At 45.2% G+C, this 115,343-nt stretch carries 104 protein-coding genes and 1 pseudogene (2 of these 105 running past the window's edge); 69 read left to right on the forward strand and 36 right to left on the reverse strand.

The features are described from left to right. The 4 genes in view from ubiB to tatC are tightly spaced (at most 45 nt apart) and all read left to right on the forward strand, a layout consistent with a single transcriptional unit that may run on beyond the window. On the forward strand, positions 1-158 hold the 3' end of the coding sequence (gene ubiB / locus A6E01_RS00575; RefSeq protein WP_017033023.1) for a ubiquinone biosynthesis regulatory protein kinase UbiB. The gene continues 1,477 nt to the left of window position 1, outside the view; 158 of the gene's 1,635 nt are visible here — the last part of the coding sequence; its start codon lies beyond the left edge, outside the window; its stop codon occupies positions 156-158. A 33-nt stretch (positions 159-191) separates the two neighbouring features. Then, positions 192-455: a Sec-independent protein translocase subunit TatA gene (gene tatA / locus A6E01_RS00580; protein ID WP_017029335.1), complete on the forward strand. Its 264-nt coding sequence runs from the start codon at positions 192-194 to the stop codon at positions 453-455. A gap of 3 nt (positions 456-458) precedes the next feature. Then, positions 459-797: a Sec-independent protein translocase protein TatB gene (tatB, locus tag A6E01_RS00585; protein WP_017029336.1), complete on the forward strand. Its 339-nt coding sequence runs from the start codon at positions 459-461 to the stop codon at positions 795-797. Between the two features lie 45 nt (positions 798-842). Then, positions 843-1,589 (forward strand): twin-arginine translocase subunit TatC, encoded by a 747-nt coding sequence (tatC, locus tag A6E01_RS00590; protein WP_017029337.1) that lies wholly within the window; start codon positions 843-845, stop codon positions 1,587-1,589. A 68-nt stretch (positions 1,590-1,657) separates the two neighbouring features. Here the strand turns inward: tatC and A6E01_RS00595 are convergent, their stop codons facing one another. Next, the gene (locus A6E01_RS00595; RefSeq protein ID WP_065209356.1) at positions 1,658-2,419 is read right to left on the reverse strand and encodes a TatD family hydrolase; all 762 of its coding nucleotides are present in this window, start codon (positions 2,417-2,419) and stop codon (positions 1,658-1,660) included. Between the two features lie 132 nt (positions 2,420-2,551). On the opposite strand from A6E01_RS00595, the gene hemB reads away from it, so the two are divergent. From hemB to polA, 3 genes are all read left to right on the forward strand, one after another. Continuing rightward, positions 2,552-3,565 carry a porphobilinogen synthase gene (gene hemB / locus A6E01_RS00600; protein WP_017033020.1) on the forward strand — a complete coding sequence of 338 codons (1,014 nt, stop codon included), beginning with the start codon at positions 2,552-2,554 and terminating at the stop codon, positions 3,563-3,565. 79 nt (positions 3,566-3,644) lie between these two features. Then, positions 3,645-4,091, forward strand: coding sequence for a GNAT family N-acetyltransferase (locus A6E01_RS00605; RefSeq protein WP_017029340.1), 447 nt, complete (start codon positions 3,645-3,647; stop codon positions 4,089-4,091). 333 nt (positions 4,092-4,424) lie between these two features. Continuing rightward, positions 4,425-7,229, forward strand: a complete 2,805-nt coding sequence (gene polA, locus A6E01_RS00610; protein ID WP_017029341.1) for a DNA polymerase I — start codon at positions 4,425-4,427, stop codon at positions 7,227-7,229. A gap of 547 nt (positions 7,230-7,776) precedes the next feature. Here the strand turns inward: polA and yihA are convergent. Continuing rightward, entirely contained in the window at positions 7,777-8,436 is a 660-nt protein-coding gene (yihA, locus tag A6E01_RS00615) for a ribosome biogenesis GTP-binding protein YihA/YsxC (RefSeq protein ID WP_170961718.1), read from the reverse strand. 200 nt (positions 8,437-8,636) lie between these two features. Between yihA and A6E01_RS00620 the strand changes: the two genes are divergently transcribed. From A6E01_RS00620 to hemN, 5 genes are all read left to right on the forward strand, one after another. Continuing rightward, entirely contained in the window at positions 8,637-9,254 is a 618-nt protein-coding gene (locus A6E01_RS00620; RefSeq protein ID WP_017029343.1) for a c-type cytochrome, read from the forward strand. A gap of 695 nt (positions 9,255-9,949) precedes the next feature. After that, positions 9,950-10,600, forward strand: a complete 651-nt coding sequence (locus A6E01_RS00630; RefSeq protein ID WP_017029345.1) for a methyltransferase domain-containing protein — start codon at positions 9,950-9,952, stop codon at positions 10,598-10,600. After that, positions 10,587-11,147, forward strand: coding sequence for a Der GTPase-activating protein YihI (gene yihI, locus A6E01_RS00635; protein WP_017033016.1), 561 nt, complete (start codon positions 10,587-10,589; stop codon positions 11,145-11,147). The genes A6E01_RS00630 and yihI overlap by 14 nt, the downstream gene beginning before the upstream one ends. 6 nt (positions 11,148-11,153) lie before the next feature. Continuing rightward, positions 11,154-11,642, forward strand: coding sequence for a DUF2489 domain-containing protein (locus A6E01_RS00640; protein ID WP_017029347.1), 489 nt, complete (start codon positions 11,154-11,156; stop codon positions 11,640-11,642). A 130-nt stretch (positions 11,643-11,772) separates the two neighbouring features. Beyond that, complete coding sequence (gene hemN, locus A6E01_RS00645; RefSeq protein ID WP_065209358.1) at positions 11,773-13,146, forward strand: oxygen-independent coproporphyrinogen III oxidase; 1,374 nt, start codon at positions 11,773-11,775, stop codon at positions 13,144-13,146. Between the two features lie 74 nt (positions 13,147-13,220). Here the strand turns inward: hemN and glnG are convergent, their stop codons facing one another. The 3 genes from glnG to glnA all read right to left on the reverse strand — a co-directional run bounded on the left by glnG (position 13,221) and on the right by glnA (position 17,354). Further along, a complete protein-coding gene (gene glnG / locus A6E01_RS00650; protein ID WP_017033014.1) occupies positions 13,221-14,633 on the reverse strand; it encodes a nitrogen regulation protein NR(I) in 1,413 nt (470 codons plus the stop codon). A gap of 27 nt (positions 14,634-14,660) precedes the next feature. Further along, positions 14,661-15,716 (reverse strand): nitrogen regulation protein NR(II), encoded by a 1,056-nt coding sequence (glnL, locus tag A6E01_RS00655; RefSeq protein WP_017029350.1) that lies wholly within the window; start codon positions 15,714-15,716, stop codon positions 14,661-14,663. Positions 15,717-15,944: 228 nt separating this feature from the next. Then, positions 15,945-17,354, reverse strand: a complete 1,410-nt coding sequence (gene glnA, locus A6E01_RS00660; protein ID WP_017033012.1) for a glutamate--ammonia ligase — start codon at positions 17,352-17,354, stop codon at positions 15,945-15,947. A gap of 555 nt (positions 17,355-17,909) precedes the next feature. Between glnA and typA the strand changes: the two genes are divergently transcribed. From typA to A6E01_RS00680, 4 genes are all read left to right on the forward strand, one after another. Then, positions 17,910-19,739 (forward strand): translational GTPase TypA, encoded by a 1,830-nt coding sequence (gene typA / locus A6E01_RS00665; RefSeq protein ID WP_065209359.1) that lies wholly within the window; start codon positions 17,910-17,912, stop codon positions 19,737-19,739. A gap of 212 nt (positions 19,740-19,951) precedes the next feature. Next, positions 19,952-20,866 carry a virulence factor BrkB family protein gene (locus A6E01_RS00670; protein WP_017033011.1) on the forward strand — a complete coding sequence of 305 codons (915 nt, stop codon included), beginning with the start codon at positions 19,952-19,954 and terminating at the stop codon, positions 20,864-20,866. Then, positions 20,838-21,272 (forward strand): D-aminoacyl-tRNA deacylase, encoded by a 435-nt coding sequence (gene dtd, locus A6E01_RS00675; RefSeq protein WP_026012654.1) that lies wholly within the window; start codon positions 20,838-20,840, stop codon positions 21,270-21,272. The genes A6E01_RS00670 and dtd overlap by 29 nt, the downstream gene beginning before the upstream one ends. Positions 21,273-21,317: 45 nt before the next feature. Continuing rightward, the gene (locus tag A6E01_RS00680; protein WP_017029355.1) at positions 21,318-22,241 is read left to right on the forward strand and encodes a bifunctional GNAT family N-acetyltransferase/hotdog fold thioesterase; all 924 of its coding nucleotides are present in this window, start codon (positions 21,318-21,320) and stop codon (positions 22,239-22,241) included. Here the strand turns inward: A6E01_RS00680 and A6E01_RS00685 are convergent. The 4 genes from A6E01_RS00685 to hslR all read right to left on the reverse strand — a co-directional run bounded on the left by A6E01_RS00685 (position 22,238) and on the right by hslR (position 27,460). Continuing rightward, a complete protein-coding gene (locus A6E01_RS00685; RefSeq protein WP_065209360.1) occupies positions 22,238-24,133 on the reverse strand; it encodes an AsmA family protein in 1,896 nt (631 codons plus the stop codon). The two genes, A6E01_RS00680 and A6E01_RS00685, sit on opposite strands and share 4 nt — an antisense overlap. A gap of 104 nt (positions 24,134-24,237) precedes the next feature. Continuing rightward, the gene (gene pckA / locus A6E01_RS00690; protein WP_065209361.1) at positions 24,238-25,866 is read right to left on the reverse strand and encodes a phosphoenolpyruvate carboxykinase (ATP); all 1,629 of its coding nucleotides are present in this window, start codon (positions 25,864-25,866) and stop codon (positions 24,238-24,240) included. Between the two features lie 320 nt (positions 25,867-26,186). Next, complete coding sequence (gene hslO, locus A6E01_RS00695; RefSeq protein WP_017029358.1) at positions 26,187-27,059, reverse strand: Hsp33 family molecular chaperone HslO; 873 nt, start codon at positions 27,057-27,059, stop codon at positions 26,187-26,189. A 14-nt stretch (positions 27,060-27,073) separates the two neighbouring features. Then, positions 27,074-27,460, reverse strand: coding sequence for a ribosome-associated heat shock protein Hsp15 (hslR, locus tag A6E01_RS00700; RefSeq protein ID WP_017029359.1), 387 nt, complete (start codon positions 27,458-27,460; stop codon positions 27,074-27,076). Positions 27,461-27,643: 183 nt separating this feature from the next. Between hslR and gspC the strand changes: the two genes are divergently transcribed. The 14 genes from gspC to cysQ all read left to right on the forward strand — a co-directional run bounded on the left by gspC (position 27,644) and on the right by cysQ (position 40,491). Next, on the forward strand, positions 27,644-28,588 hold the full coding sequence (gspC, locus tag A6E01_RS00705; RefSeq protein WP_065209362.1) for a type II secretion system protein GspC: 945 nt from the start codon (positions 27,644-27,646) through the stop codon (positions 28,586-28,588). Between the two features lie 95 nt (positions 28,589-28,683). After that, on the forward strand, positions 28,684-30,714 hold the full coding sequence (gene gspD, locus A6E01_RS00710; RefSeq protein ID WP_017029361.1) for a type II secretion system secretin GspD: 2,031 nt from the start codon (positions 28,684-28,686) through the stop codon (positions 30,712-30,714). Continuing rightward, entirely contained in the window at positions 30,714-32,222 is a 1,509-nt protein-coding gene (gspE, locus tag A6E01_RS00715) for a type II secretion system ATPase GspE (RefSeq protein WP_017029362.1), read from the forward strand. Before gspD ends, gspE begins: the two co-directional genes overlap by 1 nt. Continuing rightward, a complete protein-coding gene (gene gspF / locus A6E01_RS00720) occupies positions 32,222-33,439 on the forward strand; it encodes a type II secretion system inner membrane protein GspF (RefSeq protein ID WP_017029363.1) in 1,218 nt (405 codons plus the stop codon). The genes gspE and gspF overlap by 1 nt, the downstream gene beginning before the upstream one ends. 29 nt (positions 33,440-33,468) lie before the next feature. Beyond that, entirely contained in the window at positions 33,469-33,912 is a 444-nt protein-coding gene (gene gspG / locus A6E01_RS00725) for a type II secretion system major pseudopilin GspG (RefSeq protein WP_017029364.1), read from the forward strand. Positions 33,913-33,924: 12 nt separating this feature from the next. Continuing rightward, a complete protein-coding gene (gspH, locus tag A6E01_RS00730; protein WP_065209363.1) occupies positions 33,925-34,524 on the forward strand; it encodes a type II secretion system minor pseudopilin GspH in 600 nt (199 codons plus the stop codon). Next, complete coding sequence (gene gspI / locus A6E01_RS00735; RefSeq protein WP_017029366.1) at positions 34,511-34,867, forward strand: type II secretion system minor pseudopilin GspI; 357 nt, start codon at positions 34,511-34,513, stop codon at positions 34,865-34,867. Before gspH ends, gspI begins: the two co-directional genes overlap by 14 nt. Beyond that, positions 34,854-35,495, forward strand: coding sequence for a type II secretion system minor pseudopilin GspJ (gene gspJ / locus A6E01_RS00740; RefSeq protein ID WP_017029367.1), 642 nt, complete (start codon positions 34,854-34,856; stop codon positions 35,493-35,495). Before gspI ends, gspJ begins: the two co-directional genes overlap by 14 nt. Then, positions 35,476-36,522 carry a type II secretion system minor pseudopilin GspK gene (gene gspK / locus A6E01_RS00745; RefSeq protein ID WP_017242708.1) on the forward strand — a complete coding sequence of 349 codons (1,047 nt, stop codon included), beginning with the start codon at positions 35,476-35,478 and terminating at the stop codon, positions 36,520-36,522. Before gspJ ends, gspK begins: the two co-directional genes overlap by 20 nt. Further along, entirely contained in the window at positions 36,491-37,735 is a 1,245-nt protein-coding gene (gspL, locus tag A6E01_RS00750; protein WP_198589024.1) for a type II secretion system protein GspL, read from the forward strand. The genes gspK and gspL overlap by 32 nt, the downstream gene beginning before the upstream one ends. Beyond that, complete coding sequence (gene gspM / locus A6E01_RS00755; RefSeq protein ID WP_017032999.1) at positions 37,735-38,235, forward strand: type II secretion system protein GspM; 501 nt, start codon at positions 37,735-37,737, stop codon at positions 38,233-38,235. The genes gspL and gspM overlap by 1 nt, the downstream gene beginning before the upstream one ends. Further along, on the forward strand, positions 38,235-39,008 hold the full coding sequence (locus A6E01_RS00760) for a type II secretion system protein N (RefSeq protein ID WP_017029371.1): 774 nt from the start codon (positions 38,235-38,237) through the stop codon (positions 39,006-39,008). Before gspM ends, A6E01_RS00760 begins: the two co-directional genes overlap by 1 nt. Positions 39,009-39,109: 101 nt before the next feature. Then, a complete protein-coding gene (gene nudE, locus A6E01_RS00765; RefSeq protein ID WP_017029372.1) occupies positions 39,110-39,670 on the forward strand; it encodes an ADP compounds hydrolase NudE in 561 nt (186 codons plus the stop codon). Positions 39,671-39,672: 2 nt separating this feature from the next. Next, positions 39,673-40,491 carry a 3'(2'),5'-bisphosphate nucleotidase CysQ gene (gene cysQ, locus A6E01_RS00770; protein ID WP_017029373.1) on the forward strand — a complete coding sequence of 273 codons (819 nt, stop codon included), beginning with the start codon at positions 39,673-39,675 and terminating at the stop codon, positions 40,489-40,491. A 6-nt stretch (positions 40,492-40,497) separates the two neighbouring features. Here the strand turns inward: cysQ and bioH are convergent, their stop codons facing one another. Next, positions 40,498-41,262 (reverse strand): pimeloyl-ACP methyl ester esterase BioH, encoded by a 765-nt coding sequence (gene bioH / locus A6E01_RS00775; RefSeq protein ID WP_017029374.1) that lies wholly within the window; start codon positions 41,260-41,262, stop codon positions 40,498-40,500. Positions 41,263-41,549: 287 nt separating this feature from the next. Here bioH and A6E01_RS00780 point away from each other — a divergent pair, with 287 nt between their 5' ends. After that, positions 41,550-42,125 (forward strand): ComF family protein, encoded by a 576-nt coding sequence (locus tag A6E01_RS00780; RefSeq protein ID WP_237334478.1) that lies wholly within the window; start codon positions 41,550-41,552, stop codon positions 42,123-42,125. A gap of 155 nt (positions 42,126-42,280) precedes the next feature. Then, the gene (nfuA, locus tag A6E01_RS00785) at positions 42,281-42,871 is read left to right on the forward strand and encodes a Fe-S biogenesis protein NfuA (protein WP_017029376.1); all 591 of its coding nucleotides are present in this window, start codon (positions 42,281-42,283) and stop codon (positions 42,869-42,871) included. Between the two features lie 66 nt (positions 42,872-42,937). Here the strand turns inward: nfuA and envZ are convergent, their stop codons facing one another. The 4 genes from envZ to A6E01_RS00805 form a co-directional block, all read right to left on the reverse strand. Continuing rightward, on the reverse strand, positions 42,938-44,314 hold the full coding sequence (envZ, locus tag A6E01_RS00790) for a two-component system sensor histidine kinase EnvZ (RefSeq protein ID WP_065209365.1): 1,377 nt from the start codon (positions 44,312-44,314) through the stop codon (positions 42,938-42,940). 16 nt (positions 44,315-44,330) lie between these two features. After that, a complete protein-coding gene (gene ompR / locus A6E01_RS00795; RefSeq protein WP_017029378.1) occupies positions 44,331-45,050 on the reverse strand; it encodes an osmolarity response regulator transcription factor OmpR in 720 nt (239 codons plus the stop codon). A gap of 220 nt (positions 45,051-45,270) precedes the next feature. Next, positions 45,271-45,771, reverse strand: a complete 501-nt coding sequence (gene greB, locus A6E01_RS00800) for a transcription elongation factor GreB (RefSeq protein WP_017029379.1) — start codon at positions 45,769-45,771, stop codon at positions 45,271-45,273. A gap of 23 nt (positions 45,772-45,794) precedes the next feature. Next, entirely contained in the window at positions 45,795-47,696 is a 1,902-nt protein-coding gene (locus A6E01_RS00805; protein ID WP_065209366.1) for an ATP-dependent zinc protease family protein, read from the reverse strand. 229 nt (positions 47,697-47,925) lie between these two features. Here A6E01_RS00805 and A6E01_RS00810 point away from each other — a divergent pair, with 229 nt between their 5' ends. Further along, entirely contained in the window at positions 47,926-50,250 is a 2,325-nt protein-coding gene (locus tag A6E01_RS00810; RefSeq protein WP_065209367.1) for a Tex family protein, read from the forward strand. A gap of 71 nt (positions 50,251-50,321) precedes the next feature. Here A6E01_RS00810 and recG read toward each other — a convergent pair whose 3' ends face one another. Further along, on the reverse strand, positions 50,322-52,400 hold the full coding sequence (gene recG / locus A6E01_RS00815; RefSeq protein ID WP_065209368.1) for an ATP-dependent DNA helicase RecG: 2,079 nt from the start codon (positions 52,398-52,400) through the stop codon (positions 50,322-50,324). A 381-nt stretch (positions 52,401-52,781) separates the two neighbouring features. Here recG and rpmB point away from each other — a divergent pair, with 381 nt between their 5' ends. From rpmB to A6E01_RS00845, 6 genes are all read left to right on the forward strand, one after another. Then, positions 52,782-53,018 (forward strand): 50S ribosomal protein L28, encoded by a 237-nt coding sequence (gene rpmB / locus A6E01_RS00820; RefSeq protein WP_004728407.1) that lies wholly within the window; start codon positions 52,782-52,784, stop codon positions 53,016-53,018. Positions 53,019-53,031: 13 nt separating this feature from the next. Further along, the gene (rpmG, locus tag A6E01_RS00825; protein ID WP_017029383.1) at positions 53,032-53,199 is read left to right on the forward strand and encodes a 50S ribosomal protein L33; all 168 of its coding nucleotides are present in this window, start codon (positions 53,032-53,034) and stop codon (positions 53,197-53,199) included. A 106-nt stretch (positions 53,200-53,305) separates the two neighbouring features. Continuing rightward, positions 53,306-54,118, forward strand: coding sequence for a bifunctional DNA-formamidopyrimidine glycosylase/DNA-(apurinic or apyrimidinic site) lyase (mutM, locus tag A6E01_RS00830; protein ID WP_065209369.1), 813 nt, complete (start codon positions 53,306-53,308; stop codon positions 54,116-54,118). Positions 54,119-54,300: 182 nt separating this feature from the next. Continuing rightward, positions 54,301-55,257 carry a glycosyltransferase family 9 protein gene (locus A6E01_RS00835; protein ID WP_237334479.1) on the forward strand — a complete coding sequence of 319 codons (957 nt, stop codon included), beginning with the start codon at positions 54,301-54,303 and terminating at the stop codon, positions 55,255-55,257. 7 nt (positions 55,258-55,264) lie between these two features. Further along, a complete protein-coding gene (locus A6E01_RS00840; RefSeq protein WP_065209371.1) occupies positions 55,265-56,269 on the forward strand; it encodes an NAD-dependent epimerase in 1,005 nt (334 codons plus the stop codon). Between the two features lie 7 nt (positions 56,270-56,276). After that, complete coding sequence (locus A6E01_RS00845; protein WP_065209372.1) at positions 56,277-57,218, forward strand: glycosyltransferase; 942 nt, start codon at positions 56,277-56,279, stop codon at positions 57,216-57,218. Positions 57,219-57,260: 42 nt separating this feature from the next. On the opposite strand, the gene coaD is transcribed toward A6E01_RS00845, so the two are convergent. Both coaD and A6E01_RS00855 read right to left on the reverse strand, forming a co-directional pair. Continuing rightward, a complete protein-coding gene (gene coaD / locus A6E01_RS00850; protein ID WP_017029388.1) occupies positions 57,261-57,737 on the reverse strand; it encodes a pantetheine-phosphate adenylyltransferase in 477 nt (158 codons plus the stop codon). Positions 57,738-57,740: 3 nt separating this feature from the next. After that, positions 57,741-58,784: a glycosyltransferase family 9 protein gene (locus tag A6E01_RS00855; RefSeq protein ID WP_065209373.1), complete on the reverse strand. Its 1,044-nt coding sequence runs from the start codon at positions 58,782-58,784 to the stop codon at positions 57,741-57,743. 92 nt (positions 58,785-58,876) lie between these two features. Here A6E01_RS00855 and A6E01_RS00860 point away from each other — a divergent pair, with 92 nt between their 5' ends. Continuing rightward, the gene (locus A6E01_RS00860; RefSeq protein WP_065209374.1) at positions 58,877-59,581 is read left to right on the forward strand and encodes a 3-deoxy-D-manno-octulosonic acid kinase; all 705 of its coding nucleotides are present in this window, start codon (positions 58,877-58,879) and stop codon (positions 59,579-59,581) included. Here the strand turns inward: A6E01_RS00860 and waaA are convergent. Then, the gene (waaA, locus tag A6E01_RS00865; RefSeq protein WP_065209375.1) at positions 59,555-60,841 is read right to left on the reverse strand and encodes a lipid IV(A) 3-deoxy-D-manno-octulosonic acid transferase; all 1,287 of its coding nucleotides are present in this window, start codon (positions 60,839-60,841) and stop codon (positions 59,555-59,557) included. The genes A6E01_RS00860 and waaA overlap by 27 nt on opposite strands. Positions 60,842-60,937: 96 nt before the next feature. Here waaA and A6E01_RS00870 point away from each other — a divergent pair, with 96 nt between their 5' ends. From A6E01_RS00870 to pseI, 9 genes are read left to right on the forward strand one after another with little or no spacing between them, the layout of a single operon-like run. Then, the gene (locus A6E01_RS00870; RefSeq protein WP_237334480.1) at positions 60,938-61,996 is read left to right on the forward strand and encodes a CDP-glycerol glycerophosphotransferase family protein; all 1,059 of its coding nucleotides are present in this window, start codon (positions 60,938-60,940) and stop codon (positions 61,994-61,996) included. A gap of 24 nt (positions 61,997-62,020) precedes the next feature. Next, entirely contained in the window at positions 62,021-63,106 is a 1,086-nt protein-coding gene (locus A6E01_RS00875) for a glycosyltransferase (protein WP_065209377.1), read from the forward strand. Next, positions 63,103-64,077, forward strand: a complete 975-nt coding sequence (locus A6E01_RS00880) for a glycosyltransferase family 52 (RefSeq protein WP_065209378.1) — start codon at positions 63,103-63,105, stop codon at positions 64,075-64,077. Before A6E01_RS00875 ends, A6E01_RS00880 begins: the two co-directional genes overlap by 4 nt. Positions 64,078-64,079: 2 nt before the next feature. Further along, the gene (locus A6E01_RS00885) at positions 64,080-65,186 is read left to right on the forward strand and encodes a glycosyltransferase (RefSeq protein ID WP_065209379.1); all 1,107 of its coding nucleotides are present in this window, start codon (positions 64,080-64,082) and stop codon (positions 65,184-65,186) included. An 18-nt stretch (positions 65,187-65,204) separates the two neighbouring features. Then, entirely contained in the window at positions 65,205-66,218 is a 1,014-nt protein-coding gene (gene pseB / locus A6E01_RS00890) for a UDP-N-acetylglucosamine 4,6-dehydratase (inverting) (protein ID WP_065209380.1), read from the forward strand. Continuing rightward, positions 66,215-67,387: a UDP-4-amino-4,6-dideoxy-N-acetyl-beta-L-altrosamine transaminase gene (gene pseC, locus A6E01_RS00895; RefSeq protein ID WP_206191625.1), complete on the forward strand. Its 1,173-nt coding sequence runs from the start codon at positions 66,215-66,217 to the stop codon at positions 67,385-67,387. Before pseB ends, pseC begins: the two co-directional genes overlap by 4 nt. 3 nt (positions 67,388-67,390) lie before the next feature. Then, a complete protein-coding gene (gene pseF, locus A6E01_RS00900; RefSeq protein ID WP_065209382.1) occupies positions 67,391-68,080 on the forward strand; it encodes a pseudaminic acid cytidylyltransferase in 690 nt (229 codons plus the stop codon). A gap of 2 nt (positions 68,081-68,082) precedes the next feature. After that, positions 68,083-69,579 (forward strand): UDP-2,4-diacetamido-2,4,6-trideoxy-beta-L-altropyranose hydrolase, encoded by a 1,497-nt coding sequence (pseG, locus tag A6E01_RS00905; protein WP_065209383.1) that lies wholly within the window; start codon positions 68,083-68,085, stop codon positions 69,577-69,579. Positions 69,580-69,586: 7 nt separating this feature from the next. Further along, positions 69,587-70,642, forward strand: a complete 1,056-nt coding sequence (gene pseI, locus A6E01_RS00910; protein ID WP_065209384.1) for a pseudaminic acid synthase — start codon at positions 69,587-69,589, stop codon at positions 70,640-70,642. Positions 70,643-70,745: 103 nt separating this feature from the next. Here pseI and A6E01_RS00915 read toward each other — a convergent pair whose 3' ends face one another. The 6 genes from A6E01_RS00915 to rfaD are packed head-to-tail and all read right to left on the reverse strand — an operon-like array spanning position 70,746 to position 76,839. Next, positions 70,746-71,813: a glycosyltransferase family 4 protein gene (locus tag A6E01_RS00915; RefSeq protein WP_065209385.1), complete on the reverse strand. Its 1,068-nt coding sequence runs from the start codon at positions 71,811-71,813 to the stop codon at positions 70,746-70,748. Next, positions 71,794-72,606, reverse strand: a complete 813-nt coding sequence (locus A6E01_RS00920) for a glycosyltransferase family 2 protein (RefSeq protein ID WP_065209386.1) — start codon at positions 72,604-72,606, stop codon at positions 71,794-71,796. Before A6E01_RS00920 ends, A6E01_RS00915 begins: the two co-directional genes overlap by 20 nt. A 10-nt stretch (positions 72,607-72,616) precedes the next feature. Then, on the reverse strand, positions 72,617-73,696 hold the full coding sequence (waaF, locus tag A6E01_RS00925; RefSeq protein ID WP_065209387.1) for a lipopolysaccharide heptosyltransferase II: 1,080 nt from the start codon (positions 73,694-73,696) through the stop codon (positions 72,617-72,619). Beyond that, positions 73,689-74,945, reverse strand: coding sequence for an O-antigen ligase family protein (locus A6E01_RS00930; RefSeq protein WP_065209388.1), 1,257 nt, complete (start codon positions 74,943-74,945; stop codon positions 73,689-73,691). The genes waaF and A6E01_RS00930 overlap by 8 nt, the downstream gene beginning before the upstream one ends. After that, positions 74,920-75,882: a lauroyl-Kdo(2)-lipid IV(A) myristoyltransferase gene (gene lpxM / locus A6E01_RS00935; RefSeq protein WP_065209389.1), complete on the reverse strand. Its 963-nt coding sequence runs from the start codon at positions 75,880-75,882 to the stop codon at positions 74,920-74,922. The genes A6E01_RS00930 and lpxM overlap by 26 nt, the downstream gene beginning before the upstream one ends. A gap of 15 nt (positions 75,883-75,897) precedes the next feature. Further along, the gene (gene rfaD / locus A6E01_RS00940) at positions 75,898-76,839 is read right to left on the reverse strand and encodes an ADP-glyceromanno-heptose 6-epimerase (protein WP_017029406.1); all 942 of its coding nucleotides are present in this window, start codon (positions 76,837-76,839) and stop codon (positions 75,898-75,900) included. 169 nt (positions 76,840-77,008) lie between these two features. Between rfaD and A6E01_RS00945 the strand changes: the two genes are divergently transcribed. Then, positions 77,009-78,151 carry an LPS O-antigen chain length determinant protein WzzB gene (locus A6E01_RS00945; RefSeq protein WP_065209390.1) on the forward strand — a complete coding sequence of 381 codons (1,143 nt, stop codon included), beginning with the start codon at positions 77,009-77,011 and terminating at the stop codon, positions 78,149-78,151. A gap of 15 nt (positions 78,152-78,166) precedes the next feature. Then, a complete protein-coding gene (locus A6E01_RS00950) occupies positions 78,167-79,333 on the forward strand; it encodes a nucleotide sugar dehydrogenase (protein ID WP_065209391.1) in 1,167 nt (388 codons plus the stop codon). Between the two features lie 70 nt (positions 79,334-79,403). On the opposite strand, the gene hslU is transcribed toward A6E01_RS00950, so the two are convergent. From hslU to priA, 5 genes are all read right to left on the reverse strand, one after another. Continuing rightward, positions 79,404-80,738 (reverse strand): HslU--HslV peptidase ATPase subunit, encoded by a 1,335-nt coding sequence (gene hslU, locus A6E01_RS00955; RefSeq protein WP_065209392.1) that lies wholly within the window; start codon positions 80,736-80,738, stop codon positions 79,404-79,406. Positions 80,739-80,747: 9 nt separating this feature from the next. Then, positions 80,748-81,272 carry an ATP-dependent protease subunit HslV gene (gene hslV / locus A6E01_RS00960; protein ID WP_017029410.1) on the reverse strand — a complete coding sequence of 175 codons (525 nt, stop codon included), beginning with the start codon at positions 81,270-81,272 and terminating at the stop codon, positions 80,748-80,750. A 145-nt stretch (positions 81,273-81,417) separates the two neighbouring features. Next, positions 81,418-81,966: an SPOR domain-containing protein gene (locus tag A6E01_RS00965; protein WP_065209393.1), complete on the reverse strand. Its 549-nt coding sequence runs from the start codon at positions 81,964-81,966 to the stop codon at positions 81,418-81,420. 65 nt (positions 81,967-82,031) lie between these two features. Beyond that, on the reverse strand, positions 82,032-83,036 hold the full coding sequence (cytR, locus tag A6E01_RS00970; protein WP_017029412.1) for a DNA-binding transcriptional regulator CytR: 1,005 nt from the start codon (positions 83,034-83,036) through the stop codon (positions 82,032-82,034). Between the two features lie 191 nt (positions 83,037-83,227). Then, a complete protein-coding gene (gene priA / locus A6E01_RS00975) occupies positions 83,228-85,429 on the reverse strand; it encodes a primosomal protein N' (protein ID WP_065209394.1) in 2,202 nt (733 codons plus the stop codon). A 299-nt stretch (positions 85,430-85,728) separates the two neighbouring features. Between priA and rpmE the strand changes: the two genes are divergently transcribed. Continuing rightward, positions 85,729-85,947 (forward strand): 50S ribosomal protein L31, encoded by a 219-nt coding sequence (rpmE, locus tag A6E01_RS00980; protein WP_004737142.1) that lies wholly within the window; start codon positions 85,729-85,731, stop codon positions 85,945-85,947. 168 nt (positions 85,948-86,115) lie between these two features. Then, positions 86,116-87,378 carry a malic enzyme-like NAD(P)-binding protein gene (locus A6E01_RS00985; protein WP_017031413.1) on the forward strand — a complete coding sequence of 421 codons (1,263 nt, stop codon included), beginning with the start codon at positions 86,116-86,118 and terminating at the stop codon, positions 87,376-87,378. 89 nt (positions 87,379-87,467) lie between these two features. On the opposite strand, the gene metJ is transcribed toward A6E01_RS00985, so the two are convergent. Then, positions 87,468-87,785 (reverse strand): met regulon transcriptional regulator MetJ, encoded by a 318-nt coding sequence (gene metJ / locus A6E01_RS00990; RefSeq protein ID WP_017029415.1) that lies wholly within the window; start codon positions 87,783-87,785, stop codon positions 87,468-87,470. 190 nt (positions 87,786-87,975) lie between these two features. Here metJ and A6E01_RS00995 point away from each other — a divergent pair, with 190 nt between their 5' ends. From A6E01_RS00995 to metF, 3 genes are all read left to right on the forward strand, one after another. Further along, positions 87,976-89,139, forward strand: coding sequence for an O-succinylhomoserine (thiol)-lyase (locus A6E01_RS00995; protein ID WP_065209395.1), 1,164 nt, complete (start codon positions 87,976-87,978; stop codon positions 89,137-89,139). A gap of 2 nt (positions 89,140-89,141) precedes the next feature. Further along, complete coding sequence (locus A6E01_RS01000) at positions 89,142-91,550, forward strand: bifunctional aspartate kinase/homoserine dehydrogenase II (protein WP_065209396.1); 2,409 nt, start codon at positions 89,142-89,144, stop codon at positions 91,548-91,550. Between the two features lie 176 nt (positions 91,551-91,726). Further along, on the forward strand, positions 91,727-92,626 hold the full coding sequence (gene metF, locus A6E01_RS01005; protein ID WP_017029418.1) for a methylenetetrahydrofolate reductase: 900 nt from the start codon (positions 91,727-91,729) through the stop codon (positions 92,624-92,626). 65 nt (positions 92,627-92,691) lie between these two features. Here the strand turns inward: metF and A6E01_RS01010 are convergent, their stop codons facing one another. The 3 genes from A6E01_RS01010 to argE form a co-directional block, all read right to left on the reverse strand. Further along, positions 92,692-93,222: a PadR family transcriptional regulator gene (locus A6E01_RS01010; protein WP_065209397.1), complete on the reverse strand. Its 531-nt coding sequence runs from the start codon at positions 93,220-93,222 to the stop codon at positions 92,692-92,694. A gap of 382 nt (positions 93,223-93,604) precedes the next feature. Further along, positions 93,605-96,235 carry a phosphoenolpyruvate carboxylase gene (ppc, locus tag A6E01_RS01015; protein ID WP_065209398.1) on the reverse strand — a complete coding sequence of 877 codons (2,631 nt, stop codon included), beginning with the start codon at positions 96,233-96,235 and terminating at the stop codon, positions 93,605-93,607. Positions 96,236-96,415: 180 nt separating this feature from the next. Beyond that, positions 96,416-97,579, reverse strand: a complete 1,164-nt coding sequence (argE, locus tag A6E01_RS01020) for an acetylornithine deacetylase (RefSeq protein WP_017031409.1) — start codon at positions 97,577-97,579, stop codon at positions 96,416-96,418. 131 nt (positions 97,580-97,710) lie between these two features. Between argE and argC the strand changes: the two genes are divergently transcribed. The 5 genes from argC (at position 97,711) to A6E01_RS01045 (ending at position 103,341) form a co-directional block, all read left to right on the forward strand. Further along, positions 97,711-98,730, forward strand: a complete 1,020-nt coding sequence (argC, locus tag A6E01_RS01025; RefSeq protein WP_017029422.1) for an N-acetyl-gamma-glutamyl-phosphate reductase — start codon at positions 97,711-97,713, stop codon at positions 98,728-98,730. A gap of 21 nt (positions 98,731-98,751) precedes the next feature. Beyond that, positions 98,752-99,534 carry an acetylglutamate kinase gene (gene argB / locus A6E01_RS01030; RefSeq protein WP_017029423.1) on the forward strand — a complete coding sequence of 261 codons (783 nt, stop codon included), beginning with the start codon at positions 98,752-98,754 and terminating at the stop codon, positions 99,532-99,534. Between the two features lie 77 nt (positions 99,535-99,611). Next, entirely contained in the window at positions 99,612-100,826 is a 1,215-nt protein-coding gene (locus tag A6E01_RS01035; RefSeq protein WP_065209399.1) for an argininosuccinate synthase, read from the forward strand. A 53-nt stretch (positions 100,827-100,879) separates the two neighbouring features. Further along, positions 100,880-102,754: an argininosuccinate lyase gene (argH, locus tag A6E01_RS01040; RefSeq protein ID WP_017029425.1), complete on the forward strand. Its 1,875-nt coding sequence runs from the start codon at positions 100,880-100,882 to the stop codon at positions 102,752-102,754. Positions 102,755-102,993: 239 nt separating this feature from the next. Next, a complete protein-coding gene (locus tag A6E01_RS01045; protein WP_065209400.1) occupies positions 102,994-103,341 on the forward strand; it encodes a RidA family protein in 348 nt (115 codons plus the stop codon). A 62-nt stretch (positions 103,342-103,403) separates the two neighbouring features. Here the strand turns inward: A6E01_RS01045 and A6E01_RS01050 are convergent, their stop codons facing one another. Both A6E01_RS01050 and A6E01_RS01055 read right to left on the reverse strand, forming a co-directional pair. Continuing rightward, on the reverse strand, positions 103,404-104,855 hold the full coding sequence (locus A6E01_RS01050) for a dihydrolipoyl dehydrogenase (RefSeq protein ID WP_065209401.1): 1,452 nt from the start codon (positions 104,853-104,855) through the stop codon (positions 103,404-103,406). A 145-nt stretch (positions 104,856-105,000) separates the two neighbouring features. Beyond that, positions 105,001-105,729, reverse strand: coding sequence for a glutathione peroxidase (locus tag A6E01_RS01055; protein WP_065209402.1), 729 nt, complete (start codon positions 105,727-105,729; stop codon positions 105,001-105,003). A 139-nt stretch (positions 105,730-105,868) separates the two neighbouring features. Between A6E01_RS01055 and oxyR the strand changes: the two genes are divergently transcribed. Continuing rightward, complete coding sequence (oxyR, locus tag A6E01_RS01060) at positions 105,869-106,753, forward strand: DNA-binding transcriptional regulator OxyR (protein WP_065209403.1); 885 nt, start codon at positions 105,869-105,871, stop codon at positions 106,751-106,753. 44 nt (positions 106,754-106,797) lie between these two features. Here the strand turns inward: oxyR and A6E01_RS01065 are convergent, their stop codons facing one another. Continuing rightward, positions 106,798-109,440, reverse strand: a complete 2,643-nt coding sequence (locus A6E01_RS01065) for a penicillin-binding protein 1A (protein WP_065209404.1) — start codon at positions 109,438-109,440, stop codon at positions 106,798-106,800. A gap of 132 nt (positions 109,441-109,572) precedes the next feature. Here A6E01_RS01065 and A6E01_RS01070 point away from each other — a divergent pair, with 132 nt between their 5' ends. From A6E01_RS01070 to A6E01_RS01100, 7 genes and pseudogenes are all read left to right on the forward strand, one after another. Then, positions 109,573-110,421, forward strand: a complete 849-nt coding sequence (locus A6E01_RS01070; protein ID WP_065209405.1) for a hypothetical protein — start codon at positions 109,573-109,575, stop codon at positions 110,419-110,421. Continuing rightward, positions 110,418-110,963, forward strand: a complete 546-nt coding sequence (locus A6E01_RS01075) for a PilN domain-containing protein (RefSeq protein ID WP_065209406.1) — start codon at positions 110,418-110,420, stop codon at positions 110,961-110,963. The genes A6E01_RS01070 and A6E01_RS01075 overlap by 4 nt, the downstream gene beginning before the upstream one ends. Positions 110,964-111,037: 74 nt before the next feature. Then, positions 111,038-111,520 (forward strand): type 4a pilus biogenesis protein PilO, encoded by a 483-nt coding sequence (gene pilO, locus A6E01_RS01080; protein ID WP_237334481.1) that lies wholly within the window; start codon positions 111,038-111,040, stop codon positions 111,518-111,520. Positions 111,521-111,701: 181 nt separating this feature from the next. Continuing rightward, positions 111,702-112,658, forward strand: a pseudogene (locus A6E01_RS01085) (type IV pilus secretin PilQ); the annotation flags it as partial. 150 nt (positions 112,659-112,808) lie between these two features. Beyond that, positions 112,809-113,327 carry a shikimate kinase AroK gene (aroK, locus tag A6E01_RS01090; RefSeq protein ID WP_017029435.1) on the forward strand — a complete coding sequence of 173 codons (519 nt, stop codon included), beginning with the start codon at positions 112,809-112,811 and terminating at the stop codon, positions 113,325-113,327. 35 nt (positions 113,328-113,362) lie between these two features. Continuing rightward, the gene (aroB, locus tag A6E01_RS01095; RefSeq protein ID WP_065209409.1) at positions 113,363-114,466 is read left to right on the forward strand and encodes a 3-dehydroquinate synthase; all 1,104 of its coding nucleotides are present in this window, start codon (positions 113,363-113,365) and stop codon (positions 114,464-114,466) included. Positions 114,467-114,487: 21 nt separating this feature from the next. After that, on the forward strand, positions 114,488-115,343 hold the 5' portion of the coding sequence (locus tag A6E01_RS01100) for an SPOR domain-containing protein (protein ID WP_065209410.1). 566 nt of this gene lie beyond the right edge of the window; only the first 856 of its 1,422 coding nucleotides appear in the window; its start codon is at positions 114,488-114,490; its stop codon lies beyond the right edge, outside the window.

Below are 115,343 nucleotides of genomic sequence, written 5' to 3' on the forward strand. Positions count from 1 at the left end.
GACAACACGCCACTGGCCAATTTATGTTTGGAATAGGCGCTACATTTATCGTATGCTCGTCCATACTTTATGTTAGTGATAACCCATTGATTTCTTCAGTGGTTGGCGGGGTCGGATTGTTGGCTTGGCTTTTAAGCTGGCGCACTTACCGCAAGTAATTATTTATAGAATGGAAACAAAGGTAATAACACATGGGTGGAATTAGTATTTGGCAACTTCTGATCATTGCTGTGATCGTGGTTCTGTTATTTGGTACCAAAAAGCTTCGCGGTATTGGCGGCGATTTGGGTTCTGCGGTTAAAGGCTTTAAGAAAGCAATGTCTGATGAAGACGCTGCAGCGAAAGATGCAAAAGATGCAGATTTTGAACAGAAGAATATCTCTGAAAAGAACACTTCTGAGTCGAAATCAGCAGAGCAGAGCACTGAAAAGCAAAAAGATAAAGAGCAGGTTTAAACCGTGTTCGATATAGGTTTTTGGGAACTGATACTGATCTCTGTATTGGGGTTGGTGGTATTAGGACCCGAGCGTCTTCCTGTGGCTATTCGTAGTGTTGCTCGCTTTGTTAACTCAGCTAAATCTATGGCAAGTAATGTTAAAGATGAGCTGGATCATGAGCTTAAAATTCATGAGCTTCAGGAAAATCTGAAGAAGGCAGAAAAGATGGGAATGCAGGATATGTCTCCTGAATTGCGCCAGTCTGTCGAAGAGTTAAAAGAAGCAGCTAAAAGCGTTCAACAACCTTACAAGTCCTCAGAAAACTCTGTTGAGTCGCCTTCTCCTAAGTCACAAGATTAATCAATAGGGGCACATTCGCCCCTTTTGTTATTTATAGAGGTTTCTATGTCTTCGGTTGATTCTAACCAGCCATTGATGAGTCATCTGATTGAGTTACGTACCCGATTATTGCGTGCTATTGGCGCTGTAATGGTCGTATTTCTGTGCCTGATTTATTTTTCCGGCCATATCTATGAGTTTGTATCCGCTCCCTTAATCGACCGATTGCCTGAAGGGGCGACGATGATTGCGACGGATGTTGCGTCACCGTTCTTCACACCACTGAAATTAACACTTATTTCGTCTGTCTTTGTTGCAGTGCCGTTTATTCTCTATCAGGTGTGGGCGTTTGTAGCACCAGGCCTGTATAAGCATGAGAAACGCTTGGTAATGCCATTGCTGTTCTCTAGTTCATTACTGTTCTATTGTGGCGTAGCGTTCGCGTATTTCGTGGTATTCCCATTAGTGTTTGGCTTCTTTACTGCGATTTCCCTTGGGGGGGTAGAGTTTGCTACCGATATCTCAAGCTATCTCGATTTCGTATTGGCGCTATTCTTGGCCTTCGGTATTGCTTTTGAGGTGCCTGTTGCGATTATCTTGTTGTGTTGGACTGGCGCAACGGATGTTGAGACGTTAAAAGCGAAAAGACCGTTTGTTGTTGTCGGTGCTTTTGTTATCGGCATGATGCTGACTCCTCCCGACATTATTTCTCAGACATTACTCGCGATACCTATGCTTCTTTTGTTTGAGGTTGGTCTGTTCTTTGCTCGCTTCTATACCCGTCCAGACGAGGAAGAAGAGCAAGAGTCTTAATGATTGCCGCTAATTATCAGATATAAAAAAATCCCCAATGCTGGGGATTTTTTATATCTGTAGCAAACTTATAGATTGAACAGCTTGATTGCATTGTTGGTGGTAATCTTATCCACCTCTTGAATGCTTAACTCTCGATGTTCAGCCACACGCTGGGCGACTAACTGTGTATAGGCGGGTTCATTTCTCTTGCCGCGATGAGGCACTGGAGCAAGGTAGGGACAGTCCGTTTCTAGGATGACATATTGCATATCCAAGTGAGGAATTACCTTATCCATCCCGCCATTTTTGAAGGTGGATACACCGCCTAGCCCTAGGTGAAAGCCAAGGTCATTAATGGCTTTGGCTTCTTCGATGCTTCCGCCAAAGCAGTGGAAGACGCCGCGCAGTGAGCCATCTTGCTCTTTGCTAAGTAGGCCCAGCGTTTCTTCGATGGAATCGCGAGTATGAATGACTACGGGCAGGTTTTTCTCTTTTGCCCAGTTTAGCTGAGTGATAAAGGCATACTCTTGCTCTGCTCGATACGTTTTGTCCCAGTACAGGTCAATACCAATCTCACCCACAGCAATGAAGTTGTGTTTATCAAACCAGCCTTCAATTTCGCTTAATGTCTGCTTGATACCTTGATCCACATAGCATGGGTGCAAACCCATCATAGAGCGGCATACTTCTGGGTACTTTGCCTCTGTTGATAGCATAGGTTCTATGGAATCTAGGTCGATATTGGGTAGTAATATACGGTCAATGCCTTGTTGCAAAGCACGCTGTACCACTTGGTCTCTATCTTGGTCAAATTCGCTAGCGTAGATATGGGCGTGGGTGTCGATCATGAGAAAACATCATTTGTTGGCTATTTGTGCCCCAGTATATGTGCATTCGTTCTATTTTTCATGTTACGTACATTCCTACACCCGTGGTTAGTGGTATGATTTGCCAAAGTTGATTTAGACAAGGAGCGCGCGATGACCGCACTTATTCAGAGTCCATTCCCTGCACGTAGAATGCGCCGTATGCGCAAACATGATTTTAGCCGCCGCCTAATGGCTGAGAATAAGATCACCGTTGATGATTTGATCTATCCAATGTTTGTTCTAATGGGTAAGAATCGTCGTGAAGCCGTAGAGTCGATGCCGGGCATTGAGCGCCTATCTATCGACCTTATGCTAGAAGAAGCAGAAAGGCTCGCCAACTTAGGTGTTCCGGCTATCGCACTGTTTCCGGTAGTGAATCAGGATGTAAAAAGCACTTGTGCGGCTGAAGCTCATAACCCTGAAGGTTTGGTGCAAAGAGCGGTACGCCTGCTAAAAGAGCATATCCCGCAGATTGGCGTCATTACTGATGTTGCTCTTGATCCCTACACTACCCATGGCCAAGATGGCATCATTGATAACGATGGTTATGTACTGAACGATGAAACAACAGCTGTACTGATCAAACAAGCACTGTCTCACGCTGAAGCCGGCGCAGATGTGGTTGCACCATCCGATATGATGGACGGTCGTATTGGCAAAATTCGTGAAGCATTGGAGAAAGCGGGCTATATCCATACTCAGATAATGGCTTACTCCGCTAAATATGCCTCCAACTACTACGGACCATTCCGTGATGCAGTGGGTTCTGCGACCAACCTAAAGGGTGCAGACAAGAAGAACTACCAAATGGACCCTGCCAACAGCGATGAAGCCCTGCATGAAGTGGCGCTGGATATTGCTGAGGGTGCAGATATGGTGATGGTTAAACCTGGCATGCCCTATCTAGATGTGGTTCGTCGAGTGAAGACTGAGCTACAAGTGCCCACCTTTGCCTACCAAGTTTCTGGAGAGTATGCGATGCATAAAGCCGCTATTCAAAATGGCTGGCTGAAAGAGAGAGAGACGGTACTAGAGTCCTTGCTATGCTTCAAGCGAGCGGGCGCGGACGGTATCCTGACCTACTTTGCAAAAGATGTGGCTGAGTGGCTAGCTGAAGAAAAGTAGTTACACATAAGATTGTTATCGTTTAAGGCCCTCGTAATGAGGGCTTTTGTGTTTATTCATATCCAACAAAGGGGGAAATGTGTCGATTGTGGTTCGTGAAGGCTCTTTGCAAGAAGCCTTAAAGGTAATGAGCAGTATCCAAGAGTTTGCTAAGCCTGAGGGGATTGAGTCACTGTCTTTGCGTCTTGGTGATAAAAAGCAGTTAGTGCTTGTTGCCGAAGAAGAGGGCGCTTTACTTGGCTTTAAGATTGGATATGAGCAAGACAGTAGTACCTTCTATAGTTGGCTTGGCGGTGTAAATTCGCAGGCGAGAGGAAAAGGTGTCGCGCAGAGCCTATTAGTTGAGCAAGAGCGCTGGGTTGCGAATGAAGGGTATTCTTGGCTAACGGTTAAGTCGAGAAACCAATTTTCTTCTATGCTTCGATTGCTGCTGAGAAATGGTTATTGGATCGAAAAGTGCGAGCCTTACCCAAACCCTCAAGAAAATAGACTTTACTTCCGAAAGTCCATGTTGACTGAAAGTTAGTCGACTCTTTGACAGGCGTTTGTTGCGCAACAAATACCTTCTATCTTTATCCCTCAAATTTTTTTTCCACATACAATGATCACGCCAAGATCTTATTGTGGATCGACGGATCTATATTAAGTTATTGTATTATAAGGTTTTTAATCTTCATTTTTGATTTTATCTACAGGCTTTTTCATCAGGTAAATAATTTGCACACAAACTTATCCACAGGAGAGGGTGGGGTAAGGGATAATTTTTGTGGGCGTAAATAAGGGTTATCTAGATAAGCAGAGAGACTCGTGGCATCCTATACCTAAGTTATTCCCTTCTACCTAAGTTGGACACCTATACATGGCAACGATCCCTGAAAATCCGCTGATTCTAATTGACGGTTCCTCATACCTTTATCGAGCATTTCACGCTTATCCTGGCACCATGAGTAACGGTGAGCACCCGACTAATGCCGTTTATGGTGTGATGAATATGCTAAGAAGCATGATGCGCCAATTTTCTAGCGAGCGCATTGCGGTGATTTTCGATGCCAAAGGGAAGACATTCAGAGACGACATGTATCCCGAGTATAAGGCGAATCGTCCACCTATGCCCGATGACCTTAGATGCCAAATTGAGCCATTGCACAATATGATCAAGGCAATGGGTCTACCTCTTATTTCTATTTCAGGTGTTGAGGCCGACGATGTTATCGGTACTTTATCTTCTGCTGCTTCTAAGAAAGGTATGCCAGTCCTTATCAGTACCGGCGATAAAGATATGGCTCAGCTGGTGGATGAGAATGTCACTCTGATCAATACCATGACCAATGTTATCTCTGATAGAGAGGGTGTGATTGAAAAATTTGGGATCCCGCCAGAATTGATTATCGACTACCTTGCACTGATGGGCGATAAGGTTGATAACATCCCAGGCGTGCCTGGTGTTGGTGATAAAACTGCGACGGCTCTATTGCAAGGCATTGGCGGTCTAGATGACCTGTATAACAGGCTTGATGATATCGCCCCGTTAGGGTTCCGTGGCTCTAAAACCATGGCGAAAAAGCTCGTTGAGCACAAAGATTCAGCCTACCTCTCCTATCAATTGGCAACCATTAAGTTAGATGTAGAGTTGGATGTGACTCTCGATGACCTAGTGAAGGCAACTCCAGATAAAGATCAGCTGATTTCACTCTATGGTCAAATGGCATTTAAATCTTGGCTAAACGAGTTGTTAGAGGGCGGTACCGGCGTTGTAGAAGCGGATGAGAAATCTGGTCGTGCCATTAGCAACGGAGCAGGTAAAGCGGCATCAACAGCTGAAACGCCGACAAAAGCGATTACCATTGATCGCAGCCAGTACGAAACCATATTAGAAGAAGACAGTTTTAACCTTTGGCTGGAGAAACTAAAGAAAGCTGAGGTGTTTGCCTTTGATACAGAAACTGACAGCCTAGATTACATGGTGGCAAATTTAGTGGGCTTGTCTTTTGCTACGGCAGAGGGTGAAGCGGCGTATGTTCCTGTTGCTCATGATTATCTAGATGCACCAAAGCAGCTGGATCGCGATTGGGTTCTACAACAACTCAAACCGCTGTTAGAAGATCCGGCCCAAGCTAAGGTAGGGCAAAACCTCAAATATGATACATCAGTCCTAGCGCGCTATGATATTGAAATGCAAGGTATTGCCTTCGATACCATGCTTGCGTCTTACGTGTATAACAGCGTGGGAGGCAAGCATGATATGGACAGTTTGGCCTTGCGATTTTTGCAGCATCCGTGCATCTCATTTGAGCAAATTGCCGGTAAGGGCAAAAAACAGCTGACTTTTAACCAAATTGATCTAGAAGAAGCCTCTCCCTATGCCGCTGAGGATGCCGACGTTACCTTACGTTTGCATAACCATCTAAATGCACTTCTTGAGGCGGACGAAAAGCTTAATTCGGTATACCAAGACATCGAGATGCCATTGGTGCCTGTGTTATCACGTATTGAGCGTCGTGGCGTGTTAATTGATGACATGTTGCTAGGCACGCAATCGCAAGAGATTGCTCAGAGACTGGATGAGTTGCAAGCAAAAGCCTTTGAATTGGCAGGCAAAGAGTTCAACTTGAGCTCTCCTAAGCAATTACAAGCCATCTTATTTGAAGAGATGGCTCTACCGGTTGTTAAGAAAACGCCATCGGGTGCACCATCGACCAACGAAGAAGTGCTTCAAGAGTTGGCTCTTGATTATCCGCTACCTAAGTTAATTCTTGAGCATCGTGGTTTAGCTAAGCTGAAATCAACTTACACCGATAAGCTGCCTAAGATGATAAACCCAACAACAGGTCGCGTGCATACCTCATACCATCAAGGCGTTACGGCTACGGGGCGTTTATCGTCTACCGATCCTAACCTACAGAACATCCCAATCAGAAATGAAGAAGGTCGCAGAATTCGTCAGGCGTTTGTCGCGCCACATGGCTGGAAGATCCTTGCGGTGGATTACTCTCAAATAGAACTGCGCATTATGGCGCACCTATCCGGAGATAAGGCGCTACTAGAAGCGTTTAGAACAGGCAAAGATATCCATGCTGCAACCGCAGCAGAGATCATTGGTGTCGATATTAATGAAGTGTCTAGTGAGCAGCGTCGCCGTGCTAAGGCAGTCAACTTCGGTCTTATCTATGGTATGAGTGCCTTTGGTTTGGCTAAGCAGCTTGGGATCCCTCGCGGTGAAGCTCAGCATTACATGGATACCTATTTTGAGCGTTACCCTGGCGTGATGCAGTACATGGAAGAAACTCGCAGTCAGGCCACTGAGCAGGGCTATGTTGAAACCTTGTATGGTCGTCGTCTACACCTGCCTGAGATTAACTCAAGAAACGGTATGCGCCGTAAGGCGGCAGAGCGCGCTGCAATCAATGCACCAATGCAGGGCACAGCTGCAGATATCATTAAAAAAGCAATGTTGCTTGTCGATGAGTGGATTGAGCAACAGCAAGGTGAGCCTAAGGTTCGTATGCTAATGCAGGTACACGATGAATTGGTCTTTGAGGTCCGTGAGGATGCACTTCAAGAAACTGAAAGAAACATACAGGATCTAATGGAAGCAGCAGCAGAATTGGCTGTGCCTTTGGTAGCTGATGCTGGTCATGGTGACAACTGGGATCAAGCGCACTAACACACTATCTGCACCAAAAGGGGACATTAACGAGAGCTGACTCACGAAGTCAGCTTTTTTTTGCGTGAGTTTTGTACAGACGGTGAGTTTTACTGGTGAGCCCTGCAAAGGGTTTTTTATGAAAAAAAACTACAAAAAGTGTTTGCATTTGGTCACAGATCGGGTAAATTTATCTGTGTAGGGTACAGAGGTAAGATGTTCCATCTTTCAGACCTTTTGTTTCACGTTATTAGAATTTGTTTAAATTCATACGCTTCAGTTACTTTTTGACTGAAGCGTTTTTTATTGCCCCAAAGAAAATTTTTCCCCTTACTTTCTAATGCCTTAGATTCACACCAATCTAGAAATAACTCGCCTGTATGCATAAAAAGGCATAGTTAAATTTTCAATGTGCTCAAACTGCACTCAGAGCATGACTTGCTGATAGAACTCACTTATTTAGATTTTAGCAATGCTGTGGATGGAGTCGGGGGCTCACTGGTTTGTAAGTTACAAACAAAAAACGCGGCCTCAGGCCGCGTTTTGTTAATCATGGTTCGCTATCGAGCTATTCTTGCTCTAGAGCATCATCATCTTGTTCAGGTTGCTCAAAGGCTGGTGCAAACCAGGTGTCTAGACGCGCACGTAGCTGATCAACACCAATCCCTTTTAAGGAAGAGAATGCTTCAACATTCACATCACCACCGAAGCCTTCAGCATCTTTACGAATCTTAAGTAGGGCTGCTTTACGAGCGCCACTCTTCAATTTATCCGCTTTAGTTAATAGAACCTGAACTGGGATGCCAGAGTCTACTGCCCAGAAGATCATCTGCTGGTCGAGGTCTTTCATTGGGTGACGAATATCCATTAGGACCACTAGTCCTTTTAGACATTCACGTCTTTGTAAGTATTCGCCAAGGCTTCTTTGCCACTTTTTCTTTAGTTCCAGAGGAACTTGAGCAAAACCGTATCCCGGAAGATCGACAATGTGGCAGTTCTCATCCACCTTGAATAGGTTAATTAGCTGAGTACGACCTGGGGTCTTACTGGTTTTTGCCAGTGCACGCTGGTTGGTTAGGCGGTTGAGCGCACTAGATTTTCCCGCATTAGAACGACCAGCGAATGCGATTTCGATACCTTCATCTTCAGGAAGGTGACGAATATCAGGGGCACTGGTTATAAAATGCGTGTTTTGGTAATGAATTTTTACGCTCACTGTTAACTCCATCGCGACTTTGTGTAGTCGACTGATTACTTTTTTGTGAATTTGTGTAAAATAACCGTGTTCGGCATTAGTTCGCCTATTCTAGCACGACAAAAGGCGGCACCTAGGGCTTGTTCACCTTTTCAGGTACTTTTTATTCAATCTAGAAGATAAAAACTGAGCAAGCCTTAGTCTTGGAAGCTCAATTATTATAATGGAATGTCATGAAGAAATTAGCGCTCATCGTAACTCTTTTCGCTAGCTGCTCTGTGTGGGCGGCAGGTAGCATTGAAGCAGGTAAAGAAAAATCAGCAACTTGTGCAGCTTGTCATGGTGCTGACGGCAATAGTCCAGTAGCTATTTATCCTAAACTGGCAGGCCAACACGAAAACTATATTGAGAAACAACTTAAGGACCTTAAGTTGGGTGCAACTAGTGGTGGCAAGCAAGGTCGTTATGACCCAGCGATGAGTGCAATGGCCATGCCTTTGACAGACGAAGATATGGCTGACTTAGCGGCTTATTATGCGTCTATACCTATGTCAGAAAATACAACCCCTGAGAATGTGGTCGAGCAGGGCAAAGAGTTGTACCTAGCGGGTAACGCAGAGCGCGGAATTGCCGCTTGTGTGGCTTGTCATGGTCCTCGCGGAAACGGCACTAGCCTATCAGGCTTCCCGAAGATCTCAGGTCAACATGCTGATTACATCAAGCAGCAGCTACAAAAGTTCGCTTCAATGGAGCGTAACAATGACCTAAACGGCATGATGCACGATGTAGCGAAGAAGCTGACAGAAGAAGAGATGGATGTACTCGCCAAGTATGTTGGTGGTCTGCACTAATCTCCATCTTTGTCGCTAACAAAGATTTAAAGGCCTAACATCCACTCGATGTTGGGCCTTAGTTTATTCTGCTACCTGCTATTTTTGTCATAGCTTGGCTGATCGTCACGTCACTTTGTGAGACATTTCTCATTTTCGATATCCGCTATATTGCACAGCAACTTTGTAACTAATTGAAAGATTTAATGAATGGTTATGGCTTTTTAAAAGTGTGATCGGCTCCTACTGTTTATTAATTGCACATTTTTCTATCAGGAGTAGAGTAGTCGTTATCGAAAGGACATGATGATTGATTGCTTTCAGTCTTGCTCAGGAAGAGTTTAGGGAATGGTATCGCCTTTGGCGACGTAGGGTTAACAACGGATGGTTTGTTTTTCTCAGGTCGAGAGCCCAGATAGGAAGGCTGAGGATTAGCCGCGCAAATGGAAGCTTGCTAGGGATAACAAAAATCATCAGGATGATGAAAAACAAAATTTTGGCATGGAAAGCGTCAAAAACAAATGGAATTTTGAGAGCGATAGGGAAACCTATCGCTTTTTTATTGCCTGAAATTTGCGAATAACAGGCTTAAAGACGCTTGATATGGAATATTGCCGTATACGCATACAAAAAAAACAGCGGAATTGCGGATTTTTTCTACACTCTTTCCCCATATTTTGATAAGTTGCGCCTCCTAAGCTAAATAGGCGATTTGAATGTTAGATTGTCCACTTTGTCATCATAGTGAATCAAAGTTTTATTGGGAAGATAAGCGCAGACAGTACCATCAATGTCAGCGTTGCGAACTGGTGTTCGTTGACCCCAATCAAAGGCTGGATTCAAGCCAAGAAAAGGCTCACTATGATCTACATGAAAATGACCCAACTGACGTGGGTTATCGTAAGTTCTTATCGAGAGTTCAGGTTCCACTTGCCGAAAGAATCGGTAGCCACAAGCAAGGGTTAGACTTTGGCTGTGGTCCCGGTCCTACATTATCTTTGATGATGCAAGAGGCGGGGCACGATGTAGACTTGTACGATCTCTACTACTATCCAGATACCAAGGTATTAAACAAGCGCTATGACTTTATCACTGCGACAGAGGTAATAGAGCACCTCTATCAGCCTGATGTAGTCTGGGCACAGTGGATGAGCATGTTGAAGCCAGGCGGCTGGCTAGGTTTGATGACTAAGATGGTTCGTGATGTAGAGGCCTTTTCCACATGGCACTACAAGAATGACCACACGCATGTAGTATTTTTTAGCAGAAGCACATTTGAGTTTTTAGCTGCGCGAGATGAGCTAGAACTAGAATTTATTGAAAACGACGTAATTTTATTGAGGAAGTCGAGTAATGAGTCGACATAAGAAATCGAGAAAAGCAGGTTCAACAGGTGATGTAGACCTAATCGTAACTCGTAACCGCTCTGAGGCGGACGTAGAGGGACGCACACGCAAGAAACTAAAGAAGCGTAAAGGTCAGAAAGCTGGCGCACGCCACTCGGTTGCTACTGAATCAAAAGAGAACGCAGGTCGCGGTCAACGTGATCCACGCATTGGTTCGAAGAAAAAGATCCCACTTATCATAGAGGCCGCTCCTAAGCCAACTAAGCAGCAACGCAAGTACACTGCAGAGCAAGAGCTAGAAGCACTAGAAAATGATGCACAGTTGAATGTATTGCTAGATCGCATTGAAAATGGCGAATCTCTAGGTGTCGGCCTTCAGTCATACGTTGATCAGAAATTGGATCGCGTAGAAGTGCTAATGAAGCAACTAGGTCTACTTGAGCCAGAGGAAGAAGAGCCGGAAGAGGTTGTTGTTCCAAGCAAAGCGAATAATAGTAAGAAAGCAAAAACGGAAGATGAGCTTCTTGCCTCATTTGAAGACCTAGATCTAAGCGATTTCAAGGACTAAGAATCAATGGATATGGCTGTGCTGGCTTCGATTGGAGTTATCATCATCCTCGGGTTGGGTGGTTACGCTGCATATTTGCTTAATAGACTTAAAAAGCAGAAGCAGCTTATTACACAACATCAGGCGTTAGCCATTGCAAAGCGCAATGCCAAGATCTTCGAAAGTGTCGATACCTTATGCCTTGCAGGCATTCAAGGGCAATGTGATCTTTCGGAGCTGAGCATTCGTCTGTGCAACATTCTGGACTATGTTCAGGGTGAGCAACGCATTGATGTGAAGACACGCTACCCAGCGTTGAGCGAGCTATTTGAAGTGGTTAATGACATGGCTCGAGGCGAAGATCGCCAGCAATTGGCGAAACAAGAGCGCATGAAACAGAACCTGGCTCGTCATAAGGCTGAAACTCGTCTGAGTGATACTATTATTGAAGAGTTGAAAGATCTTAAGGGTCAAGTGGCCCCATTGAACGACCAAATCTCCATTCAAATGCGATAGCACTCGCCATAGGCGTGATCCTGCTAGCAAATATCAACAATTCTGCCTGATATTTGCTAGCTATAAAACGAGTCACCTTAGTGGCTGTGGCAAAATAGCTCCCCTTATCAGCAGTACTTAGGATATTAATATGTCTAGCCGACAAATTATCTGGGATCAGAGTGTATTGGATAAATACAACTACTCTGGGCCTCGTTACACTTCTTACCCAACGGCTGTGGAATTCCACGAGGCGTTCACCGTTGCTGAGCTAGACATTGCGTACATGCAATATCCTGAGCGTCCGCTATCTCTCTATATCCACATTCCGTTTTGCCATAAGCTTTGCTACTACTGTGGTTGTAATAAGGTCATCACTCGTCATCAGCATAAAGCGGACGACTACTTAGATGTCTTAGAATTTGAGATTCGTCAGCGTGCGGCACTGCTGAAAGAGCGTAAGGTAAACCAGTTGCACTTTGGTGGAGGCACACCCACCTTCTTAACCAAGGCGCAAATTAGCCGTTTGATGGCGGTGATTTACGAAGAGTTTGCGTTTAACGCTGATGCTGAAATCAGTATTGAGGTAGACCCGCGTGAGATTGAGCTGGATATGCTTGATCACTTGCGTGAAAAGGGCTTTAACCGACTGAGTATTGGTGTTCAAGACTTCAATAAAGAAGTACAGCGCGTAGTAAACCGTGAACAAGATGAAGCGTTCATTTTTGCTATGGTTGAACGAGCTAAAACGCTGGGCTTTCGCTCTACCAATCTAGACCTAATTTATGGCTTACCCTTGCAAACGGCGGACTCGTTTGCTGAAACTATGCGTCAGGTGCTGAGTATGCGTCCAGGACGCCTATCAGTGTTTAATTACGCGCACATGCCTCAGCTGTTTGCAGCGCAGCGTAAGATCAAAGACGAAGACCTACCCATTGCCTCTGAGCGTATGTCTATTCTGCAGCAAACCATTGAAACCCTGACGACCGAAGGGTATCAGTTTATCGGTATGGACCACTTTGCACTTCCAGAAGATGAACTTGCAGTGGCACAGCGAAACGGCGAGCTACATCGAAACTTCCAAGGCTATACCACGCAAGGTGATTGCGACCTTATCGGCTTTGGTGTCTCTGCCATTTCTATGGTGGGTGATACGTATGCGCAAAACCAGAAAGAGCTTAAGCTATACTACGGTCAGATAGAGTCTGAGCGTCATGCACTGTGGAAGGGCGTGGCTCTGGATAAAGACGACCTAACCCGCCGTGAGGTGATCAAGCAGCTTATCTGTAACTTTACTTTGAATAAGCGCGATATCGAACAGCAGTTCGGATTAAGCTTTGATCAGTACTTCGCTGAAGATTTGCAGCTACTACAAACCTTCATTGATGATGAATTGGTTGAGGTCTCAGATTCTGAGATTAAGGTAAGCCTTCGTGGTCGCTTGCTGATTCGAAACATCTGTATGTGTTTTGATAAATACTTCCGAGCTAAGGCTCGCCAGCAGCAGTTTTCTCGCGTTATTTAGAGCAGAAAGCCACCTTAACCAAGGTGGCTTTTTTCTTATTGGGTGTCCAGCAACAGCCAATCAATTGAATTCAATTAATCGCTGAGGCTTAACTCTTTCAATTTACGAGTTAATGTATTGCGTCCCCACCCTAATACTTTTGCAGCGTCCTGTTTGTGGCCATTGGTGTGATTCAGCGCCACCTTCAATAAAATACGCTCAAATTCAGGAAGGGCATAAGAGAGGAGCTCCGTTTCTCCAGAAGCGAGTGCGGTTCTAGCCCACTTCTCTAGCAGTTCTTGCCAGTCTGAGCTATCTGTACTGGTAGAAAGACTACGCTCCTCTACAAGCTCTTGAGGAAGGTCTGACGGTAGTATTTCACTACCACTTGCCATTACCGTTAACCAGCGACAGGTGTTCTCTAGCTGTCTAACGTTGCCCGGCCAGCTAAGTCGAGTAAGGATATCTACCGCTTCCTTGGACAGGGTTTTCACTTCAACACTCAGCTCTTCTGCAGCTAAATCTAGGAAGTGTTGTGCGAGCTTTTCGATATCTTGTTTACGCTCCCTTAAAGAAGGGATGTGTACGCGAATAACGTTTAAGCGGTGGAAGAGATCTTCACGAAAGTCCCCCTCTTTAACGAGAGATTCTAGGTTTTGGTGAGTAGCCGCAATGATCCTTACGTCTACCTTGATGGCAGAGTGCCCGCCGACACGATAGAACTGTCCGTCGGCAAGTACGCGCAATAATCGCGTTTGGATATCCAGTGGCATATCACCAATTTCATCCAAAAATAGCGTGCCACCATTGGCCTGTTCGAATCGACCTTGGCGAACGCTGTTTGCGCCAGTAAATGCCCCTTTCTCATGTCCGAAAAGCTCTGACTCGATAAGGTCTTTTGGAATCGCAGCCATATTGAGGGCAATAAAAGGATTTTTGCTACGAGGACTGTGTTTATGCAAAGCGTGGGCGACCAATTCCTTACCCGTACCTGATTCGCCATTAATTAACACAGAGATAGAGGAGCGGGAGAGACGGCCGATAGCACGGAAGACCTCTTGCATCGCAGGTGCTTCGCCTATGATTTCAGGAGTGTCCGCTTTGCTGGAGGTTAACGCGTTGTGGCTTTGTTTTTGTTCTTGGCTATGAGTAATGGCGCGATCGGCAAGGGCAAGTGCTTCATCGATATCAAATGGCTTTGGCAGGTACTCAAAAGCCCCTTCTTGATACGCCTTAACGGCAGCGTCTAGGTCTGAGTGAGCCGTCATAATAATAACCGGCAATTCAGGCTCCGCTTTTTGGATCTGTTTAAGCAGGTCAAGGCCATCCATACCAGGCATACGAATATCTGAGATGATAACGTCTGGAACCTCTCGCTCTAGTGCTAAAAGTACGCTTTCAGCATCTGCGAAGGTTTCACACTTTATATTGGCGTTAGAGAGGGTCTTTTCTAGAACCCAGCGTATAGAACTGTCGTCATCAACGACCCACACATAGCCTTTACTCATTATTCTGCCTCCTAGCGCTTTTATTTTTTAATAATCTAAAATGGGTAGATAAACGGTGAACGTCGTTTTACCGGGCCAACTGTCTACTTCGATCTTGCCGTGATGCTGGTCTATAAGATTCTGCGATATTGATAGCCCAAGCCCAGTACCACCCTCTCGACCACTGACCATAGGGTAAAACAAGGTATCTACTAGCTCTGGGGGAATACCAGGACCGTTATCGACCACCTCTATTCTGGCGGCAAGCTTAACTCGCTTGCCATGGATATTGACTTGATGCTCAGTTCGAGTGGTTAGGGTGATTAGAGCATCATCTTGTTTTTGTAATATTTGAGCGGCATTGCTCACTATGTTGAGCAGTGCCTGCTCGATCTGCTCGCTGTCCATGGCAATATCCGGCAAGCTCGGATCATAATCTCGCTCAATGCGAACATTTTGACCTAACTCGAGCCCGACCAACTGACGCACCTTTTCTAAAATAAGGTGCACATTCTCTGGTTGCTTGGTGCCCGGTCTTTGTGGTCCAAGCAAGCGATCCACCAGGTTCCGTAACCTGTCAGCTTGCTCGATAATAATCTGGGTATATTCGCGCAATGACTCCGATGGCAGCATTTTTTCTAGTAGTTGCGCCGCGCCGCGAAGCCCACCAAGCGGGTTCTTAATTTCATGAGCCAGACTTCTCACCAGTAGCTTGGCTGCTTGCTGTTGAGCATGCTGATTGAGTTCTTGATTGAGTCTTCTTTGTTGATCCACCTGTCGCAATTCAACTAGAAGCATCACCTTTTTGTCCCACGAAATAGGGCTGATGGTGATCTCCAATAGCAATGGTCTGCCTTCTATAACAAAGGTGACGTCACTGTCTGTAATGCTCTGCCCTGAAATTAAGGGTTGTTCAAACACCGAAAAGTCGATGGAAGAGTGCTCCACCAATTCAGGTAACCGCTGATCGACACAACGATTCTTACTCTGTCCAAATAACTGTTCAGCCGCTGGGTTTAAGTAGCAAACCGTCAATGCTTCATCGATCAGCAAGGTCGCTGTAACAAGTTGTTCTAAGACGGTGTCAGCTAGTGGTTTACTCACGAAAAATCCTTTTTGGTGCACAGAGAAAATCTAAGTCTATTATTGCACAATATTGGTGCAATAAGTGCTGCAGTTCGAGGAAATTAGCTCTTCCCTAGATAATGCAAAAAGCTTGCCGTTTTTTGAGGTTGCTCTTAATTGGTGCTAATTAATTGAGTGCACGACAAATGGGGAATAAAAAAGGGCCTGCCAATGGCAGACCCTTTTAAAAAGCGCTTAATCTAAAGATTAAACAGAGTAGTAAAGGTCAAACTCAAGTGGGTGAGTTGTCATGTTGATCTTTTCTACGTCTTGAGATTTCAGGTCGATGTAAGAATCGATGAAGTCATCAGAGAATACGCCGCCAGCAGTTAGGAACTCACGGTCTGCATCTAGAGAAGCAAGCGCTTCTTGTAGTGAAGCTGCAACTGTTGGGATTTCAGCTGCTTCTTCTGCAGGTAGGTCGTATAGATCCTTGTCCATAGCTTCGCCTGGGTGGATCTTGTTCTTAATACCGTCAAGGCCAGCCATTAGCATTGCAGAGTATGCTAGGTACGGGTTAGCCGCTGGGTCACCAAAGCGTAGCTCGATACGGCGTGCTTTAGGACTTGGTACTACTGGGATACGGATAGAAGCAGAACGGTTACGTGCAGAGTATGCAAGCATAACTGGTGCTTCGAAACCTGGAACTAGACGCTTGTATGAGTTAGTCGCAGGGTTAGCAAATGCGTTGATTGCACGTGCGTGCTTGATTACGCCACCGATGTAGTAGATAGCTAGATCAGATAGGCCGCCGTACTTGTCACCAGCAAATAGGTTAACGCCATCTTTTGCTAGAGATTGGTGAACGTGCATACCAGAGCCGTTGTCACCAACCAGTGGTTTAGGCATGAAAGTTGCTGTTTTGCCGTAAGCGTGAGCTACGTTATGAACAACATACTTATAGATTTGAGTTTCATCAGCTTTAGCTGTTAGCGTGTTGAAGCGAGTAGCGATCTCGTTCTGACCCGCTGTAGCAACTTCGTGGTGATGCGCTTCAACTACTAGACCCATTTCTTCCATGATTAGACACATAGCAGAACGGATGTCTTGAGATGAATCAACAGGAGCTACTGGGAAGTAACCGCCTTTAACACCTGGACGGTGACCTTTGTTACCTTCTTCAAAATCAGAACCTGAGTTCCAAGATGCTTCTACGTCATCGATTTTGTAGAAAGAACCTGACATGTCAGTGTTGAACTTAACATCGTCAAATAGGAAGAATTCTGGTTCTGGACCGATTAGTACTGTATCTGCGATTCCTGTAGAACGCATGTACTCTTCAGAGCGCTTCGCGATAGAGCGAGGGTCGCGGTCGTAGCCTTGCATAGTAGTAGGCTCAAGAATGTCACAACGGATGTTCAGTGTTGAATCTTCTGTGAACGGGTCAAGTACCGCGCTTGCTGCGTCCGGCATCATAACCATGTCAGATTCATTGATACCCTTCCAACCAGCTACAGAAGAACCATCGAACATTTTGCCTTCTTCAAAGAAGTCTGCATCGACTTGGTGTGAAGGAAGAGAGATATGTTGCTCTTTACCTTTAGTATCGGTAAAGCGTAAGTCAACGAACTTAACTTCATTTTCTTGGATCAGCGATAGTACATTTTCTACTGACATGATTGGAAAACCTCCAGTGTTGGTAAACGTGATTGCTCGATTTTGGTGAGCATAAAATCCTAGGATTCAATCTACACTCTTTTTTACTCATCGAACAATTAATATTTTTCGACTGCTTTCCCTAATGCGAAAGGCGTGCCAACTTTTTAAAATCTATATTTATCAATGCTTTAATGGGTTGGTGGTTGCTTTTTAATATCTGTAATGCACCAAGATGATCCATGCCTGCACTATATTGGGGCGCAAAAATGTGAGCTTTGGGTGCAGTTGCTCAATATCAATGAAATATTCTCAGTTAAAAATAAGAAATGGATCACTTTCGCCCTAGATTGGTGCGATGAGAGATCGCCTCTAGAGGGTAAATAAGGAGACTAAAAGAGGGATGCCAGTGGAATTTACTAAGCTGGGGGCTAAATAGAGGTCAATAATTCATTAATAAGTAAGGTATAGATCACATCTTGTTGGGATTTTGGCTAAAATCTGATACATTACGGCAAATTTTTTTAATTCCTGTCATCGGCAAACCGCCGAGACGCTACTGAGTGAACTCTATTCATGTCTACTCCACAGATTGATAAGTTAAGAAACATCGCCATCATTGCGCACGTTGACCATGGTAAAACAACACTGGTTGATAAGCTGCTACAGCAATCGGGTACGCTTGAGTCTCGTGGTGAAGCTGAAGAGCGCGTAATGGACTCGAACGACATCGAGAAAGAACGTGGCATTACCATTCTTGCAAAAAATACTGCAATTAACTGGAATGATTACCGCATCAACATCGTAGATACCCCAGGACACGCCGATTTCGGTGGTGAAGTTGAGCGTATCATGTCTATGGTTGATTCTGTTTTGCTTATCGTAGATGCAGTTGACGGCCCTATGCCTCAAACTCGCTTCGTAACACAAAAAGCATTCGCACACGGCCTTAAGCCAATCGTTGTAATCAACAAGATTGACCGCCCTGGCGCTCGTCCTGATTGGGTTATGGACCAAGTTTTCGATTTATTCGACAACCTAGGCGCAACTGACGAGCAGCTAGACTTTACTGTTGTTTACGCTTCAGCGCTTAACGGTTGGGCAACAATGGAAGAAGGCGAAACTGGCGAGAACATGGAACCATTGTTCCAAGCTGTTGTTGATACAGTAGAATCTCCAAACGTTGACCTAGACGGTTCACTGCAAATGCAGGTTTCTCAGCTTGATTACAGCTCTTACGTTGGTGTTATCGGTGTATGTCGTGTAACTCGTGGTTCTGTTAAGCCTAACCAGCAAGTGACTATTGTTAACGCTGAAGGTAAAAAGCGTAACGGTAAAGTAGGCACGGTATTGGGTTACCTTGGTCTTGACCGTCACGAAGTTGAGCAAGCAAATGCAGGTGACATCATTGCAATCACAGGTCTTGGTGAGCTGAAGATTTCAGACACTATCTGTGACCAAAACAACGTAGAAGCGATGACTCCTCTATCTGTAGATGAGCCAACGGTTACTATGACTTTCCAAGTAAACACTTCTCCGTTCGCGGGTAAAGAAGGCAAGTTCGTTACTTCACGTAACATCCTTGAGCGTCTTGAGAAAGAATTGGTACACAACGTAGCATTGCGCGTTGAAGAAACTGACAACCCTGACCGTTTCCGTGTATCTGGTCGTGGTGAGCTTCACCTTTCGATCCTTATCGAAAACATGCGTCGTGAAGGTTTCGAGCTAGCAGTATCTCGTCCAGAAGTAATCCTTAAAGAAGAAGACGGTCAACTTCTAGAACCATACGAAACAGTAACCATCGATGTGCTTGAAGAGCACCAAGGTGGCATCATGGAAAATATCGGCCTACGTAAAGGTGAGCTAACAGATATGTCTCCAGATGGTAAAGGTCGTGTTCGCATGGACTTTATGATGCCTTCTCGTGGTCTTATCGGTTTCCAAACTGAATTCCTAACGTTGACGTCTGGTTCTGGCCTGATGTACCACTCGTTTGATCACTACGGCCCTCACAAAGGTGGCGTAATTGGTCAACGTAACAACGGTGTTCTTATCTCGAACGCAACGGGTAAAGCTCTGACATATGCTCTGTTTAACCTACAAGAGCGTGGTCGTCTGTTTGCACAGCACGCTGATGAAGTTTACGAAGGTCAGGTAATCGGTATTCATAACCGTGCAAACGACCTAACCGTTAACTGTCTTAAAGGTAAGCAGCTAACTAACGTACGTGCTTCTGGTACGGACGAAGCTCAGGTTCTTTCTCCACCGATCAAGCACACTCTAGAGCAAGCTCTTGAGTTCATTGACGAAGATGAACTAGTAGAAGTAACGCCTGAAAGCATTCGTATCCGTAAGAAGCTTCTTACTGAGAACGAGCGTAAGCGCGCAGCACGTCCAGCTAAGTAATCTAATCTCAGACTAGCTGTGCATTGAGTGCACAGCCGAGCTGAGTACAGCCCCGCAGAAGTCCCTTTATTGGCTCACTTCTTCGGGGCTGTTTTTTTTGCTAAACTGAAACTTCTTTCGTAACAGATTGAATTTTCAAACGACAAGTCATGATGACTTGTGAATAAGTCTCAACTTTCAATCCCTATTGGTATTACAGCAGGACGCAGTAAATGCTCAATCTTCCACGCTGGGTACATGTTTTATTACATTACTCCGGCTACCTCTACCAAAGAGCCAAGCACGATAGGCTACCTGTGAATGCAGGTTATATGGCTTACATCACTCTATTGTCTTTGGTCCCTTTAACCACGGTTACCTTAACCGCGTTGTCGCGTGTGCCTCTATTTGATGGTGTTGGGGATACGGTTCAGCAGTTCGTGTTTAGTAACTTTGTGCCCGCTGCGGGTGAGGCTATTCAGCACACTCTTAACGAATTTATTGCCAATACGGGTAAGATGACCTCGATAGGGTTAGTGTTCCTCTTCTTTGCTGCCTTGCTATTGATCTCGGCCATCGATAAAAACCTCAACTACATTTGGCGAGTGCGCAAAAAGCGCCGCACAGTGTATTCATTTTCTATGTATTGGATGGTGCTAACTCTCGGTCCTGTGCTAGTGGGCATGAGCTTGGTCTTTTCTTCTTACGTTGGCTCGCTGCGGGTTTGGAGCGAAGATACGGTGCATTTGGTGTATGGCCTGTTGCCTATCAGCTTTTCTTTCTTAGCCTTCTTTGGGCTATACCTGTTGGTGCCTAATATTAAGGTGCGCTTTAATCACGCCTTGGCGGGCGCGTTTGTTGCTGGCTGTTTGTTTGAGATCAGTAAGAAACTATTTGCCTACTACGTGTCTCAGTTCCCTTCATATCAGCTGATATATGGTGCCTTGGCGGCGGTCCCTCTGTTATTTATGTGGATTTATCTCTGCTGGATGATAGTGTTGATCGGTGCAGAAATCACAGCCAGCTTAGGTGAAGGTGAGGTGTGGCGGGTGAATGAGCCATTCAGCATCAAATGGTTTTTGTATTACCAAGATAAATTAATGAGAAAAAGGATTCGAAGTGATAGCTCTGATTCAGAGAGTGAGTGAGGCCGCAGTAAAGGTCGACGGTGAAGTGGTCGGAGAGATCGATAAAGGCTTATTAGTCCTGCTTGGCGTAGAAAGAGATGATGATGAAGCCAAAGCTAAACGCTTGATGGAGAGGGTAACCACCTATCGCGTGTTTGGTGATGATGAAGACAAAATGAATCTGAATGTGAAGCAAGTTGATGGTAGTGTGTTAGTGGTTTCCCAATTTACGCTACCTGCCGATACTAAGAAAGGGACTCGTGCAGGTTTCTCACGCGGTGCGGCACCTGCGGATGCAGAGCGCTTGTATGAGTACTTCTCTGACCGATGCGCGGAAGTGCTTCCCACTGAGCGCGGTCGCTTTGCTGCAGATATGAAGGTCTCACTGGTCAACGATGGTCCTGTTACCTTCTGGCTCCAAGTCTAGGGCTGCTGTTCTATAACTAATTGATTCAAATGGATCTGAACTCATATGTTTAAACTGATTACCCCAAGAACTGAAAACCAACTGCAAAAGTATTATCACTTTCGCTGGCAGATGTTGCGTGAGCCTTGGCAAAGGCCAAAGGGTTCAGAAAGAGACGAATACGATGAGCTTAGCCATCACCGCATGATAGTGGACAGTCGAGGCCGTCCTGTTGCCATAGGGCGCCTGTATGTGACTGCCGATGATGATGGACAGATCCGTTATATGGCGGTGAAAAAGAACCGTCAGGGCAAAGGCGTCGGTTCTTTGATCATGGTAGCTCTAGAGTCTCTGGCTAGAGAAGAGGGCGTGAAGCGACTAGTGTGTAATGCTCGCGAAGATGCCATTGAGTTTTATCGTAATAATGGCTTTGAAAGCCAAGGTTCGTTGAGCGATGAGCGAGGGCCTGTACGCCATCAACAAATGATAAAAACTATCGACCCTATGGCGAATGTATTGCGACGCCCTGATTGGTGTAATGAGCTGCAGAGTCGCTGGGAAGAGCAGATCCCTATCAGTGATAAAATGGGAATCAAGATCAACCAGTATACCGGCTATAAGTTTGAGTGTGTTGCTCAGCTAAACCCAAACCTTAATCCACACAATACAATGTTTGCAGGCTCAGCGTTTACCCTAGCCACCTTAACGGGGTGGGGGATGGCTTGGCTATTGATGAAGGAGCGAAACCTTCATGCTGACATCGTGCTTGCGGACAGTAATATTCGCTATCGTCACCCTGTAAAAGAGAGCCCAAAAGCGAGTACCTCTTTGGATGGCATTAGTGGAGACCTTGATAGACTAGAAGGAGGGCGCCGAGCCCGAATTATTATTAAGGTATTTATCTATAGTGGCACTCAAGAAGCGGTTGAATTTACAGGTACTTATGTACTACTGCCTAGTTCAAAGGCCAATGAAACCCTAAGTGTTTAGGGATTTTCTTGGGTTTCAGCTTTAGGGCAGGTCATTGAGATTTGATTGCGCCCTTTAGGCAGTGTAGAAGAAAGCGACAGGCAATCTGTGCTGAGGTGAAACTTAATGTTCCCTCCTTCTAGATCCACTAGGTCAACACTGCCTTGCACGCTTCCAGACAAATCTTGGCTGACGAATTGAATCTCTGACACCTTTACCACCCCTCTGTTTACTTCGATGTTCACCTCAGGAATGATCACTGAGTGCTTATCTTTTGGAGAGAAAGGTAGGGTCAACTGTACATCGTGTGGCGCTATCTTTATCTGGCCATCAAGGCTGTGTTTTAGCATTAATTCATCGCCACCTAGACCGCTTAAGTCAATGGTTAAGTCGGCAAGGCCGCTCCAGCCGACCGCCGCATCGAGCGGGTGCGTAATGCTTTCTAAAGGCAGGCCATAAGCCTGCACGGACACTTGCCATGGATAGCTGGCTAGCCCTAGATCTATGCTTGAATCTGCTTTGATTAATCCATCATTGATAGGCAAAAACAGTTGTCTTACATGCCATAGTCCGTGAGTGGTATCCGTCTCTAGATAGGGCTTGATAGACGTCATGCCAAATGCAGACAGGCTATTCGCGCTCGCGGCAAAGGAACCATTCCACAGCGCCCAATTACCGTCTTTTTTGAGGATAAGTTCTCTGCCTTCCGCGTTAACATTGGACACCTGCCAATGATTATCTGTAGAAATATCAATAAGCTGGCTACGCTCTACCTTGAGTTTGTCTATTTCAAAGGTCTGTAGAGCATGTAGTGATTTCATTACAGCATCATGGACCTCAGGGTCTTCAATACTCCACTCCAGATTCTTAACCTCTAGTTCATTGAGGTGCACACTATCTTCAGACAGCTTACCGCTGGTGGTAAATTGGCCCTGTTCAAACAGAAAGGTAAGCTTATCGAACTGAATACTGTGTGATGCAAATTGCCCTGATGCTTGTGGCTCCAGTAACAATTGTTCATGCAAAGCAACGCTCTCTGCTGAGAACTGGAATGGACTATCTTGCGTCCATAAGCCTTTGCGAAGATCCCAGTTGCTTAGCTGCAGATGCATTTGGTTGAGAGCAAGGTCATTAGCCTGCCAACTAGAGCGCTCGATCTCTAGGTGTTCAATAGACGTGATTTTTTTCAGAAGAGGGATTAGTGGCGGTGGCTCTGGTTGAGAGAATAGAGGCTCGGAAAGCTGGAGGTTTCGCACCAACGCATCGTTGATCACCCAATCATCACTGTTTTTCTCAGCAATGAATTGAATTTCGCCTCCACGCCAATTAAAGCTTACAAGGTCTAATTGAGTCTTATCTTCAACGTAATTGATTCTGGCCTTAAAGTTATCAAAGGCTTCGCCCTTCCAGTACACCTGATCACTATCGATATTTAGGTACCCTTCGGGATAAGGGGCTTTTGGGGTGTAAGTGAGTTGGATATCTCGTGCGATAAAGTCGTTGTTCGCAAAATCCATGCCTCGAATTTCAATATGCTGAGGCTGCCAACGCTGCACCAGATTATCGAGCTGTTTTTTATCGGGAATTCCCTCCGGCAGGTTAACGCCGGAGATCAATACATTGGTTATTGAGAGTGGCTTGGGCCAGCGCCATTGCGCCTCGAAGCTCAATTGCACGCTATTAATGGCTATGACAGAGTTATTGGGCTGAGCGATGGTCACTCGAGATAGGGTCAATTGATCTGGGTACTGATAGTGTGACTCGTTTATCTGAATAGAGTTATCTGTAACGCGAGAGAGGAACTGTTGAGTTAACCAACCTGAATGAGAGGTTTGTAAGATCAGAAATAGCGCAATAAGCCCTGCTAGTAAAAGCAATATTGCCCAGAAACTGATTTTGAGTACAGCCTTCATCCTATTTCCCAATGCTGTTCGCGTATGGGTAAAGATGACTTATATCTTATTGTTTATCAATAAAAAAGCCCCTGAAACAGGGGCTTGATTCACAAGAAGAATGATCAGTCGAGCTGAGGTCCAGCCTTGACTAGTGATTTACCTTCATCGTTGTCAGTGTATTTTTCAAAGTTATTGATAAAGCGTTGCGCTAGATCATTAGCCTTGCTTTCCCACTGCAATGGGTCAACGTAGGTGTCGCGTGGATCCAGAATCTCAGGATTAACATCGTGTAGTGACTTAGGCACCTCTAGGTTAAACACTGGGATGGTGGTGGTTTCTGCTTTCTCGATAGAACCATCTAGAATGGCATCGATAATCGCGCGAGTATCTTGGATTGAGATACGCTTGCCTGAACCATTCCAGCCCGTATTCACTAGGTAAGCCTCAGCACCTGCTGCTTCCATACGCTTCACCAGTACTTCTGCGTACTTGGTTGGGTGCAGAGTGAGGAACGCTGCGCCAAAACAGGCAGAGAAGGTTGGTGTTGGTTCTGTAATACCACGCTCAGTACCCGCTAATTTAGCCGTAAAGCCAGAAAGGAAGTGATACTTAGTCTGCTCTGGGGTGAGCTTAGACACTGGTGGTAAGACGCCAAATGCATCTGCAGATAGGAAGATCACCTTATTCGCATGTCCGCCCTTAGAAACAGGCTTAACGATGTTCTCAATATGATGGATTGGGTAAGAAACTCGAGTATTCTCTGTCTTCGAACCATCATCAAAGTTGATCGAACCGTCATTACGCACCGTCACATTCTCTAGGAGTGCATCGCGGCGAATGGCATTGTAGATATCTGGCTCAGCTTCTTTTGATAGCTTGATGGTTTTCGCGTAGCAACCACCCTCAAAGTTAAACACGCCGTCGTCATCCCAACCGTGCTCATCATCACCGATTAATGCGCGCTTTGGATCCGTTGATAGCGTTGTTTTACCCGTACCGGATAAACCAAAGAATACCGCTACGTCGCCTTCTTCACCCATGTTTGCAGAGCAGTGCATAGAGGCAATGTCTTGTAGAGGAAGGAAGTAGTTCATCATTGCGAACATGCCTTTCTTCATCTCGCCACCATACCAGGTGCCGCCGATCAGCTGCATTTTCTCTGTTAGGTTAAATACAGTGAAGTTTTCAGAGTTCAGACCATGCTCTTGCCATTTGTCGTTAGTGCATTTCGCACCGTTCATTACCACGAAGTCAGGCTTGAAGGTTGCTAGCTCGTCTTCAGAAGGGCGAATGAACATGTTTTTCACAAAGTGAGCCTGCCACGCTACCTCTGTGATGATACGCACAGCAAGGCGAGTATCTGGGTTAGTGCCACAATAACCGTCAACGACAAACAGACGCTTATTGGAAAGTTGAGTGGTTACTAGCTGCTTGAGGTCATTCCAAACAGCTTGGTCGATAGACTTGTTGTCGTTCTTAACTGTATCTGTTGTCCACCACATGTTTTCGCGTGTGGTGTCATCCTTAACAATGAATTTGTCCTTTGGAGAACGCCCTGTGAAAATACCAGTATCTACCGCTACAGCGCCTAGTTCTGTCACTATGCCCTTTTCGTAACCTTGTAGTGTTTCACTGGTTTCCTCTGCGAAAAGCGTTTCGTAACTCGGATTACGAACGATTTCGGTAGAGCCGTTGATACCATATTGAGTAAGATCGATGTTTGCAGCCTTAGTATGTTCCATAACGGTCATAGGTGCTCCTTGTAGGGTATTTATAGTAAGAATAATTTTGAAGTTGCTGAATTTATAAGTATTTTGGTCTAGCAAGCAATCTTCTTAATACTGACTATATATGGCTTTTTTGATTATTTTTTCAACAAGGATCACGTTTTTGTAGTTCAGGATTTGGACAGGAATAAGTCTTGAGGTTGATCATAAAAGCGCACTATTGACATATATCGTGCTAAAAATGCGAGTCAATGCGGGTTTTATGAACATTTTTCGCTATGAAAAGTGATGGATATAAAAAACCGGCCCGCTTGGCCGGTTTATAAAATGCTCAAACTGTGAGCTTAGTGCAATGTAGGCTTATTCTCTGCGCTGGCAAACAATTCTTCTACTTGAGCAGCATCAAAATCGTAAGTGGTTCCGCAGTAGTCGCAGTGTAAATCTACGCTACCTTCTGTCGCCAAAATATCGTTGATCTCTTCGCGCGCTACAGTAATGATTGCTGCGCCACTGCGCTCTCTTGAACAGCCACAGAAGAACTCAACTTCTTGCGGGTCGAACAGTTTAACGGTTTCTTGGTTGTAAAGTCGGTACAGCAACTCATTGGCTGGTAGGCCAAACAACTCTTCGTTCTTCACTGTGTCGGTTAATTGCTCTAGGTGCTCGAAGTCATCCGCAGAGCCAGTACCATCTGGAACAACCTGTAGCAGCATACCTGCAGCGTGTTGTTTGCCTTCATGTTCACCAATACGGAACCATAGGCGTGTTTTAAGCTGCTCTGAGCGCTCAAAGTAAGCCTCTAGAACCTCCGCAAGGGTATCGCCTTCTAGACCAACAACGCCTTGGTAGCGCTCGCCTTTGTTTGGTGAAATCGTAATCACCAAGTGACCTTTGCCTAGCATGTCATGCAAAGTCGCAGTCTCAGCGATCTCGCCTTCAAAGCGAGCAACACCGCGTATCTTTTGGTTGTTGTCACCATTGATGACAGCCAATGATACTGGGCCATCGCCTTGTAATTGAAGCGTGATAGAGCCTTCAAACTTTAGAGTAGCGGTCAGTAATGATGTAGCCACTAGCAGTTCGCCAAGCAAGGTTTGAACTGCCGCTGGGTATTGCTTGCTGTCTAGGATGGCTTGATACGCTTTATCTAGCTGTACTAATTCACCACGTACAGATAAATCTTCAAATAAGTAACGATTTAACACGTTGTTTTCCATTAGGAAACTCCAGCTTATTGGTTCTTAAATTTAATCAGGTCACGTCGTTGTTTTTTATCAGGACGACGTTCAGGACTTGGGTTATGTGCGTGCAGCTTGCGCTCTAAAGCAGTTTTTTCTCGCTTCTCTACACTCTCAGCGGTTTCGCTGTAGAGTAGTTGCGCCTCAGGTGCTCCGCGTCGTTGGTCAGAAACTTTTTCTATCCTAACCGTCTTTTCAACATTTCCCTGTCGTAGGGTAATGGTAGCCCCTAGTTCCACAATTTTGCTTGGTTTGCTACGCTGCCCATCATAGTGGACCTTGCCACCATCGATCATGTTACGAGCGATCGAACGGGTCTTATAAAAGCGTGCTGCCCATAACCATTTGTCTAGTCTTACAGACTCGGTATTGGAACTCATAGTGATCTTTGCTCTCTAAGTGTTATCCAGCAGCCTGATTAATGGTGACGGATATATCATTTTTCAAGTAAATGCATTTATTTACATTCGAATTTATTGGCTGTCTAATTTTGGTAATGTTATTTATGGTAACCTTGCGCACCTGTTTAACCCAGTAGCCCCAATGCTTTAGTGGCATATACTATGGAAGTCGGCACATCAAAAGGACCAGTTTTGTCTAAGTTTTCCACATACTCGCACAAAGCCAATCAACTACTTAATAGTGTAGTGAATCAGCAGGCGATAATTGCCCGAGGATTGACTTTTGTTTTGCTAGTTACCTCCGCTTGGCTATGTGGTCATTTATTCTGGCATCTAATGGGGTCTGAAACAGGAGTTGAGCGCTGGAGACCTTCAACCTCTAACGTCGGCACAAGTGCTACTCAGCAACAAGGTACTGATATCGCCCCTTTGCTCAATGCAAACCTGTTTGGGGAAGAGTCAGAAGAAGCCCCTGTAGTTGTTGAGCAAGTGGTTGATGCTCCCAAAACACGTCTCAATCTTGTATTGGTGGGTGTGGTTGCCAGTAGCAACCAGAAAAATAGTTTAGCGGTAATCGCTAATAGAGGAAGTCAGGACACCTACGGGATAGGTGAAACCATTGATGGTACGCGAGCGCAGCTGCGTAACGTGCTCAAAGATAGAGTTATCATCGAAAACCAAGGTCGTAATGAAACCTTAATGTTAGAAGGGATAGAATATAAGCGCGTCGCTGATGTGCAAGAGATCGCGAAGCAACAGCCTCAATCGAATGTTCAGGGTAATAACCCAGAGGTCGATCTCGGTGACCTAGATTCTATCAAAGCAGCAATATCAGAGAATCCTCAACAGTTCCTCAAGTATATTCGTCTATCTCAAGTTAACCGTGACGGTAAGTTAGTGGGTTATCGTGTTCGCCCTGGGAAAGAGCGTGCGCTGTTTGATTCTGTTGGCCTGCAAGATGGCGATATCGCCGTTGAACTCAATGGCGCGGACCTTACGGAGCCGTCAGCGATGGGCGAGATTTGGAAGTCTTTGGGCGACTTAAGTGAGATTAACCTCACCGTTGAGCGAGATGGTCAACGCTACGATATTTATTTACAACTATAGTTTGGTAACAGCATTGTTATCGACTAGGAAGCATAGGCCTATCTAATAGAGCCATGCTCGGCATGGAATGCCATTGATTTTTTTGGGAGTATGAAGTGAAAAGTTGGTTTAGCAAGAGCGCATGGTTGTTGATGGGAAGTTTGGCGTGTGCGCCAGCCTTCAGCGCCAATGAATTTAGCGCCAGCTTCAAGGGAACGGACATCGGCGAATTTATCAATATCGTCGGACGTAACTTAGAGAAAACCATCATTGTTGACCCTACTGTTAGGGGCAAGATCGATGTACGTAGCTACGATGTGCTCAACGAAGAGCAGTATTACCAGTTTTTCCTCAGTGTTCTTGAAGTGTATGGGTTTGCCGTTGTTGAAATGGAAAACGGTGTACTCAAGGTCATTAAAGCCAAAGATGCGAAAACCTCAGCCGTACCTGTAGTGGGTGATGCCAATGTGAAGGGTGACGCGGTAGTGACTCGCGTTGTTGCTGTGCGTAATGTTTCGGTTCGTGAACTGTCACCTCTACTGCGTCAGTTAAACGATAATGCCGGCGCCGGGAACGTGGTTCACTATGACCCTGCCAACATTATCTTGATTACTGGCCGTGCGGCGGTCGTCAATCGCTTGGCAGAAATCATTGAGCGTGTTGACCAAGCCGGTGATAAATCTATCGAGGTTGTAGAGCTTGAGAACGCTTCTGCAGCAGAGATGGTGCGTATCGTTGAGGCATTGAACAAGACCACCGATGCCAAAAATACTCCTGCCTTCTTACAGCCTAAGCTGGTAGCCGATGAGCGCACTAACTCAGTGTTGATCTCAGGTGATCCACAAGTACGAAAACGCCTTAGAGCTGTCGTCTCTCAATTGGATAAAGAGATGGAGGTCAAAGGTAATAATCAGGTCGTTTATCTGAAGAATGCTAACGCAGAAGACCTTGTCGATGTCCTAAAAGGTGTTTCGGATAACCTAGCAGCAGCGAAGAAAACCGCAAAAGGTGGAACCGCGGCTGTTCGAAACCCTAACTCTGAAGTGATGATATCTGCGCATACGGGTACCAATGCCCTAGTGATTACCGCTCCGCCAGACATTATGAAAGCGCTACGTGATGTTATTGCGCAGCTTGATATTCGTCGTGCCCAGGTACTGATTGAAGCCTTGATAGTAGAAATGTCAGAGGGTGACGGCGTTAACCTAGGCGTGCAATGGGGTAACCTTGAAACGGGTGCCGTTGTTCAATACGGTAATTCTGGCGCGTCTATTGGTCAGGTGCTGGTGGGTCTAGAAGAAGCACAAGACACGAGTTCTACCACTGCGGTTTACGATGAGAACGGCAACTTTCTACGTAACGAAACCACCACGACTGAGGGTGACTATTCCACGCTAGCGAGTGCGCTAAGCGGTGTGAATGGTGCAGCGGTAAGTTTGGCGATGGGCGACTGGACGGCGTTAATCAGTGCGGTAGCGACGGATTCAAATTCAAACATTCTATCGTCTCCAAGCATTACGGTGATGGATAATGGCGAGGCTTCGTTCATCGTAGGTGAAGAGGTTCCGGTCATTACAGGCTCGACTTCGGGCTCAAACAACGAAAACCCATTCCAAACGGTCGACCGTAAAGAAGTGGGTATTAAGCTCAAGGTTGTGCCTCAGATAAACGAAGGTGACTCAGTTCAATTGAAGATTGAACAAGAGGTTTCCAATGTGTTGGGCGCTAATGGTGCGGTCGATGTTCGATTCGCTAAGCGACAACTGAACACGTCAGTAATGATTCAAGACGGCCAAATGCTGGTGCTTGGTGGTTTGATTGATGAGCGCGCTCTTGAGAGTGAGTCTAAGGTTCCAATCTTGGGTGATATTCCTTGGTTAGGCCAACTGTTCAAATCGACCAGTACTCAGGTTGAAAAGAAAAACCTAATGGTATTTATCAAGCCAACCATTATTCGTGATGGGGTGACCGCTGATGGTATTACTCAGCGTAAATACAACTACATCCGTGCAGAGCAACTGTACAAAGCAGAAGAAGGCCTGAGACTGATGTCTGATGATTTAGTGCCGATTATGCCTAAATTTGGTGATGAAGCTCGTCGCCCTTCAGAGCTGCAAGCCTTTATCGAGCAAGTGGAAGCGAAGTAATGGAAAGTGGTGCGTTTTCAAGGTTTGAGACGAGTATGACTCGCCTGCCATTTAGCTTTGCCAAGCGCTTTAATGTGGTGCTTGAGCCTAATGCGGATGCCAGTGCTAACCAGTTGTTTTTCATTGAACCACTGCAGACCTCAACCCTACTAGAAGTGACTCGAGTTTCGTCGCTACCTATTCAGTTGGTTGAGCTTGATAAGAAGAGTTTTGACTCGAAGCTTTCCGATGCCTATCAGCGTGATTCGTCTGAAGCGAGACAGCTAATGGAAGATATCGGCGCAGACAGCGACGATTTCTTCTCGTTGGCAGAAGAGCTGCCACAAAACGAGGACTTGCTTGAGGCCGAAGATGATGCGCCGATCATTAAACTGATCAACGCCATGCTGGGTGAGGCCATCAAAGAAGGTGCCTCAGATATCCATATTGAGTCCTTTGAGAAGTCACTGTCTATTCGTTTCCGTGTGGATGGTGTACTGCGAGACGTCCTAGCGCCAAGCCGCAAGCTAGCGCCACTGCTTGTGTCTAGGGTTAAGGTTATGGCTAAGCTTGATATCGCCGAGAAGCGCGTACCTCAAGATGGTCGTATCTCACTGCTGATAGGTGGGCGTGCGGTAGATGTGCGTGTATCCACAATGCCTTCGTCTCACGGCGAGCGAGTGGTGATGCGTCTTCTCGATAAAAACGCCACACAGTTGGACTTAAACAGCTTAGGTATGGCGCACCATAACCACGTCAATTTCCAAACGCTTATCAAGCGACCTCACGGCATTATCTTGGTTACCGGTCCAACGGGTTCGGGTAAATCCACCACCTTGTATGCGGGCTTACAAGAGCTGAATAGTGCTGAGCGCAATATTCTGACGGTAGAGGATCCAATCGAATTCGATATTGACGGCATTGGACAAACTCAGGTAAACCCTAAGGTCGATATGACCTTTGCTCGCGGATTAAGAGCTATCTTGCGTCAAGATCCCGATGTGGTAATGGTCGGTGAAATTCGTGACCTTGAAACTGCACAGATCGCGGTACAAGCGTCTTTGACCGGTCACTTGGTGATGTCAACGCTGCACACCAATACCGCAGTGGGTACGATCACCCGATTGCGAGATATGGGTATAGAACCCTTTCTTATCTCCTCATCATTGCTCGGTATCTTAGCTCAGCGTTTGGTACGTACTTTGTGCCAACAGTGTAAGCAACCCTTCCAAGCCGATGCTGAGCAAAAGAAACTGTTTAATCTGCAACCTGAAGATGATCTGGTTTTGCATAGACCCAATGGCTGTGAGCACTGTAATCATAAGGGCTACAAAGGCCGAACAGGTATCCATGAGCTGCTAGTTGTGGATGAAAAAGTACAAGAGCTGATCCATGGCGAGCAAAGCGAACAAGAGATAGAACTGGCTATTCGTGCGTCTACCCCAAGTATCCGTCAAGATGGTCTGGATAAGGTGAGAGCCGGCAAGACCACCCTTGAAGAAGTAATGCGAGTGACTAGGGAAGAGTAATGGCGGCATTTGAATACAAGGCACTGGATGTCAAAGGACGCCAGAAAAAAGGTGTTATCGAAGGTGATAATGCCCGTCAGGTAAGACACCGCCTGAAAGAGCAAGGTTTGATGCCGGTTGAAATAACCGAAACCAAAGCCAAGCAAGAAGCGGCTAAGTCGAAAGGCTTTCAGCGTGGAATAAGCACCCCTGATCTTGCTTTGTTAACTCGCCAATTGTCCACCTTAGTGCAGGCAGGAATGCCACTTGAGGAATGCCTCAGAGCGGTCGCTGAGCAATCAGAAAAAGCGCGTATTAGCAGCATGTTGGTGAGCGTCCGCTCTAAGGTTGTTGAAGGCTACACTCTTGCTGACAGCATGCGCGAGTACCCTGCTATTTTTGATGATCTCTTTTGTGCCATGGTTGCGGCTGGTGAAAAATCCGGACACCTAGATGCGGTATTGGAGCGCTTAGCTGACTATGCAGAGAAGCGTCAACAGCTTCGTTCTAAGCTTCAACAAGCCATGATTTACCCGATCATGCTGACCCTAATTGCAGTAGGTGTTATCGGCTTTTTGCTGGCGACAGTGGTCCCTAAGATCGTTGACCAATTTATCCAGATGGGGCAGGAACTACCTACCTCCACTCAAATCCTGATTAACGCCAGTGACTTTGTCCAAGACTATGGCGTGTTGCTGGTTGGAAGCATCTTAGCCTTAATTGTGGGTACTAAGATTTTGTTAAGAAAGCCCACGCTTAGGTTAAGCTGGGATCACAAAGTGCTCAAGGTACCGGTTATCGGCCGAGTGGCTAGAGGCCTCAATACCTCTCGCTTTGCTCGTACTCTCGCGATTTGTTCCGCTAGTGCTATTCCATTGCTGGATGGCATGCGAGTTGCCGCCGAGGTAATGGGTAATAAATTCTTTAAGAAGCAGGTTTATGAGGCATCTGATAAGGTGCGAGAAGGGGCAAGCCTTCGACATTCTCTGCAGCAAAGTAAGCTATTCCCACCGATGATGCTGCATATGATTGCCAGTGGTGAACAGTCTGGTGAGTTAGAGCAAATGCTGACTCGCGCGGCAGATAACCAAGACCAAGACTTCGAATCGCAAGTGAACCTGGCTTTGGGTATCTTTGAGCCATTACTTATCGTATTTATGGCAGGGATTGTATTGTTTATTGTGGTGGCGACTATGATGCCGCTGCTTGAGTTGAATAATTTGGTTTCGGGCGCCTAATGTTTTTGCCCGAGTGTATGGAGAAAAAAATGAAATATAATAAGAAACAACAAGGCTTTACCTTGCTAGAGGTTATGGTTGTTGTCGTTATTCTAGGTATCTTGGCAAGTTTCGTTGTGCCTAACCTTTTGGGTAACAAAGAGAAGGCCGACCAACAAAAAGCGATTACCGATATCGTAGCGTTAGAAAATGCTCTTGATATGTACAAGCTAGACAATAGTGTCTACCCAACGACAGACCAAGGTCTAGACGCATTGGTAAGTCGTCCAACGGGGTCTCCTGAGCCGCGTAACTACCGTGGTGATGGTTACATTCGTCGTCTTCCAAACGACCCATGGGGTAACGAATACCAATACCTGAGCCCTGGCGATAACGGTAACATCGATATCTTTACTCTAGGTGCTGACGGTCAAGAGGGTGGCGAGGGAGCTGCTGCTGATATCGGCAACTGGAATCTACAAGATTTCCAATAATTCGTAACTATAGTGAGACGTGATAAACGACAGCGCGGCTTTACCCTCCTAGAGATCATGCTAGTCATGGTCTTGGTATCGGTTAGCGCCATAGCGGTAGTGGTTAATTTACCCACTAGCAGTTCAGATGCCGCAGAGACTCGCGCGCAACAGCTTTATCAACGTCTCAACCTATTGCATCAAGACGCAATATTGAACGGTTGGGATCTGGGTATTCGCTTTGATCCCGCAGGAAACAAGTATCGACTTTTGCAACTGACTCGAGAGGGTTGGCAGGCACTAGAGCATCGCAGAATCCCTGCAGATACCGAGCTTGAAGATGGCCTAACACTCGCCTGGGAGCTGGGTGATGGTGTTTGGGGCAAAAAAGACAGCTTGTTTGAAGAGGGATCGCTGTTTGATGAGGAAATGTTTGCAGAGGAAGAAAACAAAGACAAAGAGGCGCCGCCTCAGGTCTTTATTTTGTCCAGTGGTGAACTGACACCCTTTGAGGTCTACATCCACCCAAGCTCAGAAGCACAAGGCGAGCAAAACTGGCGCGTGATGGCGCTAGAAAACGGTAGCTTTCGATTGCTGAAACCTGGTGAGGAGCTCGACGATGAAGTCCTCTAGAGGCATGACCTTGCTAGAGGTTTTGATTGCTCTGGCTATCTTTGCAACGGCTTCTATTAGTGTGGTTAGGGCTGTTACTCAGCACATTAATAGTATCGGTTACCTTGAGCAAAAGACCTTTGCTGGCATGGTAGTGGACAATCAAATGGCATTGATGATGCTAGCCGAGCCTCCTAAGACAGCACGTAAAGGCACCTCTGAATTAGCCGGTTATACCTGGTATTGGTCTATTACACCAATATCAACAAGCACCGCTTATTTGCGAGCGGTTGATGTCAGTGTGGCCCTAGATGAAAAAATGGATAGCCCCCTAGTTACGGTAAGAAGTTATGTACCGTTATAAAAAGGCGAAAGGTTTTACCCTGATTGAGGTGCTGGTGGCGATTGCCGTGTTTGCTAGCCTCAGTATGGCGGCGTATCAGGTGGTATTTCAGACTCAGCTGAGCAATCAGCAGTCTCAAGAGAAATTAGGGCGCTTGCAGCAGTTGCAGGCAACCCTAGTCTATCTAGATAGTGATTTTCGTCAGATAGCGATTCGTCGTTTTCGTAATGACGGACAAGAAGCGGGTGAGTCGCTCATTTATTGGCAAGATAACCTGCTTGATTCCGATGAAAAAGGTGTGCTGTTTACTCGTTTAGGCTGGATTAATCCACAGCAGCAGTTCCCTCGCGGAGAAGTCACCAAAGTAGGCTATCGAATTCGAGATCATAAGCTTGAGCGAGTTTGGTGGCGATACCCAGACACTCCGGTTGGACAGCAAGGTATCGTGACCCCGCTTCTTGATAAGGTCGAGGAGTTTGATATTCGTTTTTATAACGGAGAAAGCTGGCTAGAAGAATGGGAAGACAATGGTTCATTGCCTAAGGCTGTGGCCGTGCATTTAACCCTAGAAGATTATGGCAAGCTTGAGCGTATCTACCTAACGGCTGATGGTCAGCTAGAGAGGATTAATGAAGATACGCCTCAGTAATTCGCAAAAAATGAAAGGACAAAGCAAGCAACAAGGCGTTGCCTTGCTAGTGGTATTGCTTCTGTTGGCTATTATGACCGCCATCGCCGCCACCATGTCAGAACGATTGGTTCTGGGGGTGGATAGGGCAAGCAGTCAGGTGGATAACCAGCAAGCCTATTGGTACGCCATCGGCGTCGAGGCATTAGCCAAATACGGCATCGAGGAGAGCTTAGAAGACGGTGATACGGTCAATCTAAGTCAGCCATGGGCGTTAGAGGAGCAATCCTACCCATTGGATTACGGTGAGGCGAGAGGCGTAGTTAGGGATATGCAGGCGTGTTTTAACGTTAACTCACTGGCCGCAGTCACTATCGACCCTACTTCCAGTTCTCGTCCATACTTGTTGCAGGTGTGGCGAACCTTGCTGGAAGAGGTAGGACTAGACAGTTATCAAGCTGAGGTCGTTGCCGACTCCACATGGGAATACCTAGATAAAGACGATGGTGTGATGACTCAGGCAGGTGTGGAAGATGCCACTTATGAGGGATTGTCTCCATCCTATATGGCTGCCAATGGTCTGATTGCTGATTTGAGTGAGCTACGCAGTGTATATCAGATGGATGGCCCATCAATGAGACGCATCTCATGGTTAGCGTGCGCGCTGCCTACCGATGACTTGCGCATCAATGTGAATACACTTAGGCCATGGCAATCTAAGCTATTGGTCGCACTGTTTGAGCCAGCCTTGAGTGAAGATCAGGCCAAGCAGGTTATTGAAGATCGCCCATATGATGGGTGGGAGAGCACTGATGATTTCTTGGCTGAAGGCAATATCGCCGGTATCAGTGCCGAAATAAAAAACAAGGCGAAGGAATATCTATCTGTAGATAGCCGTTATTTTGAATTAGATGCAGAAGTATTTGTGCAGGATGCCCGAGTTCGCTTGAGGAGCCTGCTTTATAGTGAAAATCAAGACGAATCGCGAGTAGTACGCCGACGATTTGGAGGAATTAGTGAGCGAAATCCTGACAGTTCGGCTCAGTAGGCAGAATTTAAAAACAATTCCATGGTTGGTTTGGTCATCGACAGAGAACGAGATCATTGCCAGTGGTGAACTCGGTGGCTTAGAGGAATTAGAAGAACTCACCTCCTATGCGACCGAGCGAAGCGTTGCCCTATTATTAGATGGCCAAGATGTGGCTTTACGAGAAGTCGGAGTGCCTGCTGGTGCTTCACGCCAGTTCTCAACCATGTTGCCATTCCTCTTGGAAGAAGAGCTGGCTCAAGACATTGATGAATTGCACTTCTCGATACTCAAGCAAACAAGCGATAAGGCATGGGTAGCTGCAGTCGATAAAGATTATCTTCAGCAATGCATTGAACGTTTCTTCGAGGCGGGCATAGAGCTTCATCGCGTCTTGCCTGATGTATTATCTTTGCCTTTGGATGGCAGCACTATCCCTATGCTTCCTTGGCAAGGCTACTGCTTGATTCGCCAAGATATCTATCAAGGCATAGTGCTACCAGAAGCGCTAGTGCCGTATGCATTGGCTCGCCCCCCTTTTACGGTGGATATCGAAGACGAGGAAGAGTCACCTTCTGAAGAACCTGTTCATATTCAATGTTTTGGCTCTATACCTGAGTCATTATCTAGCATTGAAAACCCAAAGATTGAGGCCTTACCTGCAGAGTTACCTATGGCTCTACTGGCTAAGAATGCGCAGCTTTCGACGATCAACTTATTATCGGGCGAGTTCAAGCGACAGTCATCGTGGCTTAAAAACATCAAGCTTTGGCAAGCTCCGGCTATTGCCGCATTAGTGCTATTGGTTATTTTTGGTATTAATACCTATACCCAAGTCAGCCAAATAGAGACTCAGGCGACGGCGTATCGAGCCGAGAGTGAACGAATTTTTAGAGCGGTCTTTCCTGATAAAAATCGTATCCCAACAGTTAGCTACCTTAAGCGTCAAATGAGTGATGAAAAAACACGATTGAGCGGTGGAACTGTGGATGCGCCCTTAATGGTTTGGCTACTTGACGTGCAAGTTGCCCTTAAAGATAGCGATAAAGTTCAAATACAGAGCCTCAAGTTCGATAGTGATCGCGAAGAGTTGCGAATCCAAGCGCAAGCGAGTGACTTCCAAACCTTTGAGCAACTGAGAGTGGCCTTTTCTGAGAAGTTTTTGGTAGACCAAGGGCAGATCAACCGTAATGGTGATTTGGTCAGCAGCAGTTACGTATTGAAGGTGAAGTAATGCGAGGATTACAACAAGCTATCCTAGGATATTGGAGCAGTATTAGCCTTCGTGAACAGCGTATGTTGATTATCGCGATTGGCTTTGGTGTTGCGGGTTTGCTGTATTGGGGCGGCTTTGCGCCACTTAAGCAGAAGAACGAATTGGCACAGGCCCGCTTAATCAGTGAAACACAACTTTTGAGTTGGGTACAAAAAGAAGCGAACGCGATTACTGAGTTGCGTAAAACCAGTGGCGCACCTTCTATCTCCAATGAACCCCTAAACCAACTGCTGTCGACTTCTACAGGACGATTTAATATCGAACTGATTCGCCTTCAACCTCGTGACGATATGGTTCAGGTGTGGGTTCAACCAGTGGCGTTTAATCGTCTAATGAATTGGTTACTGTATTTGCGTCAAGAAAAAGGGGTAGACGTCGCCTTTTTTGATATCAACGAAACCGAAAAGAAAGGGGTCGTAGAGGTGAAAAGATTGCAGTTTAAAAGAGCAGGTAGTTAATGTTTGGTGTCAGTCTAAAGAAGATTTTTGCATACGGCTTTCTACTGTTAGCCGTATTCTTGTGTAGCGTTATCGTTCACCTGCCTGCCAAGTTTGCAATAGAGCAGTTGCCTCGAATCAATGGCCTGAGTATCTCTGGTATTAGTGGTACCTTGTGGCAGGGAAGAGCAAAAATCGTCTCCTGGCAGCAGTATGGTTTTGGTGAGGTAAACTGGGATCTACAAGCTTGGAAACTGATTCAGGGAAAGGCCGAGCTTAATATCCGGTTTGGTCGAAATAGTGAGTTGGGTTTAACAGGCAGAGGAACCGTAGGCTATGGCTTTAGCGGTCCTTATGCCAATAACTTGATGGCTTCTATACCTGCAGATCAAGCACTGAAGTACGTGAATATCCCAGCTCCTGTTACCGCTGATGGACAGTTTGAACTCATCGTCAAAGATTATAAGTATGCATCACCTTGGTGTGAAACCGGCGAAGCGAATCTAGTATGGAATCAAAGTGTGGTTTCATCGCCATTGGGTAATCTAGATCTAGGGACTATTATTTCTGATATTAGTTGTACTGACAGTCAGCTGGCAGCGAAGGGCAATCAAGAAACCGCTCAGGTTTCTGGTGCGTTTACCGCTTCTCTACAGCCTAATATGACCTACGACTTGGATGCTTGGTTCAAGCCGGGTGCAGAGTTTCCACAAAGACTGGGTGAGCAATTAAAATGGTTAGGTGAACCCAATGGACAAGGGCAGTACCCTTTTGTCTATTCAGGTAAGCTTTAACCAATTTATCGTGTAGGAATGTTTAGCAGTTTTCATTGCGGGCTTTTTTCCATATAGTGGTTGAGGCTTATACAAATGAATGATTGAAGAGGCTAACTAGGATGGCAGGCGAGAAAAAGCCAAAGATTTTAAACAAAACCGAGGTTGCGCGTTCGCGCTTGTTTAGCATCGAGGCTTTGGATTTAGAGTTTTCTAATGGAGAACTTAGAACCTATGAGCGAATGCGCCCTAGTGGTCGCGATGCGGTTATGGTGGTTCCGCTCACAGCTGAGGGGGATCTTCTGCTGGTTCGAGAATACGCTGCAGGCACTGAAAGCTACGAGCTAGGGTTTCCCAAAGGGCTTATTGATGCTGGCGAAACTCCAGTTGAGGCTGCCAATCGTGAATTAAAAGAAGAGATTGGCTTTGGTGCCAATCTCTTTGTTCCTTTAAAGCAAGTCGTTCTGGCTCCTTCTTATTTTTCCAGCAAGATGACTCTGTTTGTTGCTGAAGACCTCTATCCTGAAACCTTAGTGGGTGATGAGCCTGAACCTCTTACCTTGGTTCGTTGGCCTCTTGCTCAAGCAGACGAACTGTTAACGCATATGGACTTTTGTGAGGCTCGCAGTATCAGTGCCTTAATGTTGGCGCAGCGCTACTTCTCTCAGCAAAAGGGTGATTAATAATGAGACAAGACCTTTCCCACTTATTACCTAATGTTATAGAGATTGCCCGCTCTGCAGGCCAGCTTATTCTCGATATCTATCAAAAGCGAAACTACGAAGAGTTTACTAAGTCAGATGATACTCCGGTCACGAGTGCTGACTTGGCTGCACATAAACTGATTATGGAGCGCCTGCCTGAGCTCACGCCTGATATTCCGGTCTTATCTGAAGAAGACGCGGACATCAGCCTTGCTGAGCGTGAGCAGTGGGAACGTTACTGGCTGGTGGATCCCCTAGATGGCACCCAAGAGTTTATTGCTCGCAGTGGCGACTTTGCGACCATAATTGCGCTTGTTGAACATAACAAACCCGTTATGGGGGTTGTGTATGCACCAGTGTCTGGGGTGGTTTATTACGCCTATCATGGAAAAGGCGCGTGGAAGATTCCCGATATGGATGAGAGCATTCGTATCAATACCCACACCCATGAATTGATCAAACAAAACGTTACCATCGCGATAAGCCGACGTCAGGATATCAACCGCATTACCGAATGTATGAGTAATGAATGGAATTACGAATTGATCCCATTAGGCTCAGCGGCCTTAAAAGCCTGCTTGGTTGCGGAGGGAAGCGCCGACTGCTATCTGCGCCTGGGACCAACAGGTGAGTGGGATACAGCGGCCACACAATGTATCGTTGAAGAAGCCGGTGGCACTATCTTGGATACCGGACTTGAGCCGCTCTCATACAATTTACGCGAAACCTTAGAAAACCCTAACTTTATTGTCATAGGCGATCGCGACCTTCCTTGGAATAAGATCCTGACTCAGGATTAATCCCATTTAAAGCTGCTTTATCAAATCACAAAAGGCCTGTTTCTCGCTCATAAACGGAGCATGGGAAGAGGCCTTAAATATATGTGAACTCGTCTCTAACTCTTTATCCAACACTGATGCCACCTTAACTGGTACTAGACCGTCAAGACGTCCATAGAGGCGATGGATAGGCATAGTTAGGGTATTAAGGTATTCGCGGTAATCAATGGTAGCTAATAGTTCAAGACCAAGATGAAGAGCGTTTGGGTTCGGCATAGGGCGCGATAGCACGGCACTTTTCAATTGTTTTACATCTTGCCTCGCCGATGGGCTTCCCATTGCTTGTAAGGCCATGAAGCGCTCAATGGTGCCTTGGAAGTCTTCGGTGAGTTGCGAGGTAAAGTCATTGAGTACACTAGGCGCGATGCCTCTCCATGTGCGACCTTCCGCTGAGAAGCGCGGTGAGCTCGCTAGGGTTACCAGCTTTGTAACGCGCTCAGCTTGGTGCATAGCAACATGCGTTGCGATAAGGCCACCAAGAGACCAACCGAGCCATATGGCTTTCTCTGGCGCATCTTGCAGGACTCTATCGGCGATGTCAGCGATAGATTGGCTATGTACTTGATGACTATGTCCATAACCAGGCAGGTCAACCACATGAACACGAAAGCTTTGGCTCAGATCTTCAACCACCTGATGCCAAACGGCTCCATTCATTCCCCAGCCATGGATAAGAATGAGGTTCTCGCCCTCTCCATAAATATCCCAATGTAGCTTGGTCTCTGTGCTCATTTATTTCACCCGTATTTCATACCCTTTTAAGCCCTTTAGTGCTCGACCATGGGCTAAAAATAAGGGGTAGTAACTAAAGACAATGAGAGCAGATTATTGGAAATCGACGATTAACTCAATGCTTGCATCGTTTCTTGGGTTGGATACGACATAGTGCGTATAAGGTGCTTGGCTCCAACTGCTACGGCTGCGAAAAGCCGTTGCAAGGTGAAACAAACCCTATCTGGTGCTCAGAATGCTTAGATCTTTTAAAGCCAGTTTGTCGCTGTACGACGTGTGGCACTTTGATGGAAATGCCAGTGGAGCGCTGCGGTGGGTGTGTAAGCGACCCTCCTCCATGGGACCGATTGTACTGCGTAGGAGAATACAACCAGCCATTATCTCAATACGTGCAGGGACTTAAGTATCGACGTCAGGTGTGGCACGCCAGAGAGTTGGCTTTACTGCTTGCCGAACGCTTAACATCGCCCGCGCTTATATTGTTACCCATTCCACTGCATTGGAGGAGGCAAAGTGTGCGAGGCTTTAATCAAAGTGATTACTTGGCCGAGTATCTTTCACAAAGCTTGAAAGAGGAGGTTGGTGTTGAGTCGCAAGTTTTGTCAAAAGCAATAAAGCGCATCAAAGTGACGAAAACACAGATGGGACTTAATCGTAGGCAGCGTTTAGTGAACCTTAAGCATGCCTTTTCTTTATCACCTCGTTATCTAACTAGAATACAAAATCAGCCGCATATTGCGCTGGTTGACGATGTGGTGACAACGGGAAGTACGGTGGCAGAGGTGTGTTTGTTATTAAGAGAGCAGGGTGTGAAACGAATCGATGTTTACTGTATTTGCCGGGCATCAAAGCCCATTTCATGACAATTACATGTTCATCTGTGTATTTTGACTGTCGTGTCACATTTGTGATTATCAAATAAATAGCGTTAATGGTTCATTGCTATTACATGTTTGAAAAAAAAATCTAACGGAGTAGAATACCAATAATAACCTACAGAATTACTCAGGTATTTATCGTGTCTAATACAATTACTATTACAGAAACTGCGCAATCGCACTTCGCTAACCTGCTGGCACAGCAAGCAGACGGAACCAACATTCGAGTATTCGTGGTCAACCCAGGTACGCAGAGTGCTGAGTGTGGCGTATCTTACTGTCCACCGGAAGCGGTAGAAGCAACAGATACTGAATTCCCATACGAGGCTTTTTCTGCGTATGTGGACGAGTTAAGCCTGCCATTTTTGGAAGACGCTGAGATTGACTACGTCACCGATAAGATGGGCTCTCAACTAACGCTGAAGGCGCCAAACGCTAAAATGCGTAAAGTGTCAGATGATGCACCGCTACTAGAGCGCGTTGAGTACGTGATTCAAACTCAGGTCAACCCACAACTAGCGAGCCACGGCGGTCATCTAAGCCTAGTAAAAATCACTGACGACGGCATTGCCCTAGTTCAATTTGGCGGCGGTTGTAATGGCTGTTCAATGGTTGATGTGACGCTAAAAGACGGTATCGAGAAACAGCTTCTTCAAGAGTTTTCTGATGAACTGGTTGCGGTTAAAGACGCAACAGAGCACGAGCAGGGCGCTCACTCTTACTATCAGTAAATTAAACACTTAAAGTAAAAAGCCGAATTTCATTATGAAATTCGGCTTTTTTGTATCTGAGAAAAGCTATTTACGATATGCATTAAAGGTGAGTTTAACCCTCAAGCCACCTTCTTTTCGGTTTGACATCTCTATGCTGCCGTTATGCTCGGTAACGATGCGCTTAACAATAGACAGCCCAAGACCTGTGCCCTCACTGCCTCGAGAGGTATCACCGCGAGTAAAGGGTTCAAATACCTTTTGCATCTGCTGCTCATCAATACCGGGCCCATTATCTTCAATGGATATCCATACTTTCTTGTTGTGGTCTGAGACGCCAGTTTTGATGCCAATCCATTTATCTCCGTAGCGTTTTGAGTTTACTAGCAGGTTGCTGAGTGTGCGTCTTATCGGGATATAACTGGCGTAGATATCAGGTAAATCTTCTTTTAAATCAATATCAAAGGTGTAGTTTAAGATATCTTGGTCAAGACCACTCTCTAATGGACCACCTGCCTCGTAGATCTTAAGTGCGCGCCTTAGTTCTTCCACCATTTCATTGAGGCTGATGTTACTAAAGTCGGCGCGATCAACGGGCTTTAGATAGTCAATAAACTGAGCAATGATGTCATTACATTCATCGATGTCTTGGATAATCCCATCGGCGAGGTAGTTGTCGGTTTCTGACATCATTTCAGTTGCTAATCGAATACGAGTCAGTGGCGTTCGAATATCATGGCTCACGCCTGCAAGCATTAAGCGGCGATCGGTTTCGAGCTCTTCTATGCCTCTAGCCATCTTGTTGAAGGCGGTAGTCACAGCGCGTATCTCAGTGGTTCCTTTCTCGGGAAGGGGCTCTGGAATTACCCCATTGCCGACACTGATGGCAGCAGACTCTAGATTCTTAAGTGGCCGATTTTGCCAGCGTATAAAGCTCCACCCACCCAGTATCAAGAAAATGGTTATCAGTAAGCTATTGATAAACAACGGCTTAAATTCATTGTGTGTGAGTTCTGTGAGAGGGACCCTTAGAAGCCAGTTCGGCATGGCGTCAAGCTTGATCCACAGTAAATAGCTTTCACTGTCTCGAGCAAGTCGAGCTTCTGCGGGAGAGCCTATTTCTTCGGTGATCTCATCGCTCATGAAATCAAGATAAAAGGCTTTTTGGTACTCTTCTTCAATGGTTCCTACCAGTGGATGCACGCTAACGCCTAGCCTAAGCAGCAGGGCTTGCCTAAGTGGGGTGGTGCGTTCACTTTCAGGGATACCAAGCTCTGATTCTTGACGAATTCGAGCATACTCTTCCATCACGAGGTTGATTTCGTAGGAAAGGATTCGGTTGAACTGCTTGAGGCTGGGAAGTAATGCGTAGTTAAAAATCGCGTAGTAAGAGAAGGCCTGACTGGCAATCAAAAGCGCTATAAAGCCAATGATTGTTTGGGTTATCGAACTACGCGATCGCATTAATAGATCCTGGTGTTTAAACTTTACGACCGTCTGGAACAAAGACGTAGCCTAGGCCCCATACAGTTTGGATGTAGCGTGGGTGGCTTGGATCTTCCTCAAGAATACGGCGCAGACGAGAGATCTGTACGTCGATTGAGCGTTCCATTGCCGAGTATTCACGACCACGAGCTAGATTCATTAGCTTGTCGCGTGACATTGGTTCACGAGCATTCGTTACAAGGATCTTAAGAACCGCAAATTCACCAGAGGTGAGAGGGATTAGCTCTTCGCCACGATACATTTCGCGAGTACCTAGGTTTAGCGCAAATTCGCCAAATTCTACGATAGCTTCTTCTGAGCTCGGTGCGCCTGGTGCTTCAACAGATTGACGACGCAATACCGCTTTTGCACGAGCTAGTAGCTCTCTTGGGTTGAATGGTTTTGGTAGGTAATCATCCGCCCCGACTTCTAAGCCAACAATCCTATCGATCTCATCACCTTTAGCGGTAAGCATCAGAATAGGTAGCATGTTATTGGCACTACGCAAGCGACGGCAGATAGATAGCCCATCTTCTCCCGGCAGCATAAGGTCCAATATCATTAAGTTAAAATTTTCACGGGTTAGCAGGCGATCCATCTGATCAGCATTGGCAACAGAACGGACATGAAAGCCTTGCTCAGAAAGATAACGCTCTAATAGAGAGCGGAGGCGTGCATCGTCATCGACGACCAAAATCTTGAAATTTTCTTGCATTATAATAGACCTACTTACATCCAATTTTTTATTTTAAAAGTGGGAGTTGGCGAGTGCGATCAAGTAGTCCGTCACTATTTGCAAATTCGCTCCTTATCACACCTGGCTGATAATACCCGTGGAAATGTAACAAAATTGGCCTAATTATAGACAGCAAAAGTGTTAGATAATGTTAATGTCACCCAATAATCATCATTTTAATTGATGTAACCGGTGGGTTTTAATCAGTTTTATATTGATCCTGTGATTGGTAACTGATTTTGTTAACAAACCACTCTTTGTTACCCTCAGGTGTTCTCACCACGACTTCGTCGTCAACTTCCTTTTTAAGCAATGCACGTGCCATCGGAGAATCGATGGAGATATAGTGTTTCACTTCTTCACCATAAATCTCATCAGGCCCTACAATACGAAAGTGCTTGGTATCGCCCTCTTCGTTTTCTATTTCCACCCAAGCACCAAAGAACACCTTACCGTCTTGAGCCGCAGCGTAGTCGACAACCTTAAGGTCGGGCATTCGCTTGCGAAGGTAGCGAACTCGGCGATCGATTTGTCGTAGCAAGCGTTTGTTGTATTGGTAGTCAGCATTTTCAGAGCGGTCACCTAGGCTGGCAGCCCAAGTGACTATCTTGGTGACCTCTGGACGACGTTCGTTCCAGAGGTAATCGTGCTCTTGCTGTAGTTTTTCAAAGCCCTCGCGGGTAATTAAATTTGTCTTCATTTGTGGTTATTGTTCATGCGTGATTACTTACCCAATAGATAAGTATTGTCGCTACCAACTACAACACCATTCTTCAAAAAGTTCTTTCCAAGAATCATGCTGTATTCAAAGCGACTTCGGTCCTGCAGGTTAACACGAACGGTTTTGCTCACCTCGCCAAGTGTTACGTTCATCATGATCACTGGGCGCTCATTCGGCTTTTCTCCGGCTTTTGCTCGGATGCGCATGATATCGACCACTTCCTTGGTGAAGCTCTGCTTCAAGCCTTCGGCATTTTCATAATCAAAGCTCACCATCTCCTTGCCATCTTTTTCGAAGCGTTTGATGTTTAGGGCATTCATTGAGCTGATATCAGCACCGGTATCCAGTTTTACTGAGAACTTAAGCCCTTCAACCTGTGCTTTCTCAATGTAACCCGTATGGAACAGTGGACGAGGGTCTAACAGGTCTTCGGTACGCGTATTCACAAGCACGCCATCCTTTTTAAAGGCACGGCCGATGGCAAAGTGGGGTTCATCGCCCTTACCAATCGCTTCAAGAGCAAACTCAAGTGTCATCTCTTTTCCGCCGATAACCACTTGCTCTTTTAGGATTGGTCGAACGCTCTCACCCACGCGGATCTTACGCTCTACCTTTTTAATGACTTTTTTATCACTGCCGTCGCTACTTGGAATGTAGAAGCTGGCTTGCTCGCCATTTTTACCTTTGCTTAGCTCAAAGCCATCAACGAATAGCACTGGAGTGTTAATCGCAAAAGAAGGCTCGGCATTCACTGGCGCGCCGTCTAGGTAAATGATTTCGTGGGTCGCAACAATCAGTGGGTCACGCTCACTGAGCAGGGTTTCTAGCGTCATGTTTTCTGCACGCAGTACATTCTTATCTTTAGTATCGATAATGAAGTACTTGTTGAGCGTGTTTTTACCTAAACGTAATTGAGAACTGTATTTAGAGCGATCTTTTAGGTACGCCAAGATAGGCTTCTCGAAGTCGCCCGCCTTCACTGGAACAAATACCAAAGGTCGTTCTTCGCCACTCACTCTAAGCATGCGCTCTAGCGGCAGAGTCAGAGTTGTTTTGTCGCCGGCCTTATTTGCAGTATCAAAAGTCACTGTGCGCTTTTCTTCATCAATCTTGATGTCCATTGCGTGCATTTGACTGTAGCTGTTGGCTAGAGAGAAACTGGTTTTTAGCGAGACACCATCAACAAAAAATTCTTCGCTGCGTCCAACGATACGAGCGTCATTTTGTGATTGAAGGTAGTCGTAACCGGCAAACACCCATGCATTTTGCTTAAGGAAGGTTTTACCAATAAGGATAGGTGCCGAGAAGTTGCTACGGTCGGTCAGGTTAACATCGGTATTGACGGTAATGCCCGCTATCTTAAGTGGAATATTGATAACAGGGCGATACAGCGGGATCTCACTGGTGCGACTACGAATAACACTGGTACGTGCCAGCGGGCGCTCTAATGAGATGACTTCACCGGTTGTTGGGTGGCGAATATCGAATTTAACCACCCCTTGAATATTTCGCTCAGGGGTATCAAAGCTTTCAAGCCACCAATTGCTCTTAGGACCACCAAACTCATCGACAATCGTCTGCATCAGTTCGGTATCTTGCATTCCTTCGTATTTCTCATTGTTGCTGTAGACGTGGATGTTTTCAGCATGCATTGAGGTGGTGTCAGCGCCGGTATCTATTTTGCCAATGAAAGGCTGTTCAGTCAGACCATCAATATCTTGGTAGTAGACGTTTTCCACGCGCCCCAGTATGACCTTATCTTGCCATTCAAGAGCCGGATCTGCAGTGGTGTAGGCCTGCTTGTCGTTTTTCATCATTACGGCAGTATCATTCCCGTCAGCCAACAGAGGTAGGCTGACCATAGAGGCGATGAGCAGAGAGAGAGATTTATTTATCTTTTTCATTATCAACATCCATATCTACCCAACTATTAGCAGCTAGGTTTTTTTTGTCGGGTTACTGGTTTTAATTCTAACTAATAATCAGTGGCTTGCAGGCAAATGTTAGGTTAATTCTTCAAATTAACTCATTGATCGTTGATTATTCGAGCCATTGCCCCTTTAGCTATCTGGTTTTTCTGACATTTGCCCCCATAGTTAGTTTCAAACCCTAAGGAAAAACAAGTGAATTAAGATGAGTCAGACGATTTTTCAAATTATCGCCGCTGAGCTAAATGTTGCTACGCAACAGGTGACTGCGACGGCGAACCTGATTGATGAAGGGAATACAGTACCGTTTATCGCTCGCTATAGAAAGGAAGTCACGGGAGGGCTTGATGATACCCAACTGCGTACCCTAGACAGTCGTTTGACTTATCTACGAGAACTGGCCGAACGTAGGCAGTCGATCCTTAAGTCCATCTCAGACCAAGGTAAACTAACCCCTGAGTTGGAAAAAGAGCTCAATCAGGCCGATAACAAGACTCGTCTTGAAGACCTTTACCTTCCATATAAACCTAAGCGTCGCACTAAGGGACAGATTGCCATAGAGGCAGGTTTGGAGCCTTTGGCGGATGCGATTTGGGGTAATGCCTCCCTTGTACCTGAGGTAGAAGCTGAGAAATATTTGAATCCAGAGCAGGGTATCTCTGACACCAAAGCCGCATTGGATGGCGCGCGAGCCATTGTGATGGAAAGAATTGCAGAAGATGCCGACCTGCTAGAAAAGCTGCGCAACTACCTCAACAAGCATGCACAGCTTCAATCTCGAGTGATTTCTGGCAAAGAGTCTGAGGGAGAGAAGTTCAAGGATTACTTTGAGCATGATGAAGCAATAAGCCGAGTACCTTCGCATCGCGCTCTAGCCATGTTGCGCGGACGCAATGAAGGCTTTTTGCAGTTGTCTCTCAATGCTGACCCGGCACAAGACCCATCTATTCGCAGCTCATACTGTGAAACCATCATCACGGATCATTACCGAATTTCATTAAGTGATGCCCCTGCTGATACGTGGCGTAAGCAAGTGATTAGCTTTGCTTGGAGGGTGAAGGTCTCCATGCACCTTGAAACCGAGCTAATGTCTGCCATGAAAGAGCGCGCAGAGATAGGCGCTATTGAAGTGTTTGCGACCAACCTGAAAGACTTGCTAATGGCCGCACCTGCGGGGCCTCGTGCAACATTAGGTCTTGATCCTGGACTAAGAACGGGCTGTAAAATCGCAGTAGTGGATGGTACTGGTAAGGTACTGGCAACGGATGTTATCTACCCACATCCACCACAAAAGCAATACGACAAGTCGATGCAAACCATTGAGCGATTGATAAAACAGCACAATGTGGATTTGGTGGCGATTGGTAACGGTACGGCTTCTCGTGAATCTGACACCTTTATTGGCGACATCATCAAGAAGGGCGTCAAGGTACAAAAGATTGTGGTCAGTGAAGCGGGGGCATCTGTGTATTCAGCCTCTGAATTGGCGGCCAAAGAGTTCCCTAATATGGATGTGTCTTTGCGTGGCGCGGTGTCTATTGCCCGCCGTTTACAAGACCCACTTGCTGAGCTTGTTAAAATTGACCCTAAATCTATTGGTGTGGGTCAGTATCAGCACGATGTGAGTCAGTCGTCTTTGGCAAAGCGTTTGGATGCCGTGGTTGAAGACTGTGTAAACGGCGTAGGTGTGGATGTAAACACCGCTTCAGCTGCACTGCTTAATCGTGTGGCGGGCTTATCGACCACTCTTGCCCAAAACATCGTGGCGCATCGAGATGATAACGGACGCTTTGAAAGCCGCGCTAGCCTTAAGAAAGTCGCCAGAATGGGACCTAAAGCGTTCGAGCAGAGTGCGGGCTTCCTGCGAATCATGAATGGTCGCAACCCTCTGGATTCATCATCAGTACACCCTGAGGCCTACCCTGTCGTCAAAACGATAGCGGAGAAAACCAGCAAGCCTATCTCAAACCTTATCGGAGATAGTGTCTTCCTAGGTAAGCTAAACGCTATCGATTTTACCAATGAGCAATTTGGTCTGCCTACGGTCACAGACATCATTAAAGAGCTGGATAAACCAGGTCGAGACCCAAGACCAGAGTTTAAAACAGCGACCTTTGCAGAAGGTATCGATAAGGTGTCAGACCTTGAAGTAGGTATGGTGCTTGAGGGTGTGGTCTCTAACGTAGCTAATTTTGGCGCATTTGTTGATATTGGCGTACATCAAGATGGTCTCGTGCATATCTCTGCGCTCACAGATAAGTATGTCTCTGATCCGCGTGAGGTAGTGAAGGCAGGTGACATCGTTAAGGTTAAGGTGATGGAGGTGGATATCCAGCGTAAGCGTATCGCTTTATCTATGCGCCTTAATGATCAGCCTGGGCAGGATAACCGTGCGAGCAAACCACAAGGCAACCGAGACAACAAGCGACCAGTAAGAAATGAACGTCGTGACAGTCGCTCGGCTGCAGACAATGGTTTGGGCGGCGCTATGGCGGCAGCCTTCGCGAGTGCTGGTAAAAAGCGACGCTAACTTCCATTATTAACAAAAAGAGCCCTACATATAATATATAGGGCTCTTTTTATTTGTGCCCATAGTTTGATCTATGCCTTGGCATATTCATCACTGTTGACTATCCAGCGCTGAATGATGGCTTGTGCATTTTCAGGGTATTGTTCATGAATAAAGCGCGCCATTTTTTGTACTTGGGGCACGAGATGTTGATCTCTAACTAAGTCGGCAATCTTGAAATCGGCAATACCGGTTTGTTTGGTCCCCAGTAGCTCTCCAGGGCCTCTTATTTCAAGGTCACGCTGCGCAATAATAAAACCATCATTACTCTCTCTTAATACTCCCAGTCGTTTCTGAGCTGTTTTAGACAGTGGTGCATGGTAGAGAAGCACGCAATGACTTGCTACTGTGCCGCGTCCCACTCGTCCACGTAGCTGGTGGAGCTGGGCAAGTCCAAGGCGCTCAGGGTTCTCTATGATCATCAAGCTAGCATTGGGCACATCCACGCCCACCTCAATAACCGTGGTTGCGACCAAGAGCTGAAGCTCATTGGACTTAAACTGCGCCATGATGGCTTGTTTTTCAGCAGGTTTCATACGGCCATGAACCAGCCCAACTTTTAATTCTGGCAGCTTGGCCGTAAGCTCTTCTGCGATCTCTGCAGCAGCTTGCGCCTCAAGCACCTCGGATTCATCAATCAAGGTACAAACCCAATAGGCTTGTTTTCCTTCATGAGCGCAGGCTGCGCGAATGCGTTCAATAATATCGGCGCGTTTGGTATCGGGAATAGCCACGGTTTGTATTGGCGTACGCCCCGGTGGGAGCTCATCAATCACAGAGGTTTCAAGATCGGCGTAGGCCGTCATAGCAAGGGTTCTAGGGATTGGCGTTGCCGTCATGATCAGCTGGTGAGGGTAGTGACCAGAAGCGGCCCCTTTCTCTCTTAGCTCGAGTCGCTGATGAACACCAAAGCGGTGTTGCTCATCGATGATAACCAGCGATAGGTTATGAAACTTCACCTGCTCTTGAAACAGGGCGTGTGTTCCAACGACCATCTGTGCCTCGCCACTAGCAATAGCTTCTAACTGAGTTTGTTTTGCTTTACCAGTAACCTTGCCCGCTAGCCAGCCGACTTTTATTCCTAGCTGTTCAAACCAAGTAGAAAAGTTGATGGCGTGCTGCTCTGCAAGCAACTCAGTAGGTGCCATCATGGCCACCTGATAACCCTGCTCAATGGCAGTTACCGCCGCAAGAGCCGCAACGAGAGTTTTACCAGAACCTACATCGCCCTGAACAAGACGCATCATAGGGTGGGGCTTGATAAGATCTCCCTCGATCTCTTTAACCACTCTCGACTGCGCGTTTGTTGGAGAAAAGGGTAGTAATTCAAGCAACCCTGTTTTGAGGCGTGATGAAGCGGGCAAAGGAATCGCTTTGTCTAATTGCCCCTTGCTTCTTAATGCCAGCATAGAAAGGTTCTGTGCCAGTAACTCTTCGATGATAAGTCGCAGTTGCGATGGATGACGGCCCAAATCAAATTGCTCTAGGTCAATCTCAGGCTCAGGGCGATGAACAATATGTAGTGCTTGATTAAGAGACAGCTGAGCATCATACAAGCCACTCGGTAATAGTTCATTGACCGCTGACTTGTCCAGCAGCTCTAACGCTTGATCGGTAAGAGTGCGCAGGGTCAATTGACGCAGGCCATCAGTAGTCGGATAAACAGGGGTGAGGCTGGATTCAGTTGCGACGGTTTTGCCTTCGTTGAAGAACTTAAAGTCGGGGTGAACAATCTCTAGCCCTTGATTGCCCCTTTTTATCTCACCGTAGGCATGCACTAACTTGCCTTCACTGAAGTTATTTTTCATTCCAGCGGTAAAGTTAAAAAATCGCAGTGTAATGGTGCCATTGCCGTCGCTAATCTTAACGGTCAACATTTTTCGCCTGGCAAAAACAGTATCCACTGACATTACCTTGCCTTGTACTCCAGCCCATAGTCCTGCGTGCAAACTGGCCATTGGATAGACGCGAGTTCGGTCTTCATAGCGATGAGGAAGGTGAAATAAAAGGTCTTGAACGGTAATTAGGCCTATCTTAGCCAATTTTTCGGCAACTTTAGCACCAACGCCATTTAGGGATGTCAGTGGAATTGCAGATAGGAGTTGCGACATTCTGACTCCGATAAGTGAATGATTTATATCAATATGGTGGCAGGCTTTACGTTATCTTAGGTTATCAATTTAACCTAGCCAAACACAAATAATCGCCCAGCATAATTAAATATAGGGCGGATGGAGAATTAGTAGTTGTAGGGTGTAGGATTTCTGGTAACATACGCGCACTATTTTTGAACAATAATCAGCTCTGCTAAAAAAAGATCAGCGATTTATGCAAAAAGGATCTGTTCGGGTCTTGAGCAATTGCGATCAACTTAGTATAATGCGCGACCTTTGATAGCCTTGTATGGGTTTTCCATAACGGTTTTTGACCTCATAAGAGAGGTTCGGCCACCAAGGTTGATATCGAGCTGAAACGATTTGGAGAAGACATTCATGTCCCGAGTATGCCAAGTAACTGGTAAGCGTCCTGTAACGGGTAACAACCGTTCTCACGCACGCAACGCTACTAAGCGCCGTTTTCTGCCGAACCTACAAACTCATCGTTTCTGGGTAGAGAGCGAAAAACGTTTTGTTAAACTACGTCTAACTGCTAAAGGCATGCGTATCATCGACAAGAAAGGCATTGATGCTGTACTTGTAGATATTCGTGCACGTGGCGAAAACGTTTAAGAGGAATTGAGCAATGGCTAAAGGCATTCGCGAAAAAATCAAACTTGTTTCTTCTGCTGGTACAGGTCACTTCTATACTACAGATAAAAACAAGCGTAACATGCCGGGCAAATTTGAGATCAAGAAATTTGATCCAGTTGTTCGTCAGCACGTTATGTACAAAGAAGCTAAAATCAAGTAATTGATACTTCTTTAAGCAGAACATAAAAACCCAGCACTTGTTGCTGGGTTTTTTTGTGCCTGAAAAACGCTACAATCAAACTCCGTATGATTAATTTGAGCCACTCATGCCCGAGTTACCCGAAGTAGAAGTCTCCCGAATGGGCATCAGCCCGCACATCACTGGTCAAACAATAAAGAAGCTGGTGGTGCGTCAGCGACAGCTGCGATGGCCTGTACCTGAAAAGCTAGAGCAGTTACAAGGCGTGGTGATTGAAGCGGTTGAGCGTCGAGCTAAGTATCTACTGCTAAGAACGGAGCAAGGAAGCATAGTGGTCCACCTTGGGATGTCTGGCTCCCTTCGTATTCAAGATTCAAGTCTAGAACCAACTAAGCATGATCACGTGGATCTGGTGCTAGAAAATGACAAGATGCTACGCTACAACGATCCCCGCCGCTTTGGCTCATGGCAATGGGTCGGTAATGACGAGTCGTTAGCGCTTTTAGACAACCTAGGTCCTGAGCCTCTCTCTGATGAATTCTGCACTGAACATATTATTCTACTAGCGGCAAAGCGCCGTGTGGCAGTAAAGCAGTTCATAATGGATAATAAGGTGGTAGTGGGTGTCGGTAATATCTACGCCAATGAATCTCTTTTTAATGCTAGAATTCATCCATTAAGACCTGCAAATTCATTGACTTATGATGAGTGGGGATTGCTGGTGGACGAGATTAAGCTAGTGCTGGCGAACGCCATTAAACAAGGCGGCACCACGTTAAATGACTTTGAACAGCCAGATGGCAAGCCAGGCTACTTTGCTCAGCAGTTACAAGTCTATGGTCGTGCAGGCGAGGCATGCCCTGTCTGCAAAACAGAAATTAGTCAGAAGATGGTCGGGCAGAGAAATACCTTTTGGTGTGATCATTGTCAGATTGAATGATAATGAATAGCAAGGCATTGCATAAGCAAAGTATCATATGGGAATGATTTTCTTATGTAACCAAGCATATGCCTCAAAAGATCCTAGTACTATCAACAATGTTATTAGGCGATAGCCTCCTTACCACTGGTTTAACTCGAAGTTTAAGGCGAGCATATCCCGATAGCCAAATTGATGTTCTAGTGACTCGTAACGGTCACTTGGCATTTAATGGTAATCCTGATATCAACAACATTGTATATCTAGACAAAAAACCATCGTTCAAGGATCTACTTGGGTTTGCGGTAAAAAATTGGCGTCAATATGATCTAGTTCTAAATGATAGAATTAGCGATAAGCCGATGCTTTATACTTGGATTTGTGGCAAGCAGCGTATCGGTTTCATCGATTCAAAGTTACCTAAAATTAGACGCTTGTTTTACACCAAAACAGTAGATATCAACCCTAAGGTTGAGCACCAGTTCTATCGCAATATGCGTCTTCTGAATCCTGTTGGAATCAGTAAGGAAATGCACCTAGTTGCGCCCGAGGCAAAAGGGTGTGACTTGCTTGAAGCCTTACCGACTAGATATATTATTTTGCATTGCCCTGCCTCCTCTGATTTTAAGCAGTGGCCAATTGACTATTGGCAGGAACTAGCTAAAAAACTACTTAATGAAGGATACTTTCTAGTCTTCACTGGAGCTAACTCGGAGCGAGATACTCAAATCGTTCAAGAGGTAACTGAGTGCTTACCCAAAGCCGGGTGGTTAGATATTTGCGGTAAGGTTCCGTTAAATCAAATGAGTTTAGTCGCAAAAAATAGCAATGGCTTTGTCGGTCCTGATACTGGGCCTGCGCATTTAGCCGCAGGGTACCCTATTCCCCAAGTGGTGCTCTTTGGCGGTACATTGCCGGATATATGGGCCCCATGGCCTTACAATTATTCAAAAGATGGGGTACCTTTCAATCGCAAGGGATTAGCGCAATCTGTGAATAATATTACTATTATTCAAAGTGGTTTGGATTGTGTACCTTGTGGCGGGAAATCTTGTAGCCTTAATAACTCATCAAAACCCGAGTGCTTGGCCAATGTCAATGCTCAAACGGTTTTTGAATCTATAGTAATTAAAATGCCACTGTCGAAATGTGGCCAATAGTGATTGTATGAAATATTTAGTAACTGGAGCTGCGGGCTTCATTGGAAGTGCGGTTGTTGAACGTTTGACGGATGCGGGTCATGAGGTTGTCGGTATCGATAACATGAATGACTACTATCAGGTTTCGCTAAAAGAAGATCGCTTGACGCGTATCGTTCACGATAAGTTTGTGTTCAAGAACTTAGATCTGGCCGATCGTGAAGGGATCGCAACATTATTTGCTGAAGAGCAATTTGATAAGGTTATTCACTTAGCGGCTCAAGCTGGCGTTCGTTACTCTATCGATAACCCTTTAGCATATGCGGACAGCAACCTAGTCGGGCATCTAACCATTCTTGAAGGTTGCCGACACCATAAGATTAAGCATCTTGTGTATGCGTCTTCTAGTTCAGTCTACGGCCTTAACAAAAAGATGCCTTTTGATACTGCTGACTCTGTGGACCATCCTATCTCGCTATATGCCGCCACTAAAAAATCGAACGAGTTAATGGCTCACACCTATTCTCACCTTTACGGTGTGCCAACAACGGGTCTACGCTTTTTCACTGTATACGGCCCTTGGGGACGCCCGGACATGGCGTTATTCAAGTTTACCAAGGCAATTATGAATGGCGACGAGATTGATGTGTACAACAACGGTGATATGCAACGTGACTTCACCTATATCGATGATATCGTAGAGGGCATTATCCGCATTCAAGATGTTGTCCCTGAAGCGAACAGTGATTGGAGCGTAGAACAAGGCTCTCCTGCAACCAGTTCTGCGCCATATCGTGTATATAACATTGGCCACGGCAGCCCAGTGAAGCTAATGGAATACATTGAAGCATTGGAAGATGCACTAGGTGTGGAAGCGAAGAAAAACTTTATGCCTATGCAACCTGGCGATGTGTACGCTACTTACGCCGATACAGAGGACTTATTCAAGGCTACTGGATACAAGCCTAAGGTGAAGGTCAAAGAGGGTGTGAAAGCCTTTGCTGATTGGTATAAAGCCTACTACGAACTCTAAGTTTAGCATGCGCCATATCGTTCATATACTTGACCAGCCTATGCCACCACTACCTGATAGTGGTGGTTCTAATCGATTAGTCGAGTGGTTGGCACAAGAGCAGAATAATTTAGGTCATAAGGTGACTGTTATAGCGCCTATGGGTAATAAAACTAGCCACTTTGAATTTATACAAAATCCCGTGGTTAGTACGTCGTGGGAAAGCCTGAACGAAGTTTTACCTTCAGATACAACTGATATCGAAATACACTGTGGTTTGCCGGAGAGTATTTCTGAAGGAATTCAGAGCCGCGGGCTAGGGTTACTAAATGTTATTCATGGTGGGCAAGGACATGAGATAAATGGTGTCTATGTATCTAGATCACATGCAAAGAATAACGGTAGAGAAAAATTCATTCACAATGGTATTCCAGAACAAACGGTTGAGTTTGGTCTGGAGAAAGATGAATTCTTACTATTCTTGGCCAAGGTTAAACGCAGTAAAAAGGGGATATCAACAGCCATAAAAATCGCTAAAAGTAGTAAAACTAGGCTTGTAGTGGCTGGAGGTCATAGATTCGGCAATCCAGAAACATGGTTCAACTGGCATCCCTATATTAAACCCGTTGGCTATATAAACGGTAAGAAAAAGTCCCATTATCTCAGCAAAGCTAAAGCCTTGCTGGTACCGATACAATGGGAAGAACCGTTTGGGTTGACTGTCGTAGAGGCAATGCTATCTGGTACTCCGGTTATTGCATTTAGGAGAGGGGCCATGAGTGAATTGATTATTGATGGAACAACCGGATTCTTATGTGATAACGAAGAGCAAATGTTAGCCGCTATCTCAAAAGTATCAGCCCTAGATCCGGTACAAATTCGAAAGCACGCAAGACATCATTTCTCATCTATGAAGATGGCTAAAGAGCATTTGAACCTCTTGGATCTATCTTTGAAAGAAAGTTGGTAGTTAGGTGCGAAATGAATTTAGATTCAAAAGGTTTAGCAAAAGCTAAACCTTTTCTTTTATGCGCTTAAAAACAGATGCAGGTACAAAGCCTTCAACATCGCCACCATGAATTGCAACTTCGCGAACTATGGTTGAGGATAGAAAAGCAAACTCTTCTGAAGGCGTTAAGAATATACTTTCGAGATCAGGCAGTAATTTTCGATACATGCTGGTCAAGCCGAATTCATATTCGAAGTCCATGGTTGTGCGTAAACCACGAACAAGAAGGTTCGCTTTCTTTTCCTTCGCAAATTCAATTAGTAACCCAGAAAACCCTTCCACATAGACGTTATCTAGATGAGCTACGGACTCTTGGAGCATAGCGACACGCTCTTCTAAGGAGAACATAGTGTTTTTGCTTGGGCTAGCCGCCACACAGACCGTTACTTTTTCAAACAGGTTTGCGGCACGCGTGATGATATCCAAATGGCCATTGGTTAGAGGATCAAAGGTGCCGGGATAGAGGACGTGGTTTTTCATAGATTAATTCTTCTCTACTGCATTATTGAGTAATAGGCAAACTTGTTCAACGCTAATCGATGCCATTAGGTCATCACCTTTAGCTCGTGTACCCCAAGGTATATCCTTAAGTGCTTTGCCTGTTTGATTTTGAATGTGCTCGTCATAGGCATTCGCAACCAAATCAAGGCTATTGTAGGGACCTGTTCGGCGTGGATCACTATGAGCGTACAGCCCAATAACCGGTGTTCCCTGAGTTGTAGCCAAGTGAGCTGGACCTGAATCTGGTGCAAGCACCACTGTCGCTTCAGAGAGAACAGCGGTTAACTGCTTCAATGACGTTTTCCCCACAAGATTTGTTACAGAGCCTTTGGTGAGATTGATAATATCTTCAGCTAGCATAATCTCTCTTTCGGCAGGGGAGCCACACAGAATAACTTGCATGCCTTGCTCTATTGCGTAGTCAGAAAGCAATGCGTAGCGCTCTGTTAACCAATTGCGAGAATCTTTGCTTGCCGCGGCTGAGATGACTAAGGTGGCTTTGTTGCCGACTGTATCTTTAGCGAATTGTCGGTCTTTATCAGATACTGGGATATTCCAGCTTGGTTGATAAAATGGCACACCTATATATCGAGCAAAATCAGCAAAATTATCCAGTACATGAAAGCTTTCTGATTCTGGTAAGTGCTTGTTAGTAAAAAGCCACTGCCCTTCTTTGGTACGGTTTTTACTAAAGCCAACCTTGTATTTGGCTTTTATACCAAAGGAGAGGGCGCTTGCTCTTAGTGCCGCTTGCATATGCAATAGCACATCGAATTGAGTGGAAGAGAGCTGCTTCCAAACAGCCTTCATGCCTTTCAGTCCTTGCTTTTTGTCAAATACAATCACACGAATATCGGGTAAGTCGCCGATCAGTTGTGCTTCGATCTTTCCACAGATCCAAGTGATTTCCGTTTTTGGCCAGTGCTTCTGAATAGCTTGAACAACCGATATTGCATGGCAAACATCGCCAATAGCTGAAAGACGAAGAACACAGAGCGATTTTGGTGCTGATTTGAACAGTGTCATGCAATTAACTCGTAAATTAGATGGATAAATTATGCAGGTGCTAGAGTTAATTGTAAAATTGGGAAGCTATTGATTTTTATCGGGGTTATAGATTGGAAATACTGCGAAGTAAAACAGAGGTGATTTGGTTTGAGCCTGACCTTCTTAACATGCCTCCTGATATGAGCTTCGAAGCACCATATTGGCTCGTGCAAAATAAGGTAGTAGGAAGTGCTAAGGGGCGCGGAACGACTTGGTTTGTGCAACTAGATGGACTGCAAGGGGCACTTCGTCATTATCGCCGTGGTGGTCTGTTTGGAAAATTGATAAAAGATCAATATTGGTTCTCTGGCTGGGAAAAAACCAGAAGTTTTCAAGAGTTTGCTCTTTTGCAGCATTTGCGAAAAAAAGGGGTCAATGTTCCTAGGCCTATCGCTGCTCGTGCTATCAAGTTTGGCCCTATTTATACCGCTGACTTGCTCAGTGAAAGAATCCCAAACGCACAAGATTTGGTAGCTAAACTTCAGCAATCATCTCTATCTCGAGAGACCTATAAAACAATAGGCCGACAGGTTAAGCAGTTGCACTTAGCTCAAGTGAATCATACGGATCTAAACATTCATAACATCTTGCTTGATGAAAATGATAAGGCTTGGATCATTGATTTTGATAAATGCTCAGAGCAAGCTGGTGATGACTGGAAAGTGGGTAACTTGGCAAGACTAAAGCGCTCTTTTCTAAAAGAAGTCAAGCGCTTCGGTATTCATTGGAGTGAGGAAGAATGGGAGCACTTACTTAGCGGATACAATACTCTCTAGCGCATCAATTGTTCTTGCTACTGCGCCCTGATTTCGTTCAACCACTTGAAAGGCGTTTTGTCCCATTTCTGAACATGAAGAAGGGTCTTTAAACAACCTAATTAGGTTGTCGCTGATTTCTTTATCTGATTCACAAATGGTTAGCGCTTTTTCCTCGATAAGTTGTTGGGTGATATCTTTAAAGTTAAAGAAGCTTGGGCCGTTGAGAATAGGTTTTCCAAGTGCCGCAGGCTCAAGCATATTATGCCCTCCAACTTTATCGCCTATGAGACTGCCCGCCATAAAGCAAATATCTGAAGCACTTATGAGGGTTAACATCTCACCCATGGTGTCTCCAAGATACACTTGAACATCTGTCGTTACTTCCGATTTATCCGTTCGTGATACCACATAGAGCCCGAGTTCGCCCCCTAGTTTGGCGACAGTAGAGAACCTTTCAGGGTGGCGAGGAACCATAATCAGCAATGCATCAGGGATTGTCTTCAATAGTTGTTGATGGGCTTTATAGATAGTCTCATCTTCACCTTCATGAGTACTAGCTGCTATCCATACCGGCCTATCTGTTCCCAATTGTTTGCGCAGTACTTTGCCTTCTGTTTCAACTGATTCGGAAATGGATATGTCGAACTTTAGAGAACCAGCTACTGCAGTTTTGCTTGATAGTAGGCCTAGCCTAGTAAATCTTTCGGCATCATCATTATGCTGGCATAACACCATGTCCAAGCTCTGTGAGATAAGATTGAATACCGATTGAAACTTTTGATAGCGCAGACAAGAGCGCTCAGACAGGCGCGCATTAATCACGGCCACTGGAATCTCAGCTTTTGAAACAGCAGTTAGAGTATTTGGCCATAACTCTGTTTCCATGATTAGCATACACTTGGGCTTAGTGACCTTCAGAAAGCGTTTAACGCACCAAGAAAAATCAACAGGCATGTATCTGTGCTCTGCAATATCTGAAAGCTTTGACGCTTGCTCAGCGCCAGTGGTAGTGGTTGTGGTAATCAAGATATCTTGCTGTGGATACTCTTCTTTAATAGCACGAATGAGCGGAGTCGCTGCGATAGTTTCACCAACGGAAACGGTATGAATCCATATTGGTTTATGGCCTTTGAGGGAAGGTGTACCACCAAAGTATTCACTCCAGCGTTTTCCAACACTGGGTTTACCCTCTTTTCTTTTCAATAAAGAGACGAGAAGGATGGGGCTAAAAACGGTGAGTAAAATGCTATAAGCTGTTCTTATCAAAAAAAAATTCATTATTTACTGTATAATATTTGGACATAAAAATAAGAGATCACATATGACTACCATCTTAAGTTACAATGTGAAAGTAAGCCAGAACAGGAAAGATAAGTGATCTGTAAACATCGACGTTATCTGATGTACATCTCTCAGAACTATTCATATGCAATCTTGCGTCCAATCCAGCAGTATATCCTTTCACAAGGTGGAGAGGTTCGTTGGTTTCTGGAGGGAGATGAGGTAGATCCTGATTATCTTTCGTCAAAAGAATTAAGAATAGCCTATATTGATGATGTGATTTCTTGGAGCCCTGATGCAGTGTTTGTTCCTGGTAATGTGGTTCCCCCCTTTATTCCTGGAGTTAAAGTGGGTGTATTTCATGGGTTCAACTCAGGGAAGCGAGATGATGTCAGAGGGCATTTTGATATTCGTGGTTTTTTTGACCTCTACTGCACTCAAGGACCAAACACGACAGAAGAGTTTCAGAAGCTAGCGACTAAGCATGGTTTTTTTAAAGTTGTTGAAACTGGTTGGTCTAATTTAGATCCAATGTATCGTGTGATCGAAAGTAACCCTTACGTCACCCAAGAAGATACGCGACCAACGATACTATTTTGTTCTACATTTACACCTAAACTGTCGTGTGCGGATACAGTGTTTGAAACGGTGAAGTCACTTTCGGAGAAAGGAAACTGGAGGTGGTTAGTTCAGTTTCACCCCAAAATGGAAAGCAGAATTGTAGAAAAGTACAAAGGTATACAAGGCCCTAACCTTCAGTTTATCGAAACAGATAATGTTATCCCATTGCTAAGGGCTGCAGATGTTATGTTATGCGATACCTCCTCTGTACTGATTATGTTTCTCTTACTCGATAGACCTGTTGTGACATTTCGAAATCGCAGTCCATCAGAGCATTTGATAAATATAACTGAAGTCAATGATATAGAAGAAGCAATTCGCTTGGCGCTATCAAAGCCAGACAAAACCATGTCAGCTATCCAAGAGTATGGAAGCCAAGTGCACCCTTATAGTGATGGGCTGTCGAGTGTGCGTGTTGTAGAAGCGACAAATAATCTTATTGATCAGGGTATTTCTGATCTTAAGAGAAAGCCTTTGAATATTTTTAGAAAATTTAAAATTAGGAAGAAACTGGGTTACTGGAAGTTCTAAATAACCTGTTTTAGTGGAGAAAGAATGAGAATAGCGATCGCCATCGATAGGCTAAGTACAGGTGGAGCAGCCAAGGTAATGTACTCATTGGCACAAGAGTTACAAAACTCTGGCCATGAGCCACATTTTCTTCTAATGAATGATCACAATGTCTATAAAGATATTACATCTATTCCTGTACATGTATGTTTTCCAGGGCGCCATCGCAAGCTAAATGGCTTGTTATCAGCTAATGCAATGGCGGATGTACTGAAGGAGAAAATATCCGATATCGAAAAAGAAGTTGGCAATTTTGACTTTTTCTTGTCGAATCTAGATAAGACCAACTTACTAATGATCAAGTCTCAGGTATCACCTCTGTATGTTGTAGTTCATGCATCAGTTAAAGCTGAATTACAAAGGCATGCTAAGCTAGGACCGATTAAGTATTTAAGAAAACTTCGAGCAAAGAAAGCCTTAAACGAACAAAATGTTATTACTGTATCTGAGGGAATAGAGGGTGAGATAAATAATATAGCCTTTATTAATCCAAAGACTCTAAAGACAATTTATAACCCTTTTAATGTCAGTGAAATAATAGAAAAGTCTAATGAAGAGAATAAGCATATTCCTGATGCTGAGTATTTGATTCATGTAGGTAGGTTTGTAAAACAAAAAAGACATGATGTGTTATTTGATTCTATATCAAAAATGAAGAACAAACTTCCTGTTGTACTATTGGTTAATAATGAAGACAAAGTGCGAAAGCTTGCTGAAAAGTACAACGTAGCAGATAGAGTAATACTACCCGGTCATCAAACAAACCCCTACCCGTGGATAAAGAATGCTAAAGCAATGGTTTTAAGTTCAGATTTTGAGGGGTTGCCAACGGTGCTCATTGAGTCATTGATCTGTGGTACTCCAATAGTAAGCACAGACTGTCCTCACGGTCCTAAAGAAATACTCAAAGAACAATTGTCTAAGTACTTAGTCCCCGTTCAGGATAGTAGTGCGTTAGCAAATGCAGTTGATAACATTCTTGCCGACAATCCTAGTATCAGAGATATGGACATTGTCGATGAAGTAAGAGCTTCAAATATAGCGAATATATATATCGAGCATTGTAAATGAAAAAAACATTAGTTTTTGAAAATACTTATTTTAGCCTGTTTGTGTTTTTTCTTTATGATAAAAACTGGAAAAGTTACGACTACTTACTTTGGGGGAATAGGTTTGATCATGATTTTGTTGAGCATTTATCAAATTATGTTAACGTGCTTGAGTATTCTTATCAGTCGATTCCTAGATTAATTTCTAAGTCCAGTCATTCATTACTTAAGTACTATTCAGATAAAATTGAATTACGAAATATTTTTAAAAATTATGATGTTTGTATTGGTAACGTGCGAGAAATTAATGACCCATATATCTCAGTTACTAGGATACAGATTGATGATGGCACTGGGACTCACCTAGAATTAATTAATGGACCAAAGAGAAAGTCTACGCTATTTTCAATATTTGATTACCTTTCATTTAAAGAAAGTGTAAAGATAAGAAGAAGCAAAGAATTTATATTGACGAAAAATATTGAATCACATGCAGACTATAGAGATAGATGTAATTTTATTGATATAAAATCAGAGTGGGAGAAAAGAACCCAGTCTGAGAGAGAAGAATTGTTAAGTATATTTAGGGTGTCTTATGATGATTTTTCTTATATAAATGGCAGCTCATCGATATTGTTTACACAACCATTTAGTGAAAATCGTAGCGATTATTTGGAATCGGATAAAGTAAATGGCTATAGACATATTATTAATATGCATGGGATTAAAGAGAAAGACATTATAATAAAGCCACATCCAGCAGAAAAAACAGATTACTCACTTTACTTTCCTGATGCTACTATAATTAAGTCCAGCTTTCCCGCTGAGCTGATAGCTCTTCTCGGGTTCAATCTAGATAAAGTTTTATCAGTAGCCACTACAGCAGGTGAGTGTTTCAAAGGAAGTTGTAATCTTATCTACTATGCCAAAGGCGCAAAATTCTTTAACTTCCCAGAATCAGTTGCGAATAGATTAAACTCAATGGATTTATAAATATGAAAAAAATCAATCTTTTAGCTGTTACCCATCATAGTAGGCAAAACATAAATCCAATAAGACCTGAAGCAGCTCAAATAATAGGTTTACATAAATCAGGTAGAGTAAATGTAACTGTACTCTGTAACCCTTCATCAACATTAATTCCACATCTTAAAAAAGAAGGAATCACAGTGTTGACGGATCCATTAGATAAGAAATTATCTATATCTACAATATCTCACATAAAGAAGCTGATTAAAGAAAAGCAAATAGATATATTGCATTTGTTTAATAATATTGCGTGTAGCAATGGAGCAACAGCCGCAATAGGGACAGATGTTAAAGTGATAGCCTACCGTGGGCAAACAGGAAATGTAAGTCGCTTTGACCCTTCTAGCTATCTCGTTATGTTGCACCCTAGGCTGAACAAAATTATTTGTGTAGCACGAGCAATTGAGAAAGATCTTCGTCAGTACTTGTGGGGAGATAAATCAAGAGCGGTTACCGTTTATAAAGGGCATGACCAATCATGGTATAAAGGGTCTCCTGCAACATTAGATGAAGTACCACTACATAACGATTCGTTTAGATTATCTATGGTGGCCAATCTTCGCCCAAGAAAAGGGCTAAGTGTATTTATGGACGCACTAGCTTTGCTACCTGATGGTTTGAATATTGATATACTTTTAGTAGGTGCAGACCCTGACAACTCTAAGATTCAAGAAATGATTGAGCGAAGTACTCTTAAAGGGCGAGTTCATGCTTTAGGTTACAGAGAGGATGCACCAGAGGTTGCTGCTGCTTCGGATGTGATTATACTGCCGACAACTAAAAGAGAAGGCTTATGCCGCGCAGTTCTTGAAGCTAATTCCTATGGTATACCAGCAATAGTTTCTGACACCGGCGGGAATGCAGAACTGGTTGCTGATGGTGATACTGGTATTGTAGTCCCTCCTTCCGATGCTGAGGCTCTCGCATCTGCTATCCTAAAACTTTACGAAGATAGGGAGCTCTGCAAAGAGTTTGGCAGAAAAGCGAGAGAAAGAGCGATAAATAAATTTAATGTTGAACAGGGTGTTAGCAAAACCTTGGAAATCTACCAGTCCCTAGTTAACAAACAATAATTGATTAAGAGAGTTTACATGTTGAATGGAAAAAGAGTACTGATTACTGGTGGTACTGGCTCCTTTGGTAAGAAGTTTATAGAAACCATCTTAGAACGATATCAAGATGTAGGAAGCATTATTATCTTTTCCCGTGACGAGCTGAAACAGTTCGAATTGAAGCAAAAATACCCTTTTAAAGACTACCCTCAACTTCGCTTTTTCATTGGAGATGTACGTGACAGAAACCGTATGATTCAAGCATGTGAAGGTGTCGACGTTATTATCCATGCTGCGGCCATAAAGCAAGTAGATACTGCTGAGTACAATCCTACTGAATGTATACGCACAAACATTGATGGCGCTGAAAACGTCATTCAGGCTGCTCTTCAGTGTGGTGTGAAGGATGTCGTTGCATTATCTACTGATAAAGCGTGTGCGCCAATCAACCTCTATGGAGCGACTAAGCTTGCTTCAGATAAGTTGTTTACCGCAGCAAATAATATTAAAGGCTCTAAGGATATCCGCTTTAGTGTTGTACGTTACGGCAACGTTATGGGCTCTCGAGGCTCTGTTATTCCGTTTTTCATGAAAAAGAAAGAAGAAGGGTTGTTGCCAATTACTCATGAAGAAATGACACGCTTTAATATCTCATTGCAAGATGGCGTGAACATGGTGATGTATGCACTTGAAAACCACCTTGGCGGAGAAATATTTATCCCGAAGATTCCTTCATACAAAATCCTTGATATAGCTGAAGCTGTCGCACCTGGCGTTAAAACAAAGGTGGTAGGCATTCGTCCTGGTGAAAAGTTGCATGAAGAAATGATTACAGATACAGATTCATTGAACACCATTGATTTAGGTCGTTACTATGCAATCTTACCTTCGGTGTCTTTCACATACCAAGAGCACGATTACATTGAGCACCATAAAGCTGAAAAAGTGCCATTCGGCTTTAAATATAACTCTGGTACTAACACAGAGTGGGAAACTATCGATGGGTTACGTGAACTGATCAAAGAGCACGTTGATCCTAATTTCACAGTGTGAGAATTACGATGATCCCTTATGGAAAGCAAGAGATTACTCAGCAAGACATTGATAGTATTGTTGATGTCTTGAAATCAGATTTCTTAACGCAGGGGCCGCAAGTACCTGCTTTTGAGGCTTCACTAACCCAGCATACCGGAGCAGGTTATGCGGTAGCAGTAAGCAGTGCTACCTCTGCCCTACACATTGCTTGTATGGCTCTGGGCTTGGGGGAAGGTGACAGGCTTTGGACAACGCCTGTTACCTTTGTCGCGTCAGCAAACTGTGGTCTATATTGTGGAGCTCAGGTCGACTTTGTTGATATTGACTCTCGCACCTACAACATGTGTCCGGTAAAACTTGAAAGTAAGTTAAAACAAGCTAAAGCTACCGGAATGCTACCTAAAGTAGTTGTACCTGTGCACCTATGCGGTCAACCTTGTGATATGAAAGCTATACATGCACTGTCTCGGGAGTATGGCTTTAGCATAATTGAAGATGCATCTCATGCGATTGGCGGTGAATATCACGATGCGCCAATAGGTAATTGTGAATATTCGGATATTACGGTATTTAGCTTCCACCCGGTTAAGATTGTAACAACTGCAGAAGGCGGTGCTGCTTTAACTAATAGTAAAGACCTTGCAGAGAAGATGGGGCTGTACCGTAGTCATGGTATTACTCGCGATGCAGACAAGATGGAAGGCGAATCACAAGGTGGATGGTATTACCAACAGATTGACCTTGGCTACAACTATCGAATGACCGAACTACAAGCAGCATTAGGCGTGAGTCAAATGGGGAGACTCAACGACTTTGTATCGGCAAGGCATCGTCTAGCTAAGAGATACAATGAGTTGCTGGCCAATTTACCTATTGTTCTTCCTTACCAACTAGAGAATACCTATTCGGGTCTACATTTGTATGTGATTCGTTTAAGGCTTGATGAAATATCCTTGTCACATAAACAGGTGTTTGATGCACTTCGTGAAAATGGCATAGGTGTGAATCTTCATTATATTCCAGTGCATACCCAGCCATATTATCAAAAGTTGGGTTTTTCGTTAGGGGACTACCCCGAATCTGAGCGTTATTACGAAGAGGCAATCTCGCTGCCCATGTTCCATCTAATGACGGATAAGCAACAAGACAAGGTAGTATCCGTCTTAACTGAGGTTCTTAGGGTATAGCAAATGAATATCGCAATTATCCCCGCGCGTGGTGGCAGTAAACGTATACCTAGAAAGAATATTAAGCTGTTTCATGGCAAGCCAATGATAGCTTATTCAATTGAAGCTGCGATTAAGTCAGGCTGTTTTGACAAGGTGCTGGTTTCCACGGATGACTATGAAATAGCAGAAGTAGCTAAGCAGTTTGGCGCTGATGTACCTTTTGTTAGACCTGCAGAGATTTCTGATGATTTTGCTACTACTGCAGATGTAATGAGACATGCTGTGTCTTGGTGTGTAGATAAAGATTGGCCAGTCGACAAAGTTTGTTGTCTTTACGCAACAGCCCCTTTTGTTACTAGTGATGACTTATCGCAGGGTTTGCAGAAACTACAAGATAGTGGAGCTGAATATGTATTTAGTGCCACAAGTTTTCCCTTTCCTATTCAACGAGCGATTCAGCTGTCAGAGTCAGGGGAAGTGTCTATGTTTGAACCGCAATATGAATTGACCAGATCTCAAGACTTACAAGAGGCTTATCATGACGCTGGTCAGTTCTACTGGGGGACTCAAGAAGCTTTTCTAGAAAAGAAAGCCTTTTTTGCACCTCATTCTCAGGTGGTATTACTACCAAGAAAGCGAGTGCAAGATATTGATACTCCAGAGGATTGGGAGTTTGCAGAAGCATTGTTTTCTCTGGTGTCTAAGGACTAATTGTGAACGTTGTTTTTCGAGTTGATGCCTCGATCTATATCGGTAGCGGTCATGTGATGCGCTGCCTTGTTTTAGCGGATGAATTGGTTGCTCAAGGCCATCGAGTTTGTTTTGCATGTTTGCCTCAAGAAGGCGACATGATCACTTTCATCCAGAACCGAAGCTATGAAGTTATATCACTGACCTCACCGGGACAATCTATCCCACCTACAAGCAACGAGGATTACCTAGGCTGGTTACAACGTCCAGTAGAAGTTGATGCACACAACTTTATCGATTTAGTCGGTAAGGCTGATGTGGTTGTTACAGACCATTATGCCATTGGTTGTAAGTGGCAAACGATAGTTCGACATAAACTTAGCTGTAAGCTTGTTGCAATAGATGATTTGAAACGTCTGCATGACTCTGATTTGATTATCGATCAAACTTTTGGTCGCGAAAGCCTAGAATATTTATATGCTAGTACAGTTTTAGCGGGTAGCCAATACAGTCTTATCTCACCTTTGTTTGCTCGTGTAAGGGAAAAAGCTCTAGAAAAAACGACCTGTTCAGCCAGAATAAAGGTTTTAGTTACTATGGGGGGGATTGATGCTCCCAACGCCACAATCAGAGTGTTGAAATGCTTAAGTCAACGAGTTGACGCTGATTTTACCGTTCTATTAGGTCCTCGTTCGCCACATTTTCACAAAGTTAAAGCGTTTTGTAGCGAGTATGAAAATATCTCGCACATCGATTTCGTTGAAGATATGCCTCACCTAATGTTACAGCACGATATGGCGATTGGTGCTCCGGGTAGCACAACTTGGGAGCGAGCTAGTCTTGGGCTTCCGAGCATTATAATTCCGCTAGCTCCAAATCAGAATGAAATCGGCGCGAAGCTAGATACATGCAATATAGCGATTCGAGTGTCATTACTGAACTTGGAAGATGAGTTGCCAAAAGCTTATGTCAGGCTGATTGAGGATTGGCCTGCATATCGCTCGAGAAACTTTAAGTTATGCGATGGTCGTGGTGTTAAAATGGCTGTTGGGACAATAAATAGAGTGTGTGGCTTATCTCAGTCGCTACATCTAGAAAAGGCCACTGATACAGATATTGATTTGGTCTACCAATGGCAATGCCATCCGAATACCCGGAAATACGCTTTAAACACGCAGTTACCTTCTTGGGATGAGCATGTTAAGTGGATGAGTGACAAAATAGAAAGTCTTAATAGCTTGTTTTATATTGCTAAAGAAGAGGTAGGCGGTAAACCTCTTGGTGTTTATCGTTTAGACCGAATATCTTCAAATAACTATCTGGTCTCTATTTTTGTCGCTCCAGATTGTTATAGGCAGGGAGTTGCAACTAGGATTTTACAAGTTTCTGATATAGTCCATTCAGATTTGACTCTTCATGCCACAGTGCTCGAAGCGAATACCGCTTCCCAAGCTTTGTTTGAGCAAGCAGGATACCAACGTATTTCTTCAGAAAAATTTATCCGTTTCCCTATTGATTGAGATTAATATGAATCCTTATATAACCATAGATGACCGTAAAATCGGTAAAGATTTTCCCCCTTATATTATCGCAGAGCTATCGGCGAATCATAATGGTGATATTAACCGTGCTTTCAGAATCATGGAAGAAGCCAAAAGAGCTGGGGCTGATGCGATAAAGTTACAAACTTATTCACATGACACCATCACTATTGACTGTGATAGTGAAGACTTTCAGATACACGGTGGGCTTTGGGACGGTCAAACCCTATATGAATTATATAAAGGCGCCCATATGCCTTGGGATTGGCATAAACCACTATTTGAAAAAGCCAAAGAATTAGATATAACGATTTTTAGCTCACCATTTGACTTCACAGCGGTGGACTTGCTGGAGGAAATCAATGCACCAGCATACAAAATTGCATCTTTCGAACTTGTGGATCACCCTTTAATTGCAAAAGTGGCTCAAACCGGAAAGCCAATGATTATGTCTACTGGGATGGCTAATGATGCAGAGATTCAGGAAGCCATCGATGTCGCTAAGAATAATGGTTGCCAGGAATTGATAGTTCTACATTGTGTGAGTGGTTACCCCGCTCCAGCAGACCAATACAACTTGCGCACAATTGCTGACATGCAACAACGCTTTGGGGTTCTATCCGGTTTATCTGATCATACTATTGATAATGCGACTGCAGTAACTTCGATAGCACTAGGTGCTTGCCTCATTGAGAAGCACGTTACATTAGATCGCAATGGCGGTGGACCAGACGATAGTTTTTCGCTTGAGCCTAGAGAGTTAAAAGCATTGTGCGATGATACTTATACCGCTTGGCAATCGTTAGGCCATGTGAATTATGAGCGCACGGAAGCTGAGAAAGGTAACGTCAAGTTCAGACGTTCACTTTACGTTGTGAAAGATATTAGTGAGGGTGAAGTTTTTAGTCATGAAAATATTCGAAGTATCCGCCCTGGGTTTGGTGTAGCTCCAAAATATTTAGAGAACTTTATTGGAGAAATATCAGCAAAGAATATAAAGAAAGGCACACCTCTTAAATTTGAACACCTGCAACCAAAGTAATTATATTTTAGTATAGAAATGTCAGCAGTCATGACTCAAAGCGTTTTTTACCTTGAGTCATGAATTTAGTTAAGCTCTGTCTAGGTTGGATTTTTAAAAAAATCTATGGAAGTAATCTAAGGAAAAGCTCTATATGTTGGGTTGCAGAGTCCTTGAGGTTGAAGTGTTCATCTATTCTGACTTTTGCGCTCCCCCCCATAGCTTTAAAGTTTTTTATCATAGATCCTATAGCATTTCTTAGTTCTTCAGAGTTGCCTGCTTCAACAACGTAACCTGAAATTCTGTTCTCTACTAGTTCAGGGCCACCGCCAGTTGTGGTAACGATGGAGGGTGTCCCTCCGGCCATTGCTTCAATTACTGCACGTGGCAACCCCTCCCCACTAACAGACGGCTGAACTTGAAAGTCAGCCATTTTCATAAGCTTTGGCACATCAGTTCGGTGACCTAGCAAGTGTATATGTTCTTTCATAGGAGATGATTCAATTTCATCTTTGTGCACTTCATAACCATTGCCGACAAGAAGCATGTGGAAGTTATCATGTTGTATTGTGTTCAGCGCTTTTAGTAAAACGCTAATTCCTTTGCTTGGCCTTACGTTGCATGCGCATATTGCCACAATGTCGGATTCTTCAAGGTTAAATTCGGATCTAAGTGCAGCCTCTGTCTGATACCATTCAACCTTATGACCTTTATAGATGCGCTCAACTCGCACATCCTTGCTCCAAACTCGACGTTGTACGTCTTCCTGGACAGCATTTGAGTTACAAACAATAGCCGATATCTTCGGGTGTAAATGAGTTAGGTAAGCTGAAGGGTCATGTCGATATAAACCACCAGTTGTACCACGGTAACTAACAACTTTTGCTCTTGTACCTATGGAGCCAAAGGCCGCATTGGGTATCGTTTTTGAATCAAAGGCGTAGCAGATATCGTAATCACCGGAAATCAGTTCATTGTGAACAAGTTTTATTGTTCTTAGGCATATTTTCTTCGAAGGATAGTTATCAATTATCTTAATACCAGCCTGTTCACAAGTCTTAGCATAGCTCGCCTCAGCTTGTGTCATTATTGTTACCTCATGCCCTAGTTTTGAGATAGCGATAAAAAGTTCAGCCTCTGGGCGAACAGTATTACGAGGACCAATATAAGAGCTAAGAACAAGAATTTTCATGGTTTTCACTATTTAAGTGTTTATCGAGGCCATTTTTACACCATTGCAAGTTTTCATTGATAGTAGTGTTTAAGATGTCATCATTTATTTTGAGGCTGCCTCTAGAATTTTCTTTGTGGTAGAGGTGGTAACCTATACCTGAAAACTTAAGGTATAGTCGATTAATATCACTATTTAGCAATCTGTGAACAAACTCGCTATCTTCGCGTCCCCAACCAACAAAATCCTCATTAAATCCATTTACTTTTATAATGTCTTTCTTCCAAAAGGACATATTGCAACTTCTAGTTGAATTTGCACTATTGATTTTTCTAGAGAATAAAGCGGATAATGTGCTACTTCTTATGGTGTTTTTTCTGTTTTTTATATCAATAGAAAATAAAGAGGGTTGCATATATTTAGTTAAAAACTGAGCGGTAAATCTTTTTCCTAAAGAGACTCTTCCACCTTGAATAAAGTAATCAACCTTAGAGTTCATAATATGATCTTCGATAAAGTGTTTGTTTAATACAATATCACCATCAATAATGATTATATAGTCACCAGAAGCTTTAGCTATTGCCTTATTTCTACTCTCTGCTGCCCTAAATCCTTTATCTTCTTGCCATGAATGGATCAAGGGTATAGGAAACTGTTCTTTCTGTTTCTTTATTGTGTTTGATGTATCAGTACTAGAGCCGTCATCTGCAATAATGACTTCATCGGGTAGCCTAGTTTGATTTTTTACACTCTCTAAAACTGCTTGAAGCGCTTCTTTCCAATTATATGTCGTTATAATTAGTGAGGTTTTCATGGTTCGCTCATTAATTTCTTGTGTTGACATTAGTCTGGCTTGAACTCAATTTATCAAATGCATCTAAAATCACTTTAGGAGGTAGCTCTTTCAGGCATTTTAGATGGCCATACGGGCATTCCCTTTCAAAGCAGGGTCTACATTCAATATTTGTACTTAGTATAGCGACATCTTTTGCAAGTGGAGGAGTGTAGTCAGGTGATGTAGAACCATAAATACCAATGACAGAGGTTCCAAGGGCAGCTGCAACGTGCATAGCTCCGGAATCATTGCTAATCACAGTTTCACAGCAACTAATTAAGTCTATTGCTTCTACTAGAGAACAGCTTCCAGTTAGATTGACAACATGTGCTTTATTGTCATCCTTAATTAAACTAACGAGCGAACTACCGATGCTTTGATCGTTTTTCGAACCAAAAATCCAAACCTGATAGCCTTGTTCTGTAAGCTTATTGGCCACTTCTGCAAAGTACTCAATTGGCCACTGCTTTGACGGGCCAAACTCTGCCCCTGGGCACAAACCAACAATCGCTCTAGATAGATTAAGTTCAAACTTTTTAAGGGCTTGGTTTCTTTCTACTTCAGGTATTTCTAGTTTTGGATAAGCTAATTTATCTAATCCGCCTAAAGATTCACTACCTAGCATGTCCTTTTTAGGGTGTGATAAGGCGACATAGCGCTCAACCATGTACTTAAATTTCTTACGATTGTGCCTGACATCTGTAAGCAAGCCATAACGCATCTCCCCTTTCCATCCAATACGATTAGGGATTCTGGCAATCAAGGGGATTAATGCAGACTTTGCTGAGTTGGGCAAAACATAGGCGTGACTATAGCCTTGTTTAGAAAGGTGCTTACCAAGCTGGTAGCGAGTTTTTAGACACAGCTGCCCATGACCAAGAGGCATATCAATAGCCTTAGAGACCTCTGGCATTCTATCCAGTACGGGTTTGCACCAAGCAGGAGCTAAGACATCAATATCAGCCATAGGATATTGTTGTTTAAGTGTTCGGTATAAACTTTGAGACATAACCATATCGCCAACCCATGACGGACCTATGATTAAGATTTTAGTTGGCTCGTTAGACAAGTGAAGACTCCTTGATTTCACTCTCTTTATTATGCTTATCATTGTTTAAGTAAGCTATCACTAATCCCACAAACATTAAGTAGGTTACATAACTACTGCCATTAGTTGCAGGAGTGTCGGTGAAACAAGCTAAAAAGTAAAGTAACGGAGGCGTTGATAGCAAAACAAAGTGCTGTCTATGATTTTTCCATGCATATACCAAGGGTAGACCAAGCCATAGAAACATGGTCGCTATTCCTAATAGACCGGATACGACTCCTTTTTCAATAAAGTTATTGTGGAAATTCCAGCCTAAAACGGCTTTCTCTTTAGGAGTGATCTCTTTGTTCTTGAGCATTTGATCCCACTTATCAGCAAGGGGATCTTTTCCGTGCCCCAAAACTGGTTTTTCAGCGATCATGTTAAGTCCAACTTTATATACAGATAGCCTCAGTCCGATGGATGTTTGATCGTTGCCTTTCATGATTTGATTAACTTCGGAAACTGTTTGCTCGTATCTAGGTTGTAAGTAGGGTAATGATGCGATCAATGCGATAGAGACTAGTACAGTCCCTAATCCAACAAGTTTATAGTTCAATTTCCCAAGTAAAAGAGCGTAAAGCCCTAGAGCAACTATAGTGCAACAAAGAGCCAGTAATGGACCGCGGCTCTCTGTAATAACGAGTGCCCCAAGTCCAACCGCAACTGCAACAAACAACCAGGCTTTTTGCCACTTAAGTTTAGAGTAACTGATAAGCGCAATGGAGAAGCCTATGAGTAAGGTAATATAAGAAGCAAAAGGGATGGCATTGACAGGCCAAACCCTTCTATCCGTAGACTGAATATTAGAATAAAAATACGCAATAAACAGCGAACTCAGTGAGGCTACGACTAACAGAGTGATAATTCTGTTTATTTTTATCTTAGAAAAATCAATGCACAGTAAGAACAATGCGGCAGTTTCCAATGCTCTTAACTCTCGGCTGCCAAAGCCATGCACAAGATCGGAAATTACACCAAAAATGATTAATGCAATGAGCCACTTAATCCACGGGTTGCTTTTCCAGTTATGCTTAATAATTGATAGCTTGTTTATGGATATTGAAACAAGGACACACACAGCCACAACGATGAGCAGTATTTTATCTCCTTTATCTACTCCAAACATGCCAGTAGCAATCCAAAGAAGCGGTAAATAAAGAAGATTATCAGAGATGGTTTGTTTTAGATTGGTCACGTTATGATTACTTCGACTTGTTGTAAATGTCATGGCCACCTTGCTGAGATGCCAGTAGTTTCAAGTTCCACATATATTGTTCAGGCTTACCTTCACAACACATCTCAATAAATTGGTTCATCGCAATAGCGTCGCCCTGTGCGGAATCTGTAGGGAATTCTGTCAGTGCAGGGTAGACATCTATAACAAATTTACCTGTTTGAGTATCAAACTCTGTCCATAAAGGAATGACTTTACTTTTGGTTGCTTTAGCTAGAAAGCCCATAACAGGAAGGGTGGCCTTTGTTGTCGCACAGAAATCAACGAATACACTCTTGTTGGGCCCATGATCTTGGTCAGGTAAAAAGTATCCCGTATAGCCATCATTAACGGCTTTAATAAAGGGCTTTATGCCTCCAGCACGCTCATATAACCTGCCTCCATAATGCTTTCTTTGCTTGGACATTGCCCATTCACTGAGTGCATTTTTTTGGCTCTTTACCATAGTACACATTGGGTGATCTTGGGAGGCGAGCAACATCGCAAAAACATCAACCGACCATGTATGAGGAACAAGAAAGATGATGTTTTGTCCTGTTTCTTTTGCTTTTGTGAAGTGTTCAAGCCCATTCACTGTGGTGTTGTTTGCTAACCACTTCCTACTGCGTAATGTAAGAAGTGGAAAACGCATTAAATAGGTGCCCGCAGTCACTAGCATTTTCTCAATAATGGCTTCCCGTTTACTGTCTGGCATATCAGGGTAGCAGTGAGTGAGATTGACACGAGCACGATGCGCTTGTCCGCGAGTTTTAGACATGATCTTCTTAGTTGCACGGGTGGCAAGCCAACGATGAAGTGAGATCGGCATAAAACTAAATGGAATTGCAAACAGAATGCCTAACCAAGTGCTCCAATATTTTGGGGCTAAGAAGCTTTTTTGAAACTTTGGGTTATACGCCTTTGGATCAAAGTCATTGCGAGTCTTTTTCATCGATGAAACTACTTTTTACTTGTTGATGATTTTTAAGTATTCAGCAACGCCTTCTGCTACTGATTTAAAGGTATGCTTGCATCCAGTAGCTCGAAGCTTGGTGAGATCGGCTTGTGTATACTCTTGATACGCCCCTTTTAGATGCTCAGGAAACGGAATAGTTTCAATCTCTCCTTTTCCATGATGTTTTATCACTGCTTTGGCAACCTCCTCAAAAGATTCAGCGTTGCCAGTGCCGAGGTTGAAGATACCTGAGGTCGGGTTTTCTAGGAACCACAAGTTAACGGCAGCTACATCCCCCACATAAACGAAGTCACGCTTAAAATGTTCACTACCTGCAAACAACTTTGGATTTTCACCTGCGTTTAATTGGTTGTTAAGGTGAAAGGCAACCGATGCCATTGAGCCTTTATGTTGCTCCCTAGGACCGTAAACGTTGAAGTAGCGAAAACCGGTGATTTGAGAGAGCGTTTCTCCGTGAGCTTCTGCATCCTCAACAAGGCGGCGTATGTAGTTATCAAATTGCTGCTTAGAGTAACCATACACATTTAGTGCGCCTTCATATTCTTTTTCTTCAATAAATGTATCTGTTTCACCATAAGTGGCAGCAGAAGAGGCATAAAGAAATGGGATTTCACGTTCTAAGCAGTAGTGAAGGAGTTCCTTTGAATACTCATAGTTATTGAGCATCATGTATTTCCCATCCCACTCAGTGGTTGCCGAACAGGCACCCTCGTGGAATACGGCATCTATGGGACCAAAGTCATCACCAGCCATAATTTGTGTCAGAAAATCATCACGATCCATGTAATCGGTAATGTCGAGATCAACTAAGTTGACAAACTTTTTGCCATTCTTAAGGTTGTCGACAACCAGAATGTCGTTGATCCCTTTGTCATTCAACGCCTTGACAATATTGCTGCCAATCATGCCTGCGCCACCGGTTACTATGATCATTTTGCTTTTTCCTTCAAATTTGATTACCTCAGAGTATAACAAGGAACTAAAATCTAGGGAATTAAAGCTACATTTATGAGAAACTTAGGTGCAATAGCAACGGACTATCTACCTTTTATTGATACCGTTTATCCATTTATGAAGAAGTAGTAGATAAAGTTATAGAGGAATGAACTTGAATCAGTCAAAACAACCAGTGTCACCACAGCAATCTCCTACGGGTGAAGCCTACTATCAGGATGATGAGATTGACCTAAGAGAATTATTTATCGCTCTGTGGAAGGGAAAAGTTTTAATTGTAGCGACTACTTTCATTTTTGCTGCTATTGCTGTGGTATATGCCTTGAATGCGCAGGAGTGGTGGAGCTCTAAAGCGAGAATCGTTGAACCTCAAGTCAATGATTTTGCTGTATATCGTCAGCAAGTAAAATCTTTTCAGCCTATCTTTGATACCTATCAGGACGATGGCACGGTGCTAGTAAGTGAAGAACTGAATGACTTAGTTGAGCCTGATAAGATCTTTGCTCAATTTATCCGTTCATTCAATGCAACAGCTAACAAAAAACGTTTTTTTGATAACAACGAAACCTTTTTGGCCTTTAAAAAAGCATTGAGAGAAGATGCAGACGCGGGCGCTGATGCTCAAGCAGCACAGAGACGCCTTTACAGTGAGTGGTATCAAAAGATCTCTGCAGCTCCAGCAGAGAAGAACCGCAGGGATGAATATATTATTTCTCTTCAAGCTACCACTCAAATGGATAGCTACAATCTTCTTATTGACTACATAGCGATGATCGAGAAGAAGGTTCAAGCGGATGCTATCAAGAACCTAGAGGCAACGTTAGAAGCCAAAGAAACACAACTGAAGCAGCAAAAAATAATTCTAGAAAGCCAAGCCAAACAAGTGCTTGAAGTGGAACTGCAACGCTCTAAGTATGCGTATGATATTGCCGAAGCAGCATCTGTGAATGCGCCTATACAAAACCTTGGCGACAAAGAACTGTTTGCAATCAACCTTGGGGCAAAAGCGATCAAGGCTAAGATTGCTGCACTAGAAGATGTTAAGAACCTAGCGGTCATTGAGCCGAGACTTCAGCAGATTGATGCTAAGTTAGATTTGATGGCTAAACTCGAGATTAATGAAGACGTTGAACTCAATGCTTATCGCTTTATCGAAGAGGTTGAACAGCCTATTAATCGTGACGCTCCGAAGCGTGCTTTGATTGCCGTATTAGGTGCCTTGTTTGGCGGTATGTTGGGTGTGGGCATAGTTCTAGTGCGTTTCGCATTTGGTCGTAATAAAGAAAATTAATCCAAGAGAAGAATAATGAAAATAGCTATTGCAGGCACAGGCTATGTAGGCTTGTCGAACGCTGTGTTGTTGGCGCAGCATCATGAAGTTGTGGCGGTGGATATCATCCCTGAGAAAGTCGAGCTTCTAAACAACAAGAAATCTCCGATTGTGGATGTGGAGATTGAACAGTTTTTGGCAGAGAAAGAACTCAACTTTACCGCGACTCTAGATAAAGAGCTGGCTTACAAAGATGCCAAGTATGTTGTGATTGCGACACCGACGGATTACGACCCACAAACAAACTACTTTAATACCTCTTCTGTGGAAGCTGTGATTAAAGAGGTGATGAGTATTAACCCTGACGCTGTGATGGTGATTAAATCCACGGTGCCTGTTGGTTACACTGAACGCATTAGGCAAGAGCTAGGTTGTGAAAACCTTATCTTTTCTCCTGAGTTTTTGCGTGAAGGGCGTGCGTTGTATGACAACCTTCATCCATCTCGCATTATTGTGGGTGAGCGCAGTGAGCGTGCTAAGGTGTTTGCAGAGCTGTTGGTTGAAGGGGCTCAAAAACAAGATATTGATGTCTTGTTTACCGACTCGACCGAAGCTGAAGCCGTTAAGCTGTTCTCAAATACCTATCTTGCGCTGCGCGTTGCTTACTTTAATGAGCTGGACTCTTACGCAGAGGCTCATGGTCTCGATTCACGTCAGATTATTGAGGGTGTTGGCTTAGACCCTCGTATTGGTAATCACTATAACAATCCTTCATTTGGTTACGGCGGTTACTGTTTGCCAAAAGACACCAAGCAATTGCTAGCGAATTATGCGGATGTGCCGAACAATATTGTGGGTGCTATCGTTGACGCGAACCGCACTCGTAAAGACTTTGTTGCGGATTCCATCTTGAAGCGTAACCCTAAGATTGTGGGAATTTATCGCCTGATCATGAAGGCAGGCTCAGACAACTTCCGTGCATCGTCGATTCAGGGCATCATGAAGCGCTTGAAGGCGAAGGGTATTGAGGTTGTAGTTTACGAACCCGTACTGGAGGAAGAGCATTTCTTCCACTCTCGTAATATTCGTGACCTAGAAGAGTTTAAGCAGGTATCTGATGTGATCGTATCGAACCGCATGGTTGAAGAGATCAAAGATGTGGAAGCGAAAGTGTATACTCGCGACTTGTTTGGCAGTGACTAATAGTCGATAGTTATAAATAAAAAGGAGGCACGATGTGCCTCCTTTTTTTGTTTTGTGTGAGCTAAAACGCTTATAGGATAAAGCGACTTAAGTCTTCGTCATCCACAAGTTTGCCAAGTTTGCTCTCAACGTAATCCGCGTCGATGGTTAGCTCAGAACCTGTTTTCTCAGTGGCTTCGTAAGAGATCTCGTCCATCAAACGCTCCATTACGGTATGCAAACGTCGAGCACCAATGTTTTCGGTGGTCTCGTTGACTTGCCATGCCGCTTCTGCGATGCGCTTGATGCCATCTTCAGTAAACTCTACGCTCACTTCTTCGGTTTTCATTAGCGCCACATATTGCTCGGTTAGGGATGCGCGAGGCTCCGTTAAGATGCGTTCAAAATCGTGACTAGATAGCGCTTCAAGCTCAACGCGAATTGGCAGACGGCCTTGCAGTTCTGGGATAAGGTCAGAAGGCTTCGCTACCTGGAAAGCACCTGATGCAATAAACAGGATATGGTCAGTTTTCACCATGCCGTGCTTAGTTGAAACTGTGCTGCCCTCAATCAATGGCAATAGGTCGCGCTGCACACCCTCACGAGAGACATCAGGACCAGAGCTTTCACCGCGCTTACAGATTTTATCGAACTCATCGATAAACACGATACCGTTGTTCTCAACGTTGAAGATAGCATCTTCTTTTAGCTCTTCTTGGTTAACCAGTTTAGCGGCCTCTTCTTCCACAAGAGACTTGAAGGCATCTTTGATCTTTAGCTTGCGGCTTTTCTTAGTATTGCCCGCCAAGTTTTGGAACATACCTTGAAGTTGGTTGGTCATCTCTTCCATGCCAGGAGGGGACATGATCTCTATGCCCATTTGCGGCGCAGCAACTTCGATATCGATCTCTTTGTCGTCTAGCTTGCCTTCGCGTAATTTCTTGCGGAACACTTGACGAGTATTAGAGCTAGCCTCTTGAGGCTTCTCGTTTTCGCCCCACGCGTCGCGAGCAGGTGGTAGTAGGGCATCAAGGATGCGCTCTTCTGCTTGTTCTTCGGCGCGGAATTTAACCTTTTCAGTGGCTTGCTGGTGCGTCATCTTCACCGCAACATCCGTAAGGTCACGGATGATGGTTTCCACTTCTTTACCAACGTAACCTACTTCGGTAAATTTGGTTGCTTCAACCTTGATGAAAGGGGCATTGGCAAGTCTTGCCAATCGGCGAGCAATCTCGGTTTTACCTACACCCGTTGGACCTATCATTAGAATGTTTTTTGGGGTCACTTCTGCACGTAGGCTTTCTTCAAGTTGCATACGGCGCCAGCGGTTACGCAGTGCAATAGCCACAGAACGCTTTGCATTTTCTTGGCCGATGATGTGTCGGTTTAGTTCGTGAACGATCTCACGAGGAGTCATTTCAGACATATTTTTTCCTTAGTACTCAAGCTCATCAACAGTGTGATGATGGTTGGTGAATACACAGATATCGCCAGCAATATTCAAAGATTTTTCTGCGATTTCTTTTGCGTCTAGCTCAGTGTTCTCTAACAGTGCGATCGCAGCTGCTTGGGCAAAGTTGCCACCAGAACCGATTGCGATAAGGTCATTCTCCGGCTGAACGACATCGCCGTTACCCGTAATGATCAAAGAAGCGGTTTCGTCTGCAACGGCCAGTAGAGCTTCAAGGCGACGAAGGGCGCGGTCACTGCGCCAATCTTTTGCCAGCTCAACGGCAGCGCGAGTCAAGTGGCCTTGGTGCATTTGTAGCTTGCTTTCAAAACGCTCAAATAGCGTGAATGCATCGGCGGTACCACCAGCAAAGCCTGCCAGTACTTTGCCATTGTAAAGTCGGCGAACTTTCTGTGCGTTGCCTTTCATGACGGTATTGCCTAGAGATACTTGTCCATCACCAGCGATGACGACTTTATTATTTCGGCGTACGGATACTATGGTAGTCACGAGGTTTCCTTCTTATTTCACCAGTGAGATAGAAATAGAATGGGGATCGTCGAAAGCAAATTCAAGGTAAGTGACCTGTAGAGGTAGTGTGTGATTGTCTACACGTCAGAAAAAAGCCTCAGTGAATACTGAGGCTATAAGGGATTTAGTTCCCGGTGTCTTTCCAAATTACACAAGGCTCAATCTTGGCGCGTTGCAGTTTATGCTTATCGCGCTCAGCGTCTCGCTTGCGGTCATATGGGCCTAACACTACGCGATACCAGCTGCTGCCTTCTCGCTGTTTAACCTGGCTATTTAGGCCTTGGAATGCAATATCCATCTTTCTCTCATCTGCCTGAGAGCGAGTCTTGTATGCTCCACACTGCATTACATAAGGGATTTCTGAAAGCACTTCTTCCTTAGGAACGACCTTTACCTCACGCTCTGGAAGAGTCTTCACATACTCCCATTGCTCTTCGGGGGGCGGTGGAAGAAGCTCTGAGTTGTCTACCTCAGGAGCTTTGGTTTTTGAGCTGTCTACCTTGACTGGCTTTGGCGGCTCAGGGTCTTGGCTTAATACGTAAAGCCCATAGCTAAATCCTCCCAGCATTAAGCCTGCTAGGATGATTGCTTTCCATGGTTTTTTTGGGGGGGCAGGTTTACGCGTATTCTTTGCTTGCGTACGGCCACCCTTCACATAGTCTTTTCTTGCCACTCGATTAGTCTATTCCGTTGTTAACCATATCTATGTTAATGCAGAAGTCGCCCAGATAATAGAGCTTAGTAACTCGGCGGTAAGGTACTTTCTCTTACCACTAGCTCTGTATCAAGAAGTCGTGAGCCTGAATTGATCTCATTGCCATTAAGAAGTTCGAACAGCATTTGAGTGGCTTGATAGCCGATATCGTAGCGAGGCTGGGATACTGTGGTCAGTGGTGGATCGCAGTATTCGGAAAACTCGATATTATCGAATCCGATAAATGAGATGTCCTGTGGAACTCTCAGTCCCATATTTTTGGCTTCTTTGATTGCGCCAATCGCCATCATATCGTTGTGACAAAAAACAGCGCTGGGCGGAGAGCCGGCACTCATCAGTTTACGCAGTGCCAGTGCCCCAGATTCGAAGCTAAAGTCGCCATTGGCAGAATTGGTCAAATCAATACTGAGGCCCGCGCGTCGCAATGCTTGCTGGAAGCCCTGACTTCGGAAACTAGACAGCGGAGCATTATCTGGCCCACGGATCTCTCCTATGCGCTTATGTCCCAACTTAGCAAGATAGTTCACTGCTTGAAAAGAAGCGGTGAGGTTGTCTATATGCACGGTTGGCAGTTCCAACTCTGGGGCGTATTCGCACGCCATCACCATAGGTGGAAGGTTTCTTTGCTCTGATTTACTGGCATCAATAGGTAAATCGGTGCCTAGCAAGATCAAACCATCCGCTTGCTTAGAATAGATGAGATTAACCAGTGAGTTATCTCGACATTTTTGCTGTGAGCTGTCGCCGTGCAGTATTAGGTAGCCTTGTTCTGAAGCCGCCGCTTCGATACCGCGGATGATCTCAGAAAAGTAGGGATCGCATAAGTCAGGGACTATGACTACGAGGGTTCTTGATTCGTTGCGTTTCATGCTACGCATCATCGCGCTTGGGCAGTAACCCGACTCGATAACCGCCTCTTCTACTCGCTTACGAGTTGAGGAGGAAACCTTTTCTGGGTTCATTAACGCTCTTGATACTGTCGCAGTGGAAACGCCAGCGAGTTCAGCAACATCCTTCATGGTCGCCATAGTACACCTATCCTCTATGATAATTTGTGCGTGCTTGATTCAATCCGTGAAACAAGATGGTATTAAATACTCACGTCTTAATGTCTGTGAAAAATAAGTGTAAACATTTTTTTCCGTACAGTTTACGGGACATGTAGCAAAAACGAACAACTTGGTGTGAGATGACTCTCATTTCGTCATATGCACGCAGTTTAACTTAAATCTTGTGGCTCTACATCTATGTTCCAACGTACTTTTTTTGAGTTGGGTAGCATTTCGATTGCAGGTTTTGCACTCATTAGCAGTTTTTGCATGGTCGAGCGCAACTGGCACTGCAAAATAAGTTGCCAACGAGATTTTCCTGCACGCTTGGCCATTGGGGCTGGAGTTGGCCCTAATACCCAGCAATGTTCATCAAACAATGGATGGGCTTCAAGGGTATGGCGCACCTGCCTCAAGAAGTCTTCAGCGAGCTGTGAGTGGTTTGATTCCGCACGAAATAGTGACAGGCTGGCGTAAGGTGGCAATTGCGCCACTCGTCGCTCCATGAGTGCCCCTTGTGCAAAATCTGGATAGCCCTTGTGAAGCAGTGCTTGTAGTAATGAATGCTCGGGATGGTGCGTTTGTAGCACCACATGCCCAGGTTTACTGGCGCGTCCTGCACGACCTGCCACTTGGATGAACAGTTGCGCGAGCTTCTCTGACGCTCTGAAGTCACTGCTGTATAGAGAAGAGTCGACATCTAATAGTGCTACTAAGGTAACGTCAGGAAAGTGATGTCCCTTAGCTAGCATTTGCGTGCCAATGAGAATTTGGTATTCCCCTTTGCGGATAGACTCAAGCGCTGCCTCTAGACTGCCTTTTCGGCGCGTGTTGTCTCTATCAATACGTATGGTCTTGTATTCAGGGAATAGGGTCTCAAGGTGGGTTTCCAGCTGCTCTGTGCCCACGCCAACTGTCACCAAGTGAGTAGAGCCACAGCTTTGACATTGGTGTACGACGGGCTTTTGCGAGCCACAGTGGTGACAACGCATCTCACTACTGCCTTGGTGGAAGGTATAATAGGCATCACATCGATGACACTCTGCAATCCAGCCACATTCATGACACATCATAGCTGGAGAGAACCCGCGACGGTTCAAAAACAGCATGACCTGGTTGCCCTGCTGCAAGTGCTTTCGCATCTGTGCAATCAAGGGAGCGCTCAAGCCACTCTCTAGGTATAAGCCTTTAACGTCTATAACGCCGTTCTTTGCCGGTTTCGCGCCGCCAGCCCGCTCAGTCAGTTGCAAGTGCAGATACTTGTTGGACAATGCGTTGTTCAGGGTCTCTAAAGACGGTGTCGCAGAACCCAATACAATAGGGATGGATTCGGAATGAGCGCGCATTATCGCCATGTCTCGCGCATGATAACGTAAGCTGTCCTGCTGTTTATATGAGGAGTCATGTTCCTCATCGACAATGATAATGCCAAGGTTGGCAAACGGAGTCAGCAGGGCAGAGCGAGTGCCAATAAGGATCCCACATTCTTTATTCTTTGCTGCAAGCCAAGCATTTAGTCGCTCAGTGTCATTGAGGCCAGAATGAATGGTTGCGATAGGAACATTAAAGCGTCGCTTAAATCGATTGATGGTTTGTGGTGTCAGGCCTATTTCTGGGACTAGTACCAAGGCTTGCTTGCCTTGGTTGACGACCTTTTCAATCAACTGCAGGTAAACCTCGGTCTTTCCTGAACCCGTCACACCATCCAATAAAGCACATTCATAGCCATCGATATGATTAACCGTCACTACCGCTAGCATTTGTTCGTGATTAAGCTCTCGCTTGTCGTCTTCGTTGACTCGAATCTTTTGCCATTGGTCGTTGATCTCAAGGACCTCTGAAGACGTTACCCACTCTTTATCTTGTAATGCCTTTATAACCGAGCTCGATATTTCCATATCTACTAGCTCGTGATGGGGTAAAGGACCATGTTGTAGGGCGTTCATTACCTTGGCTTGCTGCACCGCTCGTCCAAAGCCTTGCATCAATTGATTACGACCAGACTCCGTGAGTTGCCAGGATTTTTGAGGCTGCTTTTGTGCAGGTTTGCCTTTGCGCAGTGCGCCGGGCATTGCTCCGTTTAGGGTATCGCCCAAAGGATATTGGTAAAATCGGCTGCCCCAATGAATTAATCGATACAGCTTCTCTGGCCATATGGGTTCTTGGTCAAGGACCTCCGTTAAAGGTTTAAGCTTGTTAATATCGTATTCTGATTGATGGGTGAGAGCAGTGATCACACCAAGGAGCTTTTTTGGACCAAATGGAACCCATACGCGCACACCTACCACAGGAAATAGGTGGGCAGGGATGATGTATTCAAATTCTTTATCCAGAGGTACAGGTAGGGCAACTCTGGCAATGGTTGGTCGCATGAGATCTCTTTGGGGCTTTGCATTCAAGAACGGACAGTCATGATAATACTAGAGAAAAGCCCATAAGATTACGATAATTGAATGTAGGTGAATCAAGCTCACCTTCGTAACTCTTTACTATAAAGAGTTACGGTGAAAAAAGTGGCGAAAAAAGGGACAAATAAGTTGATCCCAACAGACTATTTCATTACTATACTGCGCCTTGAAGATGTCGTATTAAACGATATCACTGTTAGAAACTACGTGTGGTGTTCAGCATAGAACTGGATAGCGACACGGCCTATAAATGAGGTTTTCCCATGAAAGCAGGTATCCATCCTGAGTACAAAGCAGTTACTGCAACATGTTCTTGCGGCAACACTTTTGAGTTCAACTCAACTCTAGCTAAAGAATCTATCCACCTAGACGTATGTGACAAATGTCACCCGTTCTACACTGGTAAGCAACGTATCGTTGATACTGGCGGCCGTGTTGATCGCTTTAACAAGCGTTTCGGTGCTCTTTCTTCTAAGAAGTAATCTTAGTTGTAAAGAAACAGAAAAAGGTCGCTTAGGCGGCCTTTTTTGATCTCAGCTGAAAGCAAAGATTACAATTCATAGTGTTGCTACTATGTAGCACATTAACTGATTTTTATTTACACTTAACACTTCTATTATTTCCCTTACACCCTAAAGGATTTTCCTTCGATGTCTGATGACCAACCTGTAAACGATTTTCGCCAGCAAGCTCTTGATTATCATGAGTTCCCTAAACCGGGAAAGATTGCTGTTGAGTTGACTACTCCTGCTGATTCTGTGCATGACCTTGCTTTGGCTTATAGCCCAGGTGTTGCTGAGCCAGTGCGTGAGATTGCTCAAAACGTGGATAACGTTTACAAGTACACTGCGAAAGGAAACATGGTTGCGGTTATCTCAAACGGCACCGCGATTTTGGGGCTAGGTAATCTAGGTCCTATGGCTTCAAAACCAGTAATGGAAGGTAAGGCGCTACTGTTCAAGCGTTTTGCTGGTCTAGACTCAATCGACATTGAAGTAAAGCACCGCACTATCGATGAATTCGTTGATACGGTAGCGGCAATTGCCGATACCTTTGGTGGTATTAACCTAGAAGACATTAAAGCACCAGATTGCTTTGAGATTGAAAGCCGCCTGATTGAACGCTGTGACGTGCCAGTTTTCCATGATGACCAACACGGTACTGCGATTGTTACCGCTGCAGGTATGCTGAATGCCATTGAGCTTCAAGGGAAGCAACTGTGCGACTCTACCATTGTCTGTCTAGGTGCGGGTGCAGCGGCTGTTGCCTGTATGGAGCTGCTGATTAAGTGTGGCGCTCAGCGTGAAAAAATCTACATGCTAGATCGTAAGGGTGTGATTCACACGCGTCGTGACGACTTGAATGAATACAAACAGCTGTTTGCTAATAACACCGACAAGCGTACGCTAGAAGATGTTATTGAAGGAGCAGATCTGTTCTTGGGTGTATCAGGGCCAAACTTATTATCTCCAGAAGCACTGGCACTAATGGGCGACAAGCCTGTGGTATTCGCTTGTTCAAACCCAGATCCAGAGATTAAGCCAGAGCTTGCGCACAAAGTACGTACTGACCTTATCATGGGTACAGGCCGTTCTGATTACCCAAATCAGGTCAACAATGTTATCTGCTTCCCGTTCATCTTCCGTGGTGCATTGGACGTTCGTGCCAGTGAAATCAATATTGAGATGAAGCTTGCGGCAGTAGAAGCGATTCGTCAGCTGGCGAAAGAGCCTGTTCCTGCAGAAGTATTGAAAGCGGCGGGTGTCGAGTCTTTAGAATTTGGTACGGGTTACATCATTCCAAAACCTATGGACCCTCGTTTGCTTCCTCGTGTGGCAAGAGCGGTAGCTGAGGCTGCGGTTGAATCTGGTGTGGCACGCATTGAGCTACCAGAAGGCTACATGCAGGGATAAATCCCGAACATGTAAAAAGGGGGTTAGAGTACGCGTACTCTAACCCCCTTTTGCTATTTACTCACTGGTATATCAAATTACCAAGCTAATCAGTCATCAAATACTTCTAGCTCAATACCTAGATCAGACATGATTTGCTGGGCTTCAGCAGGGATCTCATCAGGGTGGTCTTTTCTTAGGTCTTCGTCAGTAGGTAGAGGCTGTCCTGTGTAGGCATGCAAGAATGCCTCACAAAGCAGTTCGCTATTGGTAGCATGACGCAGGTTGTTCACCTGGCGACGAGTGCGCTCGTCAGTCAGAATCTTAAGAACCTTAAGCGGAATAGACACAGTGATCTTTTTAACTTGAGTACTTTTTTTACCGTGCTCAGCATATGGGCTGATGTAATCGCCATTCCAGTCTGCCATTGGAAACCTTTTATTACCTAATATAAGAGTTAATACCCAATTCTAGCGATATTGACTGCTATATGTAAAGGCATTTAGACGTCTAGATGTGTTGATGTCTGATGGTTATCGGGGTAATCTATGAACAGAATTAGATTAATTTGATTGGTATCAAACTCCACCAGTCATTGTCAAAGGAAAGGACAAGAAAATGAGCAGTAAACACAAGTCATCGACGATTGCCGTTCGTACTGGTATCGAATCTGATACCCAACACCATGCTGTTGTTCCCCCAATTTATCTGTCCACTAACTATGGTTTTCCTTCATTCGGAGATGTACCAAAGTACGACTATACCCGCTCAGGAAATCCAAATCGAGGATTACTAGAGACGGCACTGTTTGAGTTGGAATCGGGTAAAGGTGCGGTGGTGACAAACTGTGGCACCTCGGCTCTTAATTTATGGGTTTCAGCATTTTTAGGCCCTGATGATTTAATTGTTGCGCCGCATGACTGCTACGGCGGGACCTACCGTCTATTCAACACGCGATCATTAAAGGGTGACTTCAAGGTAGAGTTTGTCGATCAATCGGATGAACAGGCACTTGCCGCAGCAATAGCAAAAAAGCCTAAGCTTATTCTTATCGAAACGCCGTCTAACCCGCTGGTTCGCGTCGTGGATATCGCAAAAGTATGTCAGCAAGCGGCTGAGGTTGGTGCATTAGTGGGCGTCGACAACACCTTTTTGACACCGATATTCCAAAAGCCTCTAGAGCTGGGCGCGGACTTCGTTATTCATTCAACCACCAAGTACATTAATGGCCACTCTGACGTTATTGGCGGTGTGGTGATCACCAAAACTGAAGAACAGGCAGAAGAGCTTGGCTGGTGGGGCAATTGCATCGGCGCGACAGGCACTCCATTTGATAGCTACATGACGCTGCGTGGCATTCGTACCTTGGGCGCTCGAATGCGTGTTCATGAAGAAGGCTCACAGCAGATCCTAAGCTACCTTAAGTCGCAGAAGCGCGTTAAGACCATCTACCACCCAAGCCTTCCTGAGCATCCTGGGCATGATATTGCCAAGCGCCAACAGTCTGGCTTTGGCAGTATGCTGAGCTTTGAGTTTGATGGCAGCATGGAAGAGCTAAAAACCTTTGTGGGTGGATTGAAGCTATTCTCTTTGGCAGAGTCTCTAGGTGGAGTAGAAAGCTTAATTTGCCACCCTGCGACTATGACGCACCGTGCTATGGGTGAAGAAGCCCTAGCCGAGGCGGGCGTTTCTCATTTCTTATTACGTTTGTCTGTGGGTCTTGAAGACGCTGATGATCTGATTGATGACCTGATCCAAGCATTCGACCTAGTGGAGAAGTAAGCATGGGAAACCTAAAGCAGCTTCATAAGTTTGGTGGCAGTAGCCTGGCCAATGCTGAGTGTTTTAGTCGCGTAGCCAATATCTTGGCGGAATACTCTAATGTGGGCGATCTGGTTATCGTTTCAGCCGCGGGTTCAACTACAAACAATTTACTACGTTGGTTGGCTGCATTAGAGAAAGATGGGCGAATTGCTCATGAGATCTTACTTGAGTTGCGTGCCTATCAGAACCAATTGATTGTAGATTTGCTGCCAGAAGACAAAGCCGAGCCATTGCAAGAAGTGCTGAACAATGAGTTTACAGCCCTTAGCGCTTTAAATGCACCAATGAGCGAATCACAGAAATCGGCAGCGCTTGGTCATGGTGAGGTGTGGTCATCTCGCCTGTTGGCCGCTCTTCTTAGCGATAAAGATATGGAAAGTGTGGCTATTGATTCTCGTGATTTCTTGCGCGCTGAAATTGGTACACAGCCAGAGATTGACCGAGGATTGTCGTGGCCGTTAGCGAAATCAGTGGTCGCACAGCACCCACATAGACGACTAGTGGTTACTGGCTTTATGGCTCAGAACCAAGAGGGCGAAACCGTTCTGCTTGGGCGCAATGGCTCTGACTATTCGGCAACAATTGTCGGTGCATTGGCCGAAGTCTCTAAGGTTACTATTTGGAGTGATGTAGCGGGTGTTTACAGTGCCGATCCGCGCATTGTCGGTGATGCTTGCTTGCTGCCATTGCTTCGTCTTGATGAAGCGAGCGAATTGGCACGCTTAGCTGCGCCAGTATTGCACAGCCGCACATTGCAGCCGGTCGCACAGAGCACTATGGATATGGAACTGCGCTGCAGTCACCAACCTGAATCTGGCTCAACGCGCATTGAGCGCGTGCTCGCCTCTGGACGCGGTGCGAAGATTGTGACCTCGCTCGATGACGTTAACCTTATTGAGTTAACCCTAAGTCACGCGCATGATTTTGAGCGCTTAGAGCCTCAAGTGTTATCTTTGCTGAACAAAGCTCAACTTGCACCGCTAGCCTACGAATCTCAATCGGATAACTATTGTCTGCGTTTGGCTTACACCAGTGAGTTGCTTGCTGGCGCGCTCGAGTGCATTGAATCTGCTCACCTAGAGGTTGGGGTAGAGGTCAAATCAGGCATGTCCCTGATCGCCGCCGTTGGCGCAGGCGTGACGAATAATGCCAATCACTGTTTTGGTTTTTATCAAACCCTCAAGGGAGTACCTGTTGAGTTCATGTTTGAGACAGACTCAGAGCTGAGCCTGATTGCTGTGGTGAGAACCAACAAAGTGCCTGAGCTACTTGAGTCTCTGCACAGTCAGCTGTTCCAAGCACAAAAGCGTGTTGGTATTGTGCTGTGTGGCAAAGGCAATATTGGTTCGAATTGGATTGAATTATTTGTACAGCAAAAAATCGAGCTAGAAAAGCGTCGAGGCATGAGCTTTGACCTGATTGCTGTTGTGGCGAGTAACCGCTATTGGTTTAATGAGAATGGCATTGATGCTGGCACGCTAAATACGCATTTTGCTGAAGAGGCAGTGGTCGATGAAGAAGACTGGGTTTCTTTAGTCAGAAAGCAATCTAGCTATGATGAGATAGTGGTACTGGATGTCACCGCTAGCCAAGAGGTATCGGATCGTTACCTAGAGTTTGCTGAGCATGGCATGCATGTAATTTCTGCAAACAAGCTAGCCGGCTCCGCGCCAAGTGAGTTTTATCATCAAGTACAAGATGTCTTTGCCAAAACAGGGCGTCATTGGCTATATAACGCAACAGTTGGGGCTGGCCTCCCAGTAAACCATACCGTGCGAGACCTGCGCGAAAGTGGCGACCAAATTGTGGCTATCTCAGGGATCTTCTCTGGCACCCTCTCTTGGTTATTCCAGCAATACGATGGTTCGATTCCGTTTAGTGAACTGGTTGATCTTGCATGGCAGCAGGGACTCACTGAACCAGACCCTAGGGCTGACTTAGATGGCACTGATGTCATGCGTAAGCTGGTTATCTTAGCACGTGAATCAGGGCTAGAGCTTGAGCCCGAGGGCGTTAAGGTAGAGTCTCTGGTACCAAAGGAATTATTGCATTTATCTGTGGATGATTTCTTCCATCAAGCACATGTTCTCAATGAGTTGCTGGCTGAGCGTCTAGATAAGGCTCAGAGCGAAGGTAAGGTGCTTCGTTATGTTGCACGCCTATCGAAAGATGGAGAGGCGACAGTGGGCGTAGAGGCGCTTGATGAGCGTCATGCACTGGCCAATCTGCTCCCTTGTGACAACATCTTTGCTATCGAGAGCAAATGGTACAAAGATAACCCATTGGTTATCCGCGGACCTGGCGCTGGTCGTGAGGTGACTGCAGGCGCATTGCAGTCTGATCTTAATCGACTCTCTGGTTTGCTATAAATCTACCTGCCAAAACATCCAATGCCTGTGGGCATTGGATGCCTTCCCTCAAAAAATCACTCAAAGTTTGCACGAATTTTTGTTGACATCCCCCTCATAAATTTACATTATCTAGACATATAGACGTCTAAACGTTCAAGGTTATGAGATTGTGCTGACGCACAGGGAGAATAAATATGGGATACACACACGCAAGCCACATCGATGCATTGAATCAAAATATCGCTGAGCTTTCCGACAACATCAATGTCTCTTTTGAGTTCTTCCCTCCAAGTAGTGAAAAAATGGAGGAGACCCTGTGGAACTCCGTGCATCGCCTTAAAACCTTGCAACCTAAATTTGTCTCCGTAACCTATGGCGCGAACTCTGGTGAGCGTGATCGCACACACTCAATCATTAAAGAAATCAAAAGCCAAACGGGTTTGGTTGCGGCTCCCCACTTAACCTGCATTGATGCCTCTCGTGAAGAGTTGATTACTATTGCTGATGATTACTGGAAGAATGGCATTGAGAGTATCGTTGCACTGCGTGGTGATATTCCACCGGGTGGCGGTCACCCTGACATGTATGCATCAGACCTTGTTGAACTGCTGAAAGCGCGTCATGACTTTGATATCTCAGTAGCGGCTTTTCCAGAGGTTCACCCTGAAGCGAAAAGTGCACAGGCAGACCTATTGAACCTGAAGCGTAAAGTCGACGCAGGTGCAAACCGAGCAATCACACAGTTCTTCTTTGATGTAGAGAGCTATCTTCGATTCCGCGACCGCTGTGCGGCAACAGGTATTGATGTAGAGATCGTTCCGGGCATTCTGCCAGTATCAAACTTTAAGCAGGCATCACGCTTTGCGGCGATGAATCATGTGAAGGTACCAGGCTGGATGGCGCAGCAGTTCGAAGGTCTAGATGATGACCCAACCACTCGTCAGCTAGTAGGTGCAAGTCAAGCGATTGATATGGTGCGTACTTTGAGCCGAGAAGGGGTTAAGGACTTCCACTTCTACACTCTAAACCGTGCTGAAATGACTTATGCGCTTTGCCACACGCTGGGTGTGCGTCCTCAGCAAGTCGCTGTTTAAACGTTAGAAACTAAATAAAAACAAAGGACCTAGTGCATAATGTGCTAGGTCCTTTTGTTTGTCAGCTAAGCAATCTCGCCCAGCACTTCTTCTGCCCATTCATTCCACGCTTCGCGAGTAAGAAGGTTGCGGCGCAGTGTTAGGCGCTCAATCTTTTCTTTTTGGTTCAGAAGGCGAGTATCGGAGTAATGAGTACCCTCGATCTCTTTGTAAAACTGAACCAGCTTACGAGAGTCGTTTAGTGCATGTTGCAGCTGGTCTGAAAAACCTTCCGCAGGCTGAACTTCACAAGCGTAAAGTTTAGCGGCAAATTCATCTCGCACCGTTGGGTGTGAGATAGGTTGATCAAACCACTTAGCTAGAGCCTCGCGGCCGAGCTCTGTGATGGAGTAAATCTTTTTATCGGGTTTTCCTGATTGAGGTTGTAACTCACAAGTCACTAACTCATTTGCGGCCAGTTTGTTTAGCTCACGATAAACCTGCTGGTGGCTCGCTTTCCAGAAATAGCCGATGCTATAAGAAAACTTTTTTGTAATGTCGTAACCGGTAGCATCTCTTGTGCTTAGTACGGTCAATATAACGTGTGGTAATGACATGTTTTTCTTCCATATACTGCATATAAAAACAACGCACCGATCTGACTCTATATTGGTCTTAATTGAAGAGTGCGAGCCACTCAAGGTTTCCTTGAGCGCATGTATTACCTTTTAAGCCATTCTCACCTGAGAAAGTTGATTTTATTATGTTCAATAGACAGGGGATATTGTGTCTCTGGTTTGTTGTTGAAACCCAAGATGCCCTACCTATAAGCTAACAGTTTACTATGATTTGATAACGTTAGATTAACGCAAAATAAGTATTACAAAAACATGTTTACGGCTTCTAGTCTCATATTGCTAACTGGATCATAAAGACGAAAAAAAGCCCCAGCTTAAAAAGCTAGGGCTTAGATAGTTATCACAATATACGGTTGAACAATTAGCCTGTGTTGCGCATGCCAGCAGCAATACCTGCAATTGTGATCATAAGCGCTTCTTCTAGGTCAGGATTATTTTCTTCCGTTTTCCTTGTGCGTTTAAGAAGCTCCACTTGAAGCATGTTCAATGGATCTACGTAGATGTTACGTAGACGAATTGACTCAAGGCCCCATGGGTCGCTTTGCATCAGGTTCTCGTTGTTCTCAACCTTCAGCACCGCTTGGATGTCTTTTTGCAGTTGTGTACGTAGGCTCTCACCTAGGCGCCATAGAGAAGGGTCTGTCAGTTTCTCATCGTACAGCTTTGAGATATCCATGCTGCACTTGTAGTACACCATCTCTAGCATGCCTAAGCGTGTAGAGAAGAATGGCCACTCGCGACACATCTCTTCTAGTAGCTCAAGATGGCCCTCATCGATAGAGTACTGAATGGCTTCACCGGCACCTAACCACGCTGGAAGTACCAGACGGTTTTGGCTCCATGAGAAGATCCATGGGATAGCACGTAAGCTCTCAACGCCACCATTAGGGTTACGCTTTGAAGGACGAGAACCAAGAGGCAGTTTGCCTAGTTCAAGTTCTGGTGTAGCTGCGCGGAAGTAAGGGACAAAGTCAGGTTCGCCACGAACAACGCCACGATAGGCCTCACAAGACACCTGCGACAGCACTTCCATCAGATCACGCCAATCTTTCTTTGGCTCTGGTGGTGGAAGCAGGTTCGCTTCAAGAATCGCACTGGCGTATAAGTTCAGGCTGTTCACCGCGACTTGAGGAAGACCCAGCTTAAAGCGAATCATCTCACCTTGTTCTGTTACACGAAGGCCGCCTTGGAGGCTTTTTGGTGGCTGAGAAAGCAGTGCAGCGTGCGCTGGAGCGCCACCACGACCGATAGTACCGCCACGACCGTGGAATAGAGTCAGGTCAATGTTCTGTGCGTCACACACCTTAACCAGTTTGTCCATCGCGTCATACTGAGCCCAGCCAGCCGACATAACGCCCGCATCTTTCGCTGAATCAGAGTAACCGATCATGACCATCTGCTCGCCTTGGATAAATCCACGGTACCAGTCGATATTGAACAGTTGCTGCATAACCGCTTCAGAGTTGTTCAAGTCATCCAGTGTTTCAAACAAAGGACAAACCCCTAGGCGGAATTTACAGCCTGCTTCGCGAAGCAGTAGATGAACCGCTAATACATCTGAGGCTGTGCGCGCCATTGAGATAACGTACGCGCCAAAGGCTTCAATTGGGTGCTCAGCAATGGTCTTACAGGTGTCAATTACCTCTTTAACTTCAGCAGAAGGTTCCCAGTTGTGCGGGATAAGAGGGCGGTTCGAGCTTAGCTCTTTAACTAAGAATGCAACCTTGTCTTGTTCACTCCATTGGTCGTAGTCACCCAGACCAAGGAAGCGAGTCACTTCAGAGAGTGCATCTGAGTGGCGCGTGCTTTCTTGACGAATATCCAAACGAACGAGATGAACGCCGAAACACTTGATGCGTCGCAGGGTATCAAGCAGTGAACCTTCTGCAATGACACCCATGCCACACTCATGCAAAGAGGTGTAGATGGTGTGTAGCGGGTTCCAAAGCTGATCGGCACTTTCAAGGATTGGCAGATTAGGAACCGTAGAGCCTAACACCTTAGCGTCGATAACTTGTTGAGTGTTGCTTAGAAGTGTACGAAGCTCTTTAAGGATCGCACGGTACGGTTCATGGCTGTCACCGGCAAGCTCACGTACAGTTTCATTACACTTAGTCATTGAAAGCTCAGTGATCAGCTCCTCAATGTCTGCATGATAAAGGTCAGCCGCCTTCCAGCGAGATAACCACAATACTTCTTGAGTGATGTTGTGAGTCACAAATGGGTTACCGTCTCGGTCACCACCCATCCATGATGAAAAGTGCACAGGACGAGCATCAATAGGTAGGCGCTCATCGAGATGTGTTGAGACACGGTCGTCCAACTCACGTAAGAAGTCGGGAATGGCTTCCCAAAGAGAATTTTCTACTACCGCAAAGCCCCATTTAGCTTCATCAAGAGGTGTCGGGCGTTGCTGGCGAATAACGTCAGAGTGCCAACTTTGTGCAATAAGCTGCTCTAGGCGACGCTCTGTTTTAACACGCTCAGAGTGACCGATATCGCTTAGCTCTAGCTTAGATAAACAGTCATTGATCTTTAGAAGCTTGTTGATCATAGTACGACGCGTCACTTCAGTCGGGTGAGCAGTCAATACCAATTCGATGTTGAGGTTGTTGATGGCCTCTGACGCTTCAGCTTTTGAGATGTCTTGAGAATTTAGCTTGCTGAAAAGAGTTTGAATGACATCGGGTTCACAAACCTGCTCTTCGCAATGACGAGAAATAGTGTGGTACTGATCGGCGATGTTAGTCAGATTCAAAAATTGGTTGAACGCGCGCGCTACAGGAATGAATTGATCATCCGGCAGATTTTCAATCTCATTGATTAGGGCTTGTCGATCTTCTTGGTTGCCACTGCGAGCTGATTTGGACAGTTTACGAAGGGTCTCAACTTTGTTGAGAATGTCCTCTCCGTGGGCATCTTTGATGGTTCTGCCAAGTAGATTGCCAAGCATCTTAACGTTACTTGTGAGTGCAGAATATTTCTTGTTCATTACATTGAGCCTCGTAAATAAATTACATACCGTTCCTTGAGTTGGTATCCAATCTATCCAAGAAAAGGGGCAAGAGTCAAACTTTGAACAAAATTGTTTGAAAAACCAGCATTGAAATTGATTTCAATCATAACCGCTGGTTTTTGTAAACTTAGTGTTGAAAGTTTATTTCATAAATTGTTACGACTTGTCTGAAAAACAGTACTGATTTATGGATTTCTTGAGTATTGCAATCGTTGGGTCAATAAAATCTAAGCTTAGATACTCATCAGGTTGATGAGCTTGATCGATAGAACCTGGCCCCATAACTAAGGTCGGGCACAACTCCTGTAAAAACGGTGCCTCGGTGCAATAGTTGACGGTTTGAGATTCTGTTTCGCAAATGTCCTGCATCTCATGAATAAAATGATGCTCAGCGTGGCATTCATAGCCGGGTATCGGCTCGTGCAGAGGCGTAATATCCAAACGGCCCGGCCACTTTTGCATGATTGGTTGCAGATACTCTTGAAGAAGCTGATCAAGGCTCTCAAGGCTTAGCCCTGGCAAAGGCCTTAGGTCATAGTGCAGTTCACAGCAGCCACAGATACGGTTGGCACTGTCACCACCATGAATGTGCCCAAGATTCAGCGTAGGGCTTGGGATGGCAAAGCCAGGGTGATGGTAATCCTTTACCAGTCTCTGCTTCAATTGCATTAACGAATACATCACCTCATGCATGATCTCAATGGCATTAATACCTAGGGCAGGATCAGAGGAGTGGCCTGATTTACCCGTAATACGAATGGAATTAGCCATATGCCCTTTGTGACCACGCACGGGTACCAAGCTAGTCGGCTCGCCAATGATGCAATAATCAGGCTTAAATGGCGCTTCTTTGGTGAAATGCCTTGCCCCGAGCATAGTGGTTTCTTCATCACAGGTCGCAAGAATGTATAGGGGCTTGGTTTGTGCGCTCCAATCTGTGCCACTGGCTTTCATCTGTTTTACCGCATCAAGAATAAAGGCAAAGAAGCCTTTCATATCCGCAGTACCTAAACCGTAGTAGCGATTATCCGCCAACGTCAGTTGATGTGGGTCGAAATTCCAGCGTCCTTCATCAAAGGGCACAGTATCGGTATGTCCAGCGAGAAGAAGTCCTCCCTCGCCGCTGCCCAATTGAGCCATCAGGTTCACCTTGCCCGGTTCGATTTCTTCCGTGGTGACGGTAAAGCCTAGGTCCTCAAACCAGGTGGCCAGTTTCGCGATAACTTGAGCGTTACCTTCATCCCATTTTAGGTCACTTGAACTAATGGAAGAGGTGCTTATCAAGCCTTGGTAAATATCAACAAATTTAGGTATTGGCATATTATCTTCGTATCCACTATTGACAGATAACTGATGAAAGGTTAAAACACATAATAAGTCACAAGAAATGAATAAAAAAGCACAATAAGTATTTTTTATTACATTTATAATCAAAAATGCAGAGTCGGTTGATGAGTAACGAAAAACAACTAAAAGTAGCGATTATCGGAGCTAGCGGCTACACAGGCGCTGAACTCGCAAATATGGTGTTTAAACATCCTAGCCTCACGCTATCAGGTTTGTACGTGTCAGCCAACAGCCTAGACGCAAATAAGCCTATTAGTCAGTTACATGGCAAGTTATTAGGCAAGATTGATATGCCGTTATTGCCTCTAGAAGATGTAGAAGCAGTGGCTCAATCGGTAGATGTGGTTTTCCTTGCTACGGCGCACCAAGTGAGTCACGACCTAGCGCCACTGTTTTTAGCCCAAGGTTGTCAGGTGTTTGATCTATCGGGTGCTTTCAGAGTTCAGGCTGAAGGATTCTACCCAGAATACTACGGCTTTAAGCATCAGCACTTAGCAGAGCTTGATAATGCCGTGTATGGCCTAGCGGAGTGGAACAAACAGCAGATTGCGAAAACCGACCTTGTTGCTGTGGCAGGCTGTTATCCAACCGCTTCACAGCTGGCCATCAAGCCAGTTCTAGAAGCAGGTTTGGTAGATACTCATCAGTGGCCAGTGATTAATGCGGTCAGTGGTGTATCAGGTGCTGGCATCAAAGCGAGCCAAGTGAACAGCTTCTGTGAAGTGAGCTTGCAGGCCTATGGCGTATTTACTCATCGCCATCAACCAGAGATTGCCAGCCATTTAGGTCAGGAGGTTATTTTTACTCCGCACCTCGGTAACTTTAAGCGTGGCATCTTAGCGACCATCACCATTAAGTTGGCTGAGGGCGTATCGGCTGAGCAGGTTGAGCAAGCATTTGAAGCAGCGTATGGCGATGCTGAATTAGTAAGACTAAAACACCAAGTAATGCCAAAGATTCAGGATGTCGAGCATACCCCGTTCTGTGATATCGGCTGGAGCGTTAAAGGCTCTCACTTAATCGTGACATCTGCTATCGACAATCTATTAAAGGGTGCATCCTCACAGGCGATGCAGTGTTTGAATATTCGTAACCAATTCCCAGAAACAACGGCGTTGTTTTAAGCGATGGCAAAGGAACCAGCTATGAGCACATTACCATTAGTCATTAAATTAGGTGGGGCCGCACTGGAGTGCAGTGAGACTCTATCTAAATTGTTTAAGGCCATTGAGCAAGCTTCGCAACAGTCTCAGCGTTCAATTGTGATCGTGCACGGTGGTGGCTATTTAGTGGATGAGTTGCTAAACAGCCTGCAATTAACCTCTACCAAGAAAGATGGATTGCGTGTCACGCCTGTTGAGCAGATCCCACTTATTACGGGCGCACTAGCGGGTACCGCCAACAAAATGTTGCAAGGTGAGGCGATCAAAGCGGGCTTAAAAACAGTGGGTTTGTGTTTAGCCGATGGCGGATTGTGTAAGGTTGAGCAACTTGATCCTGAGCTTGGCGCGGTAGGCAAAGCGGCTCCGGGAGACTCAAGCCTATTGCAAGGGATTTTGGCGACGAATACACTGCCAATCATCAGCTCTATTGGTCTAACAAATAGCGGTCAAATGATGAACGTTAATGCAGACCAAGCTGCGGTTGCTGTAGCGGGTGCACTGGATGCCGAACTGGCTTTGCTTTCGGATGTAAGTGGAGTGCTCGATGGCAAAGGTCATCTGCTAGAGAGTCTCAATGAACAACAAGCTGATGCATTGATTCAAGGACAAGTCATCACCGATGGAATGATCGTTAAGGTTCAAGCCGCATTGCAAGCTGCAAGCGATTTGGGCCGACCTATTCAAGTAGCCTCGTGGCGATACCCAGAAAAATTAGACCAACTGTTTGCAGGGCAAAACGTTGGCACCCTTTTTCAGCCTGAATAACAGGCATTTACATTTAGTGAACGGAAATTACTAGGAATGTTGCAACAACAACCTTCCTACTTATCGGAGAATTTATTATGAGCAAAGTAAGCGTAAATAAGGTTGTCGTTGCCTATTCAGGTGGTTTGGACACTTCAGTGATCATTCCTTGGCTTAAAGAGAACTATGACTGTGAGGTTGTGGCGTTTGTTGCTGATGTAGGTCAGGGCGAAGAAGAACTACAGGGCATTGAAGAGAAAGCGAAAGCATCGGGCGCATCTTCTTGCTACATTGCTGATCTTAAAGAAGAAATGGTTGCAGACTACATCTTCCCAACCCTTAAGACGGGTGCATGCTACGAAGGTAAATACCTGCTAGGTACCTCGATGGCTCGTCCTATCATCGCAAAAGCGCAGGTAGAAGTAGCGCGTAAAGTGGGTGCTGATGCACTGTGTCATGGTTGTACTGGTAAGGGTAATGACCAAGTTCGCTTTGAGGGCGCATTTGCTGCTCTAGCACCAGACCTACATGTGATTGCCCCTTGGCGTGAGTGGGATTTAGTGAGCCGTGAAGAGTGTCTAGATTACCTTGCTGAGCGTAATATCCCGTGTTCTGCATCGTTGACCAAGATCTACTCTCGTGATGCAAATGCATGGCATATCTCAACAGAAGGCGGCGTATTAGAAGATACGTGGAATGCGCCAAACGAAGATTGCTGGGCATGGACCGTAGATCCAGAGCAAGCGCCAAACGAATCAGAGACGGTGACCGTTAAGGTTGAAAAAGGCGAAGTGACTGAAATTGATGGCGAGAAAATGACGCCATACAACGCGCTGGTTTACCTAAATGAAAAAGGTGCTAAGCACGGCGTTGGTCGTATCGATATCGTAGAAAACCGTCTTGTGGGCATGAAGTCTCGTGGCTGCTACGAAACTCCGGGTGGCACAATCATCATGGAAGCACTGCGTGCGGTAGAGCAACTGGTGCTTGATAAAGCCGCTTTTGAATTCCGTGAAGAGTTGGGCGTTAAAGCCTCTCACCTAGTGTACGATGGCCGTTGGTTTACTCCGCTATGCAACTCAATTCTTGCAGCTACAGAAGAGCTAGCTCAAGACGTTAACGGTGAAGTGGTTATCAAATTGTACAAAGGACACGCAACTGTTATTCAGAAGCGTTCTGACAATAGCCTTTACTCGGAAGAGTTTGCTACATTTGGCGAAGATGAAGTGTACGACCAGAGCCATGCGGAAGGCTTTATCCGTCTATACTCGCTTTCAAGCAGAATCCGCGCTCTTAACGAACTAAAGAAATAGCGTCAAAAATAGAATACAGTAAGCACTAGACCAAGGAATTTCAGGAGAAAACAATGGCATTATGGGGCGGTAGATTTACCCAAGCAGCAGACACTCGGTTTAAACAGTTCAACGATTCACTTCGCTTTGATTACCGATTGGCTGAGCAAGACATTGTAGGTTCGATCGCTTGGTCTAAGGCTCTGCATTCTGTTGATGTCCTGACCGAAGAAGAACAGCAGAAGCTTGAACTGGCGCTTAATGAGTTAAAGCTTGAGGTGATGGAGGATCCAGAGCAGATCCTTCACTCTGACGCTGAAGATATCCACTCGTGGGTTGAGCAGCAGCTTATCGGTAAGGTGGGCGACCTTGGTAAAAAATTGCATACCGGTCGTTCTCGTAATGATCAGGTGGCTACGGATTTAAAACTTTGGTGTCGCCAGCAAGGCAATCAACTGTTGATTGCTCTTGATAAGCTGCAAACCAAGATGGTTTCAGTAGCAGAGCAACATCAAGGCACTGTTCTGCCTGGCTACACTCACTTACAACGTGCACAGCCGGTGACATTTGCTCACTGGTGTCTTGCGTATGTCGAGATGCTTGAGCGTGATTACTCAAGATTAAGTGATGCTATTAAGCGCCTTGATACTTGTCCTTTAGGCTCTGGCGCTCTTGCGGGTACCGCTTACCCAATGGATAGAGAGCAGTTGGCTCATTCTCTTGGCTTTCGTCGCGCCACTCGCAACAGCTTAGATTCAGTATCAGACCGTGACCATGTGATGGAGCTAATGTCTATTGCATCACTCTCTATGCTGCACCTATCTCGCCTAGCTGAAGATATGATCTTCTACAACTCTGGCGAATCTAACTTTATTGAATTAGCCGATACAGTGACCTCAGGTTCATCACTGATGCCGCAGAAGAAGAACCCTGATGCACTAGAGCTAATTCGTGGTAAGTGCGGTCGTGTGTACGGCTCTTTGGCTGGCATGATGATGACAGTTAAGGCTTTGCCACTGGCGTACAACAAAGACATGCAAGAAGACAAGGAAGGCCTATTCGACGCCTTAGATACTTGGAATGACTGCATGGAAATGGCCGCACTGTGCTTTGAGGGCATCAAGGTTAACGGTGAGCGTACGCTTGAGGCCGCTAAGCAAGGCTATGCTAACTCCACTGAGCTTGCGGACTACCTAGTTGCGAAAGGCATACCATTCCGTGAAGCGCACCATATTGTAGGCGTAGCAGTGGTTGCAGCGATTTCTAAGGGCTGTGCGTTGGAAGAGCTTACTCTCGAAGAGCTAAAACAGTTCTCTGAGGTCATTGAAAATGATGTGTACGATATTCTGACCATAGATTCTTGTCTTGAAAAGCGTTCTGCTCTTGGCGGCGTGAGTCCAACACAAGTCGCTTACGCGGTAGATCAAGCTCAGCAACGTTTAGAGCAAAGAGACACTTCTGGGGTGAAAGTACGTGCGGCTCGCTTAACGGACATCGATACCCTAGAAGGCATGGTGGCGTACTGGGCTGGTCTTGGTGAGAACCTACCTCGTAATCGTAGTGAGCTTATTCGCGATATCGGCTCCTTTGCGGTCGCTGAGCATCATGGTGAAGTGACGGGCTGTGCATCCTTGTATGTCTATGACTCAGGGCTTGCTGAGATTCGCTCTCTGGGTGTTGAAGCAGGCTGGCAAGGTCAAGGGCAGGGCACAGCTATTGTGCAGCACCTAGTTGATCGTGCGCGCCAAATGGCTATTAAGAAAGTCTTTGTACTGACTCGTACACCTGAGTTCTTTATGAAGCACAGCTTTATTCCGACCTCGAAGATGCTACTGCCTGAGAAGGTACTCAAAGACTGTGAGCAATGTCCTCGTCAGCACGCTTGTGATGAGGTGGCTCTTGAGTTCAATCTCAATGAGCAAGTGATCGTTAAGGTAAACGTGGCTTAAGCTAAAGCTCGAAAAGTTGAAATTAAAAGGAACTCACTGGGAAGGGCAGGGTCTATTACTGTACCACTGCTTTTCTTAGACAGTTTCTAAGACGGCCCTTGAACAGAGATAGTTCAGGGGCCTTTTGTTTTCTATGCAGTTCACTTCTCAAATCCCTTCTTTTTGACGCTAAATGCCTATCCCTTCGGCGCAAATTTTCTCTACAATGTTTTTTTTTGTTTTATAGAGAGCAACACCTCATGATTGAACGCCAACAAACCAAACAGCGCATGAGTCGCATCGTAAAGCACAACGGCACCATTTACCTTTGTGGTCAGGTCTGTGCAGATGCAACTCAAGGCATCAAAGAACAAACGCAAACCATGTTGGATAAGGTTGAGGAGCTATTGCTAGAGTCTGGTAGTGATAAAGAGCACATGCTTTCAGCCACTATCTACCTGAAAGATATGCAATATTTCCAAGAGATGAATGCAGTGTGGGATGCGTGGATTCCAGAAGGGCATGCTCCGGCGAGAGCCTGTGTGACTGCGGATATGGCAAGAGAGGCCTTGCTGGTGGAAATTTCAGTGGTTGCCGCTGAAAAATAAAAAACCTGCAACATTGGTTCGAAAGAAAAATGTCGCAGGCTAGATTGATTCAAATAAGGTGATTAACAGCCAGGACCACAGTCTAGGCAATGCTTAATCATCTCAGGGCCTAGGTGTAGTTTAGCGTTTAGGTCCCTTAGTGCAGTTCGAACACCCTCTTCGATCACTGGGTGATAGAAAGGCATATCCAGCATTTGAGAGATGGTCATCTTGTTCTGATGCGCCCAAGCAAGTAGGTGTGCTAAATGCTCTGCGTTGGGTCCCATCATCTCCGCACCTAAGAAACGTCCAGTTCCTTGTTCACCATAGACATTCAAAATGCCCTTGTTACGCAGCATAACGCGAGAGCGGCCTTGGCCTTCAAAGGATACGGTTCCTGTTTCAAAGCAGCCACAAGTGCCTAGACGCTGTGAGATTTGACGCAAAGACTCACCTACCATTGCAATCTGTGGATCGCTGAAGACTGCCGAGATGGTCGAGCGACGCAAGCCTGCTCTGATATCCGGGAAGCGTCCCGCGTTATCGCCAGCGATACGCCCTTGATCCGCCGCTTCGTGAAGCAATGGGATTTGATTGCTTGCATCACCCGAGATAAAGATGTTCTCTACCGAGGTCTGCATTGTGTATGGGTCAGCTGTGGGCACCCCTTTTGCATCCAGTTCAACCGGAGTGTTTTCTAACCCGAGATTATCAACATTCGGGCGACGGCCAGTAGCAGCCAAAACGAAATCCACTTCAAAGCGTTCTGTTTCACCCGAGCGGTTGATGAAGTCGATCTCAACTTTGTCTTCATTGCGAACCATTCTCTCTACTTCTACATCGGCATCCAAATAGAACTCTTCTTGGAAGGTTTTATCTGCGTATGCCATTACCTCAGGGTCGGTTAGTGGGCCAACTTGCCCGCCTACACCAAATACCTTCACTTCAACGCCTAAGCGGTGTAGAGCCTGACCTAGTTCCAGGCCAATCACACCTGGGCCAAATACAGCCACGGATTGAGGAAGATCATCCCACTCGAAGACATCATCATTGATGACCAATCTATCGCCTAGCTCATTCCATATTGCTGGATAAGCGGGTCTTGAACCTGTCGCAATGACAATGCGCTGTGCATTGATCTGTGTGTGGTCATCTACAAGGAGTGTCGAGTTATCAACAAATTGAGCGTAACCGCGAATCTTATCTTCCGCTGGGATCTCATCAACGCCCTCGAGAACAAACCCAACAAAACGGTCGCGTTCGCTCTTGATGCGCTGCATAACCTGCTTACCATCTATACGGATCTCACCTTGAGGATGCACACCAAATTGCGGTGCTTTCTCAATCTGATGGACGCTCTCAGCCGCCGCAATCAATAGCTTAGAAGGCATGCAGCCTACTCGTGCACAGGTCGTACCGTAAGGACCGCCTTCGATCATGACTACCGAGTCTGTGTGAGCTTTGGCCGCACGATAAGCCCCAAGGCCTGCTGTGCCACCACCAATTACTGCTACGTCGACGTTCAATGTCTTCATGGAAACCTCTAAGAATTCTGTGTTAGTTCATATAACCAAGGGTTCACTCATCGTTAGGTAAACCTAGCTTAATATCACTTGGGTATATCAACTAGGCCCGCCGTTTTGCGGGCCTTATATTGAATCGGTCTTTGTTACGAAGTGCTTACGCTAGGTATGTTTCTAGCTCTTCGCTACCACCGATGTGCTTACCGCCGATGAAGACTTGTGGCACTGTTGAGCGACCAGTGATTGCACGTAGCGATACTGTGGTTGCGTCTTTACCCAATACGACTTCTTCATATTGAAGACTCTTGTCGATTAGGTTTTGTTTCGCTTTTGCACAGAAAGGACAGCCTGGTTTAGTAAATACTGTGATTGACTCTTGCGCTTTGTATTCAGGAGCAATGTAGTTAAGCATGGTATCTGCATCAGAAACTTTGAACGGGTCGCCCGGCTCGTTTGGTTCGATGAACATCTTCTCTACAACGCCGTTTTTAACCAGCATGCTGTAGCGCCATGAGCGCTTACCAAAGCCTAGTTCTTTCTTATCAACGAGTAGACCCATGCCATCAGTAAAGTCACCGTTACCGTCTGGGATGAAGCGAATGTTTTCTGCTTCTTGGTCTTCTTTCCAAGCGTTCATTACGAAGGTATCGTTGACTGATACACATACAATCTCATCAACGCCGTGCTCTTTGAATACAGGGAACAACTCGTTAAAGCGAGGTAGGTGGCTAGATGAACATGTTGGAGTAAACGCGCCTGGCAGGCTGAATACAATAACGGTTTTATCTTTAAAGATGTCGTCAGTGGTTACTTGAGTGAATGCGTCACCAACGCGAACTGGGAATCTAACTTGTGGTACAGCTTGACCTTCTTTAGATGCAAACATAGTGATGTCCTTTTAATTATTTAAGTTAGGGACTTAGCCCTTTTCTGTTTTGTTGGAGCCATTATTAGCGATTTCTTTTGATAGGCATAATCGTTTGATGCTATGGTTTCAATAGATAAATCTTATCGAGATCAAAGTGATGAATATTAGAGATTTTGAATATTTGGTGTCTTTAGCTGAACATAAGCACTTTCGAAAAGCCGCAGAAGCGTGTTTTGTCAGCCAGCCAACCTTGAGTGGGCAAATCCGTAAACTAGAAGATGAACTCGGCACCGCATTGTTGGAGCGCAGTAGTCGCAAGGTGCTGTTTACTGATGCTGGGCTCTTGTTGGTGGAGCAGGCAAAAAAAATACTGGCAGAGGTAAAGCAGTTCACTGAGATGGCGAGTGCACAAGGAGACTCGATGGAGGGGCCGATACATATAGGTTTTATTCCTACAGTAGGCCCATACTTGATGCCGTTGATTGTCCCAAAGATAAAACAAGACTTTCCTGATCTAGAGTTATTCCTGTATGAAGCGCAAACCCATCAATTGGTGGCACAGTTGGAAGAAGGGAAGTTAGATTGCCTTATCTTGGCGGCAGTTAAGGAAACGGAGCACTTTAAAGAACTCGAGATCTACGAAGAGCCACTAATGATTGCCGTTCCAGAGAACCACCCATGGGGAGGGTTGTCGAGCTTTGATATGCAAAAACTCAACGGCAATACCGTGCTGTCATTAGGGGATGGGCATTGCTTGAGAGATCAAGCACTAGGATACTGCTTTGCCGCTGGCGCTGAAGACGATCAGCGATTTAAGGCAACCAGCTTAGAGACCTTAAGGAATATGGTTGCAGCAGGCAGTGGCATTACCTTGTTGCCTGAGCTTGCCGTGCCCCATGAAAAATCAAAGGATGGGGTGAGTTATATTCCGGCGGAAAACCCAACGCCGTGTCGCAAGCTGGTGTTGGCTTATCGCCCAGGTTCACCGTTCAAGCCGAGATTTGAATCCTTGGCTCGTTACATCTCAGATTGCCTGAACTAAAAGAAAAGACCCGGCCAAATGAGCCGGGTCTTTATTATTGTTCGCTAGAACAAGCTTCCACTGTCTTCGCTGTCCTCATCATCTGAGGCGCCACTGGAGAAAATATCGTCTCCGTATAGGCTATTACTTGAGTTGTCTGGTTCATACTCAGTTGGCGCTGTGCCCTGCAAGAAGTACTCAAATCGAGACGTCTCATCTGCTTTTTGAGTCAGCAATCCAGAGCTACGATCAATACGTGCTTGAATAATCTTGCGTGGTACGCGCTTGCGCTGTACTGGTGTATCTTCCAGCGCTACCTTCATGAAGTCGACCCATGCTGGTTGGGCGGTTCGAGCACCGGCTTCACCACCAGAAACCTGGCTCTTACCTAGGTTAGCGTTTTTCTCAGTACGGCCAAGGTTACGATCATGGCTATCGAAGCCCACCCAAGTTACCGCCACTACGTTTGGACCATAGCCACTGTACCAAGCATCTTTCGAAGAGTTAGTGGTACCTGTCTTACCGCCAACATCCCGGCGTTTTAGGGCTTGAGCACGGAAACCTGTACCGTTCCAGCCGGTGCCTTTAGACCAGTTACCGCCACCCCAAACATTGCTGTACATCATTTCACGCACTAGGAATGCCGTTTGTGGTGTGATAACTCGAGGTGCATAGCGAGGCGTGTCGTCTACTGACTCTACCTTTTCACCTTCCTCATTGGTCAGCTCGGTGAGCTCGATGTCTTTGTTTTCAGCGTACTCTGAAACATCGCTGACTAACTCGTTGTCACAGTTCTTTTTACAGATAACCGTTGGGTTTGCTTCGAAGCGGACTTCACCGTAAGGGTTTTCAACGCGCTCAATGTAGAAAGGCTCTACATAGTAGCCACCGTTGGCAAATACTGAATAACCCTGCGCCATCTGTACCGGCGTTAAGCTACCTGCACCTAAAGCAATGGTCTCTGAGCGCGGAGTATTCTTCTTAGCAAAGCCAAATCGAGTGAGGTAGTCACGTGTATCGTCAAGACCTACTGAGCGCAATACACGAACCGCCATTACGTTCTTCGATTGAGCAAGACCGATACGAAGACGTGTTGGCCCAAGGTAGGTTGGCGGTGAGTTCTTAGGTCGCCATGCCGTACCTGCACTTTCATCCCACTGGTTGATAGGGGCGTCGTTGATCAAGGTCGCTAGAGTCATGCCGTCATCGATTGCTGCAGAATAGATGAATGGCTTGATGCTAGAGCCCACCTGACGTAGAGACTGAGTGGCACGGTTAAACTTGTTATGCACAAAGTTAAAGCCACCCACTAGAGAGGTAACACGACCTGATGTAGGCTCAATAGACACCATCGCCGTATTCGCATTCGGGATCTGGCTTAAACGCCACACGATAGGCTGCTGCTCTTCTGCCGCTTCTTCCTCTGCCTCAGTGGTAGGGGCCGGGGTTAAAGCGCGAGCAATATCGGTTGGACGAACCCATACTTGCTGACCCACTTCGACGATGTCAGAAGCGCTTTTTGGTGCGGGGCCTTGTCTTTCATCTGTTTTGTAGCGGCGAGCCCAACTCATGCCATCCCATTCTATGGTTTGGTAGCCATGACTCTTAACAAATACCTGAGCGGTTTTGCCTTCTACTTTGGTGACGACTGCTGGGCGCATAGCGCCATAGCTAGGTTGAGAACGAAGGTATTTTTGAATTTCATCCTGGTCCATTGCTGTCGCAGAGGGCTCCCAAGCAACCTTTTCTTCACCGCGATAACCGTGACGTTCATCGTAGCTGATCAGATTATTAACCGCGGCAATGTTGGCCGCGTTTTGCAGCTTAGAATCAACGGTTGTGTAGATGCGCATTCCAGAGGTATACGCTTCTTCTTCACCAAACTTTTTCACCATCCATGCACGAGCAATCTCTGCTACATAGGGTGCACGTACTTGAATCTCTGCGCCGTGCGCTTCGCCGGTTAGATCCTCTGCTCGGGCTTCATCAAATTGCGCCTGAGTGATTTTTTTCTCGCTTAGCATGCGACCTAACACTACGTTTCGACGTGTGGTTGCACGATCGATTGAGTAGATTGGGTTCATGGTTGACGGGGCCTTAGGTAGGCCTGCAATGACAGCAAGTTCACCTAAGCTCAAATCTTTCAGCTCTTTACCGAAGTAAACCTGCGCCGCAGCACCTACACCATAGGAGCGGTGTCCTAGGTAAATTTTGTTCAGGTAAAGCTCAAGGATTTCTTGCTTGGTCAGCAGTTGCTCAATATGGACTGCGATAAATATCTCTTTGATTTTACGCATTATTTTCTTCTCGTTGGACAAGAAGAAGTTTCTGGCTAACTGCTGGGTAATGGTACTTGCACCTTGGCTGGCAGAACCTGTTGAGATAACAGCGATTGCGGCACGGGTAATACCAATTGGGTCAAAACCAAAGTGTTCGTAGAAACGACTGTCCTCGGTAGCGATAACCGCATCGACTAACTCTTGTGGCATTTCGTCCAACGTAAGAGGAATACGGCGCTTTTCACCAAACTGAGCAATCAGTTTTCCATCGTGTGTATACACCTGCATCGGTGTCTGTAGTTCAACATCTTTCAACGTTGCCACGTCTGGCAATTGTGGTTTTAGGTAGTAATAAAAACCAAAAATTGTACCTAGCCCAAGAACAATGCAAGCCAGTGCAAGGACCAATGTAATCTTTATGAACTTCACCCAAGTTTCCTTGTTTTTGGAAGATTGAAATTTGCTCAGTTTTATAACGAGCGTAAACAATAACTTAGTGTAACCCCTTTTTTACCCTGCTACCTATATTTTTGATCTTTATCGCATTTAATAGGGATTTGTATGCTTTATTCCACGTTTTCCGGCATTTCGGTGCGCCAAAATAAGCTTGATTGTGTCGTGATCCGCCGTAGTAAAACGGGCTGGAAAATAGACGCTGCCTTCACATTTTTATGGGAAGAAAAACAAGACTGGAAAAGCGCATGGGCAAAGTTAAAAAAGCGGTTACCTAGATGGCGAAATTGTGTGTCAATAAGCCTTAATTTTGAAGAGGTGTTAAGTAAAAGTTCTGTAATAAATGCATCGTTACTCGAAGATGAGATCGCAATGCACGTTCAGGAGCAGCTCTCTAGCACAATCACCAAGGAGGAATTGGTACACGATTACAGAAAGAATGAGGTTATTAATGGCGAGCAGAAGCTTGAACTCTACATCTGTAAAAAAGACGCACTCACTCGTTTGTTAGAGCGATGTGCATTGTCAGTAGATGTAGTGGGCTGGGTATTGACTGATCTTCATGCGCTGAGCCAAGAGCTCGAATTACCTGATGAAAATAGGGTGGATGGCTTTATCGAAATAACGGAAGGCCGAATGGTGGTATCACTTAATCAACAAGGTCTGCCAATGGTTTTTGATATGACAAAGCAGGGTCTATCTGAGCTTTTTCAGAACTTAACTCACGCCTTTGCCAGCTTATCGGCTGATGCGGATAAAGAGAGGGTGACTTTGCTGGTCTATGGATGTGCAGACAGGATTGCTGAACTCAATAAGTTGTTCATGCATAACTCAGAAATCAACTTAGTTGATGCGTCGCTCACCCATACTGGAAAAGGCTTAACTTCTTTTGCCACCTATTACCCAGCGTTAGCCTGCGCAATGGGCGCTTACAGTTGGTCTAAGGCTTCTCAATGATTAACCTACTTCCCTGGCGAGAGAGGCAAGCATATCAGCAGAAGTGGAGGTTCTTCACCCGAGTTAGTGTGCCAAGTTTACTTACCATACTAGGGTTTATAGTCGTTTCTTTTCTGGAGCGGCAGTATCAACATAATCTCGAATTCGAGTTGAACACCCTTCAATCAGAAGTGATCAAAGTAAAGACGATTTACGCAGATGAAACGCAGGAGAACAACGAGCAAGCGCTGTGGCAAAAGAGGCTTACCCGATTGCAAAACCAGCAACGCCTCAGACAGTTACCTTTACCTATCGATGTGTTACCTGACAAATCTTCAATCGAGGGTGTCAGCTTGCTAGCGCTCCATTGTCTGATGCAAGAATGCGTCATAGAAGGAAGTGTCGAGGCTCTTTATCAATTGAGACCATTTATTGATGGTTTGGCCAGTGAGGCTCAGGTAAGGCATCTACAAATTGAACAATTGATGCCAATAATGACCGAAAAAGGCCAAGGCTCAAATCAGTTCAAAATTTCATTCCAGCTAGGCAGTAACTCATTTTGAGTTGGTTGCTGTTTTATGATTGGCGACGTTTATTCCAACTTCCCACAAAGTGGGTCAACACTTTCGGCCTTGCTATGGCCGTTATTATTGGAGGGATCCTTTGGAGTGTGTGGGGGCAACACAATAAGGCCATTCAGGCACAGCTACTCGATGAACTGGCTTTGCAACAACAGAGTCACCTTATGTATTTGAGAAAGTTGAAGCAGCTGGATGACCAGAAAATTGATTATCGAGACCGGTATCGAAAGCTAGCTGTCTCTGTACCTAACCCGCAATCCAAAACGGTTGTGTTTAACTATCTATCATCTGGTCTGACTGATTCATCAATGGAGATATCGTCTTGGCAATGGGAGCAACAGCAGCATAGTCAGCATCTAGTGGTAGACCTTAAAGGAAACTTCTCTGAGATAGCGCAGTTCTTGAGAAGGTGTATTCGCTTTTCTGAAGTGGTCACCATTAAGGAATTGAGTCTGTCTAGGCACTCTGTTGATACGACAAAGATTGATGGACGACTAAGGTTGAGCTTTTTTACAGTTGAAAGCGCAGAGTCCCAATAATATGCGCTCGATCTATTTACTCGTTATCACCTTATCTTTCGGACCATTTTCTTTGGCTTCCGAGCCTCAATGGTTCTCTTCACTAGATGACCAAGTAGAATTACCTCCCGTCGAGCCTAAGGAAGACTCGTTATCGCCATCACTCTCTGAGTCTGACTTCCCAACGGTAAGCCCGCCGATCAAACTCGAATCTCAATTGTTTGCGATTAAATACGCTAAGGCATCGGATATCGCCGCTATTCTCGATCATCACCGCAAGGTAGGCACGGTTTCTGAGCTTGGCTCGATTGCGGTAGATGAAAGAACCAATGCTCTGTTAATTTACGATCACCCTGACAATCTGCAACGAATCACCGAGATCATCGACTCACTCGACATTCCTGTAAAGCAAGTCCAAATAGAAGCCAGAATAGTGACCATTAATGAGGGGGAGTTAGATGAGATAGGAGTGCGGTGGGGGGTTACTAACATCAATGTCGACTCAAAAATCACCCCAAGTATTGAGGCGTCAAGGGGCAGTGTGGAACTTGAGGATCACCTAAATGTGAACCTAGGCCTTGCTAATCCGAACGCGTCAACCTTAGCCTTTCAATTGGCAAAGCTAGGCTCTGATACCCTCTTAGATCTAGAGCTTTCTGCCCTTCAAGCTGAATCGCGAGCGGAAATTATCTCTAGTCCTAGACTCATCACCACTAATAAACAGCCTGCATATATTGAGCAAGGCTCCGAAATTCCTTATCTAGAGGCTGCCTCGAGTGGCGCTACCTCTATCTCTTTTAGAAAAGCGGCGCTCAGTTTAAAGGTGGTTCCTCAAATCACCCCGGACAATAAGCTGGTTCTGGACCTGCATGTTACCCAAGATAGACCGGGTCAAGTGGTGAAAACAGGGATAGGTGAATCAGTCGCCATCGATACCCAGCGTATTCAAACGCAAGTTTTAGTGAATAATGGTGAGACCATAGTGTTAGGTGGCATCTATCAGAAAACCATCACTCGCAATGTGGAGAAGGTGCCCTATCTATCTGATATTCCTTGGCTTGGCCGCTTTTTTAAACGCACTTCTGACAAGTTTGGACGCAGTGAGTTGCTGATATTTGTCACGCCTTCCATCCTGTTTCCAAAAAAAGATAAAATATAATTTGCATTGTTGATGGCAAATCCAGATAATTTCGGGTCTTATCACGATTCATCTGTGAGGAACTTGGCGCCACTCATCAACACTGACTTTTATAGCAGTGACAGAGATGGCGATGTAATTTGACTTTAACGTTGTAATATACTGCTGAACATGGCTGAGAAACGTAATATTTTCCTTGTTGGCCCAATGGGCGCCGGCAAAAGCACAATAGGTAGACACCTAGCACAACAACTTCACATGGAGTTTGTTGATTCTGATACTGAAATCGAAGACCGCACTGGCGCTGATATCGCTTGGGTATTTGATGTGGAAGGCGAAGAAGGCTTCCGTAAGCGTGAAGAGGGTGTTATCAACGACCTTACTCTAGAACAGGGTATCGTTCTTGCGACTGGTGGCGGCTCAGTAATGAGTAAAGAAAACCGCAACCGTCTATCTGCACGTGGTGTAGTAGTGTATTTAGAAACTACTATCGAAAAACAACTTGCTCGTACTAACCGCGATAAAAAGCGTCCGCTTCTGCAAACTGATGAGCCTCGTGAGGTTCTTGAGGCTTTGGCTGCACAGCGTAACCCACAGTATGAAGAAGTTGCAGACTATACAGTTAAAACTGATGATCAGAGCGCAAAAGTAGTTGCAAATCAGATCGTTAAAATGTTGGAAGAGCGTTAATCTTCCAACGTTAATCTTACTGAGGAGTGCATCCCATGGAACGGATCACGGTAAGTTTAGGGGAGCGAAGCTACCCGATTTCAATTGGCGCTGGGTTATTGGGTGACCCAGCCCTCTTTTCAAGCCTTTTCCCATCATCTAAAGACCTATCACAACAACAAGTTGTTATTATCACTAATACAACAGTAGGTCCTCTGTACGCTGAAAAAGTTAAGCATCAGTTTGTTGAGCTAGAGTGTAAAACCCGAGTGCTAGAACTTCCTGACGGTGAGCAGTTCAAATCGTTGGAAACCTTCAACGATGTAATGAGCTTTTTGCTTGAAGAAAATTACAGTCGCGATGTGCTCTTGGTAGCACTGGGTGGCGGTGTAATTGGTGACTTAGTCGGTTTTGTCGCGGCATGCTATCAACGTGGCGTTGATTTCGTTCAGATCCCAACCACTCTGTTGTCTCAGGTGGATTCTTCCGTTGGTGGTAAAACGGCGGTCAATCATCCCTTAGGCAAGAATATGATTGGTGCCTTCTATCAACCAAAATCAGTGATCATTGATATTGATACCTTAGCAACCCTACCTGACAGAGAGTTTGCGGCTGGCATGGCAGAGGTAGTTAAGTACGGTATTATTATTGATAAGCCTTTCTTTGAGTGGATTGAACAGCATATTCAGTCTTTGACCGCATTGGAAAGCTCATCAATTACTAAAGCCATAGCCAACTGCTGTCAAATTAAGGCCGATGTCGTTGCTCAAGATGAAAAAGAGTCAGGTGTTCGAGCATTATTGAATCTGGGTCATACTTTTGGTCATGCTATTGAGGCTGAATTGGGTTATGGTAAATGGTTGCATGGTGAGGCTGTTTCTTCTGGTACTGTGATGGCCGCAAGAGCTGCAGCTCACGCAGATATGCTTGATTCTATTGATGTAGATAGAATCAAATCATTGCTAGAAGCTTGTCATCTGCCGGTTCATACCCCTGAGAGTATGTCGGGTGAAGACTTCATGAAGCATATGATGCGAGATAAAAAAGTTTTGTCAGGTCGTCTACGCTTAGTATTACCAGACGCAATTGGTAGCTCTAAGGTTGTCAGCGATATTGACCTAGACCATGTCTACCAAGCAATTGAGGACGGGCGAGAGTAAAGTAACACATAGGGATAGTTAATGAGCAAGGCTCAGAAAACAAGGACATTAGAGTTACAGTCTCAGTCGCAGTTGCTTGATAAGCTGCGTCTAATGACTCGATTTGGTTCAAATCTCGTTACCTTTATTGGCGCAAGGGGAGCTGGTAAATCTTGGCTCCTCAACCGTTACTTCTCGCACTTCGTTTCTACTTCCTATAAAGCACTGCTGTTGGGTGATGCTTATTTGTCTGAACAGGACATTAAGCAAGCAATATTCCAGCAACTGATCCCTAATGGCTCAATCGATGCTGACCTCAGTCTCTTTGATAATCTAGATAATGAATTAGGATTGCAGACTGCCGAGTTTGTTATCTTAGTTGATGATGCCAGTTTACTCTCTGAAGAGAATTTACTTCTACTTTGGAGCTTAGTAGAGCGCATTCAAGCTCACCCTACCTGGACTTTGAGCTTGATTTTGGCCTGTGGTCCTGACTTGCTAAGCAAGAAGGTGTTGCCACTCAGTCGACAATTTAATGTGCAGCCTATTGAGCTTCAGATCGATCCGCTTCGCCAAAGTGAAGCTGAGTTCTTTTTAGAGCTGATGGTGCTTAGAAAATTTGAAAGCCTCAAGAAACGAGACAAAATCCGTAAGAAAGCACAGCGATGTGCTCGATACCCAGGTGAGCTCATTGCTCTAGGAAATAAAGTGAAATCAACTAAATCAGCCTTGCCTTCGCACAATGGCTCTGCCAAATCTGGCATTATTATTACCTTACTGGTGATTTTATTAGGTCTTATCGCTTGGTGGTTATTATCGGGATCAGGGAAGCCGACAGGCAGTGAGCCGGCTCCAATCACTCAGTCTGAAAGTGTAGAAAGTCAAAACGAACTCTCGC

The sequence above is a fragment of the Vibrio breoganii genome (genome assembly GCF_001677275.1).
GTDB lineage: Bacteria > Pseudomonadota > Gammaproteobacteria > Enterobacterales > Vibrionaceae > Vibrio > Vibrio breoganii.

Coding starts and splice junctions, on each gene's coding strand:
- A6E01_RS00845 (WP_065209372.1), top strand. CDS start 56,277: ATGCGCCATATCGTTCATATACTTGACCAGCCTATGCCACCACTACCT.
- A6E01_RS01000 (WP_065209396.1), top strand. CDS start 89,142: ATGGGAAACCTAAAGCAGCTTCATAAGTTTGGTGGCAGTAGCCTGGCC.
- rfaD (WP_017029406.1), bottom strand. CDS start 76,839: ATGATCATAGTAACCGGTGGCGCAGGCATGATTGGCAGCAATATTGTC.
- priA (WP_065209394.1), bottom strand. CDS start 85,429: ATGCGACCAACCATTGCCAGAGTTGCCCTACCTGTACCTCTGGATAAA.
- gspI (WP_017029366.1), top strand. CDS start 34,511: ATGAAGTCCTCTAGAGGCATGACCTTGCTAGAGGTTTTGATTGCTCTG.
- A6E01_RS01055 (WP_065209402.1), bottom strand. CDS start 105,729: ATGTTTGCATCTAAAGAAGGTCAAGCTGTACCACAAGTTAGATTCCCA.
- A6E01_RS00630 (WP_017029345.1), top strand. CDS start 9,950: ATGTTAGATTGTCCACTTTGTCATCATAGTGAATCAAAGTTTTATTGG.
- aroB (WP_065209409.1), top strand. CDS start 113,363: ATGGAACGGATCACGGTAAGTTTAGGGGAGCGAAGCTACCCGATTTCA.
- A6E01_RS00760 (WP_017029371.1), top strand. CDS start 38,235: ATGTTTGGTGTCAGTCTAAAGAAGATTTTTGCATACGGCTTTCTACTG.
- pseB (WP_065209380.1), top strand. CDS start 65,205: ATGTTGAATGGAAAAAGAGTACTGATTACTGGTGGTACTGGCTCCTTT.
- metJ (WP_017029415.1), bottom strand. CDS start 87,785: ATGGCAGACTGGAATGGCGATTACATCAGCCCATATGCTGAGCACGGT.
- cytR (WP_017029412.1), bottom strand. CDS start 83,036: ATGGCGACCATGAAGGATGTTGCTGAACTCGCTGGCGTTTCCACTGCG.
- A6E01_RS00920 (WP_065209386.1), bottom strand. CDS start 72,606: ATGAAAACCTCACTAATTATAACGACATATAATTGGAAAGAAGCGCTT.
- glnG (WP_017033014.1), bottom strand. CDS start 14,633: ATGAGTAAAGGCTATGTGTGGGTCGTTGATGACGACAGTTCTATACGC.
- coaD (WP_017029388.1), bottom strand. CDS start 57,737: ATGAAAAACCACGTCCTCTATCCCGGCACCTTTGATCCTCTAACCAAT.
- waaA (WP_065209375.1), bottom strand. CDS start 60,841: ATGAATTTTTTTTTGATAAGAACAGCTTATAGCATTTTACTCACCGTT.
- A6E01_RS00875 (WP_065209377.1), top strand. CDS start 62,021: ATGAGAATAGCGATCGCCATCGATAGGCTAAGTACAGGTGGAGCAGCC.
- A6E01_RS00680 (WP_017029355.1), top strand. CDS start 21,318: ATGTTTAAACTGATTACCCCAAGAACTGAAAACCAACTGCAAAAGTAT.
- A6E01_RS00810 (WP_065209367.1), top strand. CDS start 47,926: ATGAGTCAGACGATTTTTCAAATTATCGCCGCTGAGCTAAATGTTGCT.
- mutM (WP_065209369.1), top strand. CDS start 53,306: ATGCCCGAGTTACCCGAAGTAGAAGTCTCCCGAATGGGCATCAGCCCG.
- tatA (WP_017029335.1), top strand. CDS start 192: ATGGGTGGAATTAGTATTTGGCAACTTCTGATCATTGCTGTGATCGTG.
- greB (WP_017029379.1), bottom strand. CDS start 45,771: ATGAAGACAAATTTAATTACCCGCGAGGGCTTTGAAAAACTACAGCAA.
- A6E01_RS01050 (WP_065209401.1), bottom strand. CDS start 104,855: ATGAAGACATTGAACGTCGACGTAGCAGTAATTGGTGGTGGCACAGCA.
- A6E01_RS00620 (WP_017029343.1), top strand. CDS start 8,637: ATGAAGAAATTAGCGCTCATCGTAACTCTTTTCGCTAGCTGCTCTGTG.
- ompR (WP_017029378.1), bottom strand. CDS start 45,050: ATGCAAGAAAATTTCAAGATTTTGGTCGTCGATGACGATGCACGCCTC.
- A6E01_RS00930 (WP_065209388.1), bottom strand. CDS start 74,945: ATGACATTTACAACAAGTCGAAGTAATCATAACGTGACCAATCTAAAA.
- A6E01_RS01010 (WP_065209397.1), bottom strand. CDS start 93,222: ATGTCATTACCACACGTTATATTGACCGTACTAAGCACAAGAGATGCT.
- cysQ (WP_017029373.1), top strand. CDS start 39,673: ATGAGACAAGACCTTTCCCACTTATTACCTAATGTTATAGAGATTGCC.
- yihI (WP_017033016.1), top strand. CDS start 10,587: ATGAGTCGACATAAGAAATCGAGAAAAGCAGGTTCAACAGGTGATGTA.
- gspE (WP_017029362.1), top strand. CDS start 30,714: ATGGAAAGTGGTGCGTTTTCAAGGTTTGAGACGAGTATGACTCGCCTG.
- polA (WP_017029341.1), top strand. CDS start 4,425: ATGGCAACGATCCCTGAAAATCCGCTGATTCTAATTGACGGTTCCTCA.
- rpmE (WP_004737142.1), top strand. CDS start 85,729: ATGAAAGCAGGTATCCATCCTGAGTACAAAGCAGTTACTGCAACATGT.
- A6E01_RS00805 (WP_065209366.1), bottom strand. CDS start 47,696: ATGAAAAAGATAAATAAATCTCTCTCTCTGCTCATCGCCTCTATGGTC.
- argH (WP_017029425.1), top strand. CDS start 100,880: ATGGCATTATGGGGCGGTAGATTTACCCAAGCAGCAGACACTCGGTTT.
- A6E01_RS00640 (WP_017029347.1), top strand. CDS start 11,154: ATGGATATGGCTGTGCTGGCTTCGATTGGAGTTATCATCATCCTCGGG.
- A6E01_RS01035 (WP_065209399.1), top strand. CDS start 99,612: ATGAGCAAAGTAAGCGTAAATAAGGTTGTCGTTGCCTATTCAGGTGGT.
- A6E01_RS00915 (WP_065209385.1), bottom strand. CDS start 71,813: ATGAAAATTCTTGTTCTTAGCTCTTATATTGGTCCTCGTAATACTGTT.
- hslO (WP_017029358.1), bottom strand. CDS start 27,059: ATGGAAAACAACGTGTTAAATCGTTACTTATTTGAAGATTTATCTGTA.
- hslR (WP_017029359.1), bottom strand. CDS start 27,460: ATGAGTTCCAATACCGAGTCTGTAAGACTAGACAAATGGTTATGGGCA.
- A6E01_RS00670 (WP_017033011.1), top strand. CDS start 19,952: ATGCTCAATCTTCCACGCTGGGTACATGTTTTATTACATTACTCCGGC.
- argE (WP_017031409.1), bottom strand. CDS start 97,579: ATGCCAATACCTAAATTTGTTGATATTTACCAAGGCTTGATAAGCACC.
- A6E01_RS00945 (WP_065209390.1), top strand. CDS start 77,009: ATGAACTTGAATCAGTCAAAACAACCAGTGTCACCACAGCAATCTCCT.
- metF (WP_017029418.1), top strand. CDS start 91,727: ATGGGATACACACACGCAAGCCACATCGATGCATTGAATCAAAATATC.
- rpmG (WP_017029383.1), top strand. CDS start 53,032: ATGGCTAAAGGCATTCGCGAAAAAATCAAACTTGTTTCTTCTGCTGGT.
- hemN (WP_065209358.1), top strand. CDS start 11,773: ATGTCTAGCCGACAAATTATCTGGGATCAGAGTGTATTGGATAAATAC.
- A6E01_RS01070 (WP_065209405.1), top strand. CDS start 109,573: ATGCTTTATTCCACGTTTTCCGGCATTTCGGTGCGCCAAAATAAGCTT.
- gspF (WP_017029363.1), top strand. CDS start 32,222: ATGGCGGCATTTGAATACAAGGCACTGGATGTCAAAGGACGCCAGAAA.
- recG (WP_065209368.1), bottom strand. CDS start 52,400: ATGTCGCAACTCCTATCTGCAATTCCACTGACATCCCTAAATGGCGTT.
- A6E01_RS00950 (WP_065209391.1), top strand. CDS start 78,167: ATGAAAATAGCTATTGCAGGCACAGGCTATGTAGGCTTGTCGAACGCT.
- yihA (WP_170961718.1), bottom strand. CDS start 8,436: ATGGAGTTAACAGTGAGCGTAAAAATTCATTACCAAAACACGCATTTT.
- A6E01_RS00840 (WP_065209371.1), top strand. CDS start 55,265: ATGAAATATTTAGTAACTGGAGCTGCGGGCTTCATTGGAAGTGCGGTT.
- A6E01_RS00995 (WP_065209395.1), top strand. CDS start 87,976: ATGAGCAGTAAACACAAGTCATCGACGATTGCCGTTCGTACTGGTATC.
- A6E01_RS01045 (WP_065209400.1), top strand. CDS start 102,994: ATGATTGAACGCCAACAAACCAAACAGCGCATGAGTCGCATCGTAAAG.
- rpmB (WP_004728407.1), top strand. CDS start 52,782: ATGTCCCGAGTATGCCAAGTAACTGGTAAGCGTCCTGTAACGGGTAAC.
- A6E01_RS00685 (WP_065209360.1), bottom strand. CDS start 24,133: ATGAAGGCTGTACTCAAAATCAGTTTCTGGGCAATATTGCTTTTACTA.
- argC (WP_017029422.1), top strand. CDS start 97,711: ATGAGTAACGAAAAACAACTAAAAGTAGCGATTATCGGAGCTAGCGGC.
- oxyR (WP_065209403.1), top strand. CDS start 105,869: ATGAATATTAGAGATTTTGAATATTTGGTGTCTTTAGCTGAACATAAG.
- gspK (WP_017242708.1), top strand. CDS start 35,476: ATGAAGATACGCCTCAGTAATTCGCAAAAAATGAAAGGACAAAGCAAG.
- hemB (WP_017033020.1), top strand. CDS start 2,552: ATGACCGCACTTATTCAGAGTCCATTCCCTGCACGTAGAATGCGCCGT.
- bioH (WP_017029374.1), bottom strand. CDS start 41,262: ATGAGCACAGAGACCAAGCTACATTGGGATATTTATGGAGAGGGCGAG.
- gspC (WP_065209362.1), top strand. CDS start 27,644: ATGGAAGTCGGCACATCAAAAGGACCAGTTTTGTCTAAGTTTTCCACA.
- envZ (WP_065209365.1), bottom strand. CDS start 44,314: ATGCGATCGCGTAGTTCGATAACCCAAACAATCATTGGCTTTATAGCG.
- pckA (WP_065209361.1), bottom strand. CDS start 25,866: ATGACCGTTATGGAACATACTAAGGCTGCAAACATCGATCTTACTCAA.
- typA (WP_065209359.1), top strand. CDS start 17,910: ATGTCTACTCCACAGATTGATAAGTTAAGAAACATCGCCATCATTGCG.
- ppc (WP_065209398.1), bottom strand. CDS start 96,235: ATGAACAAGAAATATTCTGCACTCACAAGTAACGTTAAGATGCTTGGC.
- tatC (WP_017029337.1), top strand. CDS start 843: ATGTCTTCGGTTGATTCTAACCAGCCATTGATGAGTCATCTGATTGAG.
- lpxM (WP_065209389.1), bottom strand. CDS start 75,882: ATGAAAAAGACTCGCAATGACTTTGATCCAAAGGCGTATAACCCAAAG.
- gspM (WP_017032999.1), top strand. CDS start 37,735: ATGCGAGGATTACAACAAGCTATCCTAGGATATTGGAGCAGTATTAGC.
- pilO (WP_237334481.1), top strand. CDS start 111,038: ATGGCCGTTATTATTGGAGGGATCCTTTGGAGTGTGTGGGGGCAACAC.
- A6E01_RS00780 (WP_237334478.1), top strand. CDS start 41,550: ATGGAAATGCCAGTGGAGCGCTGCGGTGGGTGTGTAAGCGACCCTCCT.
- A6E01_RS00595 (WP_065209356.1), bottom strand. CDS start 2,419: ATGATCGACACCCACGCCCATATCTACGCTAGCGAATTTGACCAAGAT.
- glnA (WP_017033012.1), bottom strand. CDS start 17,354: ATGTCAGTAGAAAATGTACTATCGCTGATCCAAGAAAATGAAGTTAAG.
- nudE (WP_017029372.1), top strand. CDS start 39,110: ATGGCAGGCGAGAAAAAGCCAAAGATTTTAAACAAAACCGAGGTTGCG.
- argB (WP_017029423.1), top strand. CDS start 98,752: ATGAGCACATTACCATTAGTCATTAAATTAGGTGGGGCCGCACTGGAG.
- gspG (WP_017029364.1), top strand. CDS start 33,469: ATGAAATATAATAAGAAACAACAAGGCTTTACCTTGCTAGAGGTTATG.
- A6E01_RS00880 (WP_065209378.1), top strand. CDS start 63,103: ATGAAAAAAACATTAGTTTTTGAAAATACTTATTTTAGCCTGTTTGTG.
- A6E01_RS00885 (WP_065209379.1), top strand. CDS start 64,080: ATGAAAAAAATCAATCTTTTAGCTGTTACCCATCATAGTAGGCAAAAC.
- gspJ (WP_017029367.1), top strand. CDS start 34,854: ATGTACCGTTATAAAAAGGCGAAAGGTTTTACCCTGATTGAGGTGCTG.
- aroK (WP_017029435.1), top strand. CDS start 112,809: ATGGCTGAGAAACGTAATATTTTCCTTGTTGGCCCAATGGGCGCCGGC.
- pseF (WP_065209382.1), top strand. CDS start 67,391: ATGAATATCGCAATTATCCCCGCGCGTGGTGGCAGTAAACGTATACCT.
- pseI (WP_065209384.1), top strand. CDS start 69,587: ATGAATCCTTATATAACCATAGATGACCGTAAAATCGGTAAAGATTTT.
- A6E01_RS00855 (WP_065209373.1), bottom strand. CDS start 58,784: ATGACACTGTTCAAATCAGCACCAAAATCGCTCTGTGTTCTTCGTCTT.
- A6E01_RS01075 (WP_065209406.1), top strand. CDS start 110,418: ATGATTAACCTACTTCCCTGGCGAGAGAGGCAAGCATATCAGCAGAAG.
- hslU (WP_065209392.1), bottom strand. CDS start 80,738: ATGTCTGAAATGACTCCTCGTGAGATCGTTCACGAACTAAACCGACAC.
- A6E01_RS00985 (WP_017031413.1), top strand. CDS start 86,116: ATGTCTGATGACCAACCTGTAAACGATTTTCGCCAGCAAGCTCTTGAT.